This window comes from Streptomyces sp. NPDC050759 (assembly GCF_044456945.1).
Lineage (GTDB): Bacteria > Actinomycetota > Actinomycetes > Streptomycetales > Streptomycetaceae > Streptomyces.
On the sequence record NZ_JBITGI010000008.1, the window covers coordinates 1 to 113,695 of the forward strand.

Annotated in this window: 100 protein-coding genes and 4 pseudogenes (1 of these 104 cut by a window edge); 44 read left to right on the forward strand and 60 right to left on the reverse strand. The window is 70.7% G+C overall.

The genetic code is table 11. The annotated features are described in order from the left end of the window. Positions 1-367 precede the first annotated feature (367 nt). Together ACIBJB_RS23450 and ACIBJB_RS23455 are read right to left on the reverse strand one after the other, a co-directional pair. Entirely contained in the window at positions 368-1,141 is a 774-nt protein-coding gene (locus ACIBJB_RS23450) for a hypothetical protein (protein WP_398933055.1), read from the reverse strand. 127 nt (positions 1,142-1,268) lie between these two features. Further along, on the reverse strand, positions 1,269-2,942 hold the full coding sequence (locus ACIBJB_RS23455) for a PucR family transcriptional regulator (RefSeq protein WP_398933056.1): 1,674 nt from the start codon (positions 2,940-2,942) through the stop codon (positions 1,269-1,271). A 345-nt stretch (positions 2,943-3,287) separates the two neighbouring features. On the opposite strand from ACIBJB_RS23455, the gene ACIBJB_RS23460 reads away from it, so the two are divergent. The 5 genes from ACIBJB_RS23460 to ACIBJB_RS23480 all read left to right on the forward strand — a co-directional run bounded on the left by ACIBJB_RS23460 (position 3,288) and on the right by ACIBJB_RS23480 (position 9,964). Next, the gene (locus ACIBJB_RS23460; RefSeq protein WP_398933057.1) at positions 3,288-4,178 is read left to right on the forward strand and encodes an FAD binding domain-containing protein; all 891 of its coding nucleotides are present in this window, start codon (positions 3,288-3,290) and stop codon (positions 4,176-4,178) included. Next, positions 4,178-4,726 (forward strand): (2Fe-2S)-binding protein, encoded by a 549-nt coding sequence (locus tag ACIBJB_RS23465; protein ID WP_398933058.1) that lies wholly within the window; start codon positions 4,178-4,180, stop codon positions 4,724-4,726. The genes ACIBJB_RS23460 and ACIBJB_RS23465 overlap by 1 nt, the downstream gene beginning before the upstream one ends. Before the next feature lies 1 nt (position 4,727). Next, positions 4,728-7,118: a xanthine dehydrogenase family protein molybdopterin-binding subunit gene (locus ACIBJB_RS23470; protein ID WP_398933059.1), complete on the forward strand. Its 2,391-nt coding sequence runs from the start codon at positions 4,728-4,730 to the stop codon at positions 7,116-7,118. 171 nt (positions 7,119-7,289) lie between these two features. After that, positions 7,290-8,747: an NCS2 family permease gene (locus tag ACIBJB_RS23475; RefSeq protein WP_398933060.1), complete on the forward strand. Its 1,458-nt coding sequence runs from the start codon at positions 7,290-7,292 to the stop codon at positions 8,745-8,747. A gap of 62 nt (positions 8,748-8,809) precedes the next feature. Continuing rightward, positions 8,810-9,964, forward strand: a complete 1,155-nt coding sequence (locus tag ACIBJB_RS23480; RefSeq protein ID WP_398933061.1) for an XdhC family protein — start codon at positions 8,810-8,812, stop codon at positions 9,962-9,964. On the opposite strand, the gene ACIBJB_RS23485 is transcribed toward ACIBJB_RS23480, so the two are convergent. Together ACIBJB_RS23485 and ACIBJB_RS23490 are read right to left on the reverse strand one after the other, a co-directional pair. Continuing rightward, positions 9,916-11,229, reverse strand: a complete 1,314-nt coding sequence (locus ACIBJB_RS23485) for a lanthionine synthetase LanC family protein (protein WP_398933062.1) — start codon at positions 11,227-11,229, stop codon at positions 9,916-9,918. The two genes, ACIBJB_RS23480 and ACIBJB_RS23485, sit on opposite strands and share 49 nt — an antisense overlap. Positions 11,230-11,251: 22 nt before the next feature. Further along, a complete protein-coding gene (locus tag ACIBJB_RS23490; RefSeq protein WP_398933063.1) occupies positions 11,252-11,692 on the reverse strand; it encodes an SRPBCC family protein in 441 nt (146 codons plus the stop codon). Between the two features lie 309 nt (positions 11,693-12,001). Between ACIBJB_RS23490 and ACIBJB_RS23495 the strand changes: the two genes are divergently transcribed. Then, positions 12,002-12,586, forward strand: coding sequence for an HAD-IIIA family hydrolase (locus tag ACIBJB_RS23495; protein WP_398933064.1), 585 nt, complete (start codon positions 12,002-12,004; stop codon positions 12,584-12,586). 3 nt (positions 12,587-12,589) lie between these two features. Here the strand turns inward: ACIBJB_RS23495 and ACIBJB_RS23500 are convergent, their stop codons facing one another. The 7 genes from ACIBJB_RS23500 to ACIBJB_RS23530 form a co-directional block, all read right to left on the reverse strand. Continuing rightward, complete coding sequence (locus tag ACIBJB_RS23500; protein ID WP_398933065.1) at positions 12,590-12,898, reverse strand: DUF3040 domain-containing protein; 309 nt, start codon at positions 12,896-12,898, stop codon at positions 12,590-12,592. Between the two features lie 143 nt (positions 12,899-13,041). Then, complete coding sequence (locus tag ACIBJB_RS23505; protein WP_398933066.1) at positions 13,042-13,647, reverse strand: DUF305 domain-containing protein; 606 nt, start codon at positions 13,645-13,647, stop codon at positions 13,042-13,044. A gap of 53 nt (positions 13,648-13,700) precedes the next feature. Continuing rightward, positions 13,701-14,090 (reverse strand): DUF6153 family protein, encoded by a 390-nt coding sequence (locus ACIBJB_RS23510; RefSeq protein ID WP_398933067.1) that lies wholly within the window; start codon positions 14,088-14,090, stop codon positions 13,701-13,703. A 168-nt stretch (positions 14,091-14,258) separates the two neighbouring features. Continuing rightward, positions 14,259-14,897, reverse strand: a complete 639-nt coding sequence (locus tag ACIBJB_RS23515) for a hypothetical protein (RefSeq protein ID WP_398933068.1) — start codon at positions 14,895-14,897, stop codon at positions 14,259-14,261. Positions 14,898-14,990: 93 nt separating this feature from the next. Continuing rightward, a complete protein-coding gene (locus ACIBJB_RS23520) occupies positions 14,991-15,686 on the reverse strand; it encodes a DUF1775 domain-containing protein (protein ID WP_398933069.1) in 696 nt (231 codons plus the stop codon). Between the two features lie 71 nt (positions 15,687-15,757). Further along, positions 15,758-16,384: a hypothetical protein gene (locus tag ACIBJB_RS23525; protein ID WP_398933070.1), complete on the reverse strand. Its 627-nt coding sequence runs from the start codon at positions 16,382-16,384 to the stop codon at positions 15,758-15,760. Positions 16,385-16,453: 69 nt separating this feature from the next. Continuing rightward, entirely contained in the window at positions 16,454-16,678 is a 225-nt protein-coding gene (locus ACIBJB_RS23530; protein ID WP_398933071.1) for a twin-arginine translocase TatA/TatE family subunit, read from the reverse strand. A gap of 258 nt (positions 16,679-16,936) precedes the next feature. Here ACIBJB_RS23530 and ACIBJB_RS23535 point away from each other — a divergent pair, with 258 nt between their 5' ends. The 5 genes from ACIBJB_RS23535 to rox all read left to right on the forward strand — a co-directional run bounded on the left by ACIBJB_RS23535 (position 16,937) and on the right by rox (position 23,364). After that, positions 16,937-18,253 (forward strand): hemolysin family protein, encoded by a 1,317-nt coding sequence (locus ACIBJB_RS23535; RefSeq protein ID WP_398933072.1) that lies wholly within the window; start codon positions 16,937-16,939, stop codon positions 18,251-18,253. Next, positions 18,250-19,272 (forward strand): hemolysin family protein, encoded by a 1,023-nt coding sequence (locus ACIBJB_RS23540; RefSeq protein ID WP_398933073.1) that lies wholly within the window; start codon positions 18,250-18,252, stop codon positions 19,270-19,272. The genes ACIBJB_RS23535 and ACIBJB_RS23540 overlap by 4 nt, the downstream gene beginning before the upstream one ends. A 144-nt stretch (positions 19,273-19,416) precedes the next feature. Beyond that, the gene (locus ACIBJB_RS23545) at positions 19,417-20,748 is read left to right on the forward strand and encodes a hemolysin family protein (protein ID WP_398933074.1); all 1,332 of its coding nucleotides are present in this window, start codon (positions 19,417-19,419) and stop codon (positions 20,746-20,748) included. After that, entirely contained in the window at positions 20,745-21,764 is a 1,020-nt protein-coding gene (locus ACIBJB_RS23550) for a hemolysin family protein (RefSeq protein ID WP_398933075.1), read from the forward strand. The genes ACIBJB_RS23545 and ACIBJB_RS23550 overlap by 4 nt, the downstream gene beginning before the upstream one ends. 169 nt (positions 21,765-21,933) lie before the next feature. After that, positions 21,934-23,364, forward strand: coding sequence for a rifampin monooxygenase (rox, locus tag ACIBJB_RS23555; protein ID WP_398933076.1), 1,431 nt, complete (start codon positions 21,934-21,936; stop codon positions 23,362-23,364). A 189-nt stretch (positions 23,365-23,553) separates the two neighbouring features. On the opposite strand, the gene ACIBJB_RS23560 is transcribed toward rox, so the two are convergent. Beyond that, on the reverse strand, positions 23,554-23,898 hold the full coding sequence (locus tag ACIBJB_RS23560) for a helix-turn-helix transcriptional regulator (RefSeq protein WP_398933077.1): 345 nt from the start codon (positions 23,896-23,898) through the stop codon (positions 23,554-23,556). A gap of 131 nt (positions 23,899-24,029) precedes the next feature. On the opposite strand from ACIBJB_RS23560, the gene ACIBJB_RS23565 reads away from it, so the two are divergent. Together ACIBJB_RS23565 and ACIBJB_RS23570 are read left to right on the forward strand one after the other, a co-directional pair. Beyond that, entirely contained in the window at positions 24,030-24,770 is a 741-nt protein-coding gene (locus tag ACIBJB_RS23565; RefSeq protein WP_398933078.1) for an ANTAR domain-containing protein, read from the forward strand. 284 nt (positions 24,771-25,054) lie between these two features. Further along, on the forward strand, positions 25,055-25,630 hold the full coding sequence (locus tag ACIBJB_RS23570) for a dihydrofolate reductase family protein (protein WP_398933079.1): 576 nt from the start codon (positions 25,055-25,057) through the stop codon (positions 25,628-25,630). A 133-nt stretch (positions 25,631-25,763) separates the two neighbouring features. On the opposite strand, the gene meaB is transcribed toward ACIBJB_RS23570, so the two are convergent. The 7 genes from meaB to ACIBJB_RS23605 form a co-directional block, all read right to left on the reverse strand. Further along, on the reverse strand, positions 25,764-26,753 hold the full coding sequence (gene meaB, locus ACIBJB_RS23575) for a methylmalonyl Co-A mutase-associated GTPase MeaB (RefSeq protein WP_280861690.1): 990 nt from the start codon (positions 26,751-26,753) through the stop codon (positions 25,764-25,766). Then, positions 26,750-28,942 carry a methylmalonyl-CoA mutase gene (gene scpA / locus ACIBJB_RS23580; RefSeq protein WP_398933080.1) on the reverse strand — a complete coding sequence of 731 codons (2,193 nt, stop codon included), beginning with the start codon at positions 28,940-28,942 and terminating at the stop codon, positions 26,750-26,752. The genes meaB and scpA overlap by 4 nt, the downstream gene beginning before the upstream one ends. Beyond that, positions 28,942-30,750 (reverse strand): methylmalonyl-CoA mutase family protein, encoded by a 1,809-nt coding sequence (locus ACIBJB_RS23585; protein ID WP_398933081.1) that lies wholly within the window; start codon positions 30,748-30,750, stop codon positions 28,942-28,944. Before ACIBJB_RS23585 ends, scpA begins: the two co-directional genes overlap by 1 nt. Positions 30,751-30,887: 137 nt before the next feature. Beyond that, complete coding sequence (locus ACIBJB_RS23590; protein WP_398933082.1) at positions 30,888-33,764, reverse strand: AAA family ATPase; 2,877 nt, start codon at positions 33,762-33,764, stop codon at positions 30,888-30,890. 10 nt (positions 33,765-33,774) lie between these two features. Then, positions 33,775-36,489 carry an ATP-binding protein gene (locus tag ACIBJB_RS23595; RefSeq protein ID WP_398933083.1) on the reverse strand — a complete coding sequence of 905 codons (2,715 nt, stop codon included), beginning with the start codon at positions 36,487-36,489 and terminating at the stop codon, positions 33,775-33,777. A gap of 147 nt (positions 36,490-36,636) precedes the next feature. Beyond that, on the reverse strand, positions 36,637-37,458 hold the full coding sequence (locus ACIBJB_RS23600; protein ID WP_398933084.1) for an SDR family NAD(P)-dependent oxidoreductase: 822 nt from the start codon (positions 37,456-37,458) through the stop codon (positions 36,637-36,639). Beyond that, entirely contained in the window at positions 37,455-38,264 is an 810-nt protein-coding gene (locus ACIBJB_RS23605) for an alpha/beta hydrolase (protein WP_398933085.1), read from the reverse strand. Before ACIBJB_RS23605 ends, ACIBJB_RS23600 begins: the two co-directional genes overlap by 4 nt. Before the next feature lie 334 nt (positions 38,265-38,598). Between ACIBJB_RS23605 and ACIBJB_RS23610 the strand changes: the two genes are divergently transcribed. Beyond that, complete coding sequence (locus ACIBJB_RS23610) at positions 38,599-40,152, forward strand: cytochrome bc complex cytochrome b subunit (protein ID WP_398933086.1); 1,554 nt, start codon at positions 38,599-38,601, stop codon at positions 40,150-40,152. Here the strand turns inward: ACIBJB_RS23610 and ACIBJB_RS23615 are convergent. The 4 genes from ACIBJB_RS23615 to ACIBJB_RS23630 all read right to left on the reverse strand — a co-directional run bounded on the left by ACIBJB_RS23615 (position 40,082) and on the right by ACIBJB_RS23630 (position 43,901). After that, positions 40,082-40,471 carry a cytochrome c oxidase subunit 4 gene (locus ACIBJB_RS23615; protein ID WP_398933087.1) on the reverse strand — a complete coding sequence of 130 codons (390 nt, stop codon included), beginning with the start codon at positions 40,469-40,471 and terminating at the stop codon, positions 40,082-40,084. The genes ACIBJB_RS23610 and ACIBJB_RS23615 overlap by 71 nt on opposite strands. Further along, positions 40,468-42,213: a cytochrome c oxidase subunit I gene (gene ctaD / locus ACIBJB_RS23620; protein WP_398933088.1), complete on the reverse strand. Its 1,746-nt coding sequence runs from the start codon at positions 42,211-42,213 to the stop codon at positions 40,468-40,470. Before ctaD ends, ACIBJB_RS23615 begins: the two co-directional genes overlap by 4 nt. Before the next feature lie 134 nt (positions 42,214-42,347). Further along, positions 42,348-43,085, reverse strand: coding sequence for a GAF domain-containing protein (locus tag ACIBJB_RS23625; protein ID WP_398933089.1), 738 nt, complete (start codon positions 43,083-43,085; stop codon positions 42,348-42,350). A gap of 51 nt (positions 43,086-43,136) precedes the next feature. After that, positions 43,137-43,901 carry a GAF and ANTAR domain-containing protein gene (locus tag ACIBJB_RS23630; protein WP_398933090.1) on the reverse strand — a complete coding sequence of 255 codons (765 nt, stop codon included), beginning with the start codon at positions 43,899-43,901 and terminating at the stop codon, positions 43,137-43,139. Positions 43,902-44,193: 292 nt separating this feature from the next. On the opposite strand from ACIBJB_RS23630, the gene ACIBJB_RS23635 reads away from it, so the two are divergent. After that, complete coding sequence (locus ACIBJB_RS23635; protein WP_398933091.1) at positions 44,194-44,361, forward strand: hypothetical protein; 168 nt, start codon at positions 44,194-44,196, stop codon at positions 44,359-44,361. Positions 44,362-44,574: 213 nt separating this feature from the next. Here ACIBJB_RS23635 and ACIBJB_RS23640 read toward each other — a convergent pair whose 3' ends face one another. Continuing rightward, complete coding sequence (locus ACIBJB_RS23640) at positions 44,575-45,000, reverse strand: hypothetical protein (protein WP_398933092.1); 426 nt, start codon at positions 44,998-45,000, stop codon at positions 44,575-44,577. After that, positions 44,997-45,644, reverse strand: coding sequence for a hypothetical protein (locus ACIBJB_RS23645; RefSeq protein ID WP_398933093.1), 648 nt, complete (start codon positions 45,642-45,644; stop codon positions 44,997-44,999). The genes ACIBJB_RS23640 and ACIBJB_RS23645 overlap by 4 nt, the downstream gene beginning before the upstream one ends. 945 nt (positions 45,645-46,589) lie before the next feature. Between ACIBJB_RS23645 and ACIBJB_RS23650 the strand changes: the two genes are divergently transcribed. From ACIBJB_RS23650 to ACIBJB_RS23685, 8 genes are all read left to right on the forward strand, one after another. Continuing rightward, positions 46,590-51,341: a DUF6531 domain-containing protein gene (locus tag ACIBJB_RS23650; RefSeq protein ID WP_398933094.1), complete on the forward strand. Its 4,752-nt coding sequence runs from the start codon at positions 46,590-46,592 to the stop codon at positions 51,339-51,341. A gap of 62 nt (positions 51,342-51,403) precedes the next feature. After that, positions 51,404-52,153: a hypothetical protein gene (locus tag ACIBJB_RS23655; protein ID WP_398933095.1), complete on the forward strand. Its 750-nt coding sequence runs from the start codon at positions 51,404-51,406 to the stop codon at positions 52,151-52,153. Further along, the gene (locus tag ACIBJB_RS23660; RefSeq protein WP_398933096.1) at positions 52,150-52,497 is read left to right on the forward strand and encodes a hypothetical protein; all 348 of its coding nucleotides are present in this window, start codon (positions 52,150-52,152) and stop codon (positions 52,495-52,497) included. Before ACIBJB_RS23655 ends, ACIBJB_RS23660 begins: the two co-directional genes overlap by 4 nt. A 758-nt stretch (positions 52,498-53,255) precedes the next feature. Beyond that, positions 53,256-54,845, forward strand: coding sequence for an NAD(P)-binding domain-containing protein (locus ACIBJB_RS23665; RefSeq protein ID WP_398933097.1), 1,590 nt, complete (start codon positions 53,256-53,258; stop codon positions 54,843-54,845). A gap of 8 nt (positions 54,846-54,853) precedes the next feature. Beyond that, complete coding sequence (locus ACIBJB_RS23670; protein ID WP_398933098.1) at positions 54,854-55,954, forward strand: alpha-hydroxy acid oxidase; 1,101 nt, start codon at positions 54,854-54,856, stop codon at positions 55,952-55,954. Continuing rightward, positions 55,951-57,342 (forward strand): cytochrome P450, encoded by a 1,392-nt coding sequence (locus tag ACIBJB_RS23675; protein WP_398933099.1) that lies wholly within the window; start codon positions 55,951-55,953, stop codon positions 57,340-57,342. Before ACIBJB_RS23670 ends, ACIBJB_RS23675 begins: the two co-directional genes overlap by 4 nt. A 13-nt stretch (positions 57,343-57,355) precedes the next feature. Continuing rightward, a complete protein-coding gene (locus ACIBJB_RS23680) occupies positions 57,356-58,636 on the forward strand; it encodes a cation:proton antiporter (RefSeq protein WP_398933100.1) in 1,281 nt (426 codons plus the stop codon). Beyond that, on the forward strand, positions 58,627-60,363 hold the full coding sequence (locus tag ACIBJB_RS23685) for a thiamine pyrophosphate-dependent enzyme (RefSeq protein ID WP_398933101.1): 1,737 nt from the start codon (positions 58,627-58,629) through the stop codon (positions 60,361-60,363). Before ACIBJB_RS23680 ends, ACIBJB_RS23685 begins: the two co-directional genes overlap by 10 nt. Before the next feature lie 293 nt (positions 60,364-60,656). On the opposite strand, the gene ACIBJB_RS23690 is transcribed toward ACIBJB_RS23685, so the two are convergent. From ACIBJB_RS23690 to ACIBJB_RS23700, 3 genes and pseudogenes are all read right to left on the reverse strand, one after another. Further along, entirely contained in the window at positions 60,657-61,418 is a 762-nt protein-coding gene (locus ACIBJB_RS23690) for a DUF2993 domain-containing protein (protein ID WP_398933102.1), read from the reverse strand. 33 nt (positions 61,419-61,451) lie between these two features. Continuing rightward, positions 61,452-62,162, reverse strand: coding sequence for an LAETG motif-containing sortase-dependent surface protein (locus ACIBJB_RS23695; RefSeq protein WP_398933103.1), 711 nt, complete (start codon positions 62,160-62,162; stop codon positions 61,452-61,454). A 151-nt stretch (positions 62,163-62,313) separates the two neighbouring features. Further along, a pseudogene (locus ACIBJB_RS23700) lies at positions 62,314-62,537 on the reverse strand (peptidoglycan-binding protein); the annotation flags it as partial. 564 nt (positions 62,538-63,101) lie between these two features. Between ACIBJB_RS23700 and ACIBJB_RS23705 the strand changes: the two are divergent. Next, complete coding sequence (locus tag ACIBJB_RS23705) at positions 63,102-63,500, forward strand: DUF4440 domain-containing protein (RefSeq protein WP_398933104.1); 399 nt, start codon at positions 63,102-63,104, stop codon at positions 63,498-63,500. Between the two features lie 161 nt (positions 63,501-63,661). On the opposite strand, the gene ACIBJB_RS23710 is transcribed toward ACIBJB_RS23705, so the two are convergent. Both ACIBJB_RS23710 and ACIBJB_RS23715 read right to left on the reverse strand, forming a co-directional pair. Further along, positions 63,662-63,892, reverse strand: coding sequence for a hypothetical protein (locus ACIBJB_RS23710; RefSeq protein WP_398933105.1), 231 nt, complete (start codon positions 63,890-63,892; stop codon positions 63,662-63,664). Further along, positions 63,889-64,553, reverse strand: a pseudogene (locus ACIBJB_RS23715) (response regulator). The gene ACIBJB_RS23710 and the pseudogene ACIBJB_RS23715 overlap by 4 nt, the downstream one beginning before the upstream one ends. A 293-nt stretch (positions 64,554-64,846) precedes the next feature. On the opposite strand from ACIBJB_RS23715, the gene ACIBJB_RS23720 reads away from it, so the two are divergent. Continuing rightward, positions 64,847-65,947, forward strand: a complete 1,101-nt coding sequence (locus ACIBJB_RS23720) for a DUF418 domain-containing protein (RefSeq protein ID WP_398933106.1) — start codon at positions 64,847-64,849, stop codon at positions 65,945-65,947. Between the two features lie 119 nt (positions 65,948-66,066). Here the strand turns inward: ACIBJB_RS23720 and ACIBJB_RS23725 are convergent, their stop codons facing one another. From ACIBJB_RS23725 to ACIBJB_RS23740, 4 genes and pseudogenes are all read right to left on the reverse strand, one after another. Further along, on the reverse strand, positions 66,067-67,074 hold the full coding sequence (locus ACIBJB_RS23725) for a transporter (RefSeq protein ID WP_398933107.1): 1,008 nt from the start codon (positions 67,072-67,074) through the stop codon (positions 66,067-66,069). Next, positions 67,071-67,967 (reverse strand): ABC transporter ATP-binding protein, encoded by an 897-nt coding sequence (locus ACIBJB_RS23730; protein ID WP_398933108.1) that lies wholly within the window; start codon positions 67,965-67,967, stop codon positions 67,071-67,073. Before ACIBJB_RS23730 ends, ACIBJB_RS23725 begins: the two co-directional genes overlap by 4 nt. After that, positions 67,964-68,368, reverse strand: coding sequence for a GntR family transcriptional regulator (locus ACIBJB_RS23735; protein ID WP_398933109.1), 405 nt, complete (start codon positions 68,366-68,368; stop codon positions 67,964-67,966). The genes ACIBJB_RS23730 and ACIBJB_RS23735 overlap by 4 nt, the downstream gene beginning before the upstream one ends. Positions 68,369-68,412: 44 nt before the next feature. After that, positions 68,413-69,183, reverse strand: a pseudogene (locus ACIBJB_RS23740) (transposase). Between the two features lie 368 nt (positions 69,184-69,551). Here ACIBJB_RS23740 and ACIBJB_RS23745 point away from each other — a divergent pair. Continuing rightward, positions 69,552-70,178 carry a TetR/AcrR family transcriptional regulator gene (locus tag ACIBJB_RS23745; protein ID WP_398933110.1) on the forward strand — a complete coding sequence of 209 codons (627 nt, stop codon included), beginning with the start codon at positions 69,552-69,554 and terminating at the stop codon, positions 70,176-70,178. Between the two features lie 5 nt (positions 70,179-70,183). On the opposite strand, the gene ACIBJB_RS23750 is transcribed toward ACIBJB_RS23745, so the two are convergent. Continuing rightward, a complete protein-coding gene (locus tag ACIBJB_RS23750; RefSeq protein ID WP_398933111.1) occupies positions 70,184-70,567 on the reverse strand; it encodes a hypothetical protein in 384 nt (127 codons plus the stop codon). Continuing rightward, a complete protein-coding gene (locus ACIBJB_RS23755; protein WP_398933112.1) occupies positions 70,561-71,298 on the reverse strand; it encodes a sulfotransferase family protein in 738 nt (245 codons plus the stop codon). The genes ACIBJB_RS23750 and ACIBJB_RS23755 overlap by 7 nt, the downstream gene beginning before the upstream one ends. A 294-nt stretch (positions 71,299-71,592) precedes the next feature. On the opposite strand from ACIBJB_RS23755, the gene ACIBJB_RS23760 reads away from it, so the two are divergent. Next, positions 71,593-72,798 carry an acyltransferase gene (locus ACIBJB_RS23760; RefSeq protein WP_398933114.1) on the forward strand — a complete coding sequence of 402 codons (1,206 nt, stop codon included), beginning with the start codon at positions 71,593-71,595 and terminating at the stop codon, positions 72,796-72,798. A 34-nt stretch (positions 72,799-72,832) separates the two neighbouring features. Here the strand turns inward: ACIBJB_RS23760 and ACIBJB_RS23765 are convergent, their stop codons facing one another. The 4 genes from ACIBJB_RS23765 to ACIBJB_RS23780 form a co-directional block, all read right to left on the reverse strand. Further along, positions 72,833-73,096: a GlsB/YeaQ/YmgE family stress response membrane protein gene (locus ACIBJB_RS23765; protein WP_398933115.1), complete on the reverse strand. Its 264-nt coding sequence runs from the start codon at positions 73,094-73,096 to the stop codon at positions 72,833-72,835. Positions 73,097-73,201: 105 nt separating this feature from the next. Continuing rightward, the gene (locus ACIBJB_RS23770; protein ID WP_398933116.1) at positions 73,202-73,786 is read right to left on the reverse strand and encodes a TerD family protein; all 585 of its coding nucleotides are present in this window, start codon (positions 73,784-73,786) and stop codon (positions 73,202-73,204) included. 43 nt (positions 73,787-73,829) lie between these two features. Next, complete coding sequence (locus ACIBJB_RS23775) at positions 73,830-74,468, reverse strand: hypothetical protein (protein WP_398933117.1); 639 nt, start codon at positions 74,466-74,468, stop codon at positions 73,830-73,832. 80 nt (positions 74,469-74,548) lie between these two features. Further along, positions 74,549-75,124, reverse strand: a complete 576-nt coding sequence (locus ACIBJB_RS23780; protein ID WP_398933118.1) for a TerD family protein — start codon at positions 75,122-75,124, stop codon at positions 74,549-74,551. Positions 75,125-75,369: 245 nt separating this feature from the next. Here ACIBJB_RS23780 and ACIBJB_RS23785 point away from each other — a divergent pair, with 245 nt between their 5' ends. Then, positions 75,370-75,708, forward strand: a complete 339-nt coding sequence (locus ACIBJB_RS23785; protein ID WP_398933413.1) for a BlaI/MecI/CopY family transcriptional regulator — start codon at positions 75,370-75,372, stop codon at positions 75,706-75,708. A gap of 6 nt (positions 75,709-75,714) precedes the next feature. After that, positions 75,715-76,647 (forward strand): M56 family metallopeptidase, encoded by a 933-nt coding sequence (locus tag ACIBJB_RS23790; RefSeq protein ID WP_398933119.1) that lies wholly within the window; start codon positions 75,715-75,717, stop codon positions 76,645-76,647. A 79-nt stretch (positions 76,648-76,726) separates the two neighbouring features. Here the strand turns inward: ACIBJB_RS23790 and ACIBJB_RS23795 are convergent, their stop codons facing one another. Beyond that, positions 76,727-77,182 (reverse strand): tellurite resistance TerB family protein, encoded by a 456-nt coding sequence (locus ACIBJB_RS23795; protein WP_266567993.1) that lies wholly within the window; start codon positions 77,180-77,182, stop codon positions 76,727-76,729. 305 nt (positions 77,183-77,487) lie between these two features. Beyond that, complete coding sequence (locus ACIBJB_RS23800; RefSeq protein WP_398933120.1) at positions 77,488-78,486, reverse strand: sporulation protein; 999 nt, start codon at positions 78,484-78,486, stop codon at positions 77,488-77,490. Positions 78,487-78,836: 350 nt separating this feature from the next. On the opposite strand from ACIBJB_RS23800, the gene ACIBJB_RS23805 reads away from it, so the two are divergent. Both ACIBJB_RS23805 and ACIBJB_RS23810 read left to right on the forward strand, forming a co-directional pair. Beyond that, positions 78,837-80,171, forward strand: coding sequence for a hemolysin family protein (locus ACIBJB_RS23805; RefSeq protein WP_398933121.1), 1,335 nt, complete (start codon positions 78,837-78,839; stop codon positions 80,169-80,171). Further along, entirely contained in the window at positions 80,168-81,190 is a 1,023-nt protein-coding gene (locus tag ACIBJB_RS23810; RefSeq protein WP_398933123.1) for a hemolysin family protein, read from the forward strand. Before ACIBJB_RS23805 ends, ACIBJB_RS23810 begins: the two co-directional genes overlap by 4 nt. Before the next feature lie 77 nt (positions 81,191-81,267). Here ACIBJB_RS23810 and ACIBJB_RS23815 read toward each other — a convergent pair whose 3' ends face one another. Together ACIBJB_RS23815 and ACIBJB_RS23820 are read right to left on the reverse strand one after the other, a co-directional pair. Beyond that, on the reverse strand, positions 81,268-81,681 hold the full coding sequence (locus ACIBJB_RS23815) for a hypothetical protein (RefSeq protein WP_398933124.1): 414 nt from the start codon (positions 81,679-81,681) through the stop codon (positions 81,268-81,270). Positions 81,682-82,570: 889 nt separating this feature from the next. Beyond that, a complete protein-coding gene (locus tag ACIBJB_RS23820) occupies positions 82,571-83,743 on the reverse strand; it encodes a magnesium and cobalt transport protein CorA (RefSeq protein ID WP_398933125.1) in 1,173 nt (390 codons plus the stop codon). Between the two features lie 151 nt (positions 83,744-83,894). Here ACIBJB_RS23820 and ACIBJB_RS23825 point away from each other — a divergent pair, with 151 nt between their 5' ends. Continuing rightward, the gene (locus tag ACIBJB_RS23825; protein WP_398933126.1) at positions 83,895-84,998 is read left to right on the forward strand and encodes a winged helix DNA-binding domain-containing protein; all 1,104 of its coding nucleotides are present in this window, start codon (positions 83,895-83,897) and stop codon (positions 84,996-84,998) included. Between the two features lie 3 nt (positions 84,999-85,001). Here ACIBJB_RS23825 and ACIBJB_RS23830 read toward each other — a convergent pair. From ACIBJB_RS23830 to ACIBJB_RS23845, 4 genes and pseudogenes are all read right to left on the reverse strand, one after another. After that, a pseudogene (locus tag ACIBJB_RS23830) lies at positions 85,002-85,687 on the reverse strand (LysE family translocator). Positions 85,688-85,803: 116 nt separating this feature from the next. After that, a complete protein-coding gene (locus tag ACIBJB_RS23835) occupies positions 85,804-86,595 on the reverse strand; it encodes a S1 family peptidase (RefSeq protein ID WP_398933127.1) in 792 nt (263 codons plus the stop codon). Between the two features lie 213 nt (positions 86,596-86,808). Then, positions 86,809-89,634, reverse strand: a complete 2,826-nt coding sequence (locus ACIBJB_RS23840; RefSeq protein ID WP_398933128.1) for an AAA family ATPase — start codon at positions 89,632-89,634, stop codon at positions 86,809-86,811. Between the two features lie 163 nt (positions 89,635-89,797). Further along, complete coding sequence (locus ACIBJB_RS23845) at positions 89,798-90,622, reverse strand: response regulator transcription factor (protein ID WP_398933414.1); 825 nt, start codon at positions 90,620-90,622, stop codon at positions 89,798-89,800. Positions 90,623-90,745: 123 nt separating this feature from the next. On the opposite strand from ACIBJB_RS23845, the gene ACIBJB_RS23850 reads away from it, so the two are divergent. After that, positions 90,746-92,413: an AMP-binding protein gene (locus ACIBJB_RS23850; protein WP_398933129.1), complete on the forward strand. Its 1,668-nt coding sequence runs from the start codon at positions 90,746-90,748 to the stop codon at positions 92,411-92,413. Then, positions 92,410-93,999: an AMP-binding protein gene (locus ACIBJB_RS23855; RefSeq protein WP_398933130.1), complete on the forward strand. Its 1,590-nt coding sequence runs from the start codon at positions 92,410-92,412 to the stop codon at positions 93,997-93,999. Before ACIBJB_RS23850 ends, ACIBJB_RS23855 begins: the two co-directional genes overlap by 4 nt. A gap of 777 nt (positions 94,000-94,776) precedes the next feature. Here ACIBJB_RS23855 and ACIBJB_RS23860 read toward each other — a convergent pair. Further along, complete coding sequence (locus ACIBJB_RS23860) at positions 94,777-95,454, reverse strand: hypothetical protein (protein WP_398933131.1); 678 nt, start codon at positions 95,452-95,454, stop codon at positions 94,777-94,779. 183 nt (positions 95,455-95,637) lie between these two features. On the opposite strand from ACIBJB_RS23860, the gene gcl reads away from it, so the two are divergent. Then, complete coding sequence (gene gcl, locus ACIBJB_RS23865) at positions 95,638-97,422, forward strand: glyoxylate carboligase (protein ID WP_398933132.1); 1,785 nt, start codon at positions 95,638-95,640, stop codon at positions 97,420-97,422. A gap of 227 nt (positions 97,423-97,649) precedes the next feature. On the opposite strand, the gene ACIBJB_RS23870 is transcribed toward gcl, so the two are convergent. The 3 genes from ACIBJB_RS23870 to ACIBJB_RS23880 all read right to left on the reverse strand — a co-directional run bounded on the left by ACIBJB_RS23870 (position 97,650) and on the right by ACIBJB_RS23880 (position 100,042). Continuing rightward, positions 97,650-97,889, reverse strand: coding sequence for a hypothetical protein (locus tag ACIBJB_RS23870; protein ID WP_398933133.1), 240 nt, complete (start codon positions 97,887-97,889; stop codon positions 97,650-97,652). 412 nt (positions 97,890-98,301) lie between these two features. Then, on the reverse strand, positions 98,302-99,192 hold the full coding sequence (locus ACIBJB_RS23875; RefSeq protein WP_398933134.1) for a 2-hydroxy-3-oxopropionate reductase: 891 nt from the start codon (positions 99,190-99,192) through the stop codon (positions 98,302-98,304). A 28-nt stretch (positions 99,193-99,220) separates the two neighbouring features. Further along, positions 99,221-100,042 carry a TIM barrel protein gene (locus ACIBJB_RS23880; RefSeq protein ID WP_398933135.1) on the reverse strand — a complete coding sequence of 274 codons (822 nt, stop codon included), beginning with the start codon at positions 100,040-100,042 and terminating at the stop codon, positions 99,221-99,223. Between the two features lie 131 nt (positions 100,043-100,173). Between ACIBJB_RS23880 and ACIBJB_RS23885 the strand changes: the two genes are divergently transcribed. The 7 genes from ACIBJB_RS23885 to ACIBJB_RS23915 all read left to right on the forward strand — a co-directional run bounded on the left by ACIBJB_RS23885 (position 100,174) and on the right by ACIBJB_RS23915 (position 105,742). Beyond that, positions 100,174-100,425, forward strand: a complete 252-nt coding sequence (locus ACIBJB_RS23885) for a hypothetical protein (protein ID WP_398933136.1) — start codon at positions 100,174-100,176, stop codon at positions 100,423-100,425. A gap of 47 nt (positions 100,426-100,472) precedes the next feature. Further along, on the forward strand, positions 100,473-100,781 hold the full coding sequence (locus ACIBJB_RS23890; RefSeq protein ID WP_398933415.1) for a helix-turn-helix domain-containing protein: 309 nt from the start codon (positions 100,473-100,475) through the stop codon (positions 100,779-100,781). Between the two features lie 83 nt (positions 100,782-100,864). Then, positions 100,865-101,377, forward strand: a complete 513-nt coding sequence (gene uraD / locus ACIBJB_RS23895) for a 2-oxo-4-hydroxy-4-carboxy-5-ureidoimidazoline decarboxylase (protein ID WP_398933137.1) — start codon at positions 100,865-100,867, stop codon at positions 101,375-101,377. Between the two features lie 2 nt (positions 101,378-101,379). Next, on the forward strand, positions 101,380-101,778 hold the full coding sequence (gene uraH / locus ACIBJB_RS23900) for a hydroxyisourate hydrolase (RefSeq protein WP_398933138.1): 399 nt from the start codon (positions 101,380-101,382) through the stop codon (positions 101,776-101,778). A gap of 4 nt (positions 101,779-101,782) precedes the next feature. Then, on the forward strand, positions 101,783-102,676 hold the full coding sequence (pucL, locus tag ACIBJB_RS23905) for a factor-independent urate hydroxylase (protein WP_398933139.1): 894 nt from the start codon (positions 101,783-101,785) through the stop codon (positions 102,674-102,676). A 102-nt stretch (positions 102,677-102,778) separates the two neighbouring features. Then, entirely contained in the window at positions 102,779-104,158 is a 1,380-nt protein-coding gene (locus tag ACIBJB_RS23910) for an 8-oxoguanine deaminase (protein ID WP_398933140.1), read from the forward strand. A 219-nt stretch (positions 104,159-104,377) separates the two neighbouring features. Beyond that, positions 104,378-105,742 (forward strand): nucleobase:cation symporter-2 family protein, encoded by a 1,365-nt coding sequence (locus tag ACIBJB_RS23915; protein ID WP_398933141.1) that lies wholly within the window; start codon positions 104,378-104,380, stop codon positions 105,740-105,742. Here ACIBJB_RS23915 and ACIBJB_RS23920 read toward each other — a convergent pair. Together ACIBJB_RS23920 and ACIBJB_RS23925 are read right to left on the reverse strand one after the other, a co-directional pair. Continuing rightward, positions 105,727-106,545, reverse strand: a complete 819-nt coding sequence (locus tag ACIBJB_RS23920) for a chitosanase (RefSeq protein WP_398933142.1) — start codon at positions 106,543-106,545, stop codon at positions 105,727-105,729. The genes ACIBJB_RS23915 and ACIBJB_RS23920 overlap by 16 nt on opposite strands. Beyond that, a complete protein-coding gene (locus ACIBJB_RS23925; RefSeq protein WP_398933143.1) occupies positions 106,545-107,345 on the reverse strand; it encodes a helix-turn-helix domain-containing protein in 801 nt (266 codons plus the stop codon). The genes ACIBJB_RS23920 and ACIBJB_RS23925 overlap by 1 nt, the downstream gene beginning before the upstream one ends. An 87-nt stretch (positions 107,346-107,432) precedes the next feature. Between ACIBJB_RS23925 and ACIBJB_RS23930 the strand changes: the two genes are divergently transcribed. Continuing rightward, positions 107,433-108,320: an SDR family oxidoreductase gene (locus tag ACIBJB_RS23930; protein ID WP_398933144.1), complete on the forward strand. Its 888-nt coding sequence runs from the start codon at positions 107,433-107,435 to the stop codon at positions 108,318-108,320. Positions 108,321-108,572: 252 nt separating this feature from the next. Here the strand turns inward: ACIBJB_RS23930 and ACIBJB_RS23935 are convergent, their stop codons facing one another. Continuing rightward, a complete protein-coding gene (locus ACIBJB_RS23935; protein ID WP_398933145.1) occupies positions 108,573-110,003 on the reverse strand; it encodes an MFS transporter in 1,431 nt (476 codons plus the stop codon). A 110-nt stretch (positions 110,004-110,113) separates the two neighbouring features. On the opposite strand from ACIBJB_RS23935, the gene ACIBJB_RS23940 reads away from it, so the two are divergent. Continuing rightward, a complete protein-coding gene (locus ACIBJB_RS23940; RefSeq protein WP_389812015.1) occupies positions 110,114-110,509 on the forward strand; it encodes a winged helix-turn-helix transcriptional regulator in 396 nt (131 codons plus the stop codon). Position 110,510: 1 nt separating this feature from the next. Here the strand turns inward: ACIBJB_RS23940 and ACIBJB_RS23945 are convergent, their stop codons facing one another. The 5 genes from ACIBJB_RS23945 to ACIBJB_RS23965 form a co-directional block, all read right to left on the reverse strand. Continuing rightward, on the reverse strand, positions 110,511-110,927 hold the full coding sequence (locus tag ACIBJB_RS23945) for an acyl-CoA thioesterase (RefSeq protein ID WP_398933146.1): 417 nt from the start codon (positions 110,925-110,927) through the stop codon (positions 110,511-110,513). A 55-nt stretch (positions 110,928-110,982) separates the two neighbouring features. Then, positions 110,983-111,618, reverse strand: coding sequence for a hypothetical protein (locus tag ACIBJB_RS23950; protein ID WP_398933147.1), 636 nt, complete (start codon positions 111,616-111,618; stop codon positions 110,983-110,985). 70 nt (positions 111,619-111,688) lie between these two features. Further along, positions 111,689-112,288: a histidine phosphatase family protein gene (locus tag ACIBJB_RS23955; protein ID WP_398933148.1), complete on the reverse strand. Its 600-nt coding sequence runs from the start codon at positions 112,286-112,288 to the stop codon at positions 111,689-111,691. Between the two features lie 161 nt (positions 112,289-112,449). Then, positions 112,450-112,860, reverse strand: coding sequence for a hypothetical protein (locus ACIBJB_RS23960; protein WP_398933149.1), 411 nt, complete (start codon positions 112,858-112,860; stop codon positions 112,450-112,452). A 9-nt stretch (positions 112,861-112,869) separates the two neighbouring features. Further along, positions 112,870-113,695, reverse strand: partial view of a hypothetical protein gene (locus ACIBJB_RS23965; RefSeq protein WP_398933150.1) — the 3' portion only. The gene runs 1,484 nt beyond the window's last position; the window shows 826 of its 2,310 coding nt (coding positions 1,485-2,310); its start codon lies beyond the right edge, outside the window; the stop codon is at positions 112,870-112,872.

A 113,695-nucleotide genomic window follows, 5' to 3' on the forward strand; every position in this document is an offset into this window, starting at 1 on the left:
GGGTGTCCGTCCTCGGTCCGGCGGCTCGGTTGCTTTAACAGGGCTCGGTGACGGACGCCGGCCGCTGCGGGCGGACACCCCCCACCCCGGCCCCTTGCCGCCGTACGCGGCTTGCGGCCCGTCGTGCCGCGCGATGCGGCGAACGGTCCGTCGTGGCGGGGATGACTGCAACCCCCTAGGGGCGCGGGGAACTGCGCGACCAGCCCCCACCGGCCCGCAGCCGCCCGATTACCTGACCCGGCACTCCCATAGGCGCCCGGCTCAAGCCCCGCGCACGCGGCCCGCGGGGAACTGCGCGACCAGCCCCCACCGGCCCGCAGCCGCCCGACTACCTGACCCGGCACCCTCGTAGGCGTCCCCGGTCACCTCACGCCGTGGCCGCCGGTGGGGTCAACTGCCGTGCCAGCCACGTGGGTACGCCCCCCAGCAAGCGGTACAACCGCCTCGCCTCCTCGCGGAGCCGGGATGCCTCCGGTTCCACCTCCGCGTCGGCGAGGGATGCGAGGGCCGGTGCCGTTCCCACGAGGTAGCCCAACTCCTCCCGGATCCGGAGTGATTCGGCGAAACCGTGCCGTGCCTCGGCCAACTCGCCGTCCCGCAGGGCGAGTCCGGCGAGGTGGCGCCAAGTGAAGGACAGCAGCAGGGGATCGGAGTGCGCCGTGGCGCCCGCGTGGGCGCGGCGGTAGGCCGCTCGGGCCGCCTGGGGAGCGTGGGCCAGGTTCTCCGCCAGCAGGCCCCGGCGGAAGTCCAGCAGTGCCCTCGCCTCCACCCCCGGAGGGATCAGCGCCGCCGCACGGCCCAGCGCCGCCCTCGCCTCGTCCGCGCGGTCACGGACCCCGTGGAGAGTCGAGGCGTACGCAAGTTGCCCTCGTTCACAAGCGGCCGCTCCCCTTTCGCCGTCGCTGTGGGCCAGCGCCTCCGCGGTGCGCAGTGCGTCCTCCGCCTCCGGCCAGCCCTGTTCCGTGTACAGGCAGCGTTCCACCAGAAGTGCCGCTCTCTGCAGAGCCGCCTGCGCGGTGACCGGTTGGAGCAGGGCGGCCGCGTCGGTCCAGCAGGCCCGGGAGCGCAGCCGCCATACCGCGGTCTGGAGTGGATCGTCACCGGCGGTCGTTCCGTTACCGGACATGGCGGTATGCGCCACGTTGCCCTCCCCGAGCGCGCCGTCGAGCTATGAGTGGTGGCGGCATCTCAGCACGAAACGGAGGGCCCGGCCAAGGGGGTGGGTGAAGGAATTCACAAAGTCGGGGGAGTCCGGGGGGTCGCGGACGTCAGCTCATCCGCAGTGCCAGGAAGAAATCCAGCTTGTCCTCGAGGCGTGAGAGGTCCCGGCTCGTCAACTGCTCGATCCGCCCGACGCGGTAGCGCAGCGTGTTGACGTGCAGGTGGAGACGGGTCGCGCAGCGGGTCCAGGAGCCGTCGCAGTCCAGGAAGGCCTCCAGCGTGGGGATCAGTTCGGCCCGGTGGCGGCGGTCGTAGTCGCGGAGCGGGTCGAGGAGGCGGGCAGTGAAGGCACGGCGTACGTCGTCGGGGACGAAGGGGAGCAGCAGGACGTGCGAAGCGAGTTCCTGGTGGCCTGCCGCGCAGACCCGGCCGGCGCGGGCCGCCGCCACCCTGCGGGCGTGGCGGGCCTCCTCCAGGGCGCCTCTGAGGCCCTCCGCCGAGTGGACCGACGCGCTGACGCCCAGGGTGACCCTGCCGTCGTCGTCCAGGCCGGCCGCGAGGGGGTCCCGGACCGACTCCAGGAGGGCGTCCGCCAGGATGCCCGTCTCCGAGCCGTCGTGTTCGGTCGGGACCGCGGGGAGGGGGACCAGCGCGATCGCCTCGTCGCCGGTGTGGGCCACCGCTATGCGGTCGGAGGGTTCGGGGCCGGTCGCCTGCGGGTCCACCAGGATCTCCTCCAGGAGGGACTGGGCCATGGCGCCGCCCTCCAGGTCGCCGTCCTGCCATTCGACCTTCGCCACCACGACCTGCCAGTGGGGGGCCGTTCCCAGGCCGGGGAGGAGGACCGGGGCGGCCACCCTGAGGCGGGCGGCGATCTCGGCCGGTGCCGCTCCCGTCTGGACCAGTTCCAGGACCTCCTGGGCCAGGCGGCGGCGGACCGTGCGGGCCGCGTCCCTGCGGTCCCGCTCGACCGCGATCAGCTGGGTGACGCCCCGGAGGAGGTCCAGGCGTTCCTCCGGCCAGTCGCCTGCGTCCGCCTCCACCGCCAGCAGCCAGTCCGAGAGGACGGTTTCGCGCACGTCCCTTGAGGCTTGGGGGGAGCGGCCGCTGCTGCGGACCGGGAAGAGCGAGTACGTTGCTGTGCCGAGCGTGACTCTGTGGGGGCCCCGGCGGCCTGTGCGGGCCGCGGCCAGGTGTTCCGCCGCGAGCTTCGCGCACGTGTCCGCCGGGAGGCCGGGGCCCGCCACCTTCGGGCCGGCGATCAGGCGGCCGGTGGGGGACAGGACCCAGGCGCGCAGGTCCAGGTCGGAGCCCAGGAGGTCGAGGACCACGTCCGGGCCGCCGCCCGCCGGACCCGAGGTCATCATGCGACGGTGGCGGTCCACCACGGCCGCCAGGTCGCCGGCCCGCTCCCCCGAGACCTGCCGTACGACATGCTCGGTGATCGTCGCGAAGGCCACCGACTCGTGCACCGCGAACAGCGGGAGGCGGTGCCGGACGCAGGCGACCACCAGGTCCTCGGGGACATTGCCCAGTTCCGCCTCACCGGCCGCAAGCCCGGCCACTCCGGCCTGCACGAGGAGCCGTACGAAAGGCTCCGAGTCGGCGGCGTCCCGGCGCCAGGCGAGGCCCGTCAGGACCAGTTCCCCGCCCGAGAGGTAGCGGCTCGGGTCGCGCAGGTCCGTCGTCATCACCCCGCGCACGGTGCGATCCAGTTCGTCCTCGCCGCCGAGCAGCCGCAGGCCCAGCGCGTCGGTGTCCAGCAGTGCGCGCAGCCGCATTCTCGTCGCCGCCGTTCCTTGTCTTGAAATCTACGATGGAGGGGAGGGGTCGGGGGAGGGGGAGCGGCTTCTCGCCGTCTCCGGGGCTGTGTCCCAGGTCACGTGGGGTGTGTCGCACGTTTCCGCAGGAAAACATGGAGGTTACTGAGGACCTCCGTTCATATGAATCTACAAGATGATGCCCCCGACCAGCCAACTCCTTCATGGTTTCCGTGACTGACCCCGTCGGAGTACACCGCTGTGTACTGGCTCCATTCCGCGTGAACAGCACATGAACGAGCCGGGCCCGCCGCACACGATCTGGCTCGATCCGTACGACCCCCAAGACGAAGAAGAGAGCCGGTCATGGACTTCCTTCGCCCCGCCAGCTGGGAGGAGGCGCTCGCCGCAAAGGCCGAGCACCCCACCGCTGTGCCCATCGCGGGCGGCACCGACGTGATGGTCGAGATCAACTTCGACCATCGGCGGCCCGAGTACCTGCTCGACCTGAACCGCGTCGGCGACCTCACCGAGTGGGAGGTCGGCGAGGACACCGTGCGGCTCGGCGCCTCCGTGCCGTACACCCGGATCATGGAGAGCCTGCGCGGCGAGCTCCCGGGCCTGGCCCTCGCCTCGCACACCGTGGCCTCTCCGCAGATCCGGAACCGCGGCGGTGTCGGCGGCAACCTGGGTACCGCCTCGCCGGCCGGTGACGCCCACCCCGCCCTCCTCGCGGCCGGCGCCGAGGTCGAGGTCGAGTCGGTGCGCGGATCACGGCTCATCCCGATCGACGCGTTCTACACCGGCGTGAAGCGCAACGCGCTGGCCGCCGACGAGCTCATTCGCGCCGTGCACATCAAGAAAGCCGACGGACCCCAGCAGTTCAGCAAGGTGGGGACGAGGAACGCCATGGTCATCGCCGTGTGCGCGTTCGGGCTCGCCCTGCATCCCGAGACGCGGACCGTGCGGACGGGGATCGGTTCGGCCGCTCCCACGCCCGTTCGGGCCAAGGCCGCCGAGGAGTTCCTGAACGCCGCTCTCGAGGAGGGCGGGTTCTGGGACAACGGGAAGATCATCACCCCTTCGGTCGCCAAGCAGTTCGCGGACCTGTGCGCCGCCTCCTGCAGCCCGATCGACGACGTCAGAGGCACGGCGAGCTACCGCCGCCACGCGGTCGGCATCATGGCCCGCCGCACGCTGACCTGGACCTGGGAGTCGTACCGCGGCACCGCCGCCGGCACGGAGGGAGCTGCGTAATGCGCGTCAACTTCACTGTCAACGGACGTCCGCAGGAAGCCGACGACGTGTGGGAGGGCGAGTCCCTCCTGTACGTGCTGCGCGAGCGGCTGGGGCTGCCCGGTTCGAAGAACGCCTGTGAGCAGGGCGAGTGCGGGTCCTGCACGGTCCGGCTGGACGGCGTCCCGGTGTGCTCGTGCCTCGTCGCCGCCGGGCAGGTCGAGGGGCGCGAGGTCGTGACCGTCGAGGGACTCGCGGACTACGCGAAGCAGCGGTCGTGCGGGCACCGGGCGCTGGAGGGTCAGGACTCCCAGAAGGACTCCCACACTGGTGAGGGCACCGAACTCTCCCCCGTTCAGCAGGCGTTCATCGACGCCGGCGCCGTCCAGTGCGGCTTCTGCACGCCGGGGCTGCTGGTCGCCGCCGACGAGATGCTGGAGCGCAATCCCAACCCGAGCGACGCGGACATCCGTGAGGCGCTCTCGGGCAACCTGTGCCGCTGCACCGGCTACGAGAAGATCATGGACGCGGTCCGCCTCGCGGCCGCCCGGCAGGGAGAGGCGGTCTGACGTGTCCACTCCTAACGGCACCCCCACCAAAATCACCCAGGGTTCGAAGACCAAGGGCGGCATCGGCGAGTCCACCCTCCGCCCGGACGGCACCCTCAAGGTCACCGGTGAGTTCGCGTACTCGTCCGACATGTGGCACGAGGACATGCTCTGGGGGCAGATCCTCCGCTCGACCGTCGCGCACGCCGAGATCGTGTCCATCGACACCAGCGAGGCCCTCGCCCTGCCCGGCGTGTACGCCGTCATGACGTACGACGACCTGCCGACCGAGGTGAAGAACTACGGTCTGGAGATCCAGGACACCCCGGTCCTCGCCCACGGCAAGGTCCGCCACCACGGCGAGCCGGTCGCGATCGTCGCCGCCGACCACCCGGAGACGGCCCGCCGCGCCGCCGCCAAGATCAAGGTCGAGTACCGCGAGCTGCCCGTCATCACCGACGAGGCCTCCGCGACCGCCCCCGACGCGATCCTCGTCCACGAGGGCCGCGACGACCACCACGTCGGACACGTCCCGCACCCGAACATCGTGCACCGGCAGCCCATCCTCCGCGGTGACGTCCAAGAGGCCGCGAAGAAGGCCGACTTCGTCGTCAAGGGCGAGTACACCTTCGGCATGCAGGACCAGGCCTTCCTCGGTCCCGAGTCGGGTCTCGCCGTGCCGGACGAGGACGGTGGCGTCCACCTCTACATCGCCACCCAGTGGCTGCACTCCGACCTGCGCCAGATCGCGCCCGTCCTCGGCCTGCCCGAGCGCAAGGTGCGCATGACGCTGTCCGGCGTCGGCGGGGCCTTCGGCGGCCGCGAGGACCTGTCGATGCAGATCCACGCCTGTCTGCTGGCACTGCGCACCGGCAAGCCCGTCAAGATCGTCTACAACCGGTTCGAGTCCTTCTTCGGGCACGTCCACCGGCACCCGGCCAAGCTGTACTACGAGCACGGGGCCACGCGCGAGGGCAAGTTGACCCACGTGAAGTGCCGGATCGTCCTCGACGGCGGCGCGTACGCCTCCGCCTCGCCGGCGGTCGTCGGCAACGCCGCCTCGCTCGGCGTCGGGCCGTACGTCGTCGACGACGTCGAGATCGAGGCCATCGCCCTCTACACCAACAACCCGCCCTGCGGCGCGATGCGCGGCTTCGGCGCGGTCCAGGCGTGCTTCGCCTACGAGGCGCAGATGGACAAGCTCGCCGACGCGGTCGGCATGGACCGGGTGGAGTTCCGGCAGCTGAACGCCATGGAACAGGGCACGATCATGCCGACCGGCCAGCCCGTCGACTCTCCGGCGCCCGTCGCCGAACTCCTGCGCCGCGTCAAGGCGATGCCGCTTCCTCCGGAGCAGCAGTGGCTCGCGGCCGGCGAGGCGGCCGACGTACGGCAGCTGCCGGGCGGTCTGTCCAACACCACGCACGGCGAAGGCGTCGTCCGCGGTATCGGCTACGCGGTCGGCATCAAGAACGTCGGTTTCTCCGAGGGCTTCGACGACTACTCGACCGCGCGTGTGCGCATGGAGGTGGTCGGCGGCGAGCCCGTCGCCACCGTGCACACCGCCATGGCGGAGGTCGGGCAGGGCGGGGTCACCGTCCACGCGCAGATCGCCCGCACCGAGCTCGGCGTCACGCAGGTGACCATCCGTCCCGCCGACACGCAGGTGGGCTCGGCGGGTTCGACCTCGGCCTCCCGTCAGACGTACGTCACCGGCGGCGCCGTCAAGAACTCCTGCGAACTCGTCCGGGAGAAGGTGCTGGAGCTCGGGCGCCGCAAGTTCGGTTCGTACCACCCCGCTTGGGCCACCGCCGAGCTGCTCCTGGAGGGCGGCAAGGTCGTCACCGACGGCGGGGAGGTCCTCGCGGACCTGGTCGACGTGCTCGAGGGCGAGAGCGTCGAGGTCGAGGCGGAGTGGCGGCACCGGCCGACCGAGCCCTTCGACCTGCGGACGGGGCAGGGCTTCGGACACGTCCAGTACTCCTTCGCCGCCCACCGCGCGGTCGTCGAGGTCGACACCGAGCTCGGGCTGGTCAAGGTGATCGAGCTGGCCTGTGCGCAGGACGTCGGCAAGGCGCTGAACCCGCTGTCCGTCATCGGCCAGATCCAGGGCGGTACGACCCAGGGCCTGGGCGTCGCGGTGATGGAGGAGATCATCGTCGACCCGAAGACGGCGAAGGTCAGGAACCCCTCCTTCACGGACTACCTGATCCCCACGATCCTCGACACGCCGACCATCCCCGTCGACGTGCTCGAACTCGCCGACGACCACGCGCCGTACGGGCTGCGCGGCGTCGGTGAGGCACCCACCCTGTCCTCGACCCCGGCCGTGCTCGCGGCGATCCGCAACGCGACGGGGCTGGAGCTGAACAGGACGCCGGTACGCCCGGAACACCTCACGGGCATGGCATAGCAGGTCTCTCCGGGCGGCACCGGGAACGTCACACCTCGCCGCGCCGCCCGGAGTACCCAGTTCGTTCGTCTCGGGCCGTCCCCCGGGTCGTGCGGCCGAAACACCTTCCCAAATCCCGCAGCCGTAAAGGCGGTTGACGGGTGCCCCTGTGAACCTTGGGAGTAGGCCCACATGACCCAGCAGTCACTGGAGCCGGCGACCGTCGCCGACGACGCGGGAGAAGGCACCCGCGTCCCGGCCGGCAGGTCCTGGCTCGACCGGTACTTCCACATATCCCGGCGAGGATCCACGGTCGCGCGTGAACTGCGCGGCGGCGTCACCACCTTCATGGCGATGGCGTACATCCTCCTGCTCAACCCCCTGATCCTGTCCGGCAAGGACGCGGCGGGGGACACGCTCGGCCAGAAGGCACTCATCACCGCGACCGCGTTCGCGGCGGCCTTCACCACGCTGCTGATGGGCTTCTTCGGCAAGGTGCCCCTCGCCCTCGCCGCCGGCCTGTCCGTCTCCGGCGTGCTGTCCTCACAGGTCGCGCCCGCGATGACCTGGCCGCAGGCCATGGGCATGTGCGTGATGTACGGCGTGGTCATCATGCTGCTGGTCGTCACCGGCCTGCGCGAGATGATCATGAACGCGATCCCGCTGGCCCTCAAGCACGCGATCACCATGGGCATCGGCCTGTTCGTCGCCCTGATCGGCTTCTACAAGGCCGGTTTCGTCCACCAGGGCAAGGCCACCCCGGTGACGCTCGGCCCCACGGGTGAACTCGCGGGCTGGCCCGTCCTGTTGTTCGCCCTCACCCTCCTCGCGATCTTCATGCTGCAGGCGCGAGGCGTCCCCGGAGCGATCCTGATCGGCATCCTAGGGGGAACCGTACTGGCCGTGATCCTCAACGCCACCGGTGCCGTCGACCCGAAGCAGTGGGCGAGCGGCGCCCCCGAACTGCACGGCAGCGCGGTCTCCATGCCCGACTTCTCGATCTTCGGGAACGTCGAGTTCGGCGGCTGGGGCGAGGTCGGCGCGATGACGGTCGGCATGATCGTGTTCACGCTGGTTCTCGCCGGATTCTTCGACGCGATGGCCACCATCATCGGCGTCGGCACCGAGGCGAAACTGGCCGACGCGCAGGGCCGGATGCCGGGCCTGTCCAAGGCCCTGTTCATCGACGGCGCGGGCGGTGCGATCGGCGGTGTGGCCGGTGCCTCCGGCCAGACCGTGTTCGTCGAGTCGGCGACCGGAGTGGGCGAGGGCGCCCGTACCGGCCTGTCCTCCGTCGTCACCGGGCTGTTCTTCGCGGCCTGTCTGTTCTTCACCCCGCTCACGGCGATCGTGCCGGGCGAGGTCGCGGCCGCCGCACTGGTGGTGATCGGCGCGATGATGATGATGAACGCCCGCCATGTCGACTGGGCCGACCGCGCCACCGCGATCCCGGTCTTCCTGACCGTCGTGATCATGCCGTTCACCTACTCGATCACAGCGGGCGTCGCCGCCGGCGTCATCTCGTACGTCGCGATCAAGGTCGCGCAGAGCAAGGCGCGGGAGATCGGCGCCTTCATGTGGGGACTGACGGCGATCTTCCTGGTGTACTACGCCCTCAACCCGATCGAGAGTTGGATGGGCGTGCACTAGCCGCTCGAACGCACCCGTACGCAACCGCTGTTGTACGCAACCGCTGTGAAGGAGACCGAGACATGCTGGACATCGCCGACGAGCTCAACCGGTGGGTCGAGCAGGGACGCGACTTCGCCGTGGCCACCGTCGTGGCCGTCGGCGGCAGCGCGCCCCGCCGGCCCGGCGCCGCCCTCGCGGTGGACGCCGACGGCACGGCGATCGGCTCGGTCTCCGGCGGTTGTGTGGAGGGCGCGGTCTACGCACTGTGCCAACAGGCTCTGGAGGACGGGGAGTCGGTCCTCGAGCGCTTCGGCTACAGCGACGAGGACGCCTTCGCCATCGGCCTGACCTGCGGCGGCGTCATCGACATCCTCGTCACCCCGGTCCGGGCCCACGACCCCGTCCGCCCGGTGCTCGCGGCCGCTCTCGAAACCGCGGCGCGGGGCCGGGCGGCGGCGCTGGCGCGGATCGTCTCCGGGCCGCGGGAACTCGTCGGCCGCGCGCTCGTCGTACGACCCGAGGACGTATCCGGTTACGGCGGCTTCGGCGCCCATCCCGAGCTGGACCGCACGATCGCCGCCGAGGCCGGCGCCTTCCTGGAGGCGGGCCGCACCGGCACCCTGGAGATCGGCGAACAGGGCTCGCGCTGCGGCGCCCCGCTCACCGTGCTCGTCGAGTCCTCCGTGCCGCCGCCCCGGATGATCGTCTTCGGCGCGATCGACTTCGCGTCGGCGCTGGTGCGGATCGGCACGTTCCTCGGCTACCGGGTCACCGTGTGCGACGCGCGCCCCGTCTTCGCGACCGAGGCGCGCTTCCCGGAGGCCGACGAGATAGTCGTCGAGTGGCCGCACAAGTACTTGGAGCGTACGGAGGTCGACGCCCGGACGGTCCTGTGCGTGCTGACCCACGACGCGAAGTTCGATGTCCCCCTGCTCCAGCTGGCCTTGCGCCTCCCGGTCGCCTACGTGGGCGCCATGGGCTCCCGCCGCACCCACCTCGACCGCAACGAGCGCCTGCGCGAAGTCGGCGTGACCGAGCTGGAGTTGGCGCGGCTGCGGTCACCCATCGGCCTGGATCTCGGCGCGCGGACGCCCGAGGAGACGGCCCTGTCGATCGCCGCGGAGATCGTCGCGAGCCGGCGGGGCGGCAGCGGGGTCTCCCTCACCGGCGCGCACACGCCGATCCATCACGACGTGACCTCGGAACCGGTCCGCCGGATCGGGTCGGTGGCCTGAGCGGACACCAGGGGCTGGTCCGGCCACGTGAACGCGTACCTCGGATCACCGCCCCGGCTCAGCCGGACGAAGCGCAGCAGTTCCCGCACGATGCCCGCACCGCCCTGCGCCCAGTCGGTGCGGGGTTCGAGGTTGCTCGGGGTGGCCCGGTGCTCGACGTTGGACCAGCGGGCACCGTCGGTGTCCCGGACCGCGCGGGCGGCGAGGTCGGCGACGAGGATCCGGGCGAAGTCGTACGCCTCCTGCCCTCCGGCTCCTTCGGCGATCCGGTCGCCGGCCAGGGCCAGGACACCCGCAGTGCCGCAGCACCGGCCGTTGTTGTCCCAGAACCCCGGCCGCAGGCGCTGCGGGAGACCGGAGTGGACGACCGTGTGCCAGCAGCGGTCGGCGAGCGCGGCCCAGGCCGGGTCGCCCTGGGTGTCGCGCAGCAGCCGGAACATCTGGGCGTCGCCGCTGGGGCCGTGGCACCAGCCGTAGCTGATGGGTTCGATCAGGTCCGGGAGGTGTTGCGGAGTGGAGTGCCGGACCAGGAAGCCGTCCGGGCCGCCCTCGTCGCGGGCCACGACGTCCGCGACCCCCGCAAGACCCAGGTCGACCAGGTCGGATCGGCCCGTCGCGTGGCCGATCCGGACGAGGGCGTAGGCGATGCCCAGCGTGCCGTGCGACATGTGGTGGAAGCGGGCTTCCGGGCCCGGGCGGTGCGGCCAGGTGACGCCCCACGGGGTCTTCTCCGCGGCCCGCAGATAGGGCTCCACCGCGAGGACGGCGAACTCGGGATCGCCGACCGCCAGCGCGGCCAGGCCCGTTCCGCCGTTTCCGCCCATCAGCTCGAACAGCTCGCCCCAGCGCTCCCCGTCGAAGTGCGAGCGCACGAGGGCCATCGCGTGGTCGGCCGCCGTACCGCAGGCGGTGTCGTCGAGCTCGTGGCGCAGGGTGTGCAGGACGAGGGCCATGCCGGACCGGCCGAAGTACAGGGAGTCGTCCTCGTGGCCGTCGACGGCGGCGGCCAGGCCACGGCCCGCGCGCAGTGCGAGGTCGGCGTAGGCGTCGTCGCCCAGGTGCCGCCATGCCTCCAGGAGCACGGAGACGATCCCCGCCGTCCCGCTGTATAGGGTCGGGTCGGTCCTCTCCTGCGAGGGCGCGGTCGGCCAGGCGAGTCCGCCGTCCGCCGTCTCCCGCGCGGCGGCCACCAGCCACCGCAGCCCGTCCACCGCGAGCTCCTCGACCTCGTCCACCTGCATGGTCGTACCGTCAACTGCCGTCATGGCGCCCACTCTTGCACGCCCGTCAGGTGCCCCGCAGCAGCCGGTTCAGGGCCCGCCCGAAGACCGACCGGGCCGACCCCCGCAGCACAGGGGCGAACAGGCCGGGCAGGAAAGGGACCCGGAGCGACTCCCGCCAGATCACGCGGGCGCGGCCGCCCGGACCCGGGTGCACCTCCAGTTCGGCCCAGCCCCTCACCACCCGGCCGCGCTTCTCCAGGCGGCACAGGCCGGAGACGCCCTCCGCGGGTGGGCGCCACACCGTGACCTCCATGGGGTCGGCGAAGGCGAGCGGGCCGATCCCCGAACGGGCGACGACGAGCGTGCCCTCGGTCGTCGGGCCCGGCGGCACGACGGTGACGCGCGTCAGGGGGACGACCTCGCCGTGGCGGGGCCACTCGGTGAGGCGGCGCCAGGCCTCGTCCGGGGAGAGCGGGGCCGTGCGTTCGAGGAGGAAGGTGACCACGGGCTGATCTTAGGGAGTCGGTCCTGCTCAGCGGGGATTTCATAGGGGACTCACATACTTGGCGCAGGGGGACGCGGGCGAGCCGGCGTACCGCGGGCGAACCCGGCCCTGGACGGGGCCCCGGCACCCTGCCCCTGTCGACGGCTCCGACTCGCGGTCGGGCAGCCGGTCGCATGCGGTCGACGATGATCCACCGCTCGCCCCGGCGCCCCCTCCTGACCTGGTAGATCGCGCCGCGCCGCATGGACCGGTCCCGCGCGGTTACTCGCGGAGAGGAAGAAGCGCACACGAGAGCCGGGAGGTGGCCGGATGACGCGCGTGCGTACGGTGCTGTTCGACCGAGACAGCATCCTCGCCGAAGACCCGCCCGGCCCCGACGGAGTGCGGCCGGCGCCCGGTGCCCAGGAGGCGCTCGGCATGCTGCGCCTGCACGGTGTCCGCACCGGGTTCGTCGCCCTGCAACCGGGTGCCGGGCACGGACGGCTCAGCGACGCCGACGTACGGGCCGTCAACCACCGCGTCGACGACCTCCTCGGCCCCTTCGACATCTGGGGAGTGTGCCCGCACGGGCCCGACGACGGCTGCCACTGCCGTCCGCCCGAACCGGGCCTGATCCTCTGGGCGGCGGGCCGGGTGTGCACCGCGCCGGCGGACTGCGCGGTCGTCGGCACGGCCGCGCACGCCGAGGCCGCGGCCCGGGCGGGCGCCCACGGGATCCTCGTACCGGACGAGCGGACCCGGCCGGAGGAGACGGCGCGGGCCGATCATGTGGCGCCGGACGTTCTGACCGCCGTCCGCGCGCTGCTCACCGGGCCGCCGCAGGGGCGGGTCCTGGTCGACGAGCGGCCGATCGAGTCGGCCTTCGAGCCGGGCTTCGAACCGGGGGAGGGCTGACGGTCAGCGTTCCGTCCACCGGCACACCAGCCGGAACACCGCGAACAGGGCCGGCGGCCAAACGGCCGCGAAGGTCCAGATCACCGCGGGCCGCGAGGTGAGGATCCCGGTGACCAGCAGCGCGACCGACGCCGCGAGCAGCAGGACCACGGTCAGGACGTGCGGCCGGTAGTGCGTCACCCGGGACAGGTCGGGCCGTCGGCGCAGCCGCCCGGTGCGCAGGCGGCGGTCCAGTCGGCGGTCGCGGCGCAGGGCGCGTTCCACCTCGTCCAGAATGCGCTGTTCGTGATCGGGGAGTCGCCCTGTCGTCACTGTCGCTCCTCGCGGATCCGGAGAGTCCCTTTTCGGGTGCCCGGAGAAGGACCCGTGAACCGTCCGGTCACCGGGCGTGGAAGGCCGACAGGCCACGGTGCCCGCACCGAGCGGCGCGGGCACCGTGGCGGCACGCGGACGGGTCAGCTCTCGCCGAGGAGCTTCTTCATCTCGCTGATCTCGGCGTTCTGCGCGGTGACGATGTCACCGGCCATGGCCGTGGCGGCCTTGTACTCGCCCTTGGCCTTCTCGGTCGTGGCCATCTCCACGGCACCCTCGTGGTGTTCGACCATCATGGTCAGGAACATGGAGTCGAACTCCTTGCCGGAGGCCTTCTTCAGCTTGTCCATGTCGGCGCTGTCCATCATCCCGGCCATGCCCTCCATGCCCTCCATGCCGGAGTGATCCATGCCGGGCATCGACTCGGGGACCTTCTCGCCCCAGGTCTTCAGCCAGCCCGTCATGGTCGAGATCTCCGGCCCCTGCGCCTTCTCGACGCGGGCGGCGAGGTCCTTGACCTGGGCGGAGGCGGCCCGGCCGTCGGCGAGCCCGGCCATCTCGATGGCCTGCTGGTGGTGCGGGATCATGCCCTGGGCGAAGGAGACGTCCTGGGCGTTGTGGGCGCCGGCCGAGGCCTCGGCCGACACCGAGGGCGACGAGGCGGCCGAGCCGCTGTCGTCGCCGCCCCCACAGGCGGCGAGGGCGAACACGGCACTCACGGTCAGGGCGGCGAAACGGGTGGTACGCATGCTGGAACTCCTGTTGTGCGAAAGGGATCTGGACGTGACGGAGCACGTCGTGTCTAGATCCGCAGGAGCTGGAGTTCCGCGAGGGAGGGCGGTGCGCGGGCGCCGTCCTGAGACGTGACCGCCGAGGGGCACAGGCTGTCCTCGGACACGGCCGTGGAAGCGGGGTCGGGAGCGAGCGCGGGCAACACCGGCCCACCGCTCACGGCGCCCGAGGCGCAGGTCGCGTCGGCATGGTGAAGGTGCCCGGACCCGCAACCGTCGTGACAGGTCGCGTCGACGCCGACCGCGACGGTCGTCATGTGCGCGGGACTCGAGCCCTCGTGGCCGTGAGGCCCGCCCCCTGGAGCCAGCCCGTGCATGGCCAGCACCCCGACCAGCATCCCGAGCACGAGCAACGCCCGCCACAGGGGCGGTCGTGCGGGAAGGTGGTCGGGCCTGGTCATCGGGCTCATTCTAGGGAGGGCTGTGCCACGGCAGTGCACCGAGGCCGTCGGCGTACGGTACGTCTCCGCACCGCCCTCCGTTCAGAGTCACCGGGAGGGCTGCTCTCTGCTCCCCAACGCGTGGGACGTGGGCAGCGTACGCCGCCGATCAGCTCTCCCGGACGGAGCTCAACGACCTGTTCCGGCAGGGCTGGAGGCAGCACCGGGGGCAGGGCTGGAGGGCGGTACCACGCAGCTCGGGGCCTCGGGGGCGTCCTCCGCGTGCCGGGTCAGCGCGCAGACCGTACGCAGGGCGACCTTCCAGTCGCCGTCCTGGAGCACGGCCGCTCCCGGGCCGCCGGGGTCCAGCCGGCGGCCCTCGCGCGTGAGGTCGTAGGCCACCTCGGCGCGCACGTCCGAGGTGTACGACACCGAGGTCACCTCGGCGCGCAGCTTGCTGCCGCTCGGGTCGCGGAACAGGTTGTCGATCATCAGGGCGTTCTCGTCGCCGTCCTCGACGACGTCACTGCGCTGGTCCAGGGAGGACTTCGGGTCGAAGAGGACCGTCCACGCCTCCCGGATGTCCTGCTCGGCCTGTCGTGGATCCGAGGGCGCGGTGGCGGTCGGAGCCGGGGAGGCGGAGAGCGACGGGGAGCCGCCGGCCGTGGTCGCGCCCGGTGACCCCGCGGCGGAGGACCGGGCCGTCCGGGTGGCCCCGCCGTCCCCACCGCCGTCGTTGTCGTCACAGGCCCCGGTGAGGACGAGGGCGGTGACAGCCAGGGCCACCGCCCAGGTCCCGTGCCGTGCAGGGAGGTTCGCACAGGTCATGGCACTCCATCTCCCGGTTACGCCGTGTGGCTGGCCTACCCGGAGGCGGGGGATTCATCCAGGACGGGTGGGAAAACCCTGCACACGGTGCGCCTACTCCTCGGCGCCGCCCCGCCGCCGTACCGCGAAGACCACGGCCGCCGCCGCGACGAGGATCCCCGCGCCGATCCCGGTCCAGGCACCCGCGGACAGCCCGCCCTCGTCGTCCTTCTCGGTGTCGGCGGCCTGCGGGGAGGCCGCGGGGGTCGTCTCCTCAGGGGTGGGCGACGGTGACGCCGACGCGCTGGGGGCGGGGCTGACCGGCTTCGCCCCCGCTGCCGCGGCCTTCAGCTTCAGCGTCGGCGCCGGGTTCTCGCCGTTCTCGTCGAGCTCGATCCAGCGGTCGACGTGCCCGTCGCCGTAGGTCTGGAGGGTCTTGAAGGGCACCTCCTCCGCGTCGGGCAACTGCCGTACGACGACGGAGTACTCGGCGCTCTCGCCGGTCTTCAGCTCCGCGCCCTTGACGCTGTAGCCGTCTTCGGTCGCGCTGAACCTCCAGCCCTTGGGTCCCTCGCCGTACGTCACGTCGGCCGGCGTGATCCCCTCGGGCAGGACCACGCGCACCTCCTTGATCCCGGAGGTGTCCGACTCGGCCTCCGCGTGGAAGGAGACGGTGACGTTCTCGGCGAGGGCCTGCGCCTTGTCGGCCTCGACCTCGGTGTGGGCGGCGGCCGGAACGGCGGTCAGGAGGACGGCGGTCGCGGCTCCGGCGGCCGCGACGCACAGGCGGGGCAGGGTGATTCGGGACATGCGGGTCTCCAGGCAGGGTGGTACGGCGGGACGGCCGTCCGGCGGGGCCGGACCGGCGTGCCCCGGTGAGGTCAGTGGGCGAGAGCTGCGCTCGCCGCCGGAGGACCCCGCCGTACCACCGTGTGCGCCAGCAACGGCCGTGCCGTGAGCGGCCGTTCGTCGTACGTCGGTACGACGACCACCGCGGCCGGGGGCGCGGGTGACGCGGGCCGGGAGAGCAGTAGCCGGGCGGCGGCCAGTCGGTCCCGGACCGCGTCGAGCGCCGCCGTCACTCCGCGGGCCACCGTCCAGCAGGCCGTGTCCGCGCGGTGCAGCAGCACGGCGACGAGCGCGGCGACCAGCGAGTGGGCCGCCGTCATGGCGAGGGAGCCGTAGAGCCGTTCGTGCCACGCAGGGCGGGCGTCGTGCAGGTGTCCGCCATGGTGATGCCCTGCCGCGTTGAGCGTCAGCCACAGATGAAGCCCGGACTGTCCCGCGACACTGCAGGCGACGACCGTCGCCAGGCTGCGGGGCCGCTGCACACCGATGAGACCCACCGCGAAGAGCACGGCGGTCGCGGCTGCACCCTGTCTCCAGGGCACCGGGCCCTCGGCGAGCAGATGGTGGGCGCTGACCCCGAGCACCGTACCGACGACGGCGAACACCGCGGCCCGCAGAACGGGCAGAGGCGCGCGAGTCGTGGTGGTCGGCAGGTACATGGCCCGCTCATCATGGGGCATCGCGGAGCCGGCCTGCAGGGGAAACCCGTACTCCCGGCGTCCCGCTTCTCAGCGTGTGCCGGGGCTCTGCTCGGTTCCCGCGGCGGTCCCGGGCCGGAGGACCTCTCCCTGGATGACCTGGGGTTCCGGGTCGCCCGCCGTGGCCGCACGCGCCTCCGCCTTGAGGATGCGTGCCGACCTGCCCGCGGTACGGGTCAGTTCCGGACCCTTCCTGACGGCGATGACCGCTATGACGACGATCAGGATGATCGCGAGCTCACTCAGTCCGAACATGGGGAAGGCCTCCGTCAGAGGTGGGCACCTGGGTCGGACGAGACGCCCGCCGGACCGGCAGCGTACCCGCAGACCAGGGGCGGAGGGGAAGACCAGGTGATACAGCCGATGTGGTCGTGGCCCCCAGGTTGCTTTGCCCGTCCTTTACTATTGGAAGCGACCTGCCCCGCCAAGAAGGAGCCACAGTTCCGCAATGGGTGAGCCTCCCAGTACCGGCCGCGCCGCGTTCCCCCCACACGGACGGGCGGGGGTGCACCGGTGACCGAGATCCTGCTGCTGGTCCTGGCCCTGCTCCTCACGCTGGCCTGTGCCGTGTTCGTCGCGGCCGAGTTCTCCCTGACCACCGTCGAGCGCGGTGACCTCGAACGAGCCGCCGAGGCCGGTGAGCGCGGCGCCGAGGGCGCGCTGAAGGCCGTACGCCGTCTGACCCTCCAGCTCTCCGGTGCCCAGCTCGGCATCACGGTCACCTCGCTGGTGATCGGCATGCTCGCCGAACCCTCCCTCGCGGTGCTCCTCAGGGGCCCACTGGAGGGCGTCGGCCTCGGCGGAGCCGCCGCGCCGGTGGCGACCGCGCTGGGCGTGGCCCTGTCCACCGTCGTGCTGATGGTGGTGGGCGAGCTGGTCCCGAAGAACTGGGCGATCTCCCGCCCGCTGGCCGTCGCCAAGGTGGTCGCCGGACCGCAGAGCGCCTTCACGGCCCTCTTCGGCCCCTTCATCCGCCATCTCAACGACACCGCGAACCGTTTCGTACGGCGTTTCGGCCTGGAGCCCGCCGAGGAGCTGGCCTCCGCCCGAAGCCCCGAGGAACTGGTCGCGCTCGCCGAGCACTCCGCCGCCGAGGGCGCCCTGGAGGCCGACTCCGCCGAACTGTTCGTGCGCACCCTGCACCTGGGCGAGCTGACCGCCGAGAACGTCATGACGCCGCGCGTCGACGTCAAGGCCCTCGAAGCGCACGCCACCGCCGCCGACGCGGCGAACCTCACCCACGCCACCGGCCTGTCCCGCTTCCCGGTCTACCGGGACAGCCTGGACGAGGTCATCGGCACCGTGCACATCCGTGACGTGCTCGCCCTGGAGCCGGAGAAGCGGGCCGTCACGCCGGTCACCGAGCTGGCCACCGCACCCCTGCTGGTCCCCTCCTCGCTGACGGCGGACCGCCTTTTGGAGCGGATGCGGGAGCGGCGCACCATGGCCGTCGTCATCGACGAGTACGGCGGTACCGCGGGCGTGGCGACGGTCGAGGACATCGTGGAGGAGGTCGTCGGAGAGGTCCGCGACGAGCACGACCCCGTGGAGATACCCGATCTGCGGCCCGCCGGAGTGCGGGCCTGGGAGGCGGAGGGCTCGGTCCGTGTCGACCGGCTCGGCGAGATAGGGCTCACGGCGCCCGAGGGGCCGTACGAGACCGTGGCCGGACTGGTCGCCACCCGCCTCGCCCGCATCCCCGCCAAGGGCGACGACGTCCAGGTGGACGGCGGCTGGCGTCTGGAGGTCCTCGAGGTCGACCACCACCGGGCCGACCGCGTCCGGATCACCGCACCGTCCCTGGTGCGGACCGGGGAGGAAGCCCGATGACCGCCGTCCAACTGCTCGTCGGCGCCCTGACGCTGCTGACCAACGCCTTCTTCGTGGGCGGCGAGTTCGCCCTGATCTCCGTGCGCCGCAGCCAGATCGAGCCACGCGCGCGTGCCGGCCACAAGCGGGCCCGGATGACCCTGTGGGGTCTCGAACACCTCTCCGCGATGATGGCCACCGCCCAGCTCGGCATCACCGTCTCCTCGCTGGTGCTGGGCGCGGTCGCCGAACCGGCCATCGCGCACCTGCTGGAGCCCGCCTTCCACGCGGCGCACATCCCGCAGGGCTTGATCCACCCGATCGCGTTCGTCATCGCCCTGTCGCTGGCGACCTATCTGCACATGCTGATCGGCGAGATGGTCCCGAAGAACATCGCGCTCGCGGCCCCCGTGCCGACCGCCCTGCTGCTCGGACCGCCTCTCGTGGCCCTCACGCGGGCGTTGAAGCCGTTCGTGTTCGGCATCAACGCTTTCGCCAACACCCTGTTGAAGCTGCTGCGCGTCGAGCCCAAGGACGAGGTCGAGTCGGTGTTCACCGACGACCAGCTTGCCCGCATGGTCGTCGACGCCAGTGAGGCGGGACTGCTCTCGCCCGCCGACGGCGAGCGGCTGCGGGACGCGCTGGAGCTGGGCACCCGGCCGGTCGGCGAGATCCTCGTCCCCAACCGGAAGATGCGGACCGTGGACGTCTCGGTCACCCCGGCCCGGCTCGAGCGGGTCGCCGCCGAGGCGGGCTACTCCCGCTTCCCGGTCACCGGCCCGGACGGCACCCTGCTGGGCTATCTGCACATCAAGGACACCCTCGGCGTCACCGACCGCGACCGGCCCTTCCCCCGCGCCGCCCTGCACCCGGTCACCCGGGTCCGCATCGACACCCCGCTGGACGACACCCTCACCGCGCTGCGCGCCGGCGGGAGCCATCTGGCGGCGGTGACGGGGGAGACGGGGGCCGTCCTCGGGTTCGTGACCATGGAGGACGTCCTGTCCGAGCTGGTCGGGCCGACGCCGGCCGCCGCCTGACCGCCGGGCGGCCCCGCCGCACGGATGCCAGATCCGGGAACGCCGCATTCGCCCCGGGCGTTCACCCAGCGCACCTCACTACCGAAGGAGCAAGCCCGTGTCCGCCACACCGACGGACTCCCGCCCGACACGATCGACGCGCCGTTGAGTACCACGAGTGCCGTCCTCGGCCTGTTGGCCGTGTTCCTGCTGACCGCCGGCACCGGCTACTTCGTCGCCCAGGAGTTCGCCTACGTCTCCGCGGACCGGCTCGCCCTGTCCCGCGAGGCGGAGGCCGGGGACCGGAAGGCCGCCCGCGCGCTGACGGTGCTGGAGCGGCTGTCCTTCATGCTCTCCGGCGCCCAGCTGGGCATCACCGTCACCGGCCTGGTCGTAGGCTTCATCGCCGAACCGTCGGTCTCCGCGCTGCTCGAACCCGCCCTGACCGGCATGGGCGTTCCCGAGGGGGCCGTCGGCGGCATCTCCGTCGGGCTGGCCTTCGTCCTGGCCACCGTCGTCCAGATGGTGCTGGGCGAGCTGGCCCCGAAGAACCTCGCGATCGCCGTCCCGGAGCGGCTCGCGAAGGCCCTCGCGCCCTCCACGCTCGGGTACCTCAAGGTCGTCGGGCCGCTCGTCCACGTCTTCGACGGCGCGGCCAACCGCCTGCTCCGCAAGGCCGGCATCGAACCCGTCGAGGAACTCCACCACGGCGCCACCCTCGAGGAACTCGGCCACCTCATCGGCGAGTCCCACGAACAGGGCGAACTGCCCAGGGATACCGCCGAACTCCTCGACCACGCCCTGGAGTTCTCCGAGCGCACCCTCGACGAGGTGATGGTGCCGCGCGTCGACGCCGTCTTCGTCCGAGGGGACGCCACCGCGGCCGAGGCCGTCGACCTGATCGCCAAGCACGGCCACTCCACCTACCCCGTCCTCGGCCACCACCCCGACGACGTCCCGGGCGTTCTGGGCGTACGCGAGCTGATGCGCCTGCCGGCCCATGAGCTGACCCGGGCCACCGCGGGCGCCCTCGCCCGCAGCCCGCTGCTGCTGCCCGACACACTTCCGCTGCCGGAGGCGGTCGCGCAGATGCGGGAGCGGGACGACGAGTTCGCGGTCGTCCTGGACGAGCACGGCGGAGTCGCCGGCATCGTCACCTACGAGGACATCGCCGAGGAGCTGGTCGGTGACATCGCCGACGAGACCGACACCGTCACCGAACCCGCCGTGCCCGACGGGCAGGGCTGGCTGGTCGACGCGGGCCGCCGCCTCGACGAGATCGCCGACGCCACCGGCGTCGAACTGCCCGAGGAGGAGGACTACGACACCGTCGCAGGACTCGTCGTGGACCGCCTCGGCCGCTTCCCGGCGATCGGCGACCGGATCACGGTCGACCTGGCGGACGGCGGGCACGCGGTGATCGACGTACGGACCCTCGACCGCCATGTGCCCGAGCGCGTCCGCATCCAGAAGTCGACCGAGGAGGGCCGGGCATGAGCTTCCCGATGGCGCTCTTCGTCACCGTCCTGCTGCTGATCGGCAGCGGGTTCTTCGTCGCTGCGGAGTTCGCCCTGGTCGCCGCCAAGCGGCACCGCATGGAGAAGGCCGCGGCGGAAGGCCGGCGCGGTGCCAAGGCGGCCCTGGCGGGGATGCGCGAGCTGTCGCTGATGCTGGCCGGCGCGCAGCTGGGCATCACCGTCTGCACCCTGGGCCTCGGTTCGGTCTCCAAGCCCGCGATCTCCCACGAACTCGACCCCCTGCTGCACGACGTGGGCCTGCCCAGCGCGGTCAGCTACGGCGTGGCCTTCGTGGTCGCCATGGTCGTCGTGGTGTTCCTGCACATGGTGCTCGGCGAGATGGCCCCCAAGTCCTGGGCGATCGCCCATCCCGAGCGTTCCGCGATGCTGCTCGCGCCGCCCTTCCGGGGCGTGGTCAAGGTCGTCCGGCCGCTGATCTCGGTGCTGAACAGGATGAGCAACGCACTGGTACGGCTGTGCCGGGTCACCCCGCGCGACGAACTGGCCGCGGTGCACAACCGGGAGCAACTCACCCACCTGGTCGAGGAGTCGAAGCGGCTCGGACTGATCAGCGAGGCCGACTCGGAGCTGCTCACCCGCTCGCTCACCGAGCCCGAGACCCCCGTCGCCGACCTCCGGATCCCGGCCGCGGAGATCACCTCGGTGGTCGGCGCCGCCGACCTCGAGACCATCCTGCGCACGGCCGCCGACCACGACCGCACCCGCATGCTGGTCCGTGAGGGCGACCTTGTCCTCGGCTCCCTCCATGCCCGCGACGCGCTGGTCGCCCGCGCCCAGGGCCGCACCGGCACCGCGCGCACCCTCGCCCGCCCGGTCCCGGAACTGACGGAGGACACCAAGGTCGCCGACGCGATCGACCTCCTCCGCCGTAACCGGGCCTCCCTGGCGGTCGTACGCGACGAGGCGGGCGCGCTCACGGGCATGGTGACGCTGGACGACCTGCTGGCGCGTTACCTGCAACCGCAGTCGGGCTGAGCCGCGCTCGGCGTGGACACATGAGCCGCGTGGACACATGAGCAAAGGCAAGGAGGTCCACCTCCTTGCCCTCTTCAACGTATAGCCCACGGGGGGCCTTGCGGCAAGGCCCCGGGGGTGCCGCACAATCCCTGTCCGAGGCCAGTACCTGCGGAAACGGGGGACTTCAGTGTTCGATGTGATCATCGCCGGTGGCGGACCGACCGGTCTGATGCTGGCCGCCGAGTTGCGGTTGCACGGTGTGCGGGTGGTCGTGCTGGAGAAGGCCGCGGAGCCGACCGAGATCGTCCGCTCGCTCGGTCTGCACGTGCGCAGCATCGAGGTGATGGACCAGCGCGGGCTGCTGGAGCGGTTCCTCGCGCACGGCAGGCGGTTGGAGGCAGGCGGTTTCTTCGCCGCCATCGACAAGCCCTGGCCTGCCCGGCTGGACAGCGCGCACGCCTATGTCCTTGGCATTCCGCAGACGGTCACCGACCGCCTGCTGGCCGAGCACGCCGTCGAGCTCGGCACCGAGATCCGGCGCGGCTGCGAGCTGGTCGGGTTGAGCCAGGACGCCGACGGGGTGAGCGCCGAACTCGCCGACGGCACACGGCTGCGCTCGCGCTATCTCGTCGGCTGCGACGGCGGCCGCAGCACGGTGCGCAAGCTGCTCGGTGTCGGTTTCCCCGGCGCGCCCGCCGAGGTGGAGATCCTGCTGGGCGCGATGGAGGTGGGCGTGCCGCCGGAGACGGTGACCGCCGTGGTGAGCGAAGTGCGGCGGACCCAGAAGCTGTTCGGCCTCGGACCCGTCGGGGACGGGCTGTACCGCGTCGTCGTGCCCGCCGAGGCGGTGACCGGGGACCGCTCGGTCGCGCCGACCCTGGAGGAGTTCAAGCGTCGGCTCAGGGCGGTCGCCGGTACGGACTTCGGCGTGCACTCACCACGCTGGCTCTCCCGCTTCGGCGATGCCACCCGGCAGGCCGAGCGCTACCGGGTCGGCCGGGTGCTGCTGGCCGGTGACGCGGCGCACGTCCACCCGCCGGTGGGCGGGCAGGGCCTCAACCTCGGTATCCAGGACGCGTTCAACCTCGGCTGGAAACTGGCCGCCGAGGTGGCCGGCTGGGCACCGTGGGACCTGCTGGACAGCTACCACGCCGAACGGCACCCGGTGGCCGCCGACGTGCTGGACAACACCCGTGCGCAGATGGAGCTGTTGTCCACCGAGCCGGGGCCGCAGGCGGTGCGTCGGCTGCTGGCGCGGCTGATGGACTTCGACGAGGTGAACCGGTACCTGATCGAGAAGATCACCGCGATCGGTGTCCGCTACGACTTCGGTGCGGGCCATCAACTGCTCGGCCGGCGCCTGCGGGACCTCACGCTGAAGCGCGGCCGCCTCTACGGGCTGATGCACGCCGGCCGCGGACTGCTGCTCGACCAGACCGGCCGGCTCTCGGTGGCGGGCTGGTCGGACCGGGTCGACCATGTCGTCGACGTCAGCGAGGAACTGGACGCGCCCGCGGTCCTGCTGCGGCCGGACGGCCATGTGGCGTGGGCCGGCGAGGACCAGCGGGAACTGCTCGACCGGCTGCCCAGGTGGTTCGGCGCGGGCGCCCGCGAGTGAAGCAGGGTGCCGCCATCGGCCCGTATGTCGGCAGATTCCGGAAACGCCCTATTCATGACAATCCGGCCCATCGATCTCCAGGCCTGCCGACGACGCCGTGACGGGGCTGCCACGTCTGCCATCAGGTCTACGAGCGCGTGTTCCCGCTGTACGAGACATCTGCCGGGGCGGGTGGGGCCCGTGCGCGCGTCAGGCCGGACTGTGCCGTCGGCTGTCGGGCATCGGGGTGCGGTCCGCCTCGTCCTGGACGAGCAGGGAGAGCAGTGACGCCACCGTCAGGCCGGCCTCGGCGGGATGGCGCAGGACCTTGCCCGGCTCGATGCGGTAGGTGTTGGTGCGACCCTCCCGTACGTGCGAGAGGTATCCGTCCTGCTCCAGATCGGAAATGATCTTCTGGACGGCGCGTTCGGTGAGGCGGCAGCGCGCCGCGATGTCGCGGATCCGGGCGCTGTGATTGTCGGCGATCACGGCCAGCACCCGTGCGTGATTGGTGACGAACGTCCATCCGGTGTGAGATTCGGGCACTCCATCCATGGCAGCAGTCTAGCGATCTGACATTCACGCATTCAAAAACCTGAACGTAATTTCATGTATTAGTTGACGTGTGTGGGTGAGGAGAGAGAGCCTGAGAGGCAGAGGCAGCCGAGCACATGAGGGAGAGGGACATGCCGGAACCTGCGCACTCGGCGCAGCGCCTCACCACGCTGGACGCGCGTCCGCCGTGTCTGGCCACGATCGAGGCCGTGGTGGCCGGGGAACGGACGGACGTCACCTGCCGCGGTGAGTTCGACATCGGAGCCCAGGCGCTCCAGTCCGAGCTGTACGCCGTCCTCGACCGCTCGGCCACCGGGGTGGACCTGGATCTGGGCGGAGTCGGATTCTGCGACTGCGGCGGCCTCAACCTCCTGCTGGACCTGCGCCGGGAGGCCCTCGCCCAGGGCAAGACGGTCACCGTCCAGGCGTACAGCCCGGCCGTCGGACGCCTGCTCGACCTGACCGGAGCCCGGGAGCTGTTCGTGACCGAGGACTCCGGAAACTCCGACGCCCCGGCCGCCGAGCACGCGCCGGTCCCCGACGAGCGGTCCCAGGCCGTGGAGGTCGACCAGGAGCTGCGCCTGGAGGTCGACCAGCTGCGCCGGGCGATGCGGACCCGGCCGACGATCGACGTGGCCCGCGGGATCGTCATGGCCACCTTCGGGCTGAGCGCCGAGGACGCCTGGACGGTGCTCGTCACCGCCTCCCAGAACACCAACACCAAGCTGCACCACCTCGCGCAGGACCTGGTGGGAGCCGTCCACGGCGCGCAGGTGCCGGAGGAGCTGCGACAGCAGATGGCGGTGGCCGTCGCCAAGGTGCGGGATGCGGGACCGGAGTCTCAGAGCCCCCTGCCCCGACCGGCTGTGTGACGTCCAGGAGCCCCCGACTGACCGCTGCCGACGAGCGGCACCTCGCGGCCACCGCGGAACGCCTGGAGTGACCTCCGACCCCCGACCCGTCAACTCCGGTGCGGGGGCGACCGCTTGGCCCACCGGATCGTATGCGCCGGCCTTTCGGGACGGGTCGATGTGGTGCGGGCTCCGCGCCGTGCCCGGCGCCGCGGTGGGCGGGGTGGTGCGTGTCGAGAAGTCCGGCTCGGCTCCGACGTATCCGGTGCAAGGGTCACGGCACACGAGAACCCGGAGGACCGGCCATGCAGACCCGGACACAGCCCCTGATCGTCGATGTGTTCCTCTCCGTCGACGGATGGGCCGGCGGGGCGACCTCGCCCGGCTACTTCGGATACCCCGGCCCCGAGCTCGAGGAGTGGATCACCGCCGAACTCGCCCTGCCGCAACTCGTGATCCTCGGACGACGGACCTACGAGGCGCTCGCGGGCTTGCCCGAGGAGGCGTGGGACGCGTCGTCGCATCGGCTGGCCCGGCTGAACAAGGTCGTGTTCTCGGGGACACTGGAGGCGGCCTCGTGGCCGAACACCCGCGTCTGCCGGGACGACGTCGTCGCCGAGGTCAGCCGGCTCAAGCGCGAGAGTGACGTACCGCTCCGCACCATGGGGAGCCTCTCCGTGGCACGGCAGCTGTGTGGCGCCGGCCTCGTCGACCGGCTCAGGCTCATGACGTTCCCCTTGCTGCTGGGGGCGTCGGGCCGCGAGCCGTTCTTCGCGGGCATCGCCTCTGCCGACCTGGCCCTGATCGGCCACCGGGTCCTGGACGGGCGGGTTGTGCTGCTGGAGTACCGGCCGACCGGCAGGGACATTCCACGGGCCTGACCGCCAGAACCGGCTCTTCTACGGCCCGTTGCGGGGCGGCTCCGCTGTCGAGCACCGGCGGATCTTCGTCCCCGACCACGTCGACCTCGTCGAGAGCCCCCGCAGCCCGTCGGCGATCGCCCGGCTGGGACACCTACCTGCGCTCGGTGTCCTGACCGAACGCCTCGAGGATCCGCTCGGCGGCCAGCGTGGCCGTCAACCGGCCCTCCCTGACCTGCTGTTCGAGGTCCGGGGCGAGGGACCGCACGGCCGGGTCGGCGTGCAGGCGGCCGAGGAGCTCGTCCCGCACCATCGCCCAGGCCCAGCCGACCTGCTGGTCCCGCCGCTTGGCGGTGAGCCGCCCGGCGGAGTCGAGGAGCGTCCGGTGCTGCTCGAGCCGCTCCCACACCACGTCCAGGCCGGTCGACTCGCGGGCACTGCAACTGAGCACCGGGGGAGTCCAGAAGGCGTCCTTGCCGTGCATGAGCCGCAGTGCGCCCGCCAGTTCACGTGCGGCCGAGCGGGCGTCGCGCTCGTGCGGGCCGTCCGCCTTGTTGACCGCGATCACGTCGGCGAGTTCCAGGACACCCTTCTTGATGCCCTGGAGCTGATCGCCGGTGCGGGCCAGGCTCAGCAGCAGGAAGGAGTCGACCATGTCGGCGACCGCGGTCTCCGACTGCCCGACGCCGACGGTCTCGACCAGGATCACGTCGTAACCGGCGGCCTCCATCACGACCATCGACTCCCGGGTCGCCTTCGCCACTCCGCCGAGCGTGCCCGCGCTGGGGGAGGGCCGTACGAAGGCGGCCGGGTCGACGGCCAGGCGCTCCATCCGGGTCTTGTCCCCGAGGATCGAGCCACCGGTGCGGCTGGAGGAGGGGTCCACGGCGAGGACGGCCACTCGGTGCCCCAGCGAGGTCAGCATCGTGCCGAACGCGTCGATGAACGTCGACTTGCCCACGCCCGGCACCCCGCTCACCCCGATCCGCCGGGCCCGGCCGCTGTGCGGGAGCAGCTCGGTGAGCAACTCCTGTGCCTGCGACCGGTGTCGGGGGTGCGTGGACTCGACGAGTGTGATCGCGCGGGCCACGATCGCCCGCTTCCCGTCGAGCACGCCCTTCACATACGCGTCGAGATCGATCACTGCCCGTGCCCGAGGTCGGCCGACAGACGCTCGACCAGGTCGTACGCCGCGTCCGGGATCACCGTCCCCGGCGGGAACACGGCCGCCGCGCCCATCTCCAGGAGGGTCGGTACGTCCTGCGGCGGGATGACCCCGCCCACCACGATCATGATGTCCTCCCGGCCCTCCTCGGCGAGCGCCTCGCGCAGCGCCGGTACGAGGGTGAGGTGCCCCGCGGCCAGGGACGAGACGCCGACGATGTGCACGTCCGCCTCCACGGCCTGCCGGGCCACCTCGCCCGGCGTCTGGAACAGCGGGCCGACATCGACGTCGAAGCCGAGGTCGGCGAAGGCGGTGGCGATCACCTTCTGGCCGCGGTCGTGGCCGTCCTGGCCCATCTTGGCGACCAGGATGCGCGGACGGCGGCCCTCGGCCTCGCCGAAGGCGTCCACGAGCGCGCGGGTGCGGTCCACGTTCGGGGACTCCCCTGCTTCGTTGCGGTACACGCCGGAGATCGTACGGATCTGGCTCGCGTGCCGGCCGTACACCTTCTCCAGGGCGTCGGAGATCTCGCCGACGGTGGCCTTCGCACGGGCCGCGTGCACGGCCAGCTCCAGCAGGTTGCCGTCGCCGTCGGCGGCCCGGGTCAGCGCGTCCAGCGCGTCCCGGCACGCGGTCTCGTCCCGCTCGGCGCGCAGCCGCCGCAGCTTCTCGATCTGCTGGGTCCGCACGGAGGAGTTGTCGACCTTGAGGACGTCGATCGCCTCGTCGGTCTCGACCCGGTACTTGTTGACGCCGATCACCGGCTGGCGTCCGGAGTCGATGCGGGCCTGGGTGCGGGCCGCGGCCTCCTCGATGCGCAGCTTGGGGATGCCGGCGTCGATCGCCTTGGCCATCCCGCCGGCCGCCTCCACCTCCTGGATGTGCTGCCAGGCCTTGCGCGCAAGGTCGTAGGTCAGCCTCTCCACGTACGCGCTGCCGCCCCACGGGTCGATGACCCGGGTGGTGCCGGACTCCTGCTGGATCAGGAGCTGGGTGTTGCGGGCGATGCGCGCGGAGAAGTCGGTGGGCAACGCCAGTGCCTCGTCGAGGGCGTTGGTGTGCAGCGACTGGGTGTGGCCCTGCGTCGCCGCCATCGCCTCGACGCAGGTGCGCGTCACGTTGTTGAAGACGTCCTGCGCGGTCAGCGACCAGCCCGAGGTCTGCGAATGGGTGCGCAGGGAGAGGGACTTGGGGTTCTGCGGGTCGAACTGCCGGACCAGCTTGGCCCACAGCAGGCGCGCCGCGCGCAGCTTGGCGATCTCCATGAAGAAGTTCATGCCGATCGCCCAGAAGAAGGACAGCCGGGGCGCGAACGCGTCCACGTCCAGGCCGACTTCACGCCCCGCCCGGAGGTACTCCACGCCGTCCGCGAGGGTGTACGCCAGCTCCAGGTCGGCCGTGGCACCGGCCTCCTGGATGTGGTAGCCCGAGATGGAGATCGAGTTGTAGCGGGGCATCCGCTGCGAGCTGTAGGCGAAGATGTCGGAGATGATCCGCATCGACGGCTTCGGCGGATAGATGTAGGTGTTACGGACCATGAACTCCTTGAGGATGTCGTTCTGGATGGTCCCGGCCAACTTCTCGGGCGGTACGCCCTGTTCCTCCGCGGCGACGATGTACAGCGCCAGCACCGGCAGCACGGCACCGTTCATCGTCATCGACACGGACATCTTGTCCAGCGGGATGCCGTCGAAGAGCTGCCGCATGTCGAGGATCGAGTCGATGGCGACCCCCGCCATGCCGACGTCACCGGTCACCCGCGGGTGGTCGCTGTCGTAACCGCGGTGCGTGGGCAGGTCGAAGGCGACCGACAGGCCCTTCTGGCCGGCCGCGAGGTTGCGCCGGTAGAACGCGTTGGACTCCTCGGCGGTGGAGAAGCCCGCGTACTGGCGGATCGTCCAGGGCTGGTTGACGTACATCGTCGGATACGGCCCGCGCAGATACGGGGCCACACCCGGGTACGTCTCCAGGAAGTCCAGGCCCTCCAGGTCGGCGCCGGTGTAGAGCGGCTTGACCTCGATGCCCTCCGGCGTCTCCCAGACCGGCTCCGCGCCCTCGGTGGCGTTCTTGACGGCCGTACGCCACTCGTCGGCGCTGCCGTCGGTGGCCGGGGTTCCCAGCTCGATCCCGGCGAAGTCGGGGATGGACGGGCCAACAGGGGCGGTCATCAGGACACTCCCATGCGGTCGAGGGTGGCGGTGAGCACGGCGACAGCGTCGCAGCCCGCGAAGACGTAGGAGTCCACGCCGGAGTACTGCCCGGGCCGCCCGGCGAGGAACACGTGCCGTGCGCCTGCCGCCTTCAGGGTCCCGGCGACGTCGTCGGCCCGTTCCTCGTACAGCGCGTCGCTGGAGCACAGGCAGACCTCGGTCGCGCCGCTCTCCTCGAAGGTGCCCTCGGTGACGGGCTCGATGCCGCCGGCCTGGAAGAGGTTGGCGGCGAAGGTCGTGCGGGCGGTGTGGGCGGCGGCGGGGCCGATCGCGGCCAGGAAGACCCGCGGCCGGGACCCGGTCGCCGCGAGGTGGGCGTCGGAGCGGGCGCGCAGCTCCTCGTACGCCTCGTCGCGCCGCACGCGGGGCAGACCGCCCGCCGGCTGCTCGGGGGCGGGGTCCCGCACGACCGGCTTCTCGGACAGGAAGGGGAACTCGCTGACGCCGGTGACGGGTTCGCGGCGCGTCGCGAGCTTCTTGGAGCGCTGCGCCCACGTCGTCGCCAGGTCCGTGCGGAGGCGGCCGGAGCGCAGGACGGCCGCCTGGCCGCCGTCGCGTTCGATCGTCCGGAAGAACCGCCAGGCGGCCTCGGCGAGTTCGTCGGTGAGCCGCTCCACGTACCAGGAGCCGCCCGCCGGGTCGATCACCCGGGACAGGTGGGACTCCTCGACCAGGATCGTCGAGGTGTTGCGGGCGATCCGCCGGGCGAAGGCGTCCGGCAGACCGAGCGCGTGGTCGAAGGACAGCACGGTGACGGCGTCGGCCCCGCCGACCCCGGCGGCCAGGGTGGCGATCGTCGCGCGCAGCATGTTCACCCACGGGTCGCGACGGGTCATCATCACCGGCGACACCACGGCGTGCTGCGCCTGCGCTCCGGCGCCGGGCGCACCGCACACCTCGGCGACCCGCGCCCACAGCCGGCGCGCGGCCCGCAGCTTGGCGATCGTCAGGAACTGGTCGGCCGTCGCCGCGTACCGGAACTCCAGCTGGGCGCAGGCCTGTTCCACACTCAGTCCGGCCTCGGTCAGCTCCCGCAGATAGGCGACCCCGGTGGCGATCGAGGCGCCCAGCTCCTGCGCGGCCGAACCGCCGGCCTCGTGGTACGGCAGCGCGTCCACGGTCATCGCCCGCAGCCCGGGGTACTCCTCGGCGCACCGGCGTGCGAGCGGGACGACCGGCGCGAGGTCCGACGCCTCGCCCGTACGCGCCTGGTGGCCCAGCGGGTCGGCGCCGAGGGTGCCGCGCGCGGCCTTCCTGTCGATGCCGCGCTCGTCGTAGAGCCGCAGCAACTCCTGTGCGGCGGAGGCGACTTGGCTGCCGGCGTCCAGGGCGATCGGCGCGAGGTCGAGGTAGACGCCGTCGAGGACCTTGCCGAGCGAGGCGACCGGGATGCCGCCCTCGCCCGCGACCAGCCACAGCGAGGTGACGCCGTTCTCCAGGTCCGTGAGCACCGCGGTGTTGTCGGCGACCGCGTGCCGCTGCCGTACGTCCCAGCCGCCGGTGGTGTTCCCCTCGGCGCGGGCGCCGCGCACGAAGGGTGCGAAGCCGGGGAAACCGGGGTGGGGCGCGACATCGTGCGCGGTGTACAGGGGGCGGGTGCGCAGCCCGTCCTCGAGCGCGGTGGACAGGGCGTCCTCAGCTGCCGTGCCGGAGACTTCCTTGCCCGACTTGCGCAGGACACCCGCCACCAGGCCGTGCCACTGTTCAAGGTTCGCGTCAGGGAACTCGGCGGCCAGCGAGAGCCCGTCGTCAGGCAGGACCGTCATGCTCGGATGCTAGGCCAGACCCCCAAAGGAGCAGGAGGGGGCACGGCTGTGACCTTGCCCGCAACGAGAATGTGACCCCGGTCTCGCGGGCCCCGGCAGGCGGAGTCCCGACGTCACGGACGGCGAGCGCGACACCGTCATGTGCCGCTCGCACCGGGACCGGACCCCGGTGCGCCGATCGCGCGAGGTATCTGCTTGCGAGAGGTCACGCCGAGCTTGCGGAACACCTTGTTCATGTGGAACTCCACGGTCGACGTGGTCACGAACAACCGCGTCGCGATCTCCGCGTTCGTCAGCCCCGAAACGGCCATGGAGGCCACCTGCCGTTCCCGGGGCGTGAGATCGAACCTGGTCTCCTCCGTCCGCCTGCGGGCCGTCTCACCGGTGGCCAGCAACTCGATCCGGGCCCGTTCGGCGTACGGCAGCGCGCCGAAGGCGTCGAAGCTCTCGTACGCGGCACGCAGCTGTGTCCTGGCATCGGAACGCCGCCTGCCCCGGCGCAGCCACTCACCGAACAGCAGCCGGGCCCGGGCCCGCTCCAGCGCCACGGGAACCTGCCCCAGCAGGTCGACCGACTCCTGGTAGTACTTCTCGGCTTCGCCGCCGTCGGCTGTCAGCGCCCGGCCGAGCGCCAGGGTGCCCAGTGCCCATGGGGTGCCGGCGAGCGGGGCGCGTTCCTCCAGCCGGGCCATGGCCTCGTCGGCACCGGCTCGGTCGCCGGCGCGCACACAGGCCTCCACCAGCAGCGGGAGAACGAGACTGCCGCAGGCCAAGGGGTCGCCGTCAAAAACCGCCCGCGCCTGCTCCAGCGCCTGCCGGTAGCGGCCCCGCCCCAGCTCGAACAGGGTCAGCGCGTGCTGCGCCAGGAGCTGGAGCAGGCCATGGCCGATGCCCCTCATCTCCGTCGTCCGGCGCACCGCCGCCCGCAACTCCGCCTCCCTGCCGGTCAGCGCGAAGAGGTGGAGCCGGTTGATGTCTCCGCCGCCGCGGAAGCCGGTGTCGGCCGCTATGTCCTCGAACTCGGCGTAGCGGACCTCCGCCTCCGCGAACCGTCCGTCCCAGAGGTCGCAGCGCGCCTCGACGAGCAGCGTCATGCCCAGTGCGTACAGCGCGCCGGCGTCGCGGTCCGCCGCCGCCAGACGGCCGGCGATGTCGCGCTCGGCCTGGACGTCCCACAGATCGTCGCAGGCCATGGACAGCATCACCGCGAACGGACTGTTCGCGTCGCCGATCTCGTCGGCGTTCCGCAGCCGGTCCAGGGCGGTGCGCAGCACGGGCGCGCCGTGTTCGTAGCCCCCGGCCACGCGCCGGGCCAGACCCTCCATCAGCAGGTCACGGCCGTACGCGACGGTGTCCGGACGCTGCCGGGCGGCGGCAACGGCGGCCGCGACCTCGGTCAACGACGTGCCCTGCGTACAGCCGTGGGCGACCAGCGCGGCGTGCAGCGCCTCACAGAGCAGCTCCCAGGTCAGCCGCGGGTCCTGCGGACCGAGGCCGGTCACGGCGTCCATCAGCATCGCGGGGACATCGGCGACGACGACCCCGAACATCTGCGCGGTCGCCCGTATCCGCAGCTCGCGCGTGCGCATCACCGGGCCACGGATGTCGGCGCCGGCCAGATCAAGGGCGGTCCGTGCCGCCGACGCGTCGCCCGAGACCAGATGGGCCTGCGCCGCGTCGAGCAGCCGCTCGGCCCGCTTGCCCGGGTCACCGGTGAAGTCGGCGGCACGCGACAGGAACAGCGCCTGCTGGGAGTGACCGCCGCGGGAGCGGGCTCGCTCGGAGGCGGCCGCCAGATCGTCGGCGACCTCGTCGTCCACGCCCCCGGAGGTGGCTTCGGCCCGGTGCCAGGCACGGCGGTCGGCGTCCCGTACGGCGTCGCAGGCGGCGGCCAGCGCCGCATGGGTCCGGCGGCGCTCCGCGGGTTCGGCTCCGGCGTACACCGTGGAGCGGATCAGCGGATGCCGGAAGGCCGTCGGCATGCCCCGGCCGAGAATGCCCGCGAGGACCGCCGGCTCGACGGCGCGGGCCGACAGGCCCAGCCTCCCGGCCGCCCGCCACATCATCCCCGTGTCTCCCGCGGGAGCCGCCGCGAGCAGCAGCAACAGGGCTTCGGTCTCCTGCGGCAGGGCTCGGACGACGCGCTGGAAATGGTCCTTCAGCAGGCGGCCCACCGGCAGCGGATCGGGCAGCGGGGCGATACCGGACAGCTGCTCCGGGGCGAGGGCGTCGGCCAGTTCCAGCAGCGCGAGCGGATTGCCGCCGGTGCCGGTGACGATCCGGTCGGCCACGGCCGGGTCCACCCGCCGGGTGCCGAAGGAGAGCAGCACCTTGGCCTCGGACTCGGGCAGACCGGTCACGGCGTGCGCGCCCAGCGCGTCGAACAGGCCCGCACCGCCGAGCGCATCGCGGACGGCGATGATCAGGCCCAGGGAGTCGGCATGCAGCCGGCGAGCGGCGAACGCGAGCGCCTCGGCCGACTCCCGGTCCAGCCACTGGGCGTCGTCCACCAGGAAGAGCAGGGGCTGATCGGCGGCGACCTCGGACAACAGGGTCAGCGTCGCGAGGCCGACCAGGTAGCGGTCCGCGGGCGGCCCCTTCGCCAGGCCCAGAGCCGCGCTCAGCGCGGTCCGCTGCGGCTCGGGCAGCCTGGCCGCCCGGTGCAGGAACGGCCGCAGCAGCCGGTGCAGCGCGCCGAAGCCAAGACCGGTCTCCTGCTCGACCGCGGTCAGCCGGACCACGCGCAGATCCGCGGCCCGGGCCGCGGCGTGATCCAGCAGCCGGGTCTTGCCGATTCCGGGCTCGCCGGTCAGGACCAGGGCTCCGCTCAGCCCGTCGCGCACGGCGTCGAGCAGCCGTCCTATGGCCTCCCGTTCCGCGTGACGACCGACCATGGCCGGGGACTTCCCGGATGCCTGCTGGATGCCGTTCCCCACCATGGGACCGCTCCCCGACTCGTCGAGACCCTGTGAGGGGAACGCTAGGAGCGCCGCACGGTCGGCGGCGAGCGTCATGTGACGGTGGTCAGGACAGTGCGCTGACCACCGTCCGCAGCTCGGCGCGCGAGACCACGCCCAGCTTGGGAAAGATCCGGTGGAGATGCGAGCTGACGGTGCGGTGCGACAGGTAGAGCCGCTGGCCTATCTCGCGGTTGGTCAGTCCGTCGGCGGCGAGCCGGACGATCTGCAACTCGTGGGCGGTCAGCTGGTCCCGGGCGTCCGGGGCCCGGCGGCGGCTGGTCTCACCCGCGGCCCGCAGTTCCCGGCGGGCCTTCTCCCCCCACGGGATCGCGCCGAGCGCGTCGAACATGTCGCGGGCCGCCCGGAGGTGGTCGCGGGACTCGACACTGCGCCGACGGCGCCGGAGCCACTCGCCATAGGCCAGGTGGGTCCGGGCCCTGATCAGTGGCCAGGCGCTGAGATCGGCGCCCAACGCGGCCGTGAAGAGCGGATCGGCGTCCTCGTCGGAGGCCAGCAGGGCCCGGGCCAGACGCAGGTCGGCGTGCAGCACCGGCGCGGGGGTCACCTGGGCGACCTCTTCCAGCTCCGCCACGATCGGGAGCACGGCTGCCGGCCGCCCGCAGTGCGTCGCCGCGTCCACGAGGTCGCCCACGGTCGTCAGCCGCAGGGCGACCTGGTAGGCGGGGTCCGCCGGATCGTGAAGCCGGCGGACATGACCGAGGGCCTCCTCGAACCGCCCGGCGCCCAACGCGGCCAGCCCCCGTGCCATCGTCGCGGTGGCCAGTACCGGACGCGCCCCGGCCGGAAGCCCGATCTCCTCCGCCTCCTCGGCCAGCCGCAGGGCGGAGTCCTCCTCACCCCGCAGCGCGGCCAGTTTGGCCGCGGTGGCGGTCATCAACGCGTACATCATCGTCTGGCTGGTCTCGCGCGCCAGCCTCCGTGATTCCTCGGTCGCCGCGATGGCCGCACCGAGGTCGCCCACCACCAGGGCGCTCCACGCGTCCGCACCGACCGTGCGGGCCAACAGCCCCAGCCGTCCCTGGACACGCAGCGGCGCACCGCCGGCCGCCGAGAACGCCCGGGCCAGGTCGTAGCCGCCGACGAGCAGCGAGGCGGTGCTGAGCATGCGGTAGGCGCGGCCGTCGTCACCGTCTTTCAACGCGACGTGCCGGGCACGGTCCAGGACGAAGGCGCCGCGGTCGACCGGCGCGGCGTAGGCACAGATGGCCAGCCGCCACGGATCGAGTTCGTCCAACCCCATCCGCTCCACGGCCCGAAGGACCCCGCGGCGTCCCTCCGCCCCCGGTTCGGACCAGAAGCACAATTGCGCGGCGCTCCACAGGATCCGCAGCGCCAGCGGGCGGTCCTCCGCGGCCATCTCCTCGGCGAGTGCCGTCAGGGAGACGGCGCCGGACGCGTGGCCGTGCAGTCCCTCGTCGAAGCTACCGCGCAGCCAGACGACCGTGGCGTGCTGCCGCCGCGACAGCGGGCCGGTGAGCGCCTGGTCAAGGAGCCGGGTCACGGTCTCGGGCCGGCCGAGCTCGACGGCGAAGTCGGCCGCCCGCAACAGCCGTTCCGCTCGGTGGCCGATGTCCTCGCTGAGCGCGGCGGCCTGTTCGAGGGCCGTGACGGCCGCCGCGACGCCGCCGCGGCGCGCGGCCCGGTGAGCGGCCTCCTCCAACGCGGCGGCGACCGCCTCCGCCGGGCCTTCGGCCGCGGCCGCCCGGTGACGTATCTGCCGGTCCGGTTCCTGATCGAGTACGGCGCAGAGGGCGGCGTGCGCGGCGCGGCGGACGCCGCCGGGCATGGTCTGCTGGATCGCCGACCGCATCAGCGGATGCCCGAAGCGCAGCTCGGTGCCGACGACGTGGACGAGCCGGGCACGCACGGCCGGGTCGAGCTCCGCGGCCGAGACCGTCGCACCGGTCAGCCGGCGGGTCGCGGCGTAGATCTCGGGAAGCGACGGACTGTCGTCGAGAGCCGCGATCCGCAGCAGGGCTCGGGTGAGGTCCGGCAGGGTCTCCAGGCGGTCGGTGAAGGCCCGCTCGAGCCGCTCGGTGAGGGGCAGGTGGGAGACGTGCGGATCGGCCGACGCGCCGAGGGTGCGCGACAGCTCCGTCAGGGCCAAGGGGTTCCCGGCTGCCTCGGCCAGCAGTCGGCGATGTGCCGTCGGACGCAGGTCGGGAGCGTGGTCCGCCAGGAGTTCCGCGGCCTGGCCGTCGGTGAGCGGGGCCAGGGTCACGGAGGTGAGTTCGTCGGGGCTCAGACGCGACCGGTAGCCGTCGCGTGCGGCTCCCACCATGACCACCGGCTCCGTACCGGCCCTGCGCGCCACGAAGGCCAGCACGCCGGCCGTGGCGTCGTCGAGCCACTGGACGTCGTCGGCCAGGACCAGCACCGGGGCGACGGCGGCGGCGTCGGCCAGGAGGTTGAGAACCGCCAGACCGACCAGGAAGACGTCCGGGACAGCGGCCCCGGCGTGCCCGAGGGCGGTGTCCAGGGCCTGCCGGTGCGGCGCGGCGAGCTCGGCGGCTCCCGCGGCCAACGGGCGGAGAACCAGTTGCAGACCGGCGTAGGGGATGTCGCTCTCGGCCTCGACACCGCTGGTGCGCAGAATCCGGTAGCCGAGCCTCTCGGCGAGAGCGGCGGCCTCGGCGAGCAACGCCGTCTTCCCGATTCCGGGCGCCCCACGGACCAGCAGCGCGCTCCCGTGGCTCCGCGGATCGGCAAGCAACCGGCGCAACAGATCCAGCTGGTCGTCCCGACCGATGAGCTCCACGTTCCCCCCATCAGCCGGGTCCCCGGGACCCGGTCTGTCTGGAAGGTCAGAGTACTGCTCCGAAAAAGGCGGTGTCCGTACGGCGCCTCGGATCCGGTCTCCGCACGGTCCGTGGGCCACCTGGCCCGGTGTCAGGGAAGGAGTCCGTCAGAGGGCGTCGATCATGCCGCCGTCGATCAGGAAGTCCGCGCCGGTGATGTTCCCCGAGCGCCGGCTCGCCAGGTAGAGGACGAGGTCGGCGACCTCGGCCGGGGTGCTGAAGCGCCCGGTGGCGGCCGCCCCGGCGGCGTTGCGGGCGACCTCGCCCGGATCGACGCCCAGTGACTGCCCGACGGTGTCGGCGACACCGCCCGCGCCCTTCCACAGCGCGGTCTCGACCGGCCCGGGACTCACCGTGTTGACGCGGACGCCGTCCGGCCCGACCTGCTTGGACAGGGCCTTGCAGAAGTTCGTCAGCGCCGCTTTGGCGGCGCTGTAGTCGATGACCAGCGGATCGGGCAGGCGGGCGTTGACCGAGGAGACGGTGACGATCCGTCCGTCGCCACTCGCGATCAGGTGAGGGAGCGCGGCACGCGTGGCCCGCACGGCGGCCCTGAAGTTGATCGTGAAGGCCCAGTCCCAGTCGGCGTCGGACACGGCCTGGAAACCGTCGACGCGCGGACGCACCGCGCCGACGTTGTTCACCAGCACGTCGACGCCGCCGTACCCGGCGACCGCCTCCGCCACCAGCGCGGCCGGGGCGCCGGGCTCGGTCAGGTCCAGCTCCACGACGGTGAGTTCGGCGCCGCCCTTGACCAGAGCGTCGAGGCCGTCGGTACGTCGTCTCGACCCCGCGACGACGCGGGCGCCGGCGCCGAGGAGCGCCTCGACGACCGCCAGGCCGATCCCGCGCCCGGCCCCTGTGACCACGGCACTGCGCCCGGCCAGACCGAGGTCGAAGGCGGCGGGCCCGAAGGTGCTCGACGTCATCGCGCGTCCCCCAGGTTCTGCCGGCCCAGCCAGGCCAGGACCGTCTCGGCCACCTCGCGCCAGCCGCTGTCGATGGTCAGGGAGTGCCCGCGATCGGGGAAGCCGATGATGTCGGTGACGGCGTCGGAGTGCCGGTACTGCTTGAGGGTCGCGCGGGTGACGGTCTCGGGAACGGTGTGGTCCTTGCCGCCCGAGATCAGCAGCAGCGGGCCCCGTCCGTTGTTCCCGGTGGCGACCTTCGCCGCGGAGTGCGGGTTGAAGTTGGCGGAGGCCGCCTCGTAGAGCGGCTTGCCGGGGGCCGGGATGGTCCAGCGTTCGTACAGCGCCGCGGACTCCTCCTCGGAGACCGCGTTGCCGAAGGCGAACCGGAACTGCTCAGCGGTCAAGGACACCGCGCGGCGCTTGTTGGCGGGGTTCCTGAACACCGGGAGGGTGGCCCTGAGCGCCGAAAGCGGCACCGGCAGGACGCCCTTGATCTGCGCGGCGTCGATCGCGACGGCCGCGGCGGCGCGGTCCTGGCCGAGCAGCTTCTGCGCGATCATGCCGCCGAAGGAGTGACCGATCAGGACGGGCGGCACGGGCAGCTCGGCGATCAGTGCCGCGTAGTGCTCCACGACGTCGTCGATGCCGTGGTCGGCGATGCTCTCCGGGTTCGCCCGGGCCTCGGCGACGGTGTCGGGGTCGCCCGGCCAGCCCGGGGCGGACGGGTCGTAGCCCTCCTTGCGGAACAGGTCGATCCACGGCTGCCATGAGGCGCTGTGCAGCCACAGCCCGTGGATGAAGTAGACGGGGATCGGCATGGTCATGGCTCAGTCCTCCTGCGTGGCGACGTGCCGTTGCGACAGTGGCTCACACAACCCGAGTTTCGGCGCGTTCGAACCGGGGTGACACCCCAGTCCTTCACGGCCGGACGCCGAGCGGCCCCGGGCTCGCCCCTCGGCCCGAAAGGCGGCCGCCTCCGATCGGGTGCTGTGTGCCCGCTGAGGAGTGTTTCGCCGCCGCTGGGTACTCGCCGACCGTTCCGGCGGGGCACAGACAGAACGGCGGCTGTGCCGGCGCCGCGAGCGAGCGAGTCCGGTGGGTGGCAGAAGGAGCGGTTCGCGTGGAGCGGATGCGTTGCGGGTCCGGCCGGGAGGACGGATGAGGACGACACGGCGTCGGCCGGCACCGCCCTCGTCCGCGCGGCGGGCGGACGGCCGGGTCCGCCGGCCCGGGGAGCGCCTCGTGGACGCGGCCGACGGGCGCCTGCCCGTGCTCGACGGTGGCGGGCGGATGCTGCGCAAGGCGTTCCCCGACCACTGGTCGTTCCTCCTGGGTGAGATCGCGCTCTACAGCCTGATCGTCCTGGTGCTCACCGGGGTCTGGCTGACGTTCTTCTTCCACCCGGAGATGAGAGAGGTGGTGTACCAGGGGCAGTACGTGCCTCTGCGCGGCGTGCGGATGTCCGCGGCCTTCGACTCCACCCTGCACATCAGCTTCGACGTACGTGGCGGGCTCCTCGTCCGGCAGACGCATCACTGGGCGGCGCTCGTCTTCGTCGCCGCGATCGGCCTGCATCTGCTGCGGATCTTCTTCACCGGGGCCTTCCGCAGGCCCCGGGAGGTGAACTGGGTCATCGGCGTCACGCTGTTCGTGCTCGCGCTCGCCGAGGGCTTCGCGGGCTACTCGCTCCCCGACGACCTGCTGTCCGGCACGGGGCTGCGCATCGCGCAGGGCATCATGCTGTCGATCCCGGTGGTGGGCACGTATGTGAGCATGTTCGTGTTCGGCGCCGAGTACCCCGGCGAGGACATCGTCCCGCGGCTGTACGGCATGCACATCCTGCTGTTGCCCGGGGCGTTGATCGCCCTGGTCACGGTGCATCTGATCCTGGTGTTCTACCTGAAGCACACCCAGTGGCGAGGCCCCGGACACTCGAACCGCAATGCGGTCGGCAAGCCGTTCTACCCGCAGTTCATGGCCTCCTCCGGTGGCCTGTTCCTCATGGTCTTCGGGGTCCTGGCGCTGCTCGGCGGCGTCGCCCAGGTCAACCCGGTGTGGGTGTACGGCCCCTACCGGCCGGACCAGGCGTCGACCGGTTCCCAGCCCGACTGGTACGTCGGTTTCCTGGAGGGCGCGCTACGGCTCGTACCCCCGTGGGAGACGACCCTCGCCGGACACACCCTCATGTGGAACGTGCTGCTCCCGGCGGTCGTCCTGCCCGCGCTGCTGTTCCTGGTGCTGTATCTGTACCCCTTCGTCGAGCAGCGGCTGACCGGGGAACGGAGGCAGGAGCAGCACCTGTGCGACCGGCCGCGGGAACGTCCCGTCCGTACCGGTCTCGGTGCCGCCGGGATCACCTTCTACGGCGTTCTGCTGCTGGCCGGCGGCAACGACGTCGTGGCCCAGACCTTCCGGATCTCACTGAACACGCTCACCTGGGTGCTGCGCATCGCCCTGGTGGTGGCGCCGGTGCTGGTCTTCCTGCTCACGCGTCGGCTCTGCCACGCCCTCCTGGACGCCGAACGCGAGACGCTGGAGGAGGGCGAGGAGACCGGTGAGGTGCGCCAGAACGTGGCGGGCGGATACGAGAGCGGACACCGCCCCGTCGACCACGTCCGGCCCGGGGCTCCCCGGGCCCCGATCAGCTCTGCCGACGGGCGTACTGGAACACCAACCCGAGAACACCCCGAGCCAGCACCCCGAAGCCGATGAGGAAGAGCCACAGTCCGTAGACCACTCCGGTGGACGCGATCGCGAAGCCGAGCGCGGTGACGACCGGCCACGGGCTCTTCGGCGGGAAGAACTCCAACGGCCCGGCCGCGTCCACCACTTCCGCGTCCGTACGGTCCTGCGGGCGCCGGCCCTTGCGCCGGTACTGCACGGCGCAGAAGAAGCTCACCAGGGCGCCCATCAGGAAGGCGACCACCAGCGCCGCCGTCCCGGCGGGATCGCGGGACCACCAGCCGTAGAGCGCGGCGGCACCCGCGAAGAACGCGGCCACGCCGCCGAAGAGGAGCGCCTCCACCTTCATCGCATGCCCTCCTTCTTCGCCTGCTGGGCGATGTCGGGATGATGCAGGTCGAACGCGGGGGACTCCGAGCGGACACGGGGGAGCGCCACGAAGTTGTGGCGCGGCGGCGGACAGGACGTCGCCCACTCCAGGCCGCGTCCGTACCCCCAGGGATCGTCCTCGGTGACCTGCTGTCCGTGCCTGGCGGTGTGCCAGACGTTGTACAGGAAGGGCAGCGTGGAGACGCCGAGCAGGAACGCCCCCGCCGACGAGAGGGTGTTGAGGAGCGTGAAGCCGTCGGCGGCCAGGTAGTCGGCGTACCGGCGCGGCATGCCCTCCTCACCGAGCCAGTGCTGCACCAGGAAGGTGAGGTGGAACGCGGGGAACAGCAGCCAGAAGTGCAGTTTGCCGAGCCGCTCGTCGAGCATCTTCCCGGTGAACTTGGGCCACCAGAAGTAGAACCCGGCGAACATCGCGAAGACGACGGTGCCGAACAGCACGTAGTGCAGATGGGCCACGATGAAGTACGAGTCGGTGAGGTGGAAGTCGAGCGGCGGGGAGGCGATGAGCACGCCGCTCAGGCCGCCGAGCAGGAACGACACCAGGAAGCCCAGCGACCACAGCATCGGCGTCTCGAACGAGATCGACCCGTTGACCATCGTGCCGATCCACGCGAAGAACTTGATTCCGGTCGGCACCGCGATGAGGAACGACATCAGGGAGAAGAACGGCAGCAGTACCGCGCCGGTGGCGAACATGTGGTGCGCCCACACCACCGACGACAGCATGGTGATCGCGATCGTCGCCCCGATCAGTGGCAGATACCCCCACAGGGGCTTGCGTGAGAACACCGGCAGGATCTCGGAGATGATCCCGAAGAACGGCAGCGCGACGATGTAGACCTCCGGATGGCCGAAGAACCAGAAGAGGTGCTGCCACAGCAGGGAGCCCCCGTTCGCCGGGTCGAAGACATGGGCGCCGAACTTCCGGTCCGCCTCCAGGGCGAGCAGCGCGGCGGTCAGGACCGGGAAGGCGGGCAGCACCAGGATCGACGTGAACAGGATGTTCCAGGTGAAGATCGGCATCCGGAACATCGTCATTCCGGGAGCCCGCAGACACAGGATGGTGGTGATGAAGTTGACCGCGCCGAGTGTCGTCGACACACCGGTCACGACCAGACCCATCACCCACAGGTCGGCGCCCGCCCCGGGGGAGTGGTAGGAACTGTTCAGCGGGGCGTACGCGAACCAGCCGAACGCGGCGGCGCCGCCCGGCACCACGAAGCCCGACACGACCATCAGTCCGCCGAAGAGGTACATCCAGTAGGACAGGGCGTTCAGCCGGGGGAACGCGACGTCCGGCGCCCCGATCTGCAGGGGCATCACGGCATTGGCGAACCCCGCGAACATCGGGGTCGCGAAGAGCAGCATCATGATCGTGCCGTGGATCGTGAAGAGCTGGTTGTAGGTGTGCTCGTTCACGAACTGCAGCCCGGGGCGGGCGAGTTCGGCCCGCATGGCCAGCGCCAGCAAGCCGGCGAGCAGGAAGAAGCCGAAGGCCGTGACCATGTAGAGGCGACCGATCTCCTTGTGATCCGTCGTCTGGGTCAAGCGCAACAGCGTATGGCCGACCGAGTGGTGGGAGGCGGTCGGAGACTCGGCCTGATCGGCACGTTCAGAGAGCTCGGTCATCGTCCTCCTCGACGGGATGCCTTGGGACCGGAGGCACCCCGAGAGCCATGCCGTGGAGCGGAGAAGCGGCATGCGAGTGCCCTGGCAGAGCGGCGGGAAACCGGCCGGACACCGGCGTCGGCGACGCTATCGGCGAGACCGCCGGGAGACCTGCCACGCCACGCCCGCTGTCCGTCGATCAACCCCGCGGTTGACACGGGTGCGCGTCACGTCCGGGGCTTGGCCTCGACGACGGCGGCCGGGTTCATGTCGCGGGTGACCAGGGCTTGGACGGTCTCGGTGAGGCGGAGTCGCCGCTGCTTGGCATAGGCGGTGAGCAGGTGCGAGGCTTCGGCGATGGTGGTGTCCGCGTACTGCGCGATCATGCCCTTGGCGATCTCCAGGGTGGCCTTGGAGGCGATGACGCTCTGCACGCGGGTGATGACGTCGTCGGCCCGGGCGGGCTCGCTGGACCAGTGCATCAGGGCCAGGGCCGCGGAGTCCGCGAGGGCCTGCGCCAGATGGACGTCGTCGTCGTTCAGGCGGCCATGGTGTCGCCGCAGCAGCGTGAGTGCTCCCAGTGGTCGGTCCTGCAGACGCATCGGGATCGCCTGCAGGCAGCCGTAGCCGGCTTCGATCATGGCAGTGGCCAGTTCGGGCCGGCGTTCGCGCTCCGCGGCCATGTCGGGGACGCTCACGGGTTCGCCGATGCGGTAGCTGTCCATGCAGGGGCCGTGGCCGTTCTGCAGTTGGAGGAGTTCGGTGAAGGCGGCGTCCTCGTGGGTGGAGGCCATCGTCCTGAGGCCGCCTCGTGCGTCGGCGATCATGACGGCTGCCGCGTCGATGTCGAGCAGGTCGTGGCAGGCGTGGACCAGGTTGTGGAAGAGGTGCAGTGGGTCGAACTCCGCGGCGTAGGTGTCCGACAGGGCGAGGAAAGCCTGCGCCAGCTGTCGCTCGCGGTTCATGGTCGCCTCCCCGGCGCTGTGGTTACGGGTACCGGCACGGGTGCCGGCCGCTCAGTCATCGCGGAGGTCCATGGTGCGCTCGATGACCGCCCGGGCCACTTCGGTGGCGGTGCGGCCCTGGGTGAAGGCCCGCGCACGCAGGCGTAGCAGCGCTTCCTCGGCGCTCACGCCCAGCTGCATCATGATCATCCCGGTGGCCTGATGCACCTCCTCCCGGTCCGATTCCGCTCCTGACAGCCACGTTACGACTCCTTCGAAGTCCGGGGAAGCCTGATCAAGAGCGAGCACCGCCAGGGTGACCGCGTCGGCGACCAGGAGCATGGTCCGCACATGATCACTGCTCAGAGAGCCCGGAGTGTCCCGATACAGATCAAGTGTGCCCAGTGCGCTCCCGGCACCCGTCAGTGGTGCGGAGAAGACCGCCCGTGCCCCCGCCTTGACGGCTTGAACGGAGAACAGCGGCCAGCGGTCGGCATCCGGGGTGCGAGCCAGATCTGAGGCCAGTACGGGCGCGGACAGCCGGACCGCCTCCCGGCACGGTCCCTCGCCGAGCGTGTACTGAAGCTCCGCCAGCCGTGTGGAGACGTCGTTGCTGGCACACAGCACGACTCCGGTGTCCGGGTTGTCCCCGAGCACCGACACCGAGAGTCCCAGGCCTGGGGGAAGCAGCCCGACGCAGGCTCGGCACAGCGCGTCCGGCACCTCCTGCGGAGGCAGTCCGCGCACGTCGGCGATGAGCCGTTGAGTGATGCGGGCACGCTCGATGTCCGTCTCTTCCCCGGCGTCTCCGCCGCCCAGCAGATCGTCGCCGGACATGGCCTGCACCTCCCCGCGGTCGCTTCGCGCGAACGGCCTCATCTGATCCTGACACAACTGGCCGCTCATGGTCGCGGACCTGCTCGCGCGACCTGTGGCCCCGGCAGGCGAGGCGTCGGCGGACGCTGCGACCGGCGACATCACGGTCGGTCCGCCCGCCGGCCGGGACTTGTCTCGTCCACTGCACGGCTCTTGGTGGCGACGGGCTGAGCAGTGTGGCCGTCGTGGACGGTGGAGGGACAGTGACCCCGAAGGTCGCCGAACTGGCTGTCGAGGGAGGAGGAGTGAATGCGTGCACGGCCGTCATGACCGTGTCCAGATCAGCGACCAGGCCGGCAACCTGCCTGGACGCCAGGATGTCGGCCATGGCGGCGCGGTTGTCGGCTCGATCTCGGCGATGTCGGCGCAGCGCCGGCTCGGGGGTACGACGGTGCCCACCGTGGGAGACGAGGGCCAATAGCCGTGATCGGTGGGGGAGAGGTGCTGCTGGAGGTACTCGGCGATGCCGGGCAGCCGCGCGACGATCCGCGCGTGCGGTCCTTTCCCGTACTGAAGGGCTGGGCGCTGACCAACACAGTCAAACACGCGTCCGGGGCCAGTGCCACCGTCCGCATCGAGTACGCCTCCGACGGGCTACGGGTGGAAGGTCTGAGTGTCTCAGTGGCCTTCGCTGTCATGCCAGGGAGGGGGTTGCCGATCCACTGGTCGTGTCCTCTGCTTCACCGGCGAAGGCCAGGATTCCGTGCACGTGGCACACAGGGTAGGCGTTCCGTTTACGGTTCGCGAAATCATCCAACAATTGATAGCCGGCGCACAAAACGACCTCCCTCCCTTGATACGACTCCAGGTTAATCACCGCAGCCTCGAGAAGGCTGATCTCGTCGGCGAGCAAAGGAATGCTGCGACGCCCTTTGATCGAGGCAAAACCGGCGCGCGCATAAAGTATCGGTATCAGACCGGAACCACTGGCCTTGGTGAGGGTTTCTTTGTCCACCTCGCTGAGTTCGACAATGCGAGCATGGGCGTGCTCGAGAACTTCTATAAGAGTTGCTGCTTCCCGATTTGTGATGGCAATCGCATCCGGCAGGGCCGGCGTCAAAAGCCTGTGAGACCGGTCGTGGTGACGTCGGCGCATCGATCTGCTCCCGGAAGGGCCTGCATGGAGGGCTGAATGCCGCTTGGCATCCAGCCGTCCCGAACCACGACCGATAACGAAGGAGTCAAGCGATGCCTAAGCTTAACGTAAGCGCTTTCACTGTCTAGTACCTTCGGCCATCCTTTGTGTTTGCTTGCGATACCTTTACCGTCGAGAATGGGGTACCTAGCGGATTGGGGAACGGGTGGGTGCCGCGCCTGGGCCTGGCACCCACCCGTTGAGATGGTCCGCAGGTCGAAGACATCATCGCGCCCGTCATTGGTCGGATCCGTGTAGCTCACTCCGATGTCGCTGGGGGCGGCGGACTCGGCCGGTGGGTTCGAGTGCTTTGTGAACCCCTCGCCGGACCAGGGATCGACGATCCCGTTCCGGGCCCACTCCGATGTGGGTTCGGAGGCCGACCACGCGATGCGCGGATCGTCGTGCTCGGCATCACCGGAGTCGTAGACCTCGACCCGCCGGATCTCGTCCGTGGGGCACATCGGGATTTTGACGACGATGGTCTCGTCTTCGACCCGGGCTCCGAACATCGGCGGATCGGCCGGATCCGAGGGCACCAGGCCACACCCTGCGCTCAGCAGTGCCAACGCGGAGAAGATGACAGACGCGACTCGCCACCGGTCCAGAAATTCTATCCACCCCGCCTAAGACCGGCCTGCCGTTCGTACCGGTTGTGGCAGGCGTCAGGACCCAGCCGCCTGGAGCCACCTGCGGCAGGCTACCGCTGCACCCACGCCACCGACTGAGTCGCCATCAAGACCCGGTGGCCGCTCGCGATCCAGCCTGCCGAGCAGACCGCGCTCGCCGGCATCCTCGCCTCCTGCCCGAACCACCGCGTCGACGTCGTCCTCGCCGCTGAACGCGAACTGGCCCGCTGCTCGGTGGAAAGCGGCGGGCAGGGCAACCGGGTCCACGGTGCCTCGTCCGCACCGGCCGCCGCGGCGATCACGACGAGGCCGCTGGCTCGAGGTCCTGGTTTGGAGACCCATGACGTCGCCGCCGCCTGGGAGTTGCCCTCGTTGGCCTGGGGCACCCGCCGGCGGGGAGGGCCCCGCCGTGGTTCGCGCGGCCCGGCCCCCACTGAGCGGCATGCAAGGAAAGCGGTGCGGGCCGTGGCTACGGCCACCGCTGGGCGCGGCGTCTCGCGCTCACCCGAATTGCTGGAATCGCCCAGGCGGTAGGCCGCTGTCGGCGATCAGTGGCCGGACCCGCTGCTCGAGTGTGGCGTTCTCGGTGGAGATCCGCCGCATTGCCTCCCCGGTCCCTCCGGGCCCCAAGTCGGGGACTTCGCCGTGGAGTTCGCCGACAAGAGTGCGCTGAGTGAGGATCTCGGCGCGCTTGGTCTCCGGTGCCGGTCTGCCGTGCGGGTCGCGGGTCTTCGCTGTGCTCGCTGCGCGAGGTCTTGGCGAAGGCCGCGCCACATCCCACACGTAGCCAGCAGACACATTCGAATCCGAAACGCTATTTTAGTAGGTGTCTCATGGCGAGGAAGTGGCCGTTGTTGATGGAGAGTTGACGGGGGAGTCGCAGTCATGGGTGTGGTGCTGCCTGGGTGGGCGGATGAGCTGCTGGACCTGATCGGCGTGTCCTGGCCGAATGTGGACGAGGACGACTACCGGCAGATGGCAGATGCCATGCGGGAGTTCGCTGACGACATCAAGGACGGCACGGCGACCGCCCATCAGGGGATCCAGGCGCTGGTCGCTTCTTCCGGCGGCTCGTTGGCCGCGGAGGCGCTCGATGCCCATTGGGGGAAGATCCGCGGCAAGCATCTGGAGAACCTGGCCGAGTGCGGCCGGCTGGCGGCGACCGCGCTGGACGGTGTGGCGGTGGTCATTGAGGGCGCCAAGGCCGCGGCCGTGGTCCAACTGGGCATCCTCGCAGCGGAGGTCGCCGCGGCCCAAGCCGCGGCGCCCCTGACGTTGGGGCTGTCGGAGTTGGGCGCGCTCGGGGCCACCCAGGCAACCCGGCTGATACTGAAGCGCCTGTTCAAGGAGGCCGCCGAGCAGGCCGCCGAGCAGGTGGTCGGCTTGGCGCTGGCCCCGGTGGAACAGGCGCTGGGTGCCATGGTCGGGGACCTCGTGGTCCAACTGGGCGGCAACGCCCTCGGAGTGCAGAACGGTGTCGACCTGAGCCAGACCGCGCGGGCGGGCAAGACCGGTCTCAGCGAGGGGGCCGACGCCACCAAGGGCCAAATGAAACTGGCCAGCGCCGGCGGAGGCGGAGGCAGTGGCGGTGGCGGTGGCGGTGGTGGAGGGGCGGGTAGTGGTTCGTTCACTTTCGACCCCGATGAGTACGACCGGGCTTCCACCAGTCTGACCAGCGCGGGGGGCGTCTTCCGCAACCGAGCCGGGGGCAGGATCGGCAAGGCCAAGGGCCACTACGGGCGTACGAAGGGCAAGGACGCGATCGCCGATACGGCGAACGCCGTGCTGGACAAGGTGATCGACGGCATCGAGGAGGCCGTCAAGAAGTCCGCCAAGCACCTCGACGACAGCATGACGCGCGGTCTGAAGCAGATGGCCCGCAATCACCAGGACAACGACCGTGGTCTCGCCGACCACTTCGACGGCCTCCGCAAGGGCGGCGACGGCAGCGCAGGGTCCCCCAAGTCCGGCCCCGGCACATCCCTGGCCTCCACAGGGACGGGAACGGGGCCGCGCGGCGGCGACTCGTCGAGCCCCTTGCGGGACGGCGCGGGCGGCGACGGGCTGGGGACCGCACAGCCGGCCAACGGCCGCTGCAAGGGCGGCGACCCGATCGACTTGATATCCGGCGAGATGATCCTCACCGAGACCGACGTGAGTCTGCCCGGTCTGCTGCCCCTGGTCGTCGAGCGCACGCACGTGTCGTCGTACCGCTGCGGTCAGTGGTTCGGCCGTTCCTGGGCCTCCACGCTCGATCAGCGGCTGGAGGCCGATGGCGACGGGCTCGTCCTGGCCGCCGCCGACGGCATGCTGCTGGTCTACCCGGTTCCGCGCCCCGACGAGCCGGTCCTGCCGGCCCACGGCCCCCGCTGGCCGCTGACCTGGGACGGCACACCGGGCGGGGAGATCCACGTCACCGACCCGGCCACCGGTCACACCTTCCACTTCGCTCCCATCCCGGCGCCCGCCCCCGGCACCCCGGCCGCCCACCGGATGACCCTGCCGCTGTCCGGGGTCTCCGACCGCAACGGCCACCGCCTGGAGATCGACCGCACCGAGTCCGGCACCCCCGTCGAGGTCTGGCACAGCGGCGGCTACCGGATCGCCGTCGACACCGACGACAACCGGATCACCGCGCTGCGGCTGCTCGACACCGAGGACGGCGGCCCCGAGGGCACGGCACTGCGCCGGTACGGGTACGACGTGCACGGCGACCTCGTCGAGGTCGTCGACGCCTTGGGCCACGCCGCCCGCTTCACCTACGACGGCAACGGCCGCATCGTCGAGCGCACCGACCGCAACGGCGGCTGGTACCGCTGGGAGTACGACAGTTCGGACCGCTGCGTCCGCGGCACCGGCGCCGACGGCTTCCTCTCCTGCACCCTCGACTACGACCTGCTCGGCCGCGCCACCCGGTACACCGATTCCCTCGGCCACACCACCGTCTACCGCTACGACGAGCACCGGCAGCTGACCGGCTGGACCGACGCCGAGGGCAACACCGTCCACCGCACGTGGGACGGGCCGGGGCGCCTTGCCTCCGTCACCGATGCCCTGGGCCGTATCACCCGTTACGAGTACGACGACGCCGGGAACACCACCGCCGTCGTCCGCCCCGACGGACACGTCATGCGCGCGCTCTACGACGACCTCGGCCTGCCGGTCGAGATCACCGAGGAGGACGGCGCCACCTGGCGGTACACCTACGACGAGCGGGGCAACCGGCTCTCGGCCACCGACCCGGCCGGTGCCGCCACCCACTACAACTACGACGAGCAGGGCAGGCCGACCGCGATCACCGACGCCCTGGGCCACACCCGCCGGATCGCGGCCAACGCGGCCGGACTGCCCGTGGCGCTCACCGACGCCCTCGGCCACACCACCACCGTCGAGCGGGACGCCTTCGGCCGCGTGCGCACCTTCACCGACGCCGACGGCCGCACCGAGAGGTTCGGCTGGACGACGGAAGGCCGGCCCGCCTGGCGCGAACTGGCCGACGGCGCCCTGGAGATGTGGGAATGGGACGGTGAGGGCAACCTCGTCGCCGCCACCGACCGGGCCGGGAACACCTCCTGCTTCACCTTCACCCACTTCCACCTCCCCGCCTCCCGCACCACACCCGACGGCGTCCGTCACACCTTCCACCACGACACCGAACTGCGCCTGACCGGTGTCGCGGCCCCGGCCGGCCGCGTCTGGGAGTACGCGTACGACGCAGCCGGACGCCTGATCCGCGAGAGGGACTTCGCGGGCCGTACCCTCACCTACCGGCCCGACCCGACCGGCGCGCTCGCCGCCCGCACCAACGGCGCGGGCGAGACGACTACCTACGTGCGGGACGTCCTGGGCCGCCCCGTCGAGGAGCACCGCGCCGACGGTGTCAGCACCTTCTCCTACGACCTCTCCGGCGCCCTGCTGCGTTCCGCCAACGCCACCACCACCGTGGAGCACACCTACGACCTGCTGGGCCGCAAGCTGTCCGAGACCGTCAACGGCCGCACCACCACCTGGGCGTACGACGTCCTCGGCCGCCGCATCGAGCGCCGCACCCCGTCGGGCACCGTCTCCACCTGGAGCTATGACGCCGCGGGCCGACCCACCGCCCTGGACACCGAAGGCCACCGGATCGACTTCACCTTCGACGCCACCGGCCGCGAGATCCTGCGGGGCCTGGGGCCCGGCCTCAGCCTCACCCACGACTGGGACACCAACGGCCGCCTCGGCGCCCAGCAGCTGTCCCACGGCGAGCAGCTGCTGGAGCACCGGCGCTACAGCTACCGCCCGGACGGATTCCTGACCGAGATCCAGGACCTGACCGGCAGCAGCCGTCGCTTCGACCTCACCCCCGCCGGGCGGGTCACCTCCGTCCACGGCACCGGCTGGAGCGAGTCGTACGCCTACGACACCGCCGGCAACCTCACCCGCGCCGCCCGGCCCGGCACCGACCCGGACGCCACCACCGGCGAGTACGACGGCAACCGGCTGCGCCGCTTCGGCCGTACGACCTGCGAGTACGACGGCAACGGGCGCCTGGTCCGCCGCCACACCCGCCTCCTCAACGGCCAGACCAAGACCCACACCTACACCTGGGACAGCGACGACCACCTGACGGGCACCACGACCGCCGACGGCGCCCGCTGGGTCTACGAGTACGACGCAGCGGGCCGACGTACCGCCAAGCGGCGGCTCGACACGGACGGGCACGTCGCCGAGGAGACCCTCTTCGCCTGGGACGGCACCCGGCTGTCCGAACAGACCACCCAGGCGGGAAGAACCACCACCTGGGACTACCACTCCGGCACCCACCGCCCGCTCACCCAGCTCGACCGGCACCCCGCAGCCGACCCCCGCTTCCACGCCGTCGTCACCGACCTGTCCGGCGCGCCCACCGAACTCGTCACCCCGGACGGCACCGTCGCCTGGCGCGGCCGCACGACCGTCTGGGGGCTGCCCCTGCCCGCCGCCCCGGACAGCCCGGCCACCGGTGCCACCGACTGCCCGCTGCGCTTTCCCGGCCAGTACGCCGACGAGGAGACCGGCTGGCACTACAACTACTTCCGGCACTACGACCCGGAAACGGCCCGCTATCTCAGCCACGACCCCCTCGGCCTGGCCGCGGCCCCCAACGACTACGCCTACGTCGACAACCCGTTCACGATCGCCGACCCGCTCGGCCTCATGCCCGCCATCCACGGCCCGAACGGCTGGTGGATGCGCGACCCCAACGCGCCGATCATCCAGCACAACCGCGACACGGAGTACCCCAGCAGCTACCGGCAGTCCACCCACGACGCCATGGCCTCGCAGTGGACCGTGGAGGGCCAGACGCAGGGCGGCGTCCCCGTCTACCCGGCCGGACACGCCAACGCGGGCCAGCGCATCCCCCGGGACCAGCTGAACTGGTTCGACTCCAACGGCAACCCGGTCCCCAGCGACCAGCTGACCTACGAGCATGTGCACCCGGTCGTCCAGCACTGGAACCAGACCGGATACAACACCGACCGCGGCACCCGCAACGACTACTACAACGACACGAATAACCTGGTGCCCATGACCCGCAGCCAGAACTCCGCGGGCGGCGGACGGATGACGGCGACGTACCGGCAGGACACCGGACCCAACTACTCCTGCTCCTGACCCGCTCCGGCAGCAGACACACTGAGAAGCACAACAGTGAGCAACAGGAAGAGAGCCAGACGATGGACCTGACGTCGAAGGTGGCCGCCCAGCCCGGAGCCGCCCCCATCGAGGGCCTGCCCGACGCCTGGCACTGGTCACGCATGATCTTCAACTTCGACGCCGTTCTCACCCCGGACCACGAGCACCTGCTGGAGATGCGGGTCATGGGCCGATACGACGCGACCCTGGCGCAGGCCGTGCTGGCCTTCGCACGCGAGCACAGCACGGACATCACCGACAGTGGCCGGCCACTCGTGGCCCTGGGCGGATTCACCTGCCCCGGCTGGGAGTTCGACACCGTCGCGGCCGTCGGTCCCGGCGTCCACGACAACCATGCCCAGGACGACGCCGACCTCCACAAGGCCACCTGGACCCTCTTCCCCGGCTACCGCTGCGAGTTCTCCGGGACGGAGACGGAGGAAGAAGCCATCCACCTGTTCCGCCTGGCGCTCCAGCCGACCAAGCTCGACCGCGAGCGTGTCCCGTTCCTGCGGATGCGCTACACCAACACCCGCACCCAGAGCCACAGCACCGGCCCTGAGCGCGGCATCGCCCCCCTGCCCGTCCTGCTGAACGAACTGTCCCTGCTGGAGGGCGCCCCCGGCAGCTGGGTCGAGTGGGAAAACCGTCTTGGCGAGGTCCTCAAGGCCCAGGCCGACCCCGCGACCGGCCTCACCCTGCACACCGCGGCCGGCGACCGCGGTGTCACCACCGAGGAACTGCTCGGCCTCGCCGAACAGTCCGTCGTTCACGCCGGCGAGACCACGTGACCAGGATTCGGGCGAAGGCGTGGAACGGCGACACCTGGGACGACCCCGACGAGGACACGCTGTACGACCTCCTCAGCGAGCTCAACCTCGTCCACCGCTTCCTGATCGTCGAGCGGACCGACTCACCCGACCCCGGGCAGCACTACATCCAGGTGTACTTGGAGGACGACCACAGCTGCCTCGTCGAGTACCGCGACGGCGGCCCCCACGCCCACTGTCAGGCCCGCATCCCCGCCCCCTATGCCATGCACGGGCATGATCTGGCCGCCGATGTCGTCAAGAGCTGGGCACGCGACGACGACCAGTGGCGTACTGCCCTGTCATGGTCTCCACTGACTGTGTGAGCTGCCCGGAGCTTCGTGGAGCCCGATCTTGATGGTTCACGTGGAAAGGGGACACGGTCGGCTGGGCATGGCTAGAGTCAGTCCCGTCGCTTGAAATCACGTACAAACTCACTCGCTGACCGGCGACTATGCGATGATTGCCGATTCTGACCTGCGCGGATGGTTCTTTCAGATCCTTTCGGGATCGTGCCGCGTTGCATTGTCGGTTCTCCCCACGTGCTGCCCAGCGCGGCTCATCTCCCCAGAATCTCCCCACGATGGCTGCCGGATGACAGGTGTGCCGGTCACCCTTCGTGAGCGATGCCAGAAGGAGGATGCCGGTGCACTGGCGGAGGGAATGTGCCGGCGCGCAGCCCTCAGGCACCCTCGTGGGCAGATGTCCCAGAAGAGACCGCGGTGACCACGACGTTGAGGACGAACGCCGTCAGACCGATCAAGGCGGACGCGCCGCTCACGTGCACCTGTCGAATCGCTGTCATCGCCGATGCCCTGTTTCCATGGCCGCTGCCGCTGACTACCGTGCTCGTTGAGCTTTCAAAGGGAGAATCCGATGGAAGGGATTGGCATGCCCATGTCATATCGCACGGGTCGTCCTGTCCCCCGCTGCCCTTGCGGCCGTCGCCGGAAATGCTCACCCCGTCTGCGCAGCACTCCCGTTCCGACCGGCCGGCCGACCCACTACGGCTGATGCCTGGACGCCGGCTTGTCTCCCCCCACCCGTCTCCGGGCCTGCTCCGCCCGGAGCAGAAGGAGCGACCATGCACAGTGAGCGGCTCGATTACCTCGTGGTCGGCGGCGGCCCCGCCGGACTCCAGCTCGGACAGTTACTGCAGGCGGCAGGGCACGGATACCGGATCCTCGAAAGCGGCCGAGCGCCCGGAACCTTCTTCCGTACCTTCCCCCGCCACCGCAAGCTGATCTCCATCAACAAGGTCCACAACGGCACCGACGACCCCGAGCTGAACCTCCGGATGGACTGGAACTCCCTGCTGTCCCCGGACCCCGGGCTGCTGTTCGCCCGTTACAGCAAGCGCTACTTCCCGCACGCCGACGACTTGGTGCGCTATCTGGCCGACTTCGCCGAGACGTTCAAGCTGGACATCGCCTACGACACCCGGGCGGTACGGATCCGGCGCGACGAGGACGGCTTCTCCGTCACCGACCAGCACGGGCAGTCGCACCACTCCCGACGCCTGATCATGGCCACCGGATTGACCCGGCCCAACACGCCGGACATCCCCGGCATCGAGACCGCCGAGGACTACTCAGTGGTCTCGGTGGACCCGGACGACTTCATCGACCAGCGCGTACTGATCCTCGGCAAGGGCAACTCCGCTCTGGAGACCGCTGACAACCTTGTCGAGACCGCCGCGGTGATCCATGTCGCGGGCCCGCACTCGATACGGATGGCCTGGAACACCCACTTCGTCGGTCATCTGCGCGCGGTGAACAACAACTTCCTCGACACTTACCAACTCAAGTCGCAGAACGCCCTGTTGGACGGCGATGCGCTGTCCATCGAGAAGGACGACGACGGGCGCTACCGGGTCCGCTTCAGCTTCTCCCGAGCCGACGAGGTGGTGAAGGAGCTGAACTACGACCGGGTCATCGTGTGCACCGGTTTCCGCTTCGACGCCTCGGTCTTCGACCCCGACTGCCAACCCGAACTGGTCATCAACGACCGCTTCGCCGCCCTCTCCCCGGCCTACGAGTCGGTGAACGTGCCCGGCCTGTACTTCGCCGGAACCCTGATGCAGCAGCGTGACTTCAAGAAGTCCACCGGCGGTTTCATCCACGGATTCCGGTACGCCGTGCGGGCCTTGACCCGCATTCTCGACGAACGCCACCACGACCGGCCCTGGCCGCACCAGCCGCTGGACGCGACCCCGACCGCACTGGCGGACGCCGTGGTGGCCCGGGTCAACCGCAGCTCGGCGCTGTGGCAGCAGTTCGGCGTGATCGGCGACCTCATCGTCACCGCACCCGGCGAACCGGCCCGCTACCACGAGGAAGTCCCCGTCGCGTACGCACCGGAAAGCCAACTCGCCGAAAGTGGCGACTACTTCACTATCACCCTGGAATACGGGCCCGACCACGACAAGGTCGACCCCTTCGACATCACCGTGCGCCGCACCGCGCAGAACTCGGTCGACGACGCCTTCGACGCCGCGTACCTCCACCCGGTGATCCGCCACTACCGCGACGGCGAGCTCCTCGGCACCCATCACCTGGCCGAGAACCTGGAGAACGAGTGGGACCACCCCGAGGTCCACCACGCCCCGCTCTCCGAGTTCTTCGCCCGCGAACTCGACATCCAGTACCCCACCGCGGTCACGGCCGGACGGTGACGGACGCCATGATGCTGAGTGTCCAGGACTTCGAGACCGCGGCCCGCGCCAAACTCGACCCCGTCTACGCCGACTTCATCGCCGGAGGCGCACGGGACGAGATCACCGTACGAGCCAACGAGGCTGCGTTCAGCGGGCTGCGGCTGCTGCCCAGGGTGCTGCGTGGCAGTGCCGAACGGAAGCTGGAGGTACGGCTGTTCGGTGACCGGGCCGGCATGCCGATCCTGCTGTCGCCGACCGCCTTCCACAAACTGGTCGATCCGGAAGGGGAGGTGGCCACCGCCCGGGCCGCTGCCGGCGCCGGCGCGATCATGATCGTGTCCATGGCATCGACGGTGGCGGTCGGAGAGATCGCCGACGCGGCCCGCGCGGCCGGGGGCGCGAGCGTGCCGCTGTGGTTCCAGCTCTACATCCAGCCCGACCTGGAGATCACCGAGACCCTGGTCCGGCGGGCCACCGAGGCCGGGTGCAGCGCCCTCGTCGTCACCGTGGACTCCCCGGTGCTGGGCGCCAACGAACGCAACCGGCGCAACGGTTTCCACGACCTCCCGGCCGGCCTGCGCTGCGAGAACCTGCGCGACCTGCGAGACGGCGAGAGCGGCCACGTACGGCAGATCGTCATGTCCGCCGAACTCAACTGGGAGCACATCGACTGGCTCCGCCGGACCACCTCGCTGCCGATCCTCCTCAAGGGGGTGCTGCATCCCGAGGACGCCCGCCTCGCCCTGCGCCACGGCGTGGACGGGCTGCTGCTCTCCAACCACGGCGGACGGCAGTTGGACACCGTACCCGCCACCCTCGAAATGCTCCCCGAGATCACCGCCGTCGTCGCCGGACGGATCCCCGTCCTCCTCGACGGGGGAGTGCGACGCGGCACCGACGTCGTCAAGGCGCTGGCGCTCGGCGCGGCCGCCGTCGGGATCGGACGGCCCGTGATGTGGGCCCTGGCCGAGGGCGGTGAGAAGGGCGTGCGGCGGCTGCTGGAGCTGCTGCGCGAGGAACTCGACGACACCGTCGCCCTGTGCGGGGCATCCGGTCTGGACGAGCTCACCCCCGACCTCGTCCGGCCGGCCTGGTCCGGGCGGCTCTTCGGGGGAGCCGTGTCATGAGCGCCCAGGGATGGACGACCCTCGCCCTCACCCTGGCCGTGGTCGCGAGCCTGCCGTACTGGCTGCCGCGCACGGTGATCGCGCTACGGGTCCGGATCTTCGCCCGGGTCGGTGGCGAGGAGGGCATCCAGGCGCCCGGTCGGGAGGTGCCCGCCGCGGAGTTCAAGCAGGTGTACGGGCATCCCGCGGCCAACGGCCGCAGCCGGGGAGCCGCGCTGTCCGACCTGTTCTGGTACTGGCTCTCGCCGGGAGCGGAGATACACCAGGAGCACCTGGAACCCGGGCCGCGCTACGACGACGTAGCCCGGACCACGCGGCAGATCCTCGCGGGACTTTCCCGTGAGCAGTGGACGGAGTTGGTCGGCCGCTGCACCCGGCGCGTGCTCGACGAACTGGACGACACCACCGATGTGCAGCGCGTCCGGCTGCGCGACCTGATGATGCCGGTGTGGGCCGAGGTCTACCACGAGGTCGTCTTCCGCGAGCGGTGCCCGCGCTACGCCCGTGACCTGATCGTCGGCAACGCGGACGACGTGGTGAGCGCCCTGAAGTGCACCCGGCTGCGCCACATGGACCGCCGGTCCCGGCTCACCGCCTATCTGCGGGACCGGCTCGCGCACGACCCGCCACCGGTGCCGCTTCCGTCCACGCTCTCCGAGCGCGAGAGGGCGTACTACCTGCAAGGGACGTTCTTCAACACGGCCGTGGTGCAGATGTCGGAGGCGATGGCCCACCTGCTGCTGGCGTTGGCCACACACCGGCCGGTGCAGGACCGTCTGGCGGCCGGCGAGGAGGATGCCGACTTCCTGGACCGGGTGATCAACGAGACCTTGCAGCACTTCCCGCTGTTCGGTGTGGCCCACCGGATCACGTCCGATGCCATCCCCCGGGACGGACGGGACCCGATCCCCGCCGGATCGGTCCTGCTGTTCAACTACCCCGAATACCAAGGCTCGGACGGCGCGCGGTTCGACCCCGACCGGTGGCTGTCCCCGGACACCAGGCCATCCGCCTTCATCCCGTTCGGAGTTACGGCCAACCGCCCTTGCCCGGCCCGTGGCTTCGCCGTCCTGACCATGCGGGTCGCGGCCGAGGAGACGCTACGGCGGTTTCGGCTGGAGTCCTCGGTGGAGCACACCCGTTCGCTGCCCAGCCGCGGTCCCTGTCTGCTCGTCCCGCGCACCGGAGCCTTGTGGAGCCCCGTCGGCCGGCGGATCCGCCTCTCGGCGCTGCGGCTGGCCGACCGCTGGGCTGCCGTCCCGCGCAGCCTCGTCCAACTCGTCCTCGGCAGCTACATGGTGTGGGACGCCCGCCGCCAGGGGCTGTGCCGGAACTACTTCGCCGCCTCGTCCGGTGGTTCCGCCCCGTCCGTCGCCGCAGGCCGTTGAGAGGAACGCGACCATGACTCCCGTGGAGCTCGCTCCCGCCTTCTTCCTGGCCGTCGTCGTGATTCTGCTGACGTGTCGTGTGGTCGTCCTGGTGATGGGCCGGTTCGGACAGCCGCCTGTGGTCGGCGAGATGATCGCCGGGGTGCTGCTCGGCCCCTCGCTGTTCGGGCTGTTGGCCCCGGGCCTGTCGGAGGAGGTCTTCCCGCCGGAACTGAAGCCGGTGCTGTACGTGGCCGGGCAGATCGGCCTGGTCGCCCTCATGTTCGCCGCCGGATACGAGTTCCGGGCGCACGCCGGGCGCGGGCTGGCCGGTACCGCCGTCGCGGTCTCCTCGGCCGGGGTGGCGATCCCGCTGGCACTGGGCGTGGGCCTGACCCTCGTGGCCCACGGCCACGTCGGCATCTTCGTCGACGGGGTCTCGGTCTGGGTGACGGCGGCCTTCGTCGGCGTTGCCCTCGCCATCACCGCCTTCCCTATGCTGGCCCGGATCATCACCGAACGCGGGCTGTCCGGTACCCGGTTCGGCTCCCTCTCCCTCGCGTCCGGGGCCACCGACGACGCCATCGCCTGGATCCTGCTCGCGGGGGTACTGAGCGCCGCCTCCGGCGAGGCCGGGCCCGTCCTGACGGCGGTCGGCGGCTCCCTGCTGTTCGTGGCCGTCCTGTTCCTGCTGGGCCGGCGCATGCTGGTGTGGATCGTGAACCGGCCCGGACTCGGCGACGACACCCGCCTGCTGTTCACCGTCGCCGTACTGTTCTGCGCCGCCTGGTTCACCGACATCATCGACCTCTACGCCGTCTTCGGCGCGTTCTGCGTCGGGATGGCCATGCCACGCGGCGAGGCGTCCGAACGGCTGGTGCGCACCACCCAGTCCGTGACCCAGGTCGTCTTCGTCCCGATGTTCTTCACCTACTCCGGCCTGAACACCCGCTTCGACGTCTTCGCCGACCCGTCCGTGATGGCATTCGGCGCGGCCGCGGTCGTGCTGGCGGTGGCGGGCAAGTTCGGCGGCTGCTGGGCCGCGGCCCGACTACGCGGCGAGCCGGGCCCAGTGGCCGTCCGGGTCGGCGCACTGATGAACGCCCGCGGCCTGATGCAGCTCATCGCGCTCAACGTCGGACTGACGGCGGGCATTGTCAGCGAGGAGTTGTTCACCGCGCTGGTCCTCGTCGCCCTGATCACCACGGTCATGACGGTGCCGGTGCTGAGTTGGCTGGACCGCCGCGATGCCAGGGCGCAGGCGCCCGGCGACGCGGAGCCCGAGAACAAGAAGGCGGCAGCGACGTGGAGTTGAGCGGGGCACAGGCGCTGGTGGGCCAACTGGAGCGGGAGGGCGTACGCCACATCTTCGGCGTGCCCGGCGTCCAACTCGACCACATCCTGGACGCCTTGGCCCGCGCCCGCTCCGCCGGAGGACCGATCGAGTACACCACCGCCCGGCACGAACAGGGCGCCGCCCACATGGCGGAGGCGTACGCACGCACCACCGGCCGGCCCGGCGTCTGCCTGGTCGTCCCCGGTCCTGGTGTGCTGAACGCACTGCCCGCCGTGGCCACGGGATACGCCTGCTCCTCGCCGATGCTGTGCCTGGCGGCCGACATTCCGTCGCCGCTCGCGGGCCGGGGGCTGGGAATGCTGCACGAACTGCCGGATCAGGACCGGGTGTTGGCCTCGGTCACGAAGTGGTCGGCTCGCGCCGACGCGCCGGGCCGCATTCCCGGCCTGGTACGGGAGGCGATACGGCGGTCACGGTCCGGGCGTCCCAGACCCGTGGCGTTGACCACCCCGGCGGATGTGTTGGCCGCACGGGCGGAGACGGATCTGGAGGGTTCTGCCGGCGGTCGAGCGAAGGAGGACCTGGAAGGTGCTGATGTCGCCGGTCCGAGATCGGAGGATGTCCGCTCCGCCCAGTCTGCTGAATCGGAGCGGGACGTCCTCACAGAGATCGCCACAGTCCTACGAGGGGCCCGCCGCCCCCTGCTCTACGCCGGCGGGGGAGTCCTCGCCTCGCGGGCCGGCGCCGTACTGACCGCCCTGGCCGAGGAGTTGTCCGCCCCGGTCGTCATGAGCCGCAACGCGGGCGGGGCCGTCCCGTCGTACCACCGACTCGCCTTCCCCAGCCTTGCCGCACCGCGGCTGCTGCCCTCGGCCGACGTGGTCCTGGTCGTGGGCAGCCGCTTTGTGACTCCGCGCGGCACGGCCATGCCGACCGCCCACGCGGCAACCGTCGTCCTGGTCAACGCGGACCCGGCCGACCTGGGACCACCCCGCCGGGCCGAGCTCAGCGTGTGTGACGACGCCCGGACGGCGCTGGAGAGTCTGCGTGCCGTGCTGAGCACGGGCCGAGCCGGCCGAGCTGGGCTGTCCGGGCCGGAGACCGGGTGGTCCTCCGGCGAGCTGGCCGACGTACGCGCCGAGTGTGCCCGGAAGGTCGAGAGCGTGGAACCGCAATGGTCGTACGTCCGCGCTCTGCGCGAGGCGATCCCGGACGACGGGTTCCTGGTCAACGAGCTGACCCAGGTCGGCTATCTGGCCGCGGTCGGCTACCCCGTCCACCATCCCGGGACCTTCCTCACGCCCGGCTACCAGGGCACCTTGGGGTACGGCTACCCATCGGCACTGGGCGTCAAGGTGGGCAACCCGGACCGGGCGGTCGTCTCTATCAACGGCGACGGCGGATTCTGCTGGAACATGCAGGAACTGGCGACCGCCCGCAAGTACGGCATCGGGGTCATCGCGGTCGTCTTCAACGACAACGCCTACGGAAACGTACGGCGCATCCAGGCGGACGAGTTCGAGGGCCGTTTCATCGGCAGCGACCTGACCAGCCCCGACTTCGTACGGCTGGCGGAGTCCTTCGGGATCCCCGCCGTCCGCGCCGAGACCCCCGCTCACCTCACCGGGGCTCTCAAGGAATGCCTCGGCGAACAGGGACCCTCGCTGATCGAGGTACCGGTGCCCGAGATGCCCAGCGTGTGGCCGCTGCTGCTCGGCGGCTCACCCGGTTCGGTCCGGACATGAGGCCGCCGCCATCAACAGGTCGAGCACACACCGCTCCTGCACCGCCGCATCGGGAAGACCTCCCGCCGTAGCGAGTGCGCTCCTCGAGGAGGAAACGACGTACACGGTCCTCGCCAAGAGGGGCAGCTGGAGTGGTGCCGCCCGAGCTGGATCGTGATCCAGAACATGCTCTGGCACCCGGCCCATGCGCCCCTGGACCGGACGCCGAGTGAGGGTCGCGGGTGGTGAAGCACCGTCGCCGCCGCGGTTACGGCAGAGGATGATCGCCGTGGAGGACGCCATTGAGGGGCGTCTCACTGGCCGTAGCGCGACGAACCGAGCGTCACCTGGTGACCGACGAGGCTGATCTCGATGCCGTCCGCGGTGGCACGCGCCGCCGTGAAGTCGACGCCTGCCGGGAGACCGACCCGCCAGACGGTACTGGCCCTCTCGGCACCGGGGACGGTCAGGGAGAGCTCCGTTCCCTGAGCCAGGAGCGTCCCCGTGGTGTTCAACGCCGTGCCACCGGCAGTGCCCGAGACCTTGACGCGTGCCGCCTGGCCGCTCGACCCCGGTGGCTGCGAGACCTGCAGCGGGCCGCCGCTGCCGGCGAGCCGAGTCACCACACCGGACAGTTCCTTGTACGAGAGTGTCAGGGTGCCGGTGGCCAGGTTCGCTTCGGCGCTGCGCGCTGTCAGCGACGTCACCTGCACATCGCGCAAATCCAGGTGGAGACGGTCGATGTGCAGATAGCCGCCCTGCGTATTGGTCGTGGTGTCGATGGAGAACCCGCCCGCGGTCAGGGTCACGTGCCCGAAGTCGCCGTCTGCCGCCTGGGCAAGGAACGGAAAGCCCTCGATCGCCACGTCCAGGTATCCGTCGGTGGTGTTGCCATAGCCGTACTTCTGCTTCGCGAGCTGCGCGGCTTCGTCGTTCGCGTAGTGCACGGCTGTGCGATCGACCGCTATGAAGAGTGCGGCGATCACCAGGACCGCGATCACCAGCACCTTCACCCATCGACGTTTCACGCGGATCCCCCCATGTTGTTGTGTTGTGACCACGGCCCTATGGGTCACATCGCCGGCGTGTTCAGGTGAGACAGGAACCTGTCAGCGAGAACGGTGTGCCGATCGGCGACGGAGGGCGAGGACGATGCCACCGCCGGACACGACCAGCGCGGTGGCGGCGCCGGCGATCACGGTGGTGCCGGTGCCCCCGCCGGTCTCGGCCAGATCGGTGCCACTGCCTGCGGGCGATGCGGCGCTGCTCGCATCCCGCGCCGGGGTCGCGCTGCCGCTCTGCGCCGGGTTCGGCCCTGTGGTCGCGGCTGTGGAGGAGGTCGGGGAGGGGTGCGCCGATGTCGACGAGGGCTGGCCGGAAGGGACGGCTGGTGCCGAAGGGGAGCTGGAGGGCGCGCAGGTTTCGTTCGGTACGACGACCTGGGGCTGGATGTCGTCGTCGACCTGATCGCCGGCCTTGACGTGGATTCGGAAGGTTTCCCCGGCGTACCAGTCCAGGGGGGCCAGGTCCACGGTGGAGCCCTGGGCCGTCGGGTGCTCGATCGTCTTGGTGTCGACGAGCCGTTCGCCGCCGGGCATGCTCAGCTGCACATACAGGCTGACGGTGGCCGGGGTGCCGGAGGAGTCCTTGTCGGTGACGCGGATGACGCCATGGCCGCCCGTGTCGCACACGGCCGCTGCCGAGAAGTCACCGATGCTGCACGCGAGCGCAGTGTGGGCGGCACCGAGGGCGAGTGCGGCCGCGGCGGCCGACGTGCCGATGACGCGTGCTGCTCTGGCGGTGTGCTGGGAAAGGGGCATGCTCTGTCCTTCGTGGGTCGACGGCACGGCGCTGCCGAGCCTTCGGAAGCGGTCCGGGCGGGTGAGAAGCAGGCCGGAGCCGCAATGGGTTCGGATACGAGGACTGCGTGAGCGGTGAGAAGGCGCCGCAGGCAGCCGGGCGAAATGCGCTTCAGCCGGTGATCGCGGCGGGCGCGTTCCAGGCGTCCCGGTCGACGGTGATGGTGCAACCGCCGCGGGTCTCCTTGCCGTTGACCATGTACTGGTGGCCGCGGCTGTGGTTGGTGAACTTGTGGAGCTCCACGGCCAGTCCGCGTCGGTGGTGTACTGCTTGTCCGACAGTGCGTACCAGAGGTCGCCCGGCAAGCGGGAATTGCCGGCCGCGGTGGCGATGGCCTACGACGGCGACGCCCGCCGTCGCCCAGGCGGCGTAGCGGCACTTCTTGGACAGCCGATGGCTGGACATCCCCACCCCAATTCGCGATCACGGCATTCGGCACCCGGGCGGCGCACCGGCCGAAAACGATGTGTGCTCCGACGTGGCAAGACCGCCGCACTGACGCGCCTGACCGTCGCCGCCCCGCCCCACGCGGTGTGGCAGGGTTCTTCCGTCATCCCGGGCGCCCGGAGCGGATCGCACACTAATCGGCATCGACCCCGTGATCGGGAAACCGCGTCTCTTGATCACCACAAGATTCCCTCAAGGCACGGCAAATCCCCGAAATAGGAAGCTGTTTTGACCAGGCTTTGAGCTCGTAACACGATCATGGTGAAGGGTTGTTGAGTCGTCTCCAGCAGATCAGTCCGCAGGCCCAGGAGACTATGGCGTTGTGGAGGCCGAGCCGTCTGCCGGCGGACTGCGAGGCGCTTGAACTGGCGCGTGAGGGTCTGCCTCGACGACATTCGGCAGCCCGTCGAGACCGACGATGTCCGCCACCCCTTCGCTGTTACTGTCGCGCCATGTCCAAGATCGAGATAGACGTCGTGACCGCCGAGTTCTTCGATGCCTTTGACAACCGGGGCGGCAAGGCTGCCGACGTGGCCCGGATCCGCCAGCTGATTCTTCCGGGTGGCGTGATCGTCAAGACCGGCCCGGAGTTCACGGTCTACACCGTGGACGAGTTCATCGAGCCTCGCCGGCGGCTGCTGACCGACGGTCGGCTGGTCGAGTTCTCCGAGTGGGAAACCTCTGAAAGGACAGAGATCGCGGGCGATATCGCGTCGCGGTTCGGCGAGTACCGCAAGTCCGGGATCTTGGATGGTGAGCCGTTCGAGGGAGACGGGACCAAGACCATCCAGTTCGTCCGCACCTCCGAGGGCTGGCGGATCGCAGCGTTTGCCTGGTATGACCAGCCCTGACCGCGGGGCGGTCCGGCTGCGGCTTATCAGCTTGGGTTGATGTGGTGCATCGCACCGGCCTCAATCATCCTCGTTCGGCACGGCATATCGAGCACCTTGACAGCCAGGTCGCCCCCCGGAAACGTCGCGTGGACACAGGGCGCTATGACCTCGCAACACGATCATGATCGGTGCTTCTTCAGCCGCCTCCGGCAGATGAGGGCGCAGGCCAGCGTGGCCGGCAGCGCGAGCAGAAAGGTGAGCCACGGCAGACGGCGGCGCAGCGTGAGGGAGACGGCGGCGAGCAGGGCGCAGGCCAGGCGGCCGCGCTCCTCGGTGTCGACGTGGACCCAGACGTCCAGCAGCGAAACCACGATCAGAGTGGCGTCCAGCAGCAGGGGGCGCGTTCTCATGGGTGGTGCTCCTGCTCCTGCGGCCTGAGCAGGCCCGCACGTTCGGCGAGCAGGGCGGTCTGGACGCGAGTACTCACCTCCAGTTTGGCGAGGAGAGCGCTGACATGGTCCTTCACGGTGCCGGTGCTCAGATGCATACGGCTGCCGATGTCGGTGTTGGACAGGCCCTCGGTGATGAGGACGAGGACACGGCGCTCACGATCGGTCAGTCGCCCCACGACCTCGGCGGCCGCCTCCCAACGGCTCCCCGCCAGGTAACCGTCCACGACCGTGCGGGTGACCTTCGACGACAGCACGACACCGCCGTCGGCCAAGGCGCGGACAAGGTGCGGCAGTTGCTCGGGGTCGGTGTCCTTGAGGAGAAACCCGGCAGCCCCCGAGCGCAGGGCTGTCGCCACGTACTCGTCCATGTTGAAGGTGGTGAGCATGGCCACCACGGGCGGGTCCGACAGCAGGCGAAGATCGGCGAGAACCGTCAGCCCGTCGACGTCCGGCATCCGGATGTCGAGCAGCACGACCTCCGGACGCAACTCCCGCACCGTGCGGACCGCTTGGCCGCCGGCACCGCTGCCACGACCTCGATGTCGTCCGCGGTGTTGAGAATGTGCGTGAAGCCCATACGGATCAGAGCCTCGTCGTCGACCACCACTACCCGGATCACCTGTGCTCCGCTCGTCGCCGGACCACCTTTGGACTGCTACGACGTCGGGGGGTTGCTCCCAGGTTCCTCCGCGCTCCGGGTCGCGCAACCCGGCGAGCGAGGATCCAGCCGGACGGCGGTCGCGCTCCGGCCGGTTGGCGGGGTGGTTCCGGCCGTTCGCCGGATGGGCCGACGGGGGCGACGCCCTCAACTCTGGAACACATGACCCCGGACACGACATCGACCGAGCCCCCGACGCCCATCATGGAGGCGAGCCCCTCCGGAGCCGTCTCCTCGACTACCGTCCCCGCTCCATGTACGCTGCCCACTTCGGCCCGGACCCCGCCATCGGCGGACCGTTGGGCTTCGTCATGGAGTGGGCGCGTGGCCGCTCCGCCACGCTCTTCGCGCTGCTCGCCGGCTTCAGCCTGGTGCTGATCACCGGCCGCCCGCAGCCCCGCACCGGGAGTGCCGGGCGGCAGGCGGTGGGCCGGATCGTCATCCGCTCCCTGGTCCTGATCCCGCTGGGCTTCGCCCTGACCGCCCTCGGCACCGACGTCGACGTGATCCTCGCCTTCTACGGCGCCCTCTTCCTAGCGGTCCTCCCGCTGTACCGGCTCCGGGCTCGCACCCTCGCCGTCATCGCCACCGCCTGCGCGCTGGTCATGCCCCAAGTGCTTTACGTGATACGCGAGTCGATCTACAACGGGGAGTGGGCGGACACGATCATCGCCTACGACCCGGTGGCCCGGCTCAGCGGCACGGACGGACTGGTCGAGTTGCTCTTCACTGGCGAGTACCCCGTCCTGACCTGGGCGCCGTTTCTGATCGCCGGCATGGCGGTGGCCCGGCTCGACCTCACCCGGGGCCGAGTGCGATTGCAACTGGCTCTCACCGGCGGTGCACTGGCTGTCCTCGGCTACGGTGGCTCCTGGCTGGCACTGAGTCTCGTGCCCGGCGCGCAAAGCAGCATCGCCGCCGCCACCGAAGGGGACTCCGGGGCCTCCGCCTGGTGGTCCGACACGGTTGGCTACCTCAGCGATGGGGCGCCGGCCACTTGGCTCCTAGTGGGCGTTCCGCACAGCCAGACGACGTTCTCCATCCTCGGCAACACCGGCGTCGCGTTCGCCGTCATCGCCGCATGCGTCGCCGCCACGGAAAGTCTCCCGCGCGTGACCCGCCTGGCCACCCCGGTGAGCGCGGTCGGCATGATCGCGCTGACCGCCTACGTCCTGCACGTCCTCGCCATCGCCGCCGTCGGCATGGAGGAGGAGACGGGACCGGCGCTGCTGGCCCTGACTTGCGCCATCGCCGCCGCCATGGTCCTCGCTGTCTTCTGGGCCCGGCGGTTTCGACGTGGTCCGCTGGAGTACGTGCTTAACGGCGCGACGGGCGTCGCGCGATACATCAAGTGACAGTATGCGCAGGTAGAGGGACCAGAGGCAGGACGCGACAGGGCAGCCGGATCCGGATCCCGGCTGCCCCTCGCACCTGCTTCAGCGGTTCGGTGTCGCGCTCCGGCCCTGCCGCCTGGTCAGGTCAGTCGGCGGCGGATCCACCAGGCGCAGAACCCGGTCAGGACCAGGGCGAGGCCGAGGTAGAGCCCGGTCTCGGCCCATTGAAGGGCCCAGAAATTGCTGGCGGGATGGTAGGTCACCTGCTGCTTGTAGCCCCGGGCGCCGAGGTCGGCGAGGCAGCGGTCGAATTGCTGCAGGGTGGGCGGGCCCGACTCGGTGCGCAGGCAGTCGGCGAAGGACGACGGCACTGGGACCGGCTGACCGGCGGCGTTCAGCGTCTGTTGGGAGGTGACCCAGGCCCCCGGCACGTCGGGGTGCGTGACGATCTGTTGGGCGCCCTCCTGGATGCTGATGGGGGCGCCGTCGGGCTCGATCGGCACGGTGGTCCGCTCCGTAGCGGCCAGATGAGGCCGAAGCCACAACGGTACGGAGATCTGGACGGCGGCGTAGACGACGAGCGTGGTGGCCATCGCGGGCAGGGTGCGGCGGATGACCAGACCGAGGGCGACGCCCAGGACGAAGGCGAAGGCGGCATAGGCCATCGGGACGACACCCCGTGCGGCGAAGGCCACGGGGTCGATCCGCGGGAAGTACGTGTCCGTCGCGCCACCGCCGTTGACAGCCCGGTCGATGGGGCTGCTCCACCAGCTCACCGCGAGGCTGGTCAGCCCGGCGGCGGTCATGGCGGCCGCCGCACCAAGGCCCAGCTTGGTCGCCAGCCAGCGGGTGCGGGTGACGCCCTGGTTCCACGCAAGGTAGTGGGTACCGGTCTCCAGTTCACGGGAGATCAGCGGAGCGCCCCAGAACATCCCGATGACCGCCGGCACGGCAAGCACGACCAGCAGTCCGGCGTAGTAGACGCTCTGGTCCGAACTGGAGACCTGGTCCACCAGGCTGCTGCCGGCAGTTTGGTAGAGGTCGGCCAGCTGCGGGCCGGTGACCGCGAGGGCGGCGGCGAGGGCAGCTACGGCGGCGAACACCACGGCGGCCTGGGTGCGGAACTGGCGCCAGGTCAGCCAGATCATCGAAGGACCTCCAGTGCGGGCCGGGTGTCGCGTACCGCATCGGCGGGCCGGGTCATGTAGGCCAGGACGATGTCTTCCAGACCGAGCGGGCTGACGCTCCAGGACGGATCGTGGACCGCGGTGTCGGTGCGCACCAGCAGGGTGGTCTGACGGTCGGTGTGACTGGCGGTGATGACGTGCTGTCCGGCCGGGAGCGTGTCCGGGTCGCGGCGCGGTCCGGTGAGCCGGTGGTGGCAGGCGACCAGGTCGTCGATGTCGCCAGCCACTTGCACTCGTGAGTCGACCAGGACGATGACGTAGTCGCAGGCCCGCTCCACGTCGGAGACCAGGTGGGAGGAGAGCACGACGCTCAGCTCTTGCTCGGCGACGGCCTCCATCAGGTCCTGCATGAACTCCCGCCGGGCGAGCGGGTCCAGGGCCGCGACCGGCTCATCCAGGATGAGCAGCTCGGGCCGTTTGGCGATGCCCAGGGTGAGAGCGAGCTGCGCGCGCTGGCCGCCGGACAGCCTCCCGGCCCTTTGTTTGAGGTCCAGACCGAGCCGCCGGATCCGCTCGCGGGCCAGGGCATCGTCCCAGCCGGGGTTGAGGCGGGCGCCCATCCGTAGATGGTCGGCGATGCTCAGGGCGGCATAGGTCGGGGTGTCCTGGGCGACGAAGCCGACCTTGGCCAGCTGCGCGGGGCCGGTGGCGGGACGGCCGCCGCACACCTCGATCGTTCCGGTGGTCGGCGTCAGCATGCCGGATGCGAGGTTCAACAGGGTGGACTTGCCTGCCCCGTTGGGCCCGACCAGGCCGACGACCCGCCCGGCGGGCACGTCCAGGTCGCAGTTCTGCAGCGCCCAGCGGTGCTTGTATCTCTTGCCCAGGGCCTGGGCCCGTAAGACGGCGCTCACGCTACGTCCTCTCCAGCGGCGGTCCGAAAGGTGGTCATGAACAGGGCCTCGATCGACTCGTCGTCAAGGCCGGCCAGGCGGGCCTTGGCCAGCCAGCGCCGCAGGTCCTTCTGGAGCGGGCCGTGGGCGGCGAGCGAGGCGTCGGCCAGCGTCCGGGTCACGAACGTCCCCACCCCTGGCCGGGCGGCCACCAGTCCCTCGTGCTCCAGCTCCCGGTACGCCTTGAGCACGGTGTTCGGGTTGACCGCCACCTGCCGGGCCACCTCCTTGACCGTGGGGAGCCGGTCCCCCTCCTCGAGCAGGCCCAGCCGCAGCGCGTGGCGTACCTGCTGGACCAGCTGCTGGTAGGGGGACGCGCCGGAGCGGTCGTTCAGGTGGAACTCAATCACCAGTTCCTCCATTTATCTAGATGCCTAGTATTTTAGCCTCCTAGTCTGGTGCGTGGTCAACATGCCACGGTGAGGACGGCCGGAACCGATGTAAGGGCACGGGAGCGGGTCGGAGCTCGGGACCGGCTGTCAGGCCGCCTGCGCCAGGTAGTACGGGGTGACGTCGCGGCGGGCGGCGGGCTGGGCTTGCGGCGGGTGAGCCGCCTGGTCTTCAGCGTGATCGCGGCCCAGGTGATCAATGACTCGCTCATCTCGGGGAGCCGTTCATGGTCCCGGCAGCGCCGTCTGGCCCGCATGATTCACGACCAGGAGCGTTCGACCACCCACCTGCGCGGGAGGACGACAAGCCCTTCGCGTCCGGCGGGCGGCGGACGGTCTTGATGGTGATGCCGAGGTAGGTCTTGGCCCAGGTCACCAGCTTTCCGGCGTAGGCGGAGTCGGCCCAGACGATGGCGATCTCGGGGTGCATGAGCGCGAGGCGGAACAGCAGCTCCTTGGCCGCGTCGCGGTCAGTCACGTTGGCCGCGGTAATCACCAGCAGCACCAGGCTCCTGTTGTCGCAGATCAGATGCCTTTTCTATGATCCCAGCGGCGGCCCAGCGCCGGGCAAAGCCATAAATCGTCCGCCATGGCGGGTAGTCCGCGGGCATTGCGCGCCACTTGATGCCGTTGTCGACGAGGTAGCGGATGGCGTCGACGATCTCCCGCCGTGGGTGGGCTTCGGGGTGCCCGCCGCTCGGTCTCTGGCAGGCTGGGACGGGCAACAGCGGCTCGATCAGCGCCCATTCTGCGTCGGCCATGTCGGAGGGGTAGCGGGGTTCGCCCATCAGGCAATGGGGTCCGGCCCGTGTGGGGAGGCTGCGGACGCGTGGACAGGGACCCTGGACTCCTGATCTCTCGGCGAGCGTCCGGCGGCGCAGAGCTGTCAGCGCGGGCGCCGGGCGGCCATCGCTAGGTTCGACTCGATGGACTTCATCTGGTCGCTGAGGTAGCAGGCCCACGTACTGAGTTCCTCGCTGAGCCAGGCCGCTCCCACTCCTCCAGTTCGGCTTCGCTCGCGCGAAGTGATAGCCCAGGTCACGGCTTCAGATCATCGGCGGCCAGCTGCGCTCGGCGCCCTGCAACGGGACGGTGTCCGCTGGGCGTCCCGGATGGCTGTGAGGAGCGGTGTCATGTCGCTGGCTACGCTGCGGTCATGCGGACACCGGCGAAGAGTGATCTGACGGGGCGGGCCAGGCTGCGCGAGACGGCGCTGGAGCTGTTCGCCGAGCGGGGGTTCGAGGCGACCTCGACCCGGGCTGTGGCGGCCGCGGCCGGTCTCTCGCCGGCCTTGGTCACCCGGCACTTCGGCTCCAAAGAGGGCCTGCGCGCCGCGGTTGACGAATACGTCCTGGACCGCATCACCGAGCAACTGCATGACCTCGACCCGGACAAGGGGCTGATGGCCTCGCTGGGCGAGGTCTCGGCACACGTCTTCGGCGCCGATCCAGTGCTGCGCGGCTACCTGCGGCACGTGCTCCTGGAGGACAGCGAGGCCAGCTCAGAACTGTTCGGGCGCCTGCTGGCCGGTGCGCGTGCGGAAGTGGTACGGCTGTCCGGTGCATACGGCGGGCAGGGGTCCGACGACGAGTGGGCGCCGCTCCAGATGCTTTGCCTGATCCTCGGGCCGCTGCTGCTGGAGCGGGTGATGCAGCCCAACCTGGACGAGCCGATGTTCGCGCCCGAGGTACTGGCACGCCGGAGCGTGGCCAACCAACGGCTTTTGCTTCAGGGATTCTTCGGGTCCCTGAAGGGCGGTGCCGACGGGGGAAGCGCGAGCTGACAGGCTCATGGTTGGTGATCAACGCCGCCGATGAGCAGCGCCTTCACCATCGCGGCGGACTCCTGTGGGGCGTCTTTCCCGGTGACGGACATCTCGACGTATCGGGTACCGCTTGCCTCGTGGCGTGCCCGAACCGTGACGGCGCCTGCCGTGGCGCACGGAACGATTGCCACGATCCCGTTGCGGGCCAGCACCTCAGCCGTGACACCCGTGCGCTCAGTGCGAGCACCCGAGCCGTCGAACCGGTCGAGCACCTGCACCCGGCGTCCTTCGGCAGCCAACCGCTCGGCCATCGCGTAGGCGGCGGCCCGCCGGTCGGCCGGCGACCGCCCTGTCACCCACACCGTCGCGCCGGCGCAGGTGCATCGGCACTTCACGTCCTTCAACATCGGTACCCCCAGGTGCGGGTGATGTCGCGCAGCGCCTCGGGTACCTCTTCCGGGGCCGGCAGCGGCCGTGCCCTCTGAATCCGTCCGGACTTGATGTTCTCGCTCCAGTCACCGATGAACGGTACGAAGGGCCCGTGATCGCCCTTACGGTATTCGAGCATCCTCGGTGTCCATGGCACGCCGAGATACCCGCAGATCTTCCGCGTGACGTCGGCGGGTTGCTCTGTCAGATCTTCGTAGCGGACTGTCAGCCCTTCCAGACCCTTGCGGGCGGCCTCCACCGCGTCGATGTACATGCGCACCTCGCGCACGGTCGCATGCAACTCGCGGTCCGGACGGTTATTGATCAGCGAGCTGACCATCGACGCCGGGTGGCGGAGCAAGAAGAGGTAGCGGGCTTTCGGCCAGCCCTCGTGCAGCCGCTCCCACACGCCCGCATTGCCCGGTGTCTTGTCGACGATGATCTGCTTGCCGCTGAGCACGAGTTCGCGGTGCAGGATCCGGTCCCACAGCAGGTACTCCAACTCCCGCTGGTCGAGGCCGAGTTCGTCCATCGCTTTCTTGGTGTACGGCTTGGTGAGGTCCACGGAGAGCGTGCGTAGGTGCATCTCGTGCGGGGCCCGGATCTGGGGGTGGCTGTTGAGCAGCACCCGCAGCAGCGTCGACCCGGAGCGTATGGAGGAGATGACGAACACCGGGTCGGGTACCAGACGGCCGGCCGACTGCGCCACGGGCGGTTCCGAGAGTCTTCGCAGTCGTCGTCGCACTCCGCGTGCCACGCGGCGGACTTCTGTACCGGGTGAAACCATCGCCGTGCCTCCCTGTCTCCCCGGAGTGGAACCAGACCCTCCCGTTGAAGACTTGACCATACTGTGGCGTGCACCTGGGTTCACCATGGGTGACGGATAAGAATTCCATGAGGACATCTAGCTGCCCGAAAGGCGCTGGGCTCCTACGGCTTACCGGAGAGTGAGACGGGGGCTGGCACCAGTGCGTTGTGTACAAGTGTTGAGGAAGCTGAACGCATGTACACAACCGACTCCGGCGCCCCGCCGCCCACCACCCACCCGACCGGCCGTCTTCGCTGGGGCTGGCTGGACAACTTACGCATCGCCCTGACCGTCCTGGTCGTCGTCCACCACGCGGCACAGGCGTACGGCCCCGCCGACTGGTGGTACGTCAAGGGGCAACCGCGGACCCCGGCCCTCGCCGCCCTCTCCGCGGTCGACGGGGCCTTCTTCATGAGCCTGTTCTTCTTCGTCTCGGCGGTCTTCGTGCCCGACTCCTACGAGCGGCGCGGGACGTGGCCGTTCCTGAAGGGCCGGCTGGTCCGGCTCGGCGTCCCGGTCGTGGTGGGCGCGCTGACGATCGTGCCGGGCCTGATGTACACCTACTACGTCCACTACCGCGGCTATCCGCTGATCTCCTTCCCCCGCTACTTCACCGACGTCTACCTCGGGTTGGGCGACAAGCCCGCGGACTGGAGTGGGCCGTCGTGGCCGGACCTCCAGTTCGGGCACCTGTGGTTCATCCAGAACCTGCTGGCGTACGTCGTGCTCTACGTCCTGTGCCGCAAGGCGTGCCACCTGCTGAAGCGGCGGCCCGGCCCGCGGCGGGAAGCGCGTGTTCCAGGGCACGCAGCGCTGCTGGGGCTGACGGCCGGGATCTCGGTGGCCACCTTCCTGGTACGGCTGCGCTACCCGCTGGACGAGTGGGTCCCGGTCCTGGACTTCCTCCAGGTCGAGCCCGCCCGGGTGCCGCAGTACGCGGCGTTCTTCACGCTCGGGGTGCTCGCGCACCGCCACGACTGGCTTCGGCGGTTCGACGCCCGAGTCGGGTGGGTGTGGCTGAGCGGGGGTCTGGCCGGGGTGGCACTGCTGTTCGCGGTGGGATCGGACGCCGGCTGCTTCGGGAGCGGCGGCTTCGACGGGCCGTCGGCGCTATGGGCGGCGTACGAGAGCGTGTTGTGCGTGGCGCTATGCATCGGGTTGCTGACGCTGTTCCGCGAGGCGGTGACGCATCGCACGCGACTGGCGGGAGAGCTGGCGGCCTGCTCCTATGCCGTGTACATCGTCCACCTGCCGCTGGCGGTCACCGTCCAGTACTGCCTGGCCGGCCGCGGATTGTCCGCGGCCGGCGCTTGGGCGGTCGTGTGCGTGCTCGTCGTCCCAGTGTCCTTCCTCCTGGCGGCGGGCCTGCGCCGGCTGCCAGGGTTCCGTCAGGTGCTGTGAACCGGACGGAGGCGGAACGGATTCCGGATCGCGGTCAGTGGCGGACCTTCACCTTGCTGACCGCGGCGACGCCGACGGCGGCGAGGGCGATCTGGATGAGCCACTCGATCCAGTCGACGCCCTTGGTGTCGGCGACATCGAGGCCGGCAGCAATGCCGGTTCCGATGAACGCGGCGATGATGCCGATAGCGATCGTCCAGAGGATGCCGATGCGCTGACGTCCGGGGACGACGAGCCGGCCGAGGACACCGATCACGATGCCGATGACGATCGCGCTGATGATGCCTGAGATCTCCATGAGTGGTCTGCCCGCCCCTCGGTTCAGTCGTTGATGGCGTGCGAGTGCCCGTTCGAACCGAGACCATTCCGCCCCATGTATGAGGAAGATAAAGAGTGCCGCGTTCTACAGGTACGGCTTGATCGCGGGCAGCAGGTCCTGGAAGGTGCGGCCCGTGGCGGGTTCGCCGATCGCCTTCATCTCCCAGCCGCCGGCGCCGCGTCGGACCTTGGCCATGATCTGCGCGGTGTGCCGGCCGCCGCCGGTGAGGGTGTAGCGGGCGAGCTCCGTGCCCGTCGTCTCGTCGACCAGACGGCAGAAGGCGTTCTGGACCTCGGCGAAGGTCTGGCCGGTGAACGAGTTGACGGTGAATACGATCTGGTCGACGCGGGCGGGGACACGGGTCAGGTCGACGACGATCGACTCGTCGTCCCCGCCGGTGCCGGCGCCGCCGGTGAGGTTGTCCCCGGTGTGTCGTACCGAGCCGTCGTCGCTGGCCAGGTGCTGGAAGAAGACGACGTCTGCGGGCTCACTGCCGGCGAAGAGCACGGCGGAGGCGTCCAGGTCGATCTGGCCCCCTCCGGTGAGCTTGGCCAGGAATCCCTTGCGGGGTGCGGCCTGCCAGCCCAGGCCCATACGGACGGTGGTGAGGGCGCTGCCGTCGGCCTTCTGGAGACTGATCTGCTGGCCCTTGTTCAGGTTGATCGACATGGGGGGAGCCTCTCGCTCGCGGGTTCGTGGTGCCGATGGACTGCTAGCTGGTGTGGGGGAGACCGTCGCCGGTCGGTGGGTGTGACTCGGGCGCTGCGGAGCGGGAAGTGGCCTCGCTCATGTAGTGACACAGGCGAGGCAGCATTCCCTGTGTCAGCAGCTCCTGCTGCCAGTTCAGCCGCGCTTGTTTCAGGTGGGCGGACTGTCGAGGCCCGCCCTGTCGCCGTACCGCATGGGTCAGCAGGGCGGCGAAGGCTATGAGCGTGCCCCGCGCCGCGATCAGGGCCAGGATCCAGCCCGCAGTGATCAGTGAGTCGGCCAAGGAGCGTTGTGCGTCGGTCAGCCGGAGTACGTAGCCGAGCATGAGCAGGACAGCGCCGGACGTACCGGCCACGGCTGGTGTCAGCAGGGCCAGGGCCGGCAGCAGGCTGTTGTCGGCGGGTCGGTCCTCGTCGTTCTCGTGGACTGGAGAGTGGAGCGCGAGGTAGGTGTCGTACTCGTCCCGCGCCGCGGCCGCGATCTCGTCGGCGTCCGTGAGCGCGCGCAGACGCAGCAGGGCGGCTGTCCGGCCGGTGGGGTCGGCGGCCAGGGCGGTGCGGATGTCGGATGTGTTGAGCGCCAGGTGCAGGACGGCCTCGAAGTCCGGCCGGTCCCCGGGGCGCAGGCGGAACGGGGCGGTCACATGGCCTCCTGGGTGGGGTGTCATGTCCGGGGCCGGGTCCGCGTCCGGAAGGGCGGACCCGGCGGAGCGGGGTGGCGGTCTCAGACGTTCACGCCGAAGTCCGCGGCGATACCGGCCAGTCCGGAGGCGTAGCCCTGGCCGACCGCGCGGAACTTCCACTCGGCGCCGTTGCGGTACAGCTCGCCGAAGACCATCGCGGTCTCGGTCGAGGCGTCCTCGGACAGGTCGTAGCGGGCGAGTTCGGTGCCGCCGGCCTGGTTCACCACGCGGATGAAGGCGTTGCGGATCTGTCCGAAGCTCTGCCCGCGGGTCTCGGCGTCGTGGATCGACACGGGGAAGGCGATCCGGTCGATCTCGGAGGGTACGGCGGCGAGGTTCACCTTGATGCTCTCGTCGTCGCCCTCGCCCTCACCGGTGAGGTTGTCGCCGGTGTGCTCGACCGAACCGTCCGGGCTGGTGAGGTTGTTGTAGAAGACGAAATGCTGGTCCGAGGCGACCTTGCCCGAGGTGTTCAGGAGCAGGGCGGAGGCGTCGAGGTCGAAGTCGGCGCCGGTGGTGGTGCGGACGTCCCAGCCCAGGCCGACCACGACGGCGGTCAGTCCCGGCGCCTCCTTGCTCAGCGAGACGTTGCCACCCTTGGACAGGGAAACACCCATGGTTCATTCCTCCACACACAGTCGGTTCGGGTCCGCATCACGGATCCCGGGTTAAAATCTACAACACTGTAGAAAATTGAGGTCGGTCGAGCGGTGGCCTTCGTGTCGCCGCAACTCCTGTGCGAAAGACGGCCGGCCGGGTGTCTATACGATGTCGGGTCGGGAAACAGGCGGGCGCGGAGAGGAGACAGGGTGTGACGCAACACCGGCACAGTCCCCGGCGGCGGGGGCAGGGTGAGCTGGAGATGCAGGTCCTGTCGGCGCTGCGTGAGGCGGACGGACCGGCGACCGCCGGCTGGGTGCAGGAGCGCCTCGGTACCGGTCTCGCCTACACGACGGTGATCACGATCCTGACCCGGCTGCTGGCCAAGGGTGTGGTGACCCGGGAGCGGGCGGGGCGGTCCTTCGCCTGGACGCCCGCCTCGGACGAGGCCGGCCTCGCGGCGCACCGGATGCGCAAGGTGCTGGACGGGGAAGCCGACCGGGAGGCGGTGCTGGCCAGCTTCGTCACCGGCCTCGGGCCGGACGACGAGCGGCTGCTGCGGGAATTGCTGGGTCGTGCGCGGGGTGAAGGGGAAGACTGAAGCCTCATGGGGGTGTTTGTCTTTCTGCCGCTGGTCCTGCCGCTGACGGCGTGGCCGGTGGCCCGTCTGGCGGAGCAGCATCTGCATCCGCGCACCGCGACCAGGCTGCTGACCGGCGTGGCGGTGGCCATGGCGATGTGCAGCACGGTGTGTCTCGGGCTGGTGATGGTGGTCGGGACGGCCCAACTGCCGGGCAACCCGCTGCCTGACGGCTGGTCCGACCCGGAAGTGCGCGAGGCCGTGCCGTTCGACGAGGTGGCCGGGAAGGCCGCCATCCCCGCGCTGCTCGCCGTGCTGGCGGCATGCGGGCAGATGGTGTGGCGGCACGGCCGGATGCGGCGCCGGGCGCACCGGGCGCTGGCCGGGCTGGCGGAGACGGGGGTGGTCGTACTGCCCGACGCCACGCCGTACGCGTACGCGCTGCCGGGTGGCCGCCGGGACCGCGTGGTGGTGACCACTGCGCTGCTGGAGTGTCTGGAGCCCGCCGAGCGCCGGGCGCTGTTCGCCCACGAGCGCGCCCATCTGGCCGCCCGGCACCACCGCTTCCTCCTCGCCGTCCAACTCGCCTCGCAGGCCAACCCGTTGCTGTGGCCGCTGCGGACAGCCGTGTCGTACACGGCGGAGCGGTGGGCGGACGAGGAGGCGGCGCAGGCGGTCGGCAGCCGTCGTACGGTGGCGCGTGCGATCGGCAAGGCGGCCCTGGTGGATCGTGGCGCTCCGACGGCGACGCTCGCGGGGTTCGCCGCACCCGGGCCGGTGCCGCGCCGTGTGGCGGCTCTGCTCGGTCCGGCGCCCGCGGTGCGCAGCTGGCCGTCGGTGTTCACGGCTATGGGCCCGGCGGCCTGGGGCGCGGCTGCGGGCACGGCCGTCTCCGCGATGTCGTCCGCGAACTCCGCCGTGACCCTGCTTTTCATCCTGCATGCCGCCACTCCTCTTTGAGTGGGCGGGGGCCGTTGAGTGCGGCGTGCCGGGCAGTTCGCTGACGGTCCTGCCCGGCACACGTGCTCCATTTGTCGGTTCAGAGGTCGAACTCGTGCGGCGGCAGATCGAGGGCGAAGCACGCCTCTCGGACCACGGCCTGCTCGTCCTTGTCGAAGTCGCCGTCGGCGCCGCCGATGACGATGCCGATCTGAATGACGGCGCGCGCCTCGGCGGGCTTCTTCTTGGCCTTCGCGATCTCCTGGAGCACGCTGACCTTGCCGAAGTCGAAATCGGCGGTCAGCTTGTTCAGGTTCTCCTCGAAGCGGCGGCGCAGGTCGTCGGCGGGGAAGTTCTGGAGCACCTCGTTGGTCGAGATCAGCTGGGCCACCCGCTGCCGCTCGGACGGGTCGACGGTGCCGTCAGCGGCCGCGACCAGGGCGCACATGGCCATGCTCGCGTCGCGGAAGGCGCCGCTCTTGAGGTCGTTCTTCTTCGCCACCAGCTGGGTCTGCATCGTCGATGCGGACTCCTTGACGCGGTCCCACAGGGCCATGAGAACTCCATAAGTTCGGTTGCGGCCGGTCCGCCTCGTCGGCGGCCCGTGCTCCCCTTGATATCTACAGTGACGTAGAAACTAGCGGTGGGTCGGATAAGTTCCTGGTGTGTTCGCGAGATTCGGTCTGACTGGTAAGGGGCGGCTGAAGCCGGGAGGTGCGACGGCGTCCGGCCGGAACTGCGCTCCCGGGTCGGGCGCCGACGGTTTCTCGTCGCCGGCCGTCGCCCGCCCGCGGCCGGCTTCCGCTTGACCGCGATCAGCGGATGACCGGCAGTCGACCGGCCCTCCGGGCCCCGGACCGGTCAGTCCTCCTCTTCCTCCTCGCCCTCGAAGAAGTCCCCGATCTCGTCGACCACTTCGGCCGCGACCATCCCGCCGACCACGCCGACGGCCAGGCCGGCCGCGCCCGCGGCGATCGCGGTGCCCATGCCGGGTGCGGAACGGTGGCCCTCGTCGTGGTGGTGCTCACCGTGGCCGTAGTGGCCGCCGTGCCCGTACGGGTCGTGTCCCTGGGCGGCGTGCGAACCGTACGAGGCCCGGTGCTCCACCAACTGCCGGATCCAGCCGTCGACTTCGGTGTTCCAGTCGCGGACGTCGTGGTGGCCGACCGTGAAGCGGGTGACAGCGTCATGTCCCTCGGAGAAGAGGCCGCCGCGCTTGTCGGCCTCCAGGACGACCTCCATCCCGGCCGGTCCTGCCAGGAAGGTCACCTCGATCTCGTTGACCTGGTGGGCGTACTGCGGCGCCGGAGTGAGCTCGATCTCCTGGTAGAAGGGCAGTCGCTGGCCGGTGCCGCGGATGTGGCCGTATTCGAGGTCGGCCGACCTGAAGCCGAAGCCGAGCTGTCCGAGGGCCTCCAGGATCGCTTCCTGGACCGGCAGCGGGGCGATGTTCAGCTGGTCGAGGTCGCCCTTGTCCTTGGCGCCGGCGACGGCCAGTTCGGTCCGCACGCCGAGCACGATGCCCAGCCCCTGCCCGTACAGCTCGGTGATCGGCGTCTCCCACGGCAGCATCGCGCTGAACGGAACGCTGCGCAGCTCTCCCGCCGCGAGCCGGAAGCCGCCGCCGATCGTGAACCGGTCGAAGACGACGACGCCCTCGCTCTCGCCGTCCTCGTGCTCGGCCTCGACTCGCGCCACCAGCTCCAGGGTGATGTGGTCGATGTCGAAGTCGGTGTCACCGCCCCTGAGATGGACCTGTCCGGTCAGCGTGAAGCCGGGGCGGGCGGCGCCCGGCTCGAGGACCGTGTCCACCGTGGGCCCGCCCACGCCGAGCGATCCGAGCAGTCGTTTGAACACCATCGTGGCGTCCACTCCTTAAACGTGCGTGTCTTCCCCTGAGGCCCTTTCCGTACGAGCCTTCTACAGGTGCGTAGAAGCATAGGTGCCTCGGAAGCGCGGACGAGTGAGGTCCGCGCGGGTGTGGCGGAAACGGCCGAAAATGGCTTCTCGTCCTGACCAGCGAGGTGCCGACGCACTGGCTGGGTGATGCTCTTTGCGGCTCCTTTACAGTGGGTGTAGAGACAAGCGACCTTGCTTGCCTCCCCACTGTTCACATGCGTTTCGACAAGGAGCCACAGTCCCGCCATGGGTGAGCCTCCCAGTACCAGCTCTGCCCTTTTCTGCCCGCCCCGGGGAGTGGGGGTGGCCCGGTGACCGAGATCCTGCTCCTCCTGCTGGCCCTCCTCCTCACCCTGGCCTGTGCCGTGTTCGTCGCGGCCGAGTTCTCCCTGACCACCGTCGAGCGCGGTGACCTCGAACGAGCCGCCGAGGCCGGGGAACGCGGCGCCGAGGGCGCCCTGGCCGCCGTACGTCGTCTGACCCTCCAGCTCTCCGGCGCCCAGCTCGGCATCACGGTCACCTCGCTGGTGATCGGCATGCTCGCCGAACCCTCCCTGGCAGCCCTGCTGAAAGGCCCGCTGGAAGCCGTCGGACTCGGGGGCGCGGCCTCGTCCGTGGCCAGCGTTCTGGGTGTCGCCATCTCCACCGTCGTGCTGATGGTGGTGGGCGAACTGGTGCCGAAGAACTGGGCGATCTCCCGCCCGCTGGCCGTCGCCAAGGTGGTCGCGGGTCCGCAGCGCGGTTTCACGGCCGCCTTCGGCCCGTTCATCCGGCATCTGAACAACACCGCGAACCGTGTCGTACGGCGCTTCGGCCTGGAGCCCGCCGAGGAGCTGGCCTCCGCCCGCACACCGGAGGAGCTGGTCGCGCTCGCGAGGCGCTCGGCCGCCGAGGGCGCTCTGGAGGCCGACTCCGCCGAACTGTTCGTGCGCACCCTGCACCTGGGCGAGCTGACCGCGGAGAACGTCATGACGCCCAGGGTGGATGTCCAGGCGCTGGAGGCGCACGCGACGGCCGTGGACGCGGCGAACCTGTCGCACGCGACCGGCCTGTCCCGCTTCCCGGTCTATCGGGACAGCCTGGACGAGGTCATCGGCACCGTGCACATCCGTGATGTGCTCGCCCTGGAGCCCGAGAAGCGGGCTGTCACGCCGGTCACCGAGCTGGCCACCGCACCCCTGCTGGTCCCCTCCTCGCTGACGGCGGACCGGCTTTTGGAGCGGATGCGGGAGCGGCGCACCATGGCCGTCGTCATCGACGAGTACGGCGGCACGGCAGGAGTGGCGACGGTGGAGGACATCGTCGAGGAGGTCGTGGGCGAGGTCCGCGACGAGCACGACCCCGTCGAAGCGCCCGGCATCGCGTCCGCTTCCCCGGACCCGGAGGGCCGCGAGGTCTGGGAGGCGGACGGAAGCGTCCGCCTGGACGAACTCGCCGGCATAGGACTGGCCGCGCCGGAAGGACCCTACGAGACCGTGGCCGGCCTGATCGCCACTCACCTTGAGCGCATCCCCGCCAAGGGAGACACCGTCGATGTCGGCGGCTGGCAGTTCGTCGTGCTGGAGATCGAGCACCACCGTGCCGACCGCGTACGTGTCACGAAGCCGGTCCAGGAACCCGCCCAGGAAGGGGAGGAGCCCCGATGACCGTCCTCCAGCTCACCATTGGCGCTCTGACCCTGTTGACCAACGCGTTCTTCGTGGGCGGCGAGTTCGCCCTGATCTCCGTGCGCCGCAGCCAGATCGAGCCGCGTGCCCAGGCGGGCAACAAGCGGGCCCGCATGGCCCTGTGGGGTCTGGAACACCTCTCGGCCATGCTGGCGACCGCCCAGCTCGGCATCACCGTCTCCTCCCTAGTGCTGGGCGCGGTCGCCGAGCCGGCCATCGCGCACCTGCTGGAGCCCGGCTTCCACGCGGCGCACATCCCGCAGGGCCTCATCCACCCGATCGCGTTCGTCATCGCCCTGTCGCTGGCCACGTATCTGCACATGCTGATCGGCGAGATGGTCCCGAAGAACATCGCGCTCGCCGCCCCCGTGCCGACCGCCCTGCTGCTCGGACCGCCTCTCGTGGCCCTCACGCGGGCGTTGAAGCCGTTCGTGTTCGGCATCAACGCTTTCGCCAACACCCTGCTGAAGCTGCTGCACGTGGAGCCCAAGGACGAGGTCGAGTCGGCGTTCACCGACGACCAGCTCGCCCGCATGGTCGTCGAGGCCGGTGAGGCGGGGCTCCTGTCGCACGCCGACGGCGAGCGGCTGCGGGACGCGCTGGAGCTGGGCACCCGGCCGGTCGGTGAGATCCTCGTGCCCGCACAGAAGATGCGAACCGTCGAGGAGACGGTCACCCCGGCAAGGCTGGAACGGATGGCCGCCGATGCGGGCTACTCCCGCTTCCCGGTCACCGGCAGCGAGGGGACCCTGCTCGGCTACCTTCACATCAAGGACACCCTCGGGATCGCGGACCGCGAGCGGCCGTTCCCGCGCGAGGCGCTGCATCCGGTCACCCGGGTCCGCATCGACACCCCACTGGACGACACCCTCACCGCCCTGCGCGCCGACGGCAGCCACCTGGCCGCGGTGACGGGGGAGACGGGCACGGTCCTCGGGTTCGTGACCATGGAGGACGTCCTGTCCGAGTTGGTGGGTCCAGCACCGGCCGCCACGTGAGCAGTTGATCACTGAGGTCAGGTCCACGGCTCGTGGACCGGACCTCGGTGCTGCCCTCGACAGGTCACTTCGGCAGTTCACTCGGCGACGGCACCACCAGAAGCAGAAGGCCCCACGACCGCGACAAGGGCGGCATAGGCGCCGGTCTCGGCCCACTGGAGGATCCAGAAGTTTCCTGCGGGCTGGTAGGTGACCCTCTGGTGGTAGCCGGCCTTCGCGAGGGCGGTGAGGCAGGCCCTTGGGGAGTCGCAGTCGGCGTACGACTCCGGAAGGTGCGCCGCTGGATGGCCCGTGGCGTTGAGGGTCTTTTCCGCGACGACCCAGGAGTCGGGCCCGCCGATGTCGACCTGGGAGACGGAGTCGAGCCGGAGGTTGGCCATCGTGCCCGGCCGGAAAGGGACGGTGACGGTGGACGGCGTCGCCAGATGCAGTCGGATCCACAGGGGCATGACGATCTGGAGCGCAGTGGACGTGGCCAGGGTGGCCGCCATCGCCGGGACAGTTCGGCGGACGACGACGCCGAGCGTGACGCCCAGGACGAAGGCGAAGGAAGATACAACATTCTCACATGGGTGCTCATCACCTCCCTCGACGAGGCCCGGGGATCGAGAAGGAGGAGGTAACAGAAGCGCCGCCGCATCCGGCAGTCTCCAGGCAGGGCAGGATCGGCTATTGGAGCAGATGGCAACGGCTCGCTAGGCGCTGGATGAACTGGAACGCGACCTCGTCCAAACGGCGCCAACCGCCGAGGATGTAAAGGGTGTCGGTCTATTGGCTCATCTTGCCGGGCCGCATGCTTCCAGAACTGCCGCACACCCGTGAGTCCACGCGTGAGGAACTCATGCCATTTCTCAGGGGTTGGAGTCCCGATGGACCGGAGCGTCGAGGCGGACGGTGACGCGCGCGTGAGCAGTGGGCCGACGTGTTGCCGATGACGCACCACGTGGAGCGTGTCGAGATCCTCGAACCGGTCGAGAGGCTTTGACCTGTAGCTCTGTTTGTGGGCGTTGCGTGTGGTGTGGGTGTTGTGGGCGATCTCTTGATGCTGGTGCTCGTGACGTTCTTATGTGCTTGAGGCGGCGCACTGGTGTCACTGTCCGTGATGTGTCACATGGGCAGTCGGTCCGGCAGACTCTGGCGACAGGGAGGCCAGGCGGGTTCGTCGCGTCGGGCGGTGGTAGGGAGTGGCATTCGATTCTCCCCGGATTCTCCCCAGCGCGGACAAGTGCTCAAATAGCCAGGTCAGAGGCATGGTTCTGGCAGGACGAGGAGATCACCCGCATCACTTCTCCCCAGGGACTCCCCGGAACTCGTCAGGGCACCACTTTTGGAAGGTGCGAGAGTAAACCGCGCAAGCTCCGTGAGGCGGAGTACTCAACCCTAGAGCCAGTCCCGTCGCTTGAAAATCACGTACAAACTCACGCAAACCACCCCCATCAGGCCGATCGCGAAGGGGTATCCGAAGCGCCAGCCCAACTCAGGCATGTCCTCGAAGTTCATGCCGTAGATGGTTCCGACCAACGTGGGAGCAAAGAGAATCGCCGCCCAGCTCGAGATCTTCTTGATCTCCTCGTTCTGTTCGAACCCCGCCTCCGCCAACGCCCGCATCTCCGCGTTCTGTTGCTGGGTGACCAGGGTCGCGTTGACCGTGAGGATGTCGGTGAGGGCCTGGCGGAAGCCGTCGACTCGTTCGCTGGTGTGGGTGACGTGGTCGGCGACGTCCCGTAGGTAGCGTTGCAGTTCCTCGTCCGTGCCGTACTTCGCGAAGCCGGCCATCAAGGCGTGCAGCATGCCGACCAGAGGGCGGGTGGCGCGCTGGAACTCGACCATTTCGCGGGAGAGTTCGTAGATACGGCGGGAGACCTCCGGGTCGCCGCGGAAGACCTCCGTCTCGATCTCGTCGATGTCGTTCTGGACGCCCTCGACGACCGGCGCGTAGCCGTCGACCACCGTGTCCAGGATGGCGTAGAGGACGGCCTCGGGACCCAGGCTCAGCAGCTCCGGTGCCTCCTCCATGCGGCGACGGACCGCCGAGAGGTCAGGGGCCGCCCCGTGCCGGACCGTGATCACGAAGTCCGGGCCCACGAACACGTGCAGCTCGCCGAAGTCGACCTCCTCGGGGGCGTCCAGATAGCGGGCCGCTCGGAGCACCACGAAGAGCGTGTCGCCGTAGCGCTCCAGCTTCGGCCGCTGGTGGGCCTCCATCGCGTCCTCGACTGACAGTGGATGCAGGTCGAACTCCGCGGCCAGGGAGAGGAGTTCGCTCTCCGTGGGGCGGGCCAGGCCGATCCAGGCCATTCCGGACGGCTGTTCGCGCAGTTCGCGGAAGGTGTCCGCGAGGGTCGCGGGGGAGGAGACGCGCACGCCGTCGCGGTAGAGAGCCGCCTGGACGATGCTCGGCGGCTCGGCCGTCTCGGCGGCGGGTGGTTCGGCGTCGGTCGCCGGAGCCCGGGGCGGGGCGGCAGGCGGGGTCAGGGCACGGCGCCAGGCGGACTTCCTGGAACCCTTGGCGGCGGAGCTCTTCGCGGCGGGGCGGGCGCGTCGCTCGGACATCGTGGCTGCCTCTCGCTCTCGGGTCGAGCCGATGTCGGCGTGATCACGGAGCAGGGTATACGGGGCAAATGACATCGTAGGGGGGACGCCACCCGACTTCGGCGGGAGTTGCGGACCGAACCTGTCCGCAAGCACCTCTAGCGTGTCCGGTATGACCAAGACGACCGAGTCGGCCCCTGTGCTCAGCTCCCGCGCCCTCAATCGCGCGACCCTCGACCGGCAGCTGCTCCTGCGCCGGTCCGGCCTGACCGCGAAGGCCGCCGTCGGACATCTGCTCGGCCTCCAGGCCCAGAACGTCAGGCCGCCGTACTACGCGCTCGCCGCCCGCCTCGACGGGTTCACCCCCGAGCAGCTGTCGGAGCTGATGGCCGACCGCGAGGTCGTCCGGATCGTCACCATGCGCTCGACCATCCACACCCACACCGCCGAGGACTGCCTCACCCTGCGGCCCCTCGTGCAGCCCGCCCGCGACCGCGAACTCATCAACTTCCGCAGGGGACTTCAGGGCGTCGACCTCGACCGCCTCGCCGTCCTCGCCCGGGAACTCGTCGAGGCCGAGCCGCGCACCATGAAGCAACTGCGCGAGGCCCTCCTCGCCGAGTGGCCGGACGCCGATCCACAGGCCCTCGCCATCGCCGCCCGCTGCAAGCTCCCCCTCGTCCAGGTCACCCCCCGCGGGCTGTGGGGCAGAAGCGGCCAGGTCGCGCTCACCACGGCCGAGCACTGGCTGGGCCGCCCGGCCGAACCCGCCCCCGCGCCGGAGGACGTCGTCCTGCGCTACCTCGCCGCCTTCGGCCCCGCCTCCGTCAAGGACATGCAGACCTGGGCCGGACTCACCCGCCTCCGTGACGCCTTCGAGGGGCTCCGGCCCCGGCTGCGGATCTTCCGCGACGAGAACGGCGTCGAGCTCTTCGACCTCCCCGACGCGTCCCGTCCCGCCGAGGACACGCCCGCCCCGCCCCGCTTCCTGCCGGAGTTCGACAACCTGCTGCTCTCCCACGCCGACCGCACCCGCGTGGTGCCCAAGGAGTACTGGGGCCGCAGCTGGCAGGGCAACCAGGCCTACCGCACGCTCCTCGTCGACGGCTTCCTCGCGGGCGTCTGGAAGCTCACCGAGGACACGCTCGTCGTCGAGCCCTTCGACCGGCTCACCAAGGCCCAGCGGGAGGACGTCCTGGAAGAGGGGGAGCGGATGCTCGCCACGCTGCACCCGGGGACGCCGTACGACATCCGGTTCGGGACCGTGATCCCGTGACCCTCAGTCCGCCCGCCCCGTCACCGCCACCGTCAGGCCCAGCCCGATCATCGTGAACCCGCCCGCCCCGCCGATCATCGCAAGGCGGCGGTCGATGGGGGTCCCCCCGGTTCGAGCGAAGCCGAGAACTGGGGGACGGCGAACCAGGTGCGGGCGGCCGACGCGGTCAGGCCCCACAGGGTGTCCGTGACCAGGCCGATGGTGATCGGGACCAGGCCGAGCAGCAGCATCTGCGCCGGTACGTGACCCGCCGAGTGGTCCACGAACTGCGGGAGCACGGCCGCGAAGAAGACGATGCCCTTGGGGTTGGTGACGCCGACGAGGGCGCCGTCGAGCACCGTCCGCAGATCGCCGCGCGCCGACCCCGCGGACCGGGAGGTGATCGCCGACGCCTTCAGCTCGCCCCGGTGGCGGAAGGCCTGCACGCCGAGGAGGACGAGATACGCGGCGCCCGCCAACTTCACCGCCAGATAGACGGCCACCGACCGCTCCACCAGGGAACCGACCCCGACCGCGACCGCCACGACGAGCAGGTAGGAACCGACGACGTTGCCGACCGCCGTCGCCACCGCGGTACGCCTGCCGTGCGCGAGGGCCCGGCCGATGACGAACAGCACGCTGGGCCCCGGGATGACGATGACCAGCAGGGACATCGCGGCGAAGGCGAGGACACGGTCCGTGGACACCATGGCGGTCATTCAAGCACGGATCGCACACATGGACGGGGGCGCTGCGGGCCGCTCGTGGTGGCCCGCAACGCCCCCGGCTTCTCACCTGAGCGATGCTCAGGAGAACCTCTGGGGACCTATGAGTTGACCTGCGTGGTCACGAGGCTGGAGAAGGTGGTCAGCCGGGTGTAGACACCCGGGTAACCGGCCTCCGCACACCCCTCTCCCCAGGAAGTGATACCTGCCAGGACGCCCCCGATGAGCAGGGGACCGCCGCTGTCGCCCTGGCAGGTGTCTACGCCGCCGGATGTGTATCCGGCGCAAACCATGTCGCTCGCGACGAAGTCGGAGCCGTAGGAACTGGCACAGCTGGAGTTGGACACGATCGGCACGGTCGCGGTCCGCAGCTGGTTGGAGGAGCTGCCGCTCTCCGAGGTGGTGCCCCAGCCGACGATGCGGGCCGTGGTGCCGGCCGCGTACACGCTGGTCTGGGACGAGGAGACGTAGGACGCCGTGGTGTACGGCATCGACGTCGACAGCGTCAGTACGGCCACGTCGTCGCCGTTGGTGGCGTCCGTGTAGTCCGGGTTGATCCAGATCTTGCTGACCCGGCTGACCGTGCCGTTGGTGCCGTTGAGGTAGGTGCGGCCGCCGACGACTCTCACGCTGCTGGTGGTCTCGCCGACCATGCAGTGGGCCGCGGTGACCACCTTGGTCGCGGAGACCAGGGTGCCGCCGCAGAACTGGTTCTGCGAGGCGTCCGTGATCTGCATCATGAACGGGTACGAGGTCGTGGTCGTCGTCGTACCCCCGACGATGGGCTGGGGAGCGGCGACGGCGGTGGGGGCGCCGAGCAACGCGGTGGCGGCGGCAGCGGCGGTCGCCAGGGCGACGCCGGTGGCCTTTCTCGCACGGGTGAGACCGAACATCAGTGAGTCTCCTCAGGGTTGCCGGTGGGGGGTCGCGCGGGTGTGGGGGTGTACACGGGGGTCGCGGGACCGACCCCCGTATGCCCGGGCGAGCGGCATGTTCATAAGCTAGAACCCGGAAGTTCCCCTTCCCAATGAGGGAACCCCCTAGGGGAGTTGGGCAGGGAAAACCCTCGGTCCGCCCTGAGAAGAGCGTTTCTGACGGCCCGTCGGCTACGGTCGGCGCCCCGCCGCCAGCCGGACGATGTCCACCCGGGAGCGGATCCCGAGCTTGCGGTAGACCCGGGTGAGGGTCGCCTCGACCGTTTTCACGCTGATGAACAGCCGCGCGGCTATCTCCCGGTTGGTGGCGCCCTCCATGACGAGCGCGGCCACCTGACGCTCCATCGAGGCCAGCCCTTCGAGCCCCTGGAGCCCTTCCAGACCGTCCGGCGCGGTGGTGTGCGCGGGCTCCGGCTCCTCCGGCCGGACCAGTGCGGCCGCCTCCACCTGGCGCAGCCAGGGCAGCGCCCGGCAGCGCCGGAAGAGCCGGGCCGCCTCGTCGTACGACGTCGGCCCCGGGCGTCGGGTGCGCAGCTGGGCCAGGGCGAAGGCGGCGCGCGCCTCCTCCAGGCCGTAGCCCAGCTTGGCGAGACGATCCTGCACCGACGTCAACTGGACCAGCGCCGCCTCGTGTTCACCGCGCGCCGCCCGCACCAGTGCCTCGGCCCGGTCCAGTACGGCGAGCACGCTCTCCCGGCCCAGCCGGAGCGCGTTCACCCGCGTCACGTCGATGACGTCCTGCGCCTCGCCGGTCTCCCCGATGCGTACGAGGGCCTCGGCGAGGTCGCCCTGCCAGCGGCCGCGCGCCGGGTCCGTGATGCCGAGCCCCTGCTCCAGCTCACGCACCCGACGCAGCGAACGCACCGCGCCCTGCGCGTCCCCGGCGACGAGCTGGGCGTACCCGAGGGCGGCCAGGCCCCGGGACTCGTACATCTGGTCGCCGTTCTCCTCGGCGTGGTCGACCGCCTCCCGGGCCAGTTCGAGCGCCCGCTCGACACTGCCGCCCGAGGCCTCCGCGATGGAGGCGAGCACGGCCGAGGCCACCTCGCCGATCCCGGTGTCGCGGGCCATCATCAGGCTCTCCCGGGCCAGGTCGAGCGCACGCCCGCAGTGCCCTGAGCGCAGTTCGGTCTCGGCCACCCCGCGCAGGAAGTGCACCTCGCTCTCGACCGAACCGCGCCGCCGCACCTCGCGCAGCAGCGCGGTGACCGTCGCGCGCGCCTCGGGCAGCTGGTCGCTCATGATCAGCCAGCGGAAGCGGGAGTACCCGGCGCCGTTGTGATGGCAGGCCACCCGCGGGTCCTGGGGCTCCTTCAGGGCGCGCTTGATGGTCGCGGGGGCGTCCGGATGGCCCATGAGCGTCTCCAGCTGGGCCTGGAAGGACAGCGCCATCAGTTCGTTGTAGCGGTCGCCGGCCCGCGCGGCCAGGGCCGCCGAGTGCGCGGCCTCCCCGCGGGCCTCGTCGAAGTCGCCCTCGACGAGCAGCGCCCGCCAGGCCAGCTGGTAGCGGATCAGGGCGAGCAGTTCCGGGTCGTCGCCCGCGTCGGCCAGCGCCTGCGGGAAGACCGCGTCGACCTCCGTCATGGCGTGACCCGCGGTGTCGATCACGATGATCCAGGCCCGCACCCGGTCCGCGGGCACGGTGGCCCGGGTGAGCACGTCCCGGGCGATGTCCCGGGCGAGGTCCAGCTCACCGGCCGTGATCGCGTCCTCGGCCGCCGCGAGCCGCCGTACGTCCGGGGCGGGCACGGTGTCGGCCGGGGTGTGCCGGGCCGACAGCAGCTCCAGGGAGGCGGCCATCGAGGGTGCGCCCCGGTCCCGGGCCAGGGCCGCGGCCTCGGCGAGCCGGGCGGCCACCTCCGGGTCGGTGCCGGTGGTCGCGAGGGCGAGATGGCGGGCCCGCTCGATGGGGTCGGAGGCGGCCGTGGACAGTGCCCGGTGCGCGTTCCGCCGGTCCTGCGCGGGCGCTTCCGCGTACAGCGCGGCCGAGATCAGCGGATGCGCGAACCGTACGGCGGGTCCCTCGGCCTCCGTCGCGAGCAGGCCCAGCGCGGCCGCCTGGGCCATCTCCGCCTCGGCGTCCGTGCGGCCGGCCGCGTGCAGCAGGGCCGGGGTGGGGCGGGCGCCCGCGCTCGCCACCAGGAGGGTGCGGCGGGCCTCCTCGGACAGCATCTCCAGGCGGCTGAGCACCAGGGCACGGAGCGAGGTGGGCACCGGCAGCGGCTCACCGGGGCGGGGCGGGGTCGGGTTCTCGGTGAGTGCGCGGCCGAGTTCCAGGGCGTAGAACGGGTTGCCGCCGCTGGTGCGGTGGATGTCCCGGACGGTGGAGCGCTGCAGGCCGGTGTAGCCGCGGTGGTCGAGCAGCGCGGCCACCTGGGCGCGGGTGAGCGGGTTGAAGCGGACGGCGAGACTGTCCGGGGGCAACGCGCGTAGATGACGGTCGTACTCCGGGCCGTCGGTCCGGACCGCGCACAGCATCCGCACCGGAATGTCGCCGAGCCGCCGGGCGGCGAAGCCGAGCAGTTCCAGGCTGGCGGGATCCAGCCACTGGACGTCGTCGGCGACGACCAGGACGGGTCCCTCGGCGGCGAGGGCGCGCAGCGCCGACAGCACGGCCAGGCGCAGGGCGAGGCCGTCGCGCTGCAGGGTGGACTCACCGCGTCCGGTGAGCGCCGACTCGAGCGCGGTGCGCTGGGCGGCGGGCAGCTTGTCGGAGACGTCGTCGAGGACCAGACCGAAGAGGTCGGCCAGGGCCAGGAAGGGGAGGTGGGATTCCGACTCGGTGGCCGAGCAGCGCAACACGGTGTGGGCCGCCGCGCCGTATTCCGCGGCCAGGGCCCGCAGGACGGTCGACTTTCCTATTCCGGCCGGTCCGTGCAGCAGCACGCTGCCGCCGCGGGCCAGCTGCTCACGGGCCTGGCCGAACAGCTCGTCCCGGCCGATGACCAGGTCAGGGCGGCATCTCGCGGGCTCCTGGAAGTCGCGTGGCACGGTCACCGCTCCCCTCCCTGTGTCGTGTCCTGGCCAATATTAGGCAAGGTGCTCTGGAATTCGGCGGGAAGAGGTGGTGAGGGAAATAACAACCGGTTCCGCATGGAAAAATTCAAAGCACCCGTGAATGAATGAGATGTCTACGAATGTTACGGGAGGAGCCGGGTTGTCACGGGAGCAGTCCCGCCCGGCGTGCGGCGACCACCGCCTCTCCACGGGTCCTGGCCCCGAGTTTCCGCATGGCCGACCGCAGGTACGCCTTGACCGTCTCGGCTCTCACGCCCAGTCTGTCCGCCGCCGCGGCGTTCGTCGCCCCGGCCGCCACACAGGCCAGGACGTCCAGCTCGCGCGGTGCGAGGGCGATGCCTTTCGAGGCCCCTGCGTCCGGGGTCAGGAGCGCGCAGGCGTCGAGCAGGTCGGCCCGCAGCGCCGGGTCGCCGATCCGCGGGGCCAGCGCCCGCAGCGCCGCGTGCGCCTCCCGGACCTGCTCCCACGTGGAGGTGTCGTCGCGCCGCGGCTCGGCCCGCGCCGCCACCAGCACGTCCCGCGCCTCGTCGTCGACGACCAGCGCCTGCTCCACGTCCCGCGCCGCGTCGACCGCCGCCGTCAGCAATCGGTCGCCGAGCGGCCGGGCGTCCCGCAGCGCGCCGTACAGGACGCCGCGCACCCGGCGCCGTACGACCACCGGCACGGCCAGCACCGAGCGCAGCCCCTCGGTGGCGACGGCGGCGTCGTACTCATGGCTGATCTGCCGGGACATGGAGTAGTCCGCCACAGCGCACGGGCGGGCCAGCGCGACCGCCTTGCCACCGAGGCCGTTGCCCGAGGTCACCGCGAGCGCGAGGAGCGAGGTGGTGGCCGTACCGCTCAGTTCGCTGATCCGGATCCGTGACCGGTCGGGCTCGACCAGGCCGCCGAAGGCGACCGGAAGCCCCGTCGTGCGCCGCAGCCGCACGAGTGCACGCCCGATCTCCACTGCTCCGCCCGGGTTCACCGACACCTGCTCGTCCCTTCGCTGCGGCACACACCCCCGTTCGGGGGTAGTGAGACCTGCATCACGGATTACACGATGGCAGAGAGCCGCCCGGCAATGGTCCGGCACCAAGGAGGACGCAAGATGACGGCTACGGAGGACTTCCGCGGGGCGCGGGACTTCCTGCTCCAGCACCGCGAGGACTACGCGACGGCGTACGAGGGCTTCGCCTGGCCCCGCCCGCAGCACTTCAACTGGGCGCTCGACTGGTTCGACGTCATCGCCGAGGGCAACGACCGCACGGCCCTGCACATCGTCGAGGAGGACGGCAGCGAGATCCGCCTCTCCTTCGCCGAGATGGCCGAACGGTCCAACCGGGTCGCCAACCTGCTGCGCGAGCGCGGGGTGGAGGCCGAGGACCGGATCCTCGTCATGCTGGGCAACCAGGCGGAGCTGTGGGAGACGGCCCTCGCGGCCATGAAGCTGCGTGCCGTCGTCATCCCGGCGACCCCGCTGCTCGGCCCCGCCGACCTGCGCGACCGCGTCGAGCGCGGCCGGGTGCGGCACGTCCTGGTGAGGGCCGAGGACACCGGAAAGTTCGACGAGGTGCCCGGCGACTACACGCGCACCGCCGTCGGCGGCGTACCGGAGGGCTGGCAGCCGTACGAGGACGCGTACACCGCCCCCGAGGAGTTCCTCCCCGACGGCCCGACCCTCGCCGACGACCCGCTGATGCTGTACTTCACCTCCGGTACGACGGCCCGCCCCAAGCTCGTCGAGCACACCCACACCTCGTACCCGATCGGGCACCTGGCGACCATGTACTGGATCGGCCTCAAGCCCGGCGACGTGCATCTGAACATCTCCTCGCCCGGCTGGGCCAAGCACGCCTGGTCCAACCTGTTCGCGCCGTGGAACGCTGAGGCGACCGTCTTCATCCACAACTACACGCGCTTCGACGCGGGCCGGCTGATGTCCGAGATGGACCGGGCGGGGGTCACGACCTTCTGTGCCCCGCCGACCGTGTGGCGCATGCTCATCCAGGCCGACCTGACCCAGCTGCGCACGCCGCCCCGGGAGGTGGTCGCGGCCGGTGAACCCCTGAACCCCGAGGTCATCGAGCAGGTCCGACGGGCCTGGGGCATCACCATCCGGGACGGCTTCGGCCAGACCGAGACGGCCGTCCAGGTCTCCAACAGCCCTGGTCAGGTGCTGAAGACCGGTTCCATGGGCCGCCCGAGCCCCGGCTACAAGGTGGAGCTCCTCGACCCGGTGTCCGGCGCGCCCGGCGCGGCCGAGGGCGAGATCGCCCTGGACCTGTCGGCCCGGCCGGTCGGCCTGATGACCGGCTACCACGGCGACCCGGACCGCACGGCGGAGGCGATGGCGGGCGGTTACTACCGGACAGGCGACGTGGCGTCGAGGGACGACGAGGGGTACCTGACCTACATCGGACGCAGCGACGACGTCTTCAAGGCCTCCGACTACAAGATCAGCCCCTTCGAGCTGGAGAGCGCGCTCCTCGAACACGAGGCGGTGGCCGAGGCGGCCGTCGTGCCCGCGCCGGACGAGCTGCGGCTCGCGGTCCCGAAGGCGTACGTCGTCCTTGCGGAGGGCTGGGAGCCCGGTCCCGACACCGCCAAGGTGCTGTTCGAGCACTCCCGGGAGTCGCTGGCGCCGTACAAGCGGATCCGGCGGCTGGAGTTCGCGGAGCTGCCCAAGACGGTCTCCGGCAAGATCCGGCGGATCGAACTGCGTGAGGCGACGGCGGCGGGGTCGGACGCCGAGTACCGCGAGGAGGACTTCCGGTGAACTCGTACACGCACGGCGTGAGCACGACGGAGCTGCTCGGCGACACCATCGGCGCCAACCTGGACCGGGCCGTGGCCACCTGGCCGGAACGCGAGGCGCTCGTCGACGTGCCGTCCGGGCGGCGCTGGACGTACGCCCGATTCGGCGCCGATGTCGACGAGTTGGCGTCCGCGCTGCTCGCCTCCGGGGTCGCCAAGGGCGACCGGGTGGGGATCTGGGCGGTCAACTGCCCCGAGTGGGTGCTGGTCCAGTACGCCACCGCCCGCATCGGCGCGGTCATGGTGAACATCAACCCGGCGTACCGCACCCACGAGGTCGAGTACGTCCTCAACCAGGCAGGGGTTTCCCTGCTGTTCGCCTCGCTCAGCCACAAGAGCAGCGACTACCGGGCGATGGTCGACGAAGTGCGCGGCAGGTGCCGGGAGTTGCGGCAGGTCGTGTACTTCGGCCATCCGAGCTGGGGGGAGTTGCTGGGGCGCGGCGGCGGCCGATACGCGGCGTACCCGGAACTGTCCTGCGACGACCCGATCAACATCCAGTACACCTCGGGCACGACGGGCTTCCCCAAGGGGGCCACCCTCTCTCACCACAACATCCTCAACAACGGTTACTTCGTGGGCGAGTTGATCGCCTACAGCGAGCAGGACCGGGTCTGCGTCCCGGTGCCCTTCTACCACTGCTTCGGCATGGTGATGGGCAACCTGGCGGCGACCTCGCACGGCGCCTGCGTGGTCATCCCGGCCCCGTCCTTCGACCCGGCGGCGACCCTGCGCGCGGTCCAGCAGGAGCGCTGCACCTCGCTCTACGGCGTTCCGACCATGTTCATCGCGGAGTTGAACCACCCCGACTTCGCGACGTACGACCTCTCCTCCCTGCGCACCGGCATCATGGCGGGCTCGCCCTGTCCGGTGGAGGTGATGAAGCGGGTGGTCGCCGAGATGCACATGGCGGAGGTGTCCATCTGCTACGGCATGACCGAGACGTCCCCGGTGTCCCTGCAGACCCGCAGGGACGACGACCTCGAGCACCGCACCGGCACGGTCGGCCGCGTCCTGCCGCACATCGAGGTCAAGGTCGTCGACCCGGCGACCGGGGTCACCCAACCCCGTGGCACGGCAGGGGAGTTGTGCACGCGCGGCTACAGCGTGATGCTCGGCTACTGGGACGAGCCCGAGAAGACGGCGGAGGCCGTGGACGCCGGACGCTGGATGCACACCGGTGACCTGGCGACGATGCGCGAGGACGGCTACGTCGAGATCGTCGGCCGCATCAAGGACATGATCATCCGGGGTGGCGAGAACATCTACCCGCGCGAGATCGAGGAGTTCCTCTACGGCCACCCGAAGATCGCGGACGTCCAGGTCGTCGGGGTGCCTCATGAGCGCTACGGCGAGGAGGTGCTGGCCTGCGTCATCCCACGGGACCCGGAGCACCCGCCGACGCTGGAGGATCTCCGCGGCTTCTGCGAGGGGCGGCTGGCCCACTACAAGATCCCGAGCCGGTTGAGGATCCTCGACGCCTTCCCGATGACGGTGTCCGGGAAGGTGCGCAAGGTCGAGCTGCGGGAGACGTACGCGGAGGGGTGAGAACACCGCCGGCCGGCGCCCCGCCCGCCGACGCGCACCGGCCACGCCTTGTGTCGTGCGCCTGGGGGTGGTTCTGGTGGCTTGGGGCGGGTGCGGCTGTCACCGGCTCGTTTGCGGGGGGGCCGGGTCGGGTTGTCGGGCGGGTGCGGGCCGGTGGGGGCTGGTCGCGCCCGCGCGGCGGTAGCCGCACATCGATACAGCCCCGCGCCCCTGGGGAGTTGCAGTCACCCGGCGCCACGCCGGACCGACCCCACCTCGCGCGCCACGACGGGCCGCTTGCGCGAACGCGTGCGCTGGCTTGGGCGGGGCGCCAGTGGGGGCGCCGGATCGGGTTGTCGGGCGGCGCCGGTGTCGGGGGCCGCGTCCGGTGGGTTGGGCCGCAGGTTCGCGTGTCCCGTGCCTGGGGCTGGTTCTGGCGGGCTGGGTCGGATGCGGTCGCCGCTGGGTACACGTCGGTATCGGTGGTCGCACTGGGCGTGGTGGAGTTGGCCGACGCGTCCGGCGGGTTGGGCCGCAGGCATCCCGCGCGGCGCCGTGAGCCGGAAGCCGCGAGCGCTCCCGGTCGGGGGAGAGGTCCCGGGCGGCCGGGATCAGTCGGCCGTTCGTCAGGCGCGGCGGTCGCCGAGCAGTGGCCGGACGGCTCCCGGCGCCGGCCGCGCCTCCGTGCAGGACACCTGCCGCTTGTCCGCGCGGTATGCGGCCCGCAGACGGGGGCCGGGATCGGCCGGCCGTTCATCGGGCGCGGCCGTCGCCGAGTCGGTCCGAACCGCCGGCGACCTACCCTCCCAGTTCGTCGGCCGGGCTGTTCACCGGTTGGGGCGTGCCGGTCAGGTCCAGGACGAACAGCGGGACGCCGAGGGCGTCGGCGCGGGCGCGGGCCTCGGTGGTGTAGCCGGCCAGTGAGAAGTACACGCAGTGCGCGGACTCCGTCATGGCCGTCAGCCACAGGCACTCCACGTCCCGCAGCGAGGCCGGCCGCACGGTCGGGTCCACCTGGGCCAGCAGCCCGCGGGCCGCGAGGCCGATCCCGGACGGCGGACGCTGGTCCGCGCGCCGGATGTCCTGGTAGCCGAGCCAGCGCAGATACAGCGCGGCGACGGTGACCGCGTCGCGCGCGGTGCGGATCGTGATCGGCTGGAAGGCGCGGCGCGGGGGAGCGGAGGCATCCTCGTCCGGCTCCCTCTCGGGGCAGGTGCCCCCGGCCACCGGAATCCTCAGGACCGTCCCGCAGACACAGCCCAGCTCCGGCTGCGGCCACTCGGCCTTGCGGCCGCAGCCGGCGCACTCCACGGCAACCCACGCCTCCTCCCACACCTGGTGGGCGACGGCCGTGGGCACGCCGTGCCGGTCCAGTGGCGGACAGACAGGGGCGCCGCACTCGCACGGGTACGACGGCGCCGCGTAGAGGTGCTCGCGCCGGCAGACCGGACAGCGCACCGACACGCTCTCGGACATGGGCTCATCGTCCTCCAGGGCGTGCCCGGTTGTCCGCCTCTTGACGGTCTTCACCCGCCCACCTAGATTACTTCCAGATAGTAGAAAACTTATTCCACTATACGGAAGTGCTCACCGCGGGGCGCGACGGGAGTACGCATCCGACAGCCGAAGCAGTTGAAGCAGTCGAAGCAGGAGTACTCGATGGCTCGCATGACCGCTGCCCGCGCGGCAGTTGAGATCCTCAAGCGCGAAGGTGTCACGGACGCGTTCGGTGTCCCCGGCGCGGCGATCAACCCCTTCTACGCGGCGCTCAAGGCCTCCGGGGGCATCCACCACACCCTCGCCCGCCATGTCGAGGGCGCCTCGCACATGGCCGAGGGCTACACCCGCACCCGGGCGGACAACATCGGTGTCTGCATCGGCACGTCGGGACCCGCCGGCACCGACATGATCACCGGCCTGTACTCCGCGACCGGCGACTCCGTCCCGATCCTGTGCATCACGGGCCAGGCCCCGACCGCCGTGATCCACAAGGAGGACTTCCAGGCCGTCGACATCGCCTCCATCGCGCGGCCGGTGACGAAGATGGCGGTCACCGTCCTGGAGGCGGCCCAGGTCCCCGGCGTCTTCCAGCAGGCCTTCCACCTCATGCGCTCCGCCCGCCCCGGCCCCGTCCTCATCGATCTGCCGATCGACGTCCAGTTGACGGAGATCGAGTTCGACCCGGAGACCTACCAGCCGCTCCCGGTCTACAAGCCGGCCGCGAGCCGTGCGCAGATCGAGAAGGCGCTCGGTCTGCTCAACGAGTCCGAGCGTCCGCTGATCGTGGCCGGCGGCGGGGTCATCAACGCCGACGCCGCCGAACTCCTCGTCGAGTTCGCCGAGTTGACCGGGACACCGGTCGTCCCGACCCTCATGGGCTGGGGCGTCCTGCCCGACGACCACGAGCTCAACGCCGGCATGGTGGGCCTGCAGACCTCGCACCGCTACGGCAACGCCACCTTCCTGGAGTCCGACTTCGTCCTCGGCATCGGCAACCGCTGGGCCAACCGCCACACCGGCAAGCTGGACGTCTACACGGCGGGCCGGACGTTCGTCCACGTCGACGTGGAGCCCACCCAGATCGGCAGGATCTTCGCGCCGGACTACGGCATCGCCTCCGACGCCAAGGCGGCCCTGGAGCTCTTCGTCGAGGTGGCAGGGGAGTTGAAGGCGGCGGGCAGGCTCCCCGACCGCTCGGCCTGGGCGGCGTCCGCGCAGGAGAAGAAGGCGACCCTCCAGCGGCGTACGCACTTCGACGACATCCCGATCAAGCCGCAGCGTGTCTACGAGGAGATGAACAAGGCCTTCGGCCCCGAGACCCGGTACGTCTCCACGATCGGCCTCTCCCAGATCGCCGGCGCCCAGATGCTGCACGTCTTCAGGCCGCGCCACTGGATCAACTGCGGCCAGGCGGGCCCGCTCGGCTGGACGATCCCGGCCGCGCTGGGCGTCGCCAAGGCCGACCCGGAGGCACAGGTCGTCGCCCTCTCCGGTGACTACGACTTCCAGTTCATGATCGAGGAGCTGGCCGTCGGGGCCCAGCACCGGATTCCGTACATCCACGTCCTCGTGAACAACTCCTACCTGGGCCTGATCCGCCAGGCCCAGCGCGCCTTCGACATCGACTTCCAGGTCAACCTCGAGTTCGAGAACGTCAACTCCCCGGAACTGGGCGTCTACGGTGTCGACCACGTCAAGGTCGCCGAGGGCCTCGGCTGCAAGGCGATCCGGGTGACCGATCCGGCGGAACTGGGCGCCGCCCTGGAGCAGGCGAAGAAGCTCGCCGCCGAGTTCCAGGTCCCGGTCGTCGTCGAGGCCATCCTGGAGCGGGTCACCAACATCTCGATGTCGACTACGAACGACATCTCCAACGTGGTCGAGTTCGAGGAGATCGCGACGGGGCCTGCCCACGCGCCGACGTCGATCAAGCCGCTCAAGGTCTGACACCGCGCACAGCTGAAGGGCGGTCCCACCGTGAAGGTCGGACCGCCCTTTCCTGTGCCCGGCTCCCCCGAAGCCGTCCCCCGTCGCGATGCCCGCCGCCCCCGTGCCGGCCGACCTCGCCTGATGAGAATGCGCCCGAGCAGGGGTCCGGCAGAAGCCCCTGAATCAGGTTCAGAGGTTGATTTGAGGATTCCGTATCCGGCCTACGACCGCTGCCGTACGCCCGGTCACGGCCTGTGGTGCTCCGACAGCCCCGGCCAGTCGTCCGGACCGCCGCCCTGCCACTCCACGATGTCGTCGTCCTCGACCTCGATCCGGTCCAGGTCGGCGAGCCGGAGCAGCTCCACGACGTCGTCCAGGTGCGAGGCGACGCCGAGACCCTCGTCGTCCACGGTGACCCGCCGCGACCCGTCCAGGGCCGGAGCGTGCACCACCACATGCGGATGCTGTGTCGGATGTGCTGCCATGCCTACAGCGTCCTGCGGTCGGCCGGAATCCGCACCCCGGTGACCGCACCCAGGCGAAGCGCCGGATACGGGATCGTCCGTATCCGGCGCTCTGTGTTTCCGCTGGTCCTGCTGGTCTTGCTGGTCCTACCGGGACCGCGGCGGCCGCGACGGAACCGGGGCGCGCTCCTTCCCTCAGGTCGAAGAAGGAGGGCCCGGGACCTTCACCACCGCACTGGCTCGCACGCCGCCGCGGTCCTCCCCTGACCGCACCCGGTACCGGGCGACCACCCCTCATCCGGGTCGCCGGGCGCGTCGGGTGCGGTCAGGGTGTCTCTGCCTCGCGCAGCGCGAGGTTGTGGGTTTCCGGTCCGCGGCGGCGCCTGGGCGCGACAGGACAGATGTCAGCGCCACCGCGGACCGGAAGTCGGGATCAGACCTGGGCGCCGGACAGGCGCTCCACGGCCCGCAGCAGCGCCGAGTGGTCCAGGCCCCCGTCGCCCTGCGCACGCAGACTGGCGACCAGCTGGGCGACCACGGCGCCGACGGGCAGGGCCGCGCCGACGTTGCGGGCGGCGTCGGTGACGATGCCCATGTCCTTGTGGTGCAGGTCGATACGGAAGCCCGGCTTGAAGTCGCGCCGGAGGAAGTTGTCCTTCTTGCGGGTCAGCACGGTCGAGCCGGCGAGACCGCCGCCCAGGACGTCCAGGGCGGCCTTGAGGTCCACGCCAGACTTCTCCAGGAAGACGACGGCCTCGGCGCACGCCTGGATGTTCACGGCGACGATCAGCTGGTTCGCGGCCTTCACGGTCTGGCCCGAGCCGTGCGGACCGCACAGCACGATGGTCTTGCCGAGCGCCTCGAAGACCGGCTCGGCCTCGTCGAAGTCGGCCTGCTCGCCGCCGACCATGATGGACAGCACGGCCTCGATGGCACCGGCCTCGCCGCCGGACACGGGCGCGTCCAGGACCCGGATGCCCTTCTCCTTCGCCGCCTTCGCCAGGTCGACCGAGGTCTGCGGGGTGATCGAGGACATGTCGATCAGCAGGGCGCCGGAACGGGCGTTCTCCAGGATGCCCTCGGGGCCGTACGCGATGGCCTCGACCTGCGGGGAGGCGGGCACCATCGTGATGATCACGTCGGCGTCCCGCACGGCCTCGGCGATCGAACCGGCCGCGGTGCCGCCGGCGGCGGCCAGCCGGTCCAGCTTGTCCTGTTCGAGGGTGAAGCCGGTGACGTCGTAACCCGCCTTGACCAGGTTCTCGGACATGGGGGAGCCCATGATGCCGAGACCTATCCAGGCGATCTTGGGGAGGTTGCTCATGATCGGGGGTGCCTTTCCGGGAAGGGGGTCAGCGGGGCAGCCAGTCGAAGGCCTCGGCGCTCGGGCGGTCGCCCGGCTTGTACTCGAGGCCGACCCAGCCGTCGTAGCCCGCCTTCTTCAACTGGTCGAGGAGGTCTTCGAGGGGGAGGGAGCCGGTACCGGGCGCGCCGCGGCCCGGGTTGTCGGCGATCTGCACGTGGCCGGTCTTCGGGGTGAACTCCTCGATCACGGCCGGCAGGTCCTCGCCGTTCATGGACAGGTGGTACAGGTCCATGAGGAACTTCGCGTTGCCGAGGCCGGTCGCGTCGTTGACCTTGTCGACGATCCCCACCGCCGCGGGCGCGCTCACCAGCGGGTACAGCGGCGATTCCGGCTTGTTGAGGGCCTCGATCAGGAGGACCGCGCCGATCCGGTCGGCCGCGCGGGCCGCGAGGACCAGGTTCTCCAGCGCCAGCGCGTCCTGCTCGGCCGGGTCCACGCCGTCGACGCGGTTGCCGTACAGGGCGTTGAGCGCCGTGGCGCCGAGTGATCCGGCGAAGTCGGCGGCCACGCCGATGTTGGCGCGGAACCGCTCCGACTCCTCGCCGGGGACGGACAGGGCGCCGCGGTCGGGGCCCGGCAGCCGGCCGGCGTAGAAGTTCAGGCCCGTGAGCTGGACGCCCGCGTCCTCGATCGCCTTCTTCAGGGCGTCGAGCTCGGACCGCTCGGGGGTGGGGGTGTCGATCCAGGGCCACCACAGCTCGACCGCGGTGAAGCCGGCCGCGGCGGCTGCCGCGGGGCGCTCCAGGAGGGGGAGTTCCGTGAAGAGGATCGACAGGTTGACGTTGAAGCGCTGCTCCGCGAATCCCATGCGGCGCTCCCTTCGTGTCGAGTATTTCACAATGCGGAAGTTAGTTTCTGCGTATTGGAAGATTGCCGTCGAGCTGAAGGCGTTGTCAAGAGGGCTCGGCGGAAAACGGCACCGCGCGTTAGGTTGTGCGCGTGCGATTGCGAGTGGAGTTCACGACCGAACCGTTCGACCTCGACGAGGCCCCTGCGCACGCGCTCGTGGCCCGCGAGGTCATCGAGGCGGCCGCACTGGACGCGGTGGACGTCGGCCCGTTCGGCAACACGGCGGAAGGCGGCGCCGACGAGGTGCTCGGCGCCGTGGACGCCCTGCTGCGCAGGACCCTGGCCTCCGGTGCGACCCGGATCTCCCTCCAGGTGAACGTGCTCGGGGAGGCCGACGCGTGAGCGCCGACGAACCGTTCATCACGGCGGTCAAGCCGCTGGTCGACGCCATGGGCGGCGAGATGCTCCCGCCGGACGAGGCCGGCCCCGACGACGTCGTGCTCGCCTGGCAGGGCGCCGACGTGGTCGCCGTACGACTGCCGCAGCTCGCGGACTCGCTCGATCACATCCTGGCCGCCATGGAGCGCAAGCAGGGCAAGCCGCTCGCGGACCTGGACCGCAAGGCCAAGCAGGAGGTCGTACGGATACTGGAGGCGCGTGGCGCCTTCTCCGTACGGCACGGCGTGGAGACCGTGGCGAGCGCGCTCGGGGTGAGCCGCTTCACGGTCTACAACTATCTGAACCGGGACAAATCGTAGGCGGCGGGACCCGTCGGGTTTCTTAACCGCGAATTTTCAACAAAGTGTTGACGTGGTGTCGCGTCCGGCGTTAGCTGACTCCCGTGACTTCGACTTCCACGTCCCCCGGCCTGGCCCGGTTCAACGTCCTGGAGGAGCACGCGGCCCACGCGGTGCTCCTCGAGGCGTGCGCCTCCACGGCGTGGGCTCGGCGTCTGCTCGCCGCTCGCCCCTACGCGACCGCGGAGGACCTCTACGCCGCCAGCGACGCCGCCATGGCCGAGCTGACCCCCGACGACCTCGCCGAGGCCATGGCCGGTCACCCGCCGATCGGCCGCCCCAAGCCGGGCGACCCGGCCTCGGCCCGCGAGCAGCGCGGCATGGCGGGCGCCTCCGAGGAGCTCAAGGCGGAGATGCTCGAACTGAACCTGGCGTACCAGGAGAGGTTCGGCCATGTCTTCCTGATCTGCGCGACCGGCCGCACCGGCGAGCAGATGCGCGACGCGCTCAGGGAACGGATCGGCAACGCGCCGGAGCGGGAACGCGAGATCGTCCGCACCGAGCTGGGCAAGATCAACCGTATCCGGCTCGCCCGCATCGTCGAAGAGGACGCCTGACCATGAGTACGAGCACCACCGCCTCCGTGTCCACGCACATCCTGGACACCAGCGTCGGCCGCCCCGCCGAGGGAGTCGCCGTCCAGCTCTCCGCCCGCCCCGGGCGGGACGCGGACTGGCAGACGCTCGGCGGCTCCGCGACCGACGCGGACGGGCGGTGCAAGGACCTGCCGGCCCTGCCGGAGGGGACCACCCACGTACGGCTCGACTTCGAGGTCGAACCGTACTTCTTGAAGAAGCAAGCCGATGCGCAGCAGGACGCCCCCGCGAATCGGGACAGCGGTGCGACCGGAGTGTTCTTCCCCGAGGTGGCGATCACCTTCGCCGTACAGCCCGGGGAGCACTACCACGTACCGCTGCTGCTCAACCCGTTCGGCTACTCCGTTTACCGAGGGAGCTAGCTACATGCCCATCCTGGGACAGAACCAGTACGGCAAGGCCGAGAACCGAGTCGTGAAGATCACGCGGGACGGCGCCACCCACCACATCAAGGACCTCAACGTCTCGGTGTCGCTGAGCGGTGACATGGACGAGGTCCACTACTCCGGCTCCAACGCCCACGTGCTGCCGACCGACACCACCAAGAACACGGTGTACGCGTTCGCCAAGGAGCACGGCATCGAGTCCGCGGAGCAGTTCGGCATCCACCTCGCCCGCCACTTCGTGACGAGTCAGGAACCGATCAAGAGCGCGCGGATCCGCATCGAGGAGTACGCCTGGGAGCGGATCGCGACGGCCGGCGAGGACGAGCACTCCTTCGTCCGCCAGGGCCAGGAGACCCGCCTGACCCAGATCACCTACGACGGCTCCTCCTGGGAGGTCGTCTCCGGGCTCAAGGACCTGACCGTCATGAACTCGACCAACTCCGAGTTCTGGGGCTACGTCAAGGACAAGTACACGACCCTGCCCGAGGCGTACGACCGCATCCTGGCGACCGAGGTGGCCGGCCGCTGGCGCTTCAACTGGTCGGACGACGAGCAGGAGATGCCCGACTGGGAGACGTCCTACGAGCAGGTCAAGAAGCACATGCTGCAGGCCTTCGCCGAGACGTACTCGCTCTCGCTCCAGCAGACCCTTTACCAGATGGGTTCGCGGATCATCGACCACCGGGCCGAGATCGACGAGGTCCGCTTCTCACTGCCCAACAAGCACCATTTCCTCGTGGACCTCGAGCCGTTCGGCCTCAAGAACGACAATGAGGTCTACTTCGCCGCCGACCGGCCCTACGGCCTGATCGAGGCGACCATCCTCCGGGACGGCTGCGAGCCGAGGATTCCGGTGGATCTCACCAACCTCTGAGCAACTCCCTCTGCGGCACCCGCGGCCCGCCAGGGCGGGCCGCGGCACTCAAACTCCCGGGGTCCTGCCGTGCCCTCTCCACCTCTGCGCAAAGGACGAACCATGGCAGCAGACCGGCGCATCGTCATCGAGAACTGTTCGATCGCGACCGTGGACGCGCACGACACCGAGTACCCGAGCGGGTACGTCGTCATCGCCGGCAACCGCATCGAGTCGCTCGGCGCGGGCAGAGCGCCAGAGGGCCTGGAGAACGTCGACCGCCGTATCGACGCCACGGGCCACCTCGTGACGCCCGGCCTGGTCAACACCCACCACCACTACTACCAGTGGATCACCCGGGGCCTCGCCACCGACCACAACCTCTTCAACTGGCTCGTCGCGCTGTACCCGACCTGGGCGCGCATCGACGAGCAGATGGTCTACGCGGCGGCGCAGGGATCGCTCGCGATGATGGCCCGCGGCGGCGTCACCACCGCCATGGACCACCACTACGTCTTCCCCGCCGGTTCCGGCGACCTGTCCGGCGCGATCATCCGCGCCGCCCGCGAGACGGGTGTCCGCTTCACTCTCGCCCGCGGCTCCATGGACCGCAGCGAGAAGGACGGCGGCCTGCCCCCGGACTTCGCCGTGGAGACCCTGGAGGGCGCCCTCGCCGCGACCGAGGCGACCGTCAAGGAGCACCACGACTCCTCGTTCGGTGCGATGACGCAGGTCGCCGTCGCCCCCTGCTCGCCCTTCTCCGTCTCCACCGAACTCCTGCGGGAAGGCGCCGAGTTGGCCCGCCGTCTCGGCGTACGGCTGCACACGCACGGCTCGGAGACCGTCGAGGAGGAGCAGTTCTGCAAGGAGCTGTTCGGCATGGGCCCGACCGACTACTTCGAGTCCACCGGCTGGCTCGGCGAGGACGTGTGGATGGCGCACTGCGTCCACATGAACGACTCCGACATCGCCGCCTTCGCCCGTACGAAGACGGGTGTGGCGCACTGTCCGTCCTCCAACGCCCGCCTGGCCGCGGGGATCGCGCGGGTCCCGGACATGCTCGCGGCCGGTGTCCCGGTCGGCCTCGGCGTCGACGGCACGGCCTCCAACGAGTCCGGCGAACTCCACACCGAGCTGCGCAACGCCCTGCTCATCAACCGCCTGGGCGCGCACCGGGAAGCGGCCCTGAACGCCCGCCAGGCGCTGCGCCTGGGCACCTACGGCGGCTCCCAGGTCCTGGGCCGCGCGGCGGAGACCGGCTCCCTGGAGGCGGGCAAGCTCGCCGACCTGGTGCTGTGGAAGCTCGACACCCTTGCGCACGCCTCGATCGCCGACCCGGTGACCGCGCTGGTCTTCGGCGCGGCGGCACCCGTCACGGCCTCTTTCGTGAACGGCCGTCAGATCGTCGAGAACAGCCGCCTGTTGCACGTCGACGAGGACGCCATCGCGCGTTCCACGCGGGAACAGGCCCAGCGCCTCGCGCGCATCGCCGCGCAGGGCTGATCACTTCACCCAGTACTCCGGTCGGGAGGGACGGCTCCCGGCCGGCGGCCGTGGACCCCGCGTTCCGGGTTCCATGGCGGCCGTGCCCGGGGCGCGTGTTGGACGCACGCGCCCCGGAACGGTCTCCGTTCCCGGTCCCGCACGACCACTCGCACCACCTCCATGAAACCCACGGCACCGCTTTTCGGCAGCCGTGTAACCGCCCGGAGGCGAGCCGCAGTGTCAGTCCACCCAGTCGACGAAAAGCTCCCCGCCCTGAAGATGGCGACCACCGGCCTCCAACACGTGGCCGCCATGTACGCCGGAGTCGTCGCCCCGCCCCTGATCGTCGGCGTGGCCATCGGCCTCTCCGCCACCGACCTCACCTTCCTCACCGGCGCCTGCCTGTTCACCGCGGGCCTCGCCACCTTCCTCCAGACCCTCGGCATCTGGAAGATCGGCGCCCGGCTGCCCTTCGTCAACGGCGTCACCTTCGCCGGTGTCGCCCCCATGACCGCCGTCGTCGCCTCCACGGACGACAAGTCCGACGCCCTGCCGGTCATCTTCGGCGCGGTGATCGTCGCCGGCCTCCTCGGCTTCCTCGCCGCCCCCTTCTTCAGCAAGGCGATCCGCTTCTTCCCGCCGGTCGTCACCGGCACGGTCATCACCCTGATAGGCGTCTCGCTCCTGCCGGTCGCCTTCGGCTGGGCACAGGGCCCCGACCCCACGGCGCGGGACTACGGTTCGACGACCAACCTGGGCCTGGCCGCGGCGACGCTCGGGATCGTGCTCCTCCTACGACGCTTCACGGGAGGCTTCGTCAAGCAAGTCGCCGTGCTGCTCGGCCTGGTGGCCGGCACGCTCCTCGCGATCCCCTTCGGTGCGACGGACTTCGGACCCGTCACCGACGCGGCCGTCGTCGGCTTCCCGACCCCCTTCCACTTCGGCGCCCCGCAGTTCCAGCTCGCCGCGATCCTCTCGCTGTGCGTGGTGATGGTGGTCTCCATGACCGAATCCACCGCGGACATGCTGGCGTTGGGCGAGATCGTCGAACGCCCGGCCGACGAGCGGACCATCGCCGCGGGCCTGCGCGCCGACACCCTCGGCTCGGCCATCAGCCCCCTCTTCAACGGCTTCATGTGCAGCGCCTTCGCCCAGAACATCGGTCTCGTGGCGATGACACGGATCCGCAGCCGCTACGTCGTCGCCACCGGCGGCGCCTTCCTGGTGCTGATGGGCCTGTGCCCCATGGCCGCCTCGCTCATCGCCGTCGTACCGCGCCCGGTGCTCGGCGGCGCCGGAGTCGTCCTGTTCGGCTCGGTGGCCGCCAGCGGCATCCAGACCCTGGTCAGGGCGGGCCTGGACAAGGACAACAACGTCCTGATCGTGGCCGTGTCGCTGGCCGTCGGCATCATCCCGATCACCGCGCCGGAGTTCTACCACGCCTTCCCGGAGACCGCGAAGATCGTCCTGGACTCGGGGATCTCGACAGGCTGCGTCGCCGCGGTGGCGCTGAACCTGGTCTTCAACCACCTCGGCCGAGGCGCGGACGCCCAGGACGTCACCCACCCCATGGAGGCCGTCCCCGCTCAGCCGATCTCGTAACTGTCCCCGTACACCTTCCACTTGAGCGGCGGGTCCAGATCGAGATTGCCCTGCTCCAGGAAGATCCGCTGGGCCGTCTCGACCCGGCTCACGTCACTGTGCGCCGCCTCCTGCTTCATCGCCCACACCCGGGCGTCCAGGAAGGCGTGCAGATAGGCGATCTCGTCGCCGCCGTCCGTGGGGGTGTCCGCGCCCCTGCGTGCCCGGTCGCGGATGCCGCCGAAGCTCAGGGCGTCGGTGCCGGGGCCGTGCATGACCATCGCGTCGTAGTAGACGAACTGGCCGAGCGTGCCGAGGCCGTCGTTCTTGGCACACGCGACCGCCGGGTCGAAGTAGCCGCGGTCCCGCTCGTCCCGCTGCGCCTGGCGGAAGGCGGCGGTCTGTGCCGCCTTCCGCCAGGCCGAAGGAAAGCCGGGATCCAGCCCGTCGTGCGAGTCGGTGCCGTCCACCGCGCGCAGGGCGGGCAGATAGGGGGCCAGGGGGTTGTCGGAGACCCGCCGCGTGTAGAGCTCGACCAGCGCCAGCATGTCGCTCGTACCGGAGCAGAAACCGATGATGCCGGCGGTGTAGCCGCGGCCGTCCCCGATGTCCTCGATGTACGCGTACTGCGCCTGCCAGTCCAGCGAGGAGTTCTCCGCGCTGGACACCAGCCGCATCGCGAGGTCCTTCTTGTCCGGATCGTCGAGCCCGGTCGCGTCGGCGGCCTCGTCGGACGGCAACTGGGTGCTCAACGCCCCGACTCCGAGGACGGCGAGCAGGGTGCGGCGGGCGGCGGTTCTGGGCAGATCACTGGGAAATCGCATCACTGTCTGTCGATCACCTGGCAGGAGCGGGGAGCGGGAAGCCGCCCCGTGAAGTAGGAGCGCGGCGGGACGCCCATCAGGGTGCGGAAGTCGGACGTCATGTGGGACTGGTCGTAGTAGCCGGTGACGGCGGCCAGTTCGGCCGAGGCCAGCTCGGCGGCATGGGCGAGCACGGCGCGGACGCGGTCGATGCGGGCGTAGTGCTTCGGCGAGAGACCGACACCCTCGGTGAACAGGTTGCGCAACTGGCGCTCGCTGACGGCGAGTTCACGGGCCACCTCCCCGACGTGACCGGGTATGTGCCCCGAGCGGACGGACAGCGCGGCGACGGCGGCCCGCAGCAGCTCGGTCCGTGTCCCGCCGGCCGCGGTGGGCAGCAGGCCCGGCAGGACGTCCGCGAGCCGGGCGACGACCTCTTCGGGCTCAAGCCACCTGAGTTCGTACGCCAGTTGCCGCGCGGCCCGGCCCGGCAGCGCGCCCAGCGGCACGATCCGCCCGACGAGGTCGACGGCCGGGACGCCGAGCAGCGGCCGGACGGCTCCCGGCGCCAGCCGTACCTCCGTGCAGGACACGTGCCGCTTGCCCGCGTGGTAGGCGGCCCGGACCCGGGGCCCGGAGACCAGCAGGGTGGGCCGGCCGTGCGCCTCACTGCGGACGATCACCTTGGTCGTGGGGTCGGGCAGCTGGACGAACGGCTTCCGCGGATCCGCCTCCTCGACGGCCAGGGCCTTGATCCCGGCGATCCACGGACGCAGCTCGTCGGGGGTGCGCAGGGCCCGCCCGGAAACGGAGTTGGTCACACGTCCACCGTAAGCGGGGGGCCGGGGGGTTCGGGGGCGCGAAACGTGCCGGAATTTCCTATCGTCCGATGCCCCGCGGGCCTCACGGTGGTGGTCATGATCCTTGTTACAGGTGCCACCGGCACGATCGGCAGTGAGGTCGTACGACAGCTCGTGGCGCGCGGCGAGAAGGTGCGCGCGCTCACACGGGACCCGGGCAGGGCCGAGTTGCCGCCCGGTGTGGAGGCGGCGCGCGGCCATCACCGCGACGTCGGTTCGGTGGCGGCGGCCATGGCGGGCGTCGACCGCGCCTTCCTCGTGGGCGTCTTCGGCCCGGAGGACCGCGACAGCGACCGCGGGATGGTCGAGGCGGCGCGGGCGGCCGGGGTCCGGCGGATCGTGAAGCTGTCGGCGATCATGGCGGGCGACCCCAGGACGGGCCTGGGCGGCATCGCGCACGGACACGGTGAGGAGGCGGTCCGGGAAAGCGGGCTGGAATGGGTGATCCTGCGCCCGTCCGCCTTCGCGTCGAACACGTTGAGCTGGGCGGAGGCGCTCCGCTCGGGTGAGCCGGTGCCGAACATGCTGGGCTCGGGCCGGCAGGGGGTCGTGGACCCGCGGGATGTCGCCGAGATCGCGGTCGCCGCGCTGGTCGGTCCGGGGCACGTGGGGCGGACGTACACCCTGACCGGCCCCGAGACGCTCAGCCCCCAGGACCAGGCGGCCGCGCTGGCGGAGGTGCTCGGCGGCCGTGTGGAGCTCCGTGACCTGACCCCGTCCCAGACGCGTGAACTGCTGGTCGCCTCGGGCTGGAGCGAGGAGTCTGCGGAGGGGATGTTGCGGAGCGTCCGCTTCGTGGCCGAGGGCGGAAACGCGGTGGTCACCGGGGATGTGGAGGAGGTGCTGGGGCGTCCGGCGCGGACGTATCGGGAGTGGGCGGAGGACCACGCGGGGGCGTTCGGCGGGATATTTCGCCCGCGGGCCGGTGGGGGCTGAGCGCGCAGTTCCCCGCGCCCCTGGGCGTCCCAAAGGGGCGCGGGGCCGTATCGATATGCGGCTCTGCCGCGTGAGCGCGACCAGCCACGACGTACCCGCAGCCGCGAGACGGCACAGTGCGGCACATCCGCAGGCGGATCAGACCCTCCCCCGCGCCGTGACTGCACCCACCAGGGGCGCGGGGAACTGCGCGACCAGCCACGACGTACCCGCAGCCGCGAGACGGCACAGTGCGGCACATCCGCAGGCGGATCAGACCCTCCCCCGCGGCCGAAGCACCATCGCAGCCAACGCCAACGCCCCCACCGCGATCCCCGTCCCCACCCGGAACGCCATCTGGTACCCCTCCGCCGTGGCCGCGACCAAACCCGCCCCGCCCTCCAGGAGCCCCTCCGTTCGACTCGCGGCCAGCACCGACAGCACCGCCAGCCCCAGCGAACCCCCCACCACCTGCGTGGTGTTGAACAACCCGGACGCCAGCCCCGCGTCCTCCTCGCGAGCCCCCGACATCGCGAGCCCGGTCAGCGCGGGCATCGCGGCGGCGAACCCGGTGGCGAGCAGAAGCAGCACCGGAAGGACGTCGACCACGTACGAGCCGTCGGCCGGCGCACGGCTCAGCAGGGCCATCCCGGCGACGATGAGCACGAGCCCCGCCAGCAGTACCCGGTACGCCCCGAAGCGCCCGATGGTCCGTGCCGACAGTCCGAGCATCAGTACCCCGATGACGATCGGCGCCGGCAGGAACGCCGTGCCGGTGAGCAACTCGCCGAACCCCAGGACGCGTTGGACATACAGCGCCCCGAGGAACTGGAAGCCGTACATCGTGGCGATCATCAGGATCTGGACGGCGTTCGCGCCGGACAGCAGCCGGGAGCCGAACAGCCGCAGCCGCAGCAGGGGACGGGCGGCCCGGGCCTGCCGGACGGTGAACGCCGTGAACAGGGCGAGGGCGAGCAGGGCCAGCAGGAGCGTCGTGGTCACCGCGCGGTCGCCGGACCCGACGATCACGTACACCGTCAGCATCAGCGCCCCGGTGACCAGCGCGGCCCCCGGATAGTCCGCACCCCGGCCAAGACCTTCGCCGTCCTCCGCATCGAGCACCCGGAGCGCCGCCAGCAGGGCGACGATCCCGATCGGCAGGTTGATCAGGAAGATCCAGTGCCAGTTCAGGGCCTGCGTCAGCGCCCCGCCGAGGAACGTGCCCAGCGCCCCGCCCGCAGCGCCCACCGCGCTGAACACCGCGATCGCACGGGCCTGTTCACGTGGTTCGGGGAACAGGGCGACCAGCATGCCGAGGACCACGGCCGAGGTCATCGCCCCGCCCACGCCCTGCAGGGCACGCGCCGCGATCAGCATGCCCTGGCTCGTGGCCACCCCGCACAGCACGGACGCCGCCGTGAACACGGCCAGCCCCGCCGCGAACATCCGCTTGCGGCCGACCAGGTCGCCGAGCCGGCCCACCAGCAACAGCAGCCCGCCGAACGGGATCAGATAGGCGTTGACCACCCAGGCGAGGCCCGGCCCCGAGAAGCCGAGGTCGCTCTGGACGGCCGGCATGGCGACCGTGACGATGTTGCCGTCCAGGATCGTCATGAGCGTTCCCGCGCACAGGACGACGAGGGCGGTCCAGCGGGAGTACGTTCGGTGCGGTGTTCGCGTCGGGGTCTCGACAACGGCCGTCATGGCGGTGGGCCTCCGCATTCTCCGTGGGTTCCGACAAGTGGCGTAGGTGCACGACTTGTAACGGGGAACATCGTCAGTGACCATGGAGGACGGCGTAAGGAGGCAGTCCGATGTCCCAGAGGAACACCGGTGTTACCGTCCAGGTCGTGAACGCGCACGCCTGTCCGGTGCGGGAGGTTCTTGACAGGGTCTCCGGCAAATGGAGCGTGCAGATCCTCGTCGCGGCCGCTCATGGGCCCATCCGCTTCACCGAGTTGGAGCGCAGCATCGAGGGCATCAGCCGCCGCATGCTGACCCTGACCCTGCGCAACCTGGAGCGTGACGGCCTCGTCACCCGCACCGTGCACCCGACGGTGCCGCCCAAGGTCGAATACGAACTCACCCCGGTCGCCCGCGAGTTGCACGAGACCCTGCAGCGCCTGACCGACTGGGCCGAGCGCAACAGGGTCTACATCGCCGAGGCGCGGGCGAACTACGACGCCGAGCGCGAACCGGAGCCGGCCTGAGCTAGAACAGGCCCGGGTCCGTGGCCAGCCCCTTGAGGACCTCACTCGCGTTCGCGACCAGACGCCGCTCCTTGAGGTCCATCAGCCCGCCGACCGCGGTGATCTCGGCCGCCACGGTGCCGTCCTTCTTGCGGATGGCCTGCCGTATGCGGAAGGTCTTGCCCTCACCCCACTCGAAGGCGCAGGTCACCTCCACCTCGTCACCGGCCAGCAGCTCGCGCTGGTAGCGGATGGTGGTCTCCAGCGCCACCGGACCCACCCCGCTGCCGATGAGTCCGGCCTGGGTGATCCCGGCGGCCTTGAGCAGAGACCAGCGGGCGTGCTCGGCGTAGTTGAGGTACACGCTCTGGTTGAGGTGGCCCTGTACGTCCGTCTCGTACCCGCGGACGGTCACCGGCACGGAAAACGGCTCGCTCACGTCAATCCCCTCTCATGTCACGGCAGTTGCTCCGCCCGATCCTGACATGTGGCCTCTACACCCGGCGCGGCGACGCCAGCAGGTACCGGGCCCTGGTCCGTGGTTCCGTGTACTCGCCGACCTGCCAGCCGGCCCCCTCCAGAGTGATCGCGCAGGCCCGCAGCGCCTCGCCGTCCGGCGCGTGCACGGCCACGGCCTCGGGCTGCGGGGTCGCGCGCACCCGGTAGCCGGAGGAGCCCCCCGCTTCCGGCGGGTGCCCGGCCGCCTCCAGCGCCAGCGCGGCCGCCTGCACCAGATGGGCGCGCTCCCAGCCGCAGGGCCGGTCCGTGGCCCCGTCGGGGTTCGTCATCCGGCGCAGCTCCAGCAACCCCTGCCAGGCGCTGTGCACCTCCCGCGCCCGGGCCGGACCGGTGTCCGCGGCCTCCTGCGTGCCGCCGACATGCGCGGCGAACACACCGGTGGCCGGGTCGGCTGCCTGCTCGGCGGACTTCTCGGGCTCCTCCGGAACCGTCTCCCGTATGCGGTGCCCGGTCGGGGTCAGGAAATGATCGTGCGGCGGCCGCGGATGCCGGAAGGCCAGGCCGCGCTTGACCAGCGCCTCCAGCTGGGCCTCGGTACCCCTCAGCCGCCCGGTGACGGGATCGGCGGCGTCGATGACACGCCGCTGCGCGGCGGTGGGCGGTCGGGCCATGACGGGCACCTCCCCGGAAAGCGGCCTGGTCGAAGGGCCGAGACGCTCCCGCGATCAGCCCATTCGAAGACTACGACCCGGGTCTGACATTCCACCCCGCGATCACCGGCCGCCCGTGCTCCGTCCCCAGTCGGCACACCGTCCCCGTCGCCAGCTGGAACAGCGCCCCGGCCGACGGCGGCAGCCCGAGCCGACGGGCGGTGAGGACCCGCAGGAAATGGCCGTGCGCCACCAGCACCACGCACCCCTCGGTGTTCGCGTGCGCGGCGTCCACCCTGGCCAGCACACGGTCGGCCCGTTCGCCGACCTGCTCCGGGCTCTCCCCGGGATGATCGGGCGGGCCGGGTGCCACGCCGTCCGTGAACAGGAACCAGTCCGGGCGCTCCCGCTGGATCTCGACGGTGGTGACACCCTCGTAGCCGCCGTAGTCCCACTCGCGCAGATCGACGTCGATCCGCAGGTCGTGCAGCCCGATGAGCTCCGCGGTCTCCCGGGCCCGCTGCAGGGGGCTGACGAAGGCGGCGCCGACGCGGTGCGAGCGGATCAGCGGCACCAGGCGGCGCGCCTCCTCCCGGCCGCGCTCGGTCAGCGGTACGTCCGTCCAGCCGGTGTGCCGCCCGGACCGCGACCACTCGGTCTCACCGTGCCGGACCAGAAAGAGATCACCCATGCGCGCGCCCTTCCCGCTCGACTCCCAGCACCGTGCCACACGGCACCGAGGGCTCGCAGGGCGACTGGGCCGGACGGCCGCTCCCTGGAGCCCCGAGCCCTCTGGAACCCCAGCCCTCTGGGACCCCCAGCCCTCTGGGACCACCAGCCCCTTGCGGCCTCTCAGAGCCCCGGCAGACCCTGCACCGACTGCGCGAGCTGCCCCACCGCGACGACGAGCGGCGTCACCGGCTGCACGAACTCGTTGAGGCGGTCGAGGGCCCGCCGCAGGACCGTCGGCTGCGGTTCGGCCTCGTCCAGTTCCTCGCGCAGACGGCGCAGCTCCCTGCTGGTCGCGTCGGGATCGGCGAGCGCCGCCCGGTGCTCCTCCAGCAGCCGCTCGACGTACGCGAGGAGTTCGGCCGTACGCTCGGCGTCCTGCGGCTGGAAGGAGACCGAGCCGGAGAACGCCTGGGCGCCGTGCCCCACGGCCTGGTTGCCGACGTAGTGGGTGCCGCCGCTGATCATGAGGCCGTTGTTGACCGGAGGGTTGTTGACGGGAGGGTCCTGCCGCCGGTCGTCGCTGCCCGTCATCAGGACCTCCTACTTTCCGGAACCGGCGACGGGGGCGGCCGCGCCGGACTGCTGCGGGACGGTCTGGGTGGCGGTCGCGCCCTTGCCGATCGCCTGGTTGCCGATGATGCTCATGCCGCCCTGCTGGATGAGGCCCTGGTTGAGGATGGTCTGCTGCTGGGCGCGGAAGTCGGTGATGTCGTACCCGCGCGTGTCGAGGAACGCGCGGATCGCGGCGAGGGTGTGGCGCTGCACCAGCGAGGTGATCCGTGCGGCGTCCACGACCTGGAAGTAGTTCTGGAAGTCCGGGCTCACGGCCAGCTCCCGGACGCTCAGCCGGGCGCCGAAGTCGTAGACCGGGTCCTGCTCCAGGGCCTTCAGCTCGTCCCCCATGCGTCTGCTGTGCCGTTCCTCGAAGCGGGCCTGCCGCAGCGCCCGGAACGGGGCGGCGAAGAAAGCACCGCCGGTGCGGGGGACGGCGTCCAGCAGCAGCCCCCGGCGCGCGGTGGGGGACAGGGGTCCGCGCAGCCGGTCCACGACGTGGTAGTCGGCTTTCACCGGGCCGAGTACGTGGTTGGTGCAGTGCAGGTGGAGTGTTCTGCCCTCGGTCGAGAAGTGCAGGAACACGGTCGGCACCACGTCCCCGCCCCACAGCGGCAGATGGACCGCCAGACAGTGCCGGACCGCACCGGTCGGACGCTCCATGATCCGCTCGACCTGGTCGGCCGACAGCCGGGCGACCGGGGCGAGACTCGTGGCCCTGATGAACCGCTCGTCGTCACCGACGGCCGTGCCGCTCACGAAGATCCGGTCCTGCACGACGAGCGACCCGAGGACCGCCTCACCGTCCGCCGCC

Coding starts and splice junctions, on each gene's coding strand:
- ACIBJB_RS23790 (WP_398933119.1), top strand. CDS start 75,715: ATGGGGGTGTTTGTCTTTCTGCCGCTGGTCCTGCCGCTGACGGCGTGG.
- ACIBJB_RS23780 (WP_398933118.1), bottom strand. CDS start 75,124: ATGGGTGTTTCCCTGTCCAAGGGTGGCAACGTCTCGCTGAGCAAGGAG.
- ACIBJB_RS23585 (WP_398933081.1), bottom strand. CDS start 30,750: ATGACGGTCCTGCCTGACGACGGGCTCTCGCTGGCCGCCGAGTTCCCT.
- ACIBJB_RS23860 (WP_398933131.1), bottom strand. CDS start 95,454: ATGTCCGAGAGCGTGTCGGTGCGCTGTCCGGTCTGCCGGCGCGAGCAC.
- ACIBJB_RS23750 (WP_398933111.1), bottom strand. CDS start 70,567: ATGTTGAAGGACGTGAAGTGCCGATGCACCTGCGCCGGCGCGACGGTG.
- ACIBJB_RS23650 (WP_398933094.1), top strand. CDS start 46,590: ATGGGTGTGGTGCTGCCTGGGTGGGCGGATGAGCTGCTGGACCTGATC.
- ACIBJB_RS23525 (WP_398933070.1), bottom strand. CDS start 16,384: ATGTACCTGCCGACCACCACGACTCGCGCGCCTCTGCCCGTTCTGCGG.
- ACIBJB_RS23820 (WP_398933125.1), bottom strand. CDS start 83,743: ATGTCCGAGCGACGCGCCCGCCCCGCCGCGAAGAGCTCCGCCGCCAAG.
- ACIBJB_RS23765 (WP_398933115.1), bottom strand. CDS start 73,096: ATGGAGATCTCAGGCATCATCAGCGCGATCGTCATCGGCATCGTGATC.
- ACIBJB_RS23955 (WP_398933148.1), bottom strand. CDS start 112,288: ATGGGTGATCTCTTTCTGGTCCGGCACGGTGAGACCGAGTGGTCGCGG.
- ACIBJB_RS23465 (WP_398933058.1), top strand. CDS start 4,178: ATGCGCGTCAACTTCACTGTCAACGGACGTCCGCAGGAAGCCGACGAC.
- ACIBJB_RS23670 (WP_398933098.1), top strand. CDS start 54,854: ATGATGCTGAGTGTCCAGGACTTCGAGACCGCGGCCCGCGCCAAACTC.
- ACIBJB_RS23795 (WP_266567993.1), bottom strand. CDS start 77,182: ATGGCCCTGTGGGACCGCGTCAAGGAGTCCGCATCGACGATGCAGACC.
- ACIBJB_RS23785 (WP_398933413.1), top strand. CDS start 75,370: ATGCAGGTCCTGTCGGCGCTGCGTGAGGCGGACGGACCGGCGACCGCC.
- ACIBJB_RS23630 (WP_398933090.1), bottom strand. CDS start 43,901: ATGTCCGGCGACGATCTGCTGGGCGGCGGAGACGCCGGGGAAGAGACG.
- ACIBJB_RS23875 (WP_398933134.1), bottom strand. CDS start 99,192: ATGAGCAACCTCCCCAAGATCGCCTGGATAGGTCTCGGCATCATGGGC.
- ACIBJB_RS23935 (WP_398933145.1), bottom strand. CDS start 110,003: ATGACGGCCGTTGTCGAGACCCCGACGCGAACACCGCACCGAACGTAC.
- ACIBJB_RS23665 (WP_398933097.1), top strand. CDS start 53,256: ATGCACAGTGAGCGGCTCGATTACCTCGTGGTCGGCGGCGGCCCCGCC.
- ACIBJB_RS23550 (WP_398933075.1), top strand. CDS start 20,745: ATGAGCTTCCCGATGGCGCTCTTCGTCACCGTCCTGCTGCTGATCGGC.
- ACIBJB_RS23600 (WP_398933084.1), bottom strand. CDS start 37,458: ATGACGTCGAGCACCTTCGGGCCCGCCGCCTTCGACCTCGGTCTGGCC.
- ACIBJB_RS23815 (WP_398933124.1), bottom strand. CDS start 81,681: ATGGCGGCCACCCTGGCCACGTCCACTGCGCTCCAGATCGTCATGCCC.
- pucL (WP_398933139.1), top strand. CDS start 101,783: ATGCCCATCCTGGGACAGAACCAGTACGGCAAGGCCGAGAACCGAGTC.
- ACIBJB_RS23475 (WP_398933060.1), top strand. CDS start 7,290: ATGACCCAGCAGTCACTGGAGCCGGCGACCGTCGCCGACGACGCGGGA.
- ACIBJB_RS23910 (WP_398933140.1), top strand. CDS start 102,779: ATGGCAGCAGACCGGCGCATCGTCATCGAGAACTGTTCGATCGCGACC.
- ACIBJB_RS23920 (WP_398933142.1), bottom strand. CDS start 106,545: ATGCGATTTCCCAGTGATCTGCCCAGAACCGCCGCCCGCCGCACCCTG.
- ACIBJB_RS23520 (WP_398933069.1), bottom strand. CDS start 15,686: ATGTCCCGAATCACCCTGCCCCGCCTGTGCGTCGCGGCCGCCGGAGCC.
- ACIBJB_RS23710 (WP_398933105.1), bottom strand. CDS start 63,892: ATGAGAACGCGCCCCCTGCTGCTGGACGCCACTCTGATCGTGGTTTCG.
- ACIBJB_RS23725 (WP_398933107.1), bottom strand. CDS start 67,074: ATGATCTGGCTGACCTGGCGCCAGTTCCGCACCCAGGCCGCCGTGGTG.
- ACIBJB_RS23615 (WP_398933087.1), bottom strand. CDS start 40,471: ATGAAGGTGGAGGCGCTCCTCTTCGGCGGCGTGGCCGCGTTCTTCGCG.
- uraH (WP_398933138.1), top strand. CDS start 101,380: ATGAGTACGAGCACCACCGCCTCCGTGTCCACGCACATCCTGGACACC.
- ctaD (WP_398933088.1), bottom strand. CDS start 42,213: ATGCCGCTTCTCCGCTCCACGGCATGGCTCTCGGGGTGCCTCCGGTCC.
- ACIBJB_RS23505 (WP_398933066.1), bottom strand. CDS start 13,647: ATGCGTACCACCCGTTTCGCCGCCCTGACCGTGAGTGCCGTGTTCGCC.
- ACIBJB_RS23825 (WP_398933126.1), top strand. CDS start 83,895: ATGACCAAGACGACCGAGTCGGCCCCTGTGCTCAGCTCCCGCGCCCTC.
- ACIBJB_RS23460 (WP_398933057.1), top strand. CDS start 3,288: ATGGACTTCCTTCGCCCCGCCAGCTGGGAGGAGGCGCTCGCCGCAAAG.
- ACIBJB_RS23590 (WP_398933082.1), bottom strand. CDS start 33,764: ATGACGCTCGCCGCCGACCGTGCGGCGCTCCTAGCGTTCCCCTCACAG.
- ACIBJB_RS23605 (WP_398933085.1), bottom strand. CDS start 38,264: ATGACCATGCCGATCCCCGTCTACTTCATCCACGGGCTGTGGCTGCAC.
- ACIBJB_RS23625 (WP_398933089.1), bottom strand. CDS start 43,085: ATGAACCGCGAGCGACAGCTGGCGCAGGCTTTCCTCGCCCTGTCGGAC.
- ACIBJB_RS23770 (WP_398933116.1), bottom strand. CDS start 73,786: ATGTCGATCAACCTGAACAAGGGCCAGCAGATCAGTCTCCAGAAGGCC.
- ACIBJB_RS23485 (WP_398933062.1), bottom strand. CDS start 11,229: ATGACGGCAGTTGACGGTACGACCATGCAGGTGGACGAGGTCGAGGAG.
- ACIBJB_RS23570 (WP_398933079.1), top strand. CDS start 25,055: ATGCAGACCCGGACACAGCCCCTGATCGTCGATGTGTTCCTCTCCGTC.
- ACIBJB_RS23565 (WP_398933078.1), top strand. CDS start 24,030: ATGCCGGAACCTGCGCACTCGGCGCAGCGCCTCACCACGCTGGACGCG.
- ACIBJB_RS23850 (WP_398933129.1), top strand. CDS start 90,746: ATGACGGCTACGGAGGACTTCCGCGGGGCGCGGGACTTCCTGCTCCAG.
- ACIBJB_RS23810 (WP_398933123.1), top strand. CDS start 80,168: ATGACCGTCCTCCAGCTCACCATTGGCGCTCTGACCCTGTTGACCAAC.
- ACIBJB_RS23735 (WP_398933109.1), bottom strand. CDS start 68,368: ATGGAGGAACTGGTGATTGAGTTCCACCTGAACGACCGCTCCGGCGCG.
- ACIBJB_RS23960 (WP_398933149.1), bottom strand. CDS start 112,860: ATGACGGGCAGCGACGACCGGCGGCAGGACCCTCCCGTCAACAACCCT.
- gcl (WP_398933132.1), top strand. CDS start 95,638: ATGGCTCGCATGACCGCTGCCCGCGCGGCAGTTGAGATCCTCAAGCGC.
- ACIBJB_RS23530 (WP_398933071.1), bottom strand. CDS start 16,678: ATGTTCGGACTGAGTGAGCTCGCGATCATCCTGATCGTCGTCATAGCG.
- ACIBJB_RS23510 (WP_398933067.1), bottom strand. CDS start 14,090: ATGACCAGGCCCGACCACCTTCCCGCACGACCGCCCCTGTGGCGGGCG.
- ACIBJB_RS23455 (WP_398933056.1), bottom strand. CDS start 2,942: ATGCGGCTGCGCGCACTGCTGGACACCGACGCGCTGGGCCTGCGGCTG.
- ACIBJB_RS23835 (WP_398933127.1), bottom strand. CDS start 86,595: ATGTTCGGTCTCACCCGTGCGAGAAAGGCCACCGGCGTCGCCCTGGCG.
- scpA (WP_398933080.1), bottom strand. CDS start 28,942: ATGACCGCCCCTGTTGGCCCGTCCATCCCCGACTTCGCCGGGATCGAG.
- ACIBJB_RS23560 (WP_398933077.1), bottom strand. CDS start 23,898: ATGGATGGAGTGCCCGAATCTCACACCGGATGGACGTTCGTCACCAAT.
- ACIBJB_RS23540 (WP_398933073.1), top strand. CDS start 18,250: ATGACCGCCGTCCAACTGCTCGTCGGCGCCCTGACGCTGCTGACCAAC.
- ACIBJB_RS23940 (WP_389812015.1), top strand. CDS start 110,114: ATGTCCCAGAGGAACACCGGTGTTACCGTCCAGGTCGTGAACGCGCAC.
- ACIBJB_RS23495 (WP_398933064.1), top strand. CDS start 12,002: ATGACGCGCGTGCGTACGGTGCTGTTCGACCGAGACAGCATCCTCGCC.
- ACIBJB_RS23695 (WP_398933103.1), bottom strand. CDS start 62,162: ATGCCCCTTTCCCAGCACACCGCCAGAGCAGCACGCGTCATCGGCACG.
- ACIBJB_RS23880 (WP_398933135.1), bottom strand. CDS start 100,042: ATGGGATTCGCGGAGCAGCGCTTCAACGTCAACCTGTCGATCCTCTTC.
- ACIBJB_RS23675 (WP_398933099.1), top strand. CDS start 55,951: ATGAGCGCCCAGGGATGGACGACCCTCGCCCTCACCCTGGCCGTGGTC.
- ACIBJB_RS23720 (WP_398933106.1), top strand. CDS start 64,847: ATGTACGCTGCCCACTTCGGCCCGGACCCCGCCATCGGCGGACCGTTG.
- ACIBJB_RS23515 (WP_398933068.1), bottom strand. CDS start 14,897: ATGACCTGTGCGAACCTCCCTGCACGGCACGGGACCTGGGCGGTGGCC.
- ACIBJB_RS23890 (WP_398933415.1), top strand. CDS start 100,473: ATGGGCGGCGAGATGCTCCCGCCGGACGAGGCCGGCCCCGACGACGTC.
- ACIBJB_RS23680 (WP_398933100.1), top strand. CDS start 57,356: ATGACTCCCGTGGAGCTCGCTCCCGCCTTCTTCCTGGCCGTCGTCGTG.
- ACIBJB_RS23480 (WP_398933061.1), top strand. CDS start 8,810: ATGCTGGACATCGCCGACGAGCTCAACCGGTGGGTCGAGCAGGGACGC.
- ACIBJB_RS23760 (WP_398933114.1), top strand. CDS start 71,593: ATGTACACAACCGACTCCGGCGCCCCGCCGCCCACCACCCACCCGACC.
- ACIBJB_RS23655 (WP_398933095.1), top strand. CDS start 51,404: ATGGACCTGACGTCGAAGGTGGCCGCCCAGCCCGGAGCCGCCCCCATC.
- ACIBJB_RS23705 (WP_398933104.1), top strand. CDS start 63,102: ATGTCCAAGATCGAGATAGACGTCGTGACCGCCGAGTTCTTCGATGCC.
- ACIBJB_RS23610 (WP_398933086.1), top strand. CDS start 38,599: ATGAGGACGACACGGCGTCGGCCGGCACCGCCCTCGTCCGCGCGGCGG.
- ACIBJB_RS23745 (WP_398933110.1), top strand. CDS start 69,552: ATGCGGACACCGGCGAAGAGTGATCTGACGGGGCGGGCCAGGCTGCGC.
- ACIBJB_RS23800 (WP_398933120.1), bottom strand. CDS start 78,486: ATGGTGTTCAAACGACTGCTCGGATCGCTCGGCGTGGGCGGGCCCACG.
- ACIBJB_RS23870 (WP_398933133.1), bottom strand. CDS start 97,889: ATGGCAGCACATCCGACACAGCATCCGCATGTGGTGGTGCACGCTCCG.
- ACIBJB_RS23950 (WP_398933147.1), bottom strand. CDS start 111,618: ATGGCCCGACCGCCCACCGCCGCGCAGCGGCGTGTCATCGACGCCGCC.